The 82,954-nt window shown below is 70.9% G+C and carries 74 protein-coding genes and 1 pseudogene (1 of these 75 running past the window's edge); 39 read left to right on the top strand and 36 right to left on the bottom strand.

The window, feature by feature from the left end; genetic code table 11:
- Window positions 1-70: 70 nt before the first annotated feature.
- The 4 genes from ACFU9P_RS31165 to ACFU9P_RS31150 all read right to left on the bottom strand — a co-directional run bounded on the left by ACFU9P_RS31165 (window position 71) and on the right by ACFU9P_RS31150 (window position 4,236).
- Window positions 71-829 (bottom strand): PIG-L deacetylase family protein, encoded by a 759-nt coding sequence (locus tag ACFU9P_RS31165; RefSeq protein ID WP_384087301.1) that lies wholly within the window; start codon window positions 827-829, stop codon window positions 71-73.
- Between the two features lie 20 nt (window positions 830-849).
- On the bottom strand, window positions 850-1,524 hold the full coding sequence (locus ACFU9P_RS31160; RefSeq protein WP_384087298.1) for a papain-like cysteine peptidase: 675 nt from the start codon (window positions 1,522-1,524) through the stop codon (window positions 850-852).
- A 19-nt stretch (window positions 1,525-1,543) separates the two neighbouring features.
- Window positions 1,544-2,746, bottom strand: coding sequence for an SAM-dependent methyltransferase (locus ACFU9P_RS31155; protein ID WP_384087295.1), 1,203 nt, complete (start codon window positions 2,744-2,746; stop codon window positions 1,544-1,546).
- A 287-nt stretch (window positions 2,747-3,033) separates the two neighbouring features.
- Complete coding sequence (locus ACFU9P_RS31150) at window positions 3,034-4,236, bottom strand: L-dopachrome tautomerase-related protein (RefSeq protein WP_384087292.1); 1,203 nt, start codon at window positions 4,234-4,236, stop codon at window positions 3,034-3,036.
- Between the two features lie 371 nt (window positions 4,237-4,607).
- On the opposite strand from ACFU9P_RS31150, the gene ACFU9P_RS31145 reads away from it, so the two are divergent.
- Window positions 4,608-5,432, top strand: coding sequence for a lipase family protein (locus ACFU9P_RS31145; RefSeq protein ID WP_384087327.1), 825 nt, complete (start codon window positions 4,608-4,610; stop codon window positions 5,430-5,432).
- Between the two features lie 148 nt (window positions 5,433-5,580).
- Here the strand turns inward: ACFU9P_RS31145 and ACFU9P_RS31140 are convergent, their stop codons facing one another.
- Entirely contained in the window at window positions 5,581-5,937 is a 357-nt protein-coding gene (locus ACFU9P_RS31140; RefSeq protein WP_376372346.1) for a PRC-barrel domain-containing protein, read from the bottom strand.
- A gap of 180 nt (window positions 5,938-6,117) precedes the next feature.
- On the opposite strand from ACFU9P_RS31140, the gene ACFU9P_RS31135 reads away from it, so the two are divergent.
- Window positions 6,118-6,606: a GNAT family N-acetyltransferase gene (locus ACFU9P_RS31135; protein ID WP_384087288.1), complete on the top strand. Its 489-nt coding sequence runs from the start codon at window positions 6,118-6,120 to the stop codon at window positions 6,604-6,606.
- A 52-nt stretch (window positions 6,607-6,658) separates the two neighbouring features.
- On the opposite strand, the gene ACFU9P_RS31130 is transcribed toward ACFU9P_RS31135, so the two are convergent.
- The 3 genes from ACFU9P_RS31130 to ACFU9P_RS31120 are packed head-to-tail and all read right to left on the bottom strand — an operon-like array spanning window position 6,659 to window position 8,255.
- Complete coding sequence (locus ACFU9P_RS31130) at window positions 6,659-7,441, bottom strand: phosphatase PAP2 family protein (protein WP_384087285.1); 783 nt, start codon at window positions 7,439-7,441, stop codon at window positions 6,659-6,661.
- Between the two features lie 5 nt (window positions 7,442-7,446).
- Window positions 7,447-7,593, bottom strand: a complete 147-nt coding sequence (locus ACFU9P_RS31125; RefSeq protein ID WP_384087282.1) for a hypothetical protein — start codon at window positions 7,591-7,593, stop codon at window positions 7,447-7,449.
- A complete protein-coding gene (locus ACFU9P_RS31120) occupies window positions 7,593-8,255 on the bottom strand; it encodes a DedA family protein (RefSeq protein WP_376372335.1) in 663 nt (220 codons plus the stop codon). Before ACFU9P_RS31120 ends, ACFU9P_RS31125 begins: the two co-directional genes overlap by 1 nt.
- A gap of 115 nt (window positions 8,256-8,370) precedes the next feature.
- On the opposite strand from ACFU9P_RS31120, the gene ACFU9P_RS31115 reads away from it, so the two are divergent.
- Complete coding sequence (locus ACFU9P_RS31115) at window positions 8,371-8,805, top strand: BlaI/MecI/CopY family transcriptional regulator (RefSeq protein ID WP_376372332.1); 435 nt, start codon at window positions 8,371-8,373, stop codon at window positions 8,803-8,805.
- The gene (locus ACFU9P_RS31110) at window positions 8,802-9,761 is read left to right on the top strand and encodes a M48 family metalloprotease (protein ID WP_384087279.1); all 960 of its coding nucleotides are present in this window, start codon (window positions 8,802-8,804) and stop codon (window positions 9,759-9,761) included. The genes ACFU9P_RS31115 and ACFU9P_RS31110 overlap by 4 nt, the downstream gene beginning before the upstream one ends.
- Before the next feature lie 231 nt (window positions 9,762-9,992).
- Here the strand turns inward: ACFU9P_RS31110 and ACFU9P_RS31105 are convergent.
- Window positions 9,993-10,400 (bottom strand): annotated as a pseudogene (locus ACFU9P_RS31105) (hypothetical protein); the annotation flags it as partial.
- A 468-nt stretch (window positions 10,401-10,868) separates the two neighbouring features.
- Here ACFU9P_RS31105 and ACFU9P_RS31100 point away from each other — a divergent pair.
- Window positions 10,869-12,008 (top strand): acyltransferase family protein, encoded by a 1,140-nt coding sequence (locus ACFU9P_RS31100; protein WP_384087276.1) that lies wholly within the window; start codon window positions 10,869-10,871, stop codon window positions 12,006-12,008.
- A 74-nt stretch (window positions 12,009-12,082) separates the two neighbouring features.
- Here ACFU9P_RS31100 and ACFU9P_RS31095 read toward each other — a convergent pair whose 3' ends face one another.
- Together ACFU9P_RS31095 and ACFU9P_RS31090 are read right to left on the bottom strand one after the other, a co-directional pair.
- The gene (locus ACFU9P_RS31095; protein WP_376372323.1) at window positions 12,083-12,538 is read right to left on the bottom strand and encodes a tellurite resistance TerB family protein; all 456 of its coding nucleotides are present in this window, start codon (window positions 12,536-12,538) and stop codon (window positions 12,083-12,085) included.
- Between the two features lie 75 nt (window positions 12,539-12,613).
- Window positions 12,614-14,674: an ABC transporter ATP-binding protein gene (locus tag ACFU9P_RS31090; protein WP_384087273.1), complete on the bottom strand. Its 2,061-nt coding sequence runs from the start codon at window positions 14,672-14,674 to the stop codon at window positions 12,614-12,616.
- Window positions 14,675-15,087: 413 nt separating this feature from the next.
- On the opposite strand from ACFU9P_RS31090, the gene ACFU9P_RS31085 reads away from it, so the two are divergent.
- On the top strand, window positions 15,088-15,792 hold the full coding sequence (locus ACFU9P_RS31085) for a dienelactone hydrolase family protein (protein ID WP_376372318.1): 705 nt from the start codon (window positions 15,088-15,090) through the stop codon (window positions 15,790-15,792).
- Window positions 15,793-15,807: 15 nt separating this feature from the next.
- Here the strand turns inward: ACFU9P_RS31085 and ACFU9P_RS31080 are convergent, their stop codons facing one another.
- A complete protein-coding gene (locus ACFU9P_RS31080; protein WP_384087270.1) occupies window positions 15,808-16,707 on the bottom strand; it encodes a UbiA family prenyltransferase in 900 nt (299 codons plus the stop codon).
- 143 nt (window positions 16,708-16,850) lie between these two features.
- Between ACFU9P_RS31080 and ACFU9P_RS31075 the strand changes: the two genes are divergently transcribed.
- From ACFU9P_RS31075 to ACFU9P_RS31065, 3 genes are all read left to right on the top strand, one after another.
- Window positions 16,851-17,903 carry a type III polyketide synthase gene (locus ACFU9P_RS31075; RefSeq protein WP_384087267.1) on the top strand — a complete coding sequence of 351 codons (1,053 nt, stop codon included), beginning with the start codon at window positions 16,851-16,853 and terminating at the stop codon, window positions 17,901-17,903.
- 103 nt (window positions 17,904-18,006) lie between these two features.
- The gene (locus tag ACFU9P_RS31070; protein WP_384087264.1) at window positions 18,007-18,531 is read left to right on the top strand and encodes an isoprenylcysteine carboxyl methyltransferase family protein; all 525 of its coding nucleotides are present in this window, start codon (window positions 18,007-18,009) and stop codon (window positions 18,529-18,531) included.
- On the top strand, window positions 18,528-19,544 hold the full coding sequence (locus ACFU9P_RS31065) for an NAD(P)/FAD-dependent oxidoreductase (RefSeq protein ID WP_376372308.1): 1,017 nt from the start codon (window positions 18,528-18,530) through the stop codon (window positions 19,542-19,544). Before ACFU9P_RS31070 ends, ACFU9P_RS31065 begins: the two co-directional genes overlap by 4 nt.
- 46 nt (window positions 19,545-19,590) lie before the next feature.
- On the opposite strand, the gene ACFU9P_RS31060 is transcribed toward ACFU9P_RS31065, so the two are convergent.
- On the bottom strand, window positions 19,591-20,841 hold the full coding sequence (locus ACFU9P_RS31060) for a DUF4032 domain-containing protein (protein ID WP_376372305.1): 1,251 nt from the start codon (window positions 20,839-20,841) through the stop codon (window positions 19,591-19,593).
- 178 nt (window positions 20,842-21,019) lie between these two features.
- Here ACFU9P_RS31060 and ACFU9P_RS31055 point away from each other — a divergent pair, with 178 nt between their 5' ends.
- On the top strand, window positions 21,020-22,492 hold the full coding sequence (locus tag ACFU9P_RS31055) for an MFS transporter (protein WP_384087261.1): 1,473 nt from the start codon (window positions 21,020-21,022) through the stop codon (window positions 22,490-22,492).
- Window positions 22,489-23,130 carry a TetR family transcriptional regulator gene (locus ACFU9P_RS31050; RefSeq protein WP_384087258.1) on the top strand — a complete coding sequence of 214 codons (642 nt, stop codon included), beginning with the start codon at window positions 22,489-22,491 and terminating at the stop codon, window positions 23,128-23,130. Before ACFU9P_RS31055 ends, ACFU9P_RS31050 begins: the two co-directional genes overlap by 4 nt.
- Window positions 23,131-23,133: 3 nt before the next feature.
- On the opposite strand, the gene ACFU9P_RS31045 is transcribed toward ACFU9P_RS31050, so the two are convergent.
- Window positions 23,134-24,879 (bottom strand): TIGR03767 family metallophosphoesterase, encoded by a 1,746-nt coding sequence (locus ACFU9P_RS31045; RefSeq protein WP_376372296.1) that lies wholly within the window; start codon window positions 24,877-24,879, stop codon window positions 23,134-23,136.
- Window positions 24,880-25,375: 496 nt separating this feature from the next.
- On the opposite strand from ACFU9P_RS31045, the gene ACFU9P_RS31040 reads away from it, so the two are divergent.
- Window positions 25,376-25,894 (top strand): hypothetical protein, encoded by a 519-nt coding sequence (locus tag ACFU9P_RS31040; RefSeq protein WP_384087255.1) that lies wholly within the window; start codon window positions 25,376-25,378, stop codon window positions 25,892-25,894.
- 69 nt (window positions 25,895-25,963) lie between these two features.
- Here ACFU9P_RS31040 and ACFU9P_RS31035 read toward each other — a convergent pair whose 3' ends face one another.
- Genes ACFU9P_RS31035 through ACFU9P_RS31025 form a run of 3 tightly spaced genes read right to left on the bottom strand, consistent with a single transcriptional unit; the run spans window position 25,964 to window position 30,273 of the window.
- Window positions 25,964-27,268 carry an FAD/NAD(P)-binding oxidoreductase gene (locus ACFU9P_RS31035; protein ID WP_384087253.1) on the bottom strand — a complete coding sequence of 435 codons (1,305 nt, stop codon included), beginning with the start codon at window positions 27,266-27,268 and terminating at the stop codon, window positions 25,964-25,966.
- On the bottom strand, window positions 27,265-28,755 hold the full coding sequence (locus ACFU9P_RS31030; protein WP_384087250.1) for an FAD-dependent oxidoreductase: 1,491 nt from the start codon (window positions 28,753-28,755) through the stop codon (window positions 27,265-27,267). The genes ACFU9P_RS31035 and ACFU9P_RS31030 overlap by 4 nt, the downstream gene beginning before the upstream one ends.
- Before the next feature lie 18 nt (window positions 28,756-28,773).
- Window positions 28,774-30,273: an FGGY family carbohydrate kinase gene (locus tag ACFU9P_RS31025; RefSeq protein ID WP_384087247.1), complete on the bottom strand. Its 1,500-nt coding sequence runs from the start codon at window positions 30,271-30,273 to the stop codon at window positions 28,774-28,776.
- A gap of 526 nt (window positions 30,274-30,799) precedes the next feature.
- On the opposite strand from ACFU9P_RS31025, the gene ACFU9P_RS31020 reads away from it, so the two are divergent.
- A complete protein-coding gene (locus tag ACFU9P_RS31020) occupies window positions 30,800-31,801 on the top strand; it encodes a hypothetical protein (protein WP_376372280.1) in 1,002 nt (333 codons plus the stop codon).
- A gap of 241 nt (window positions 31,802-32,042) precedes the next feature.
- The gene (locus ACFU9P_RS31015; protein ID WP_376372278.1) at window positions 32,043-33,572 is read left to right on the top strand and encodes an amino acid permease; all 1,530 of its coding nucleotides are present in this window, start codon (window positions 32,043-32,045) and stop codon (window positions 33,570-33,572) included.
- Window positions 33,573-33,695: 123 nt separating this feature from the next.
- Here the strand turns inward: ACFU9P_RS31015 and ACFU9P_RS31010 are convergent, their stop codons facing one another.
- From ACFU9P_RS31010 to ACFU9P_RS31000, 3 genes are all read right to left on the bottom strand, one after another.
- Entirely contained in the window at window positions 33,696-34,547 is an 852-nt protein-coding gene (locus ACFU9P_RS31010) for a glycoside hydrolase family 75 protein (protein ID WP_384087243.1), read from the bottom strand.
- A gap of 96 nt (window positions 34,548-34,643) precedes the next feature.
- A complete protein-coding gene (locus ACFU9P_RS31005) occupies window positions 34,644-35,138 on the bottom strand; it encodes an NUDIX domain-containing protein (protein WP_376372273.1) in 495 nt (164 codons plus the stop codon).
- Between the two features lie 260 nt (window positions 35,139-35,398).
- Window positions 35,399-37,591, bottom strand: coding sequence for a discoidin domain-containing protein (locus ACFU9P_RS31000; RefSeq protein ID WP_384087239.1), 2,193 nt, complete (start codon window positions 37,589-37,591; stop codon window positions 35,399-35,401).
- Between the two features lie 360 nt (window positions 37,592-37,951).
- Here ACFU9P_RS31000 and ACFU9P_RS30995 point away from each other — a divergent pair, with 360 nt between their 5' ends.
- Complete coding sequence (locus ACFU9P_RS30995) at window positions 37,952-38,737, top strand: SDR family oxidoreductase (RefSeq protein ID WP_384087236.1); 786 nt, start codon at window positions 37,952-37,954, stop codon at window positions 38,735-38,737.
- Window positions 38,738-38,846: 109 nt separating this feature from the next.
- Here the strand turns inward: ACFU9P_RS30995 and ACFU9P_RS30990 are convergent, their stop codons facing one another.
- Window positions 38,847-39,677 (bottom strand): TetR family transcriptional regulator, encoded by an 831-nt coding sequence (locus ACFU9P_RS30990; protein WP_384087233.1) that lies wholly within the window; start codon window positions 39,675-39,677, stop codon window positions 38,847-38,849.
- A gap of 231 nt (window positions 39,678-39,908) precedes the next feature.
- Between ACFU9P_RS30990 and ACFU9P_RS30985 the strand changes: the two genes are divergently transcribed.
- Window positions 39,909-41,978: a SpoIIE family protein phosphatase gene (locus tag ACFU9P_RS30985; protein ID WP_376372261.1), complete on the top strand. Its 2,070-nt coding sequence runs from the start codon at window positions 39,909-39,911 to the stop codon at window positions 41,976-41,978.
- 136 nt (window positions 41,979-42,114) lie between these two features.
- On the opposite strand, the gene ACFU9P_RS30980 is transcribed toward ACFU9P_RS30985, so the two are convergent.
- Window positions 42,115-43,017 carry an ABC transporter substrate-binding protein gene (locus tag ACFU9P_RS30980; protein WP_384087229.1) on the bottom strand — a complete coding sequence of 301 codons (903 nt, stop codon included), beginning with the start codon at window positions 43,015-43,017 and terminating at the stop codon, window positions 42,115-42,117.
- Window positions 43,018-43,348: 331 nt separating this feature from the next.
- Between ACFU9P_RS30980 and ACFU9P_RS30975 the strand changes: the two genes are divergently transcribed.
- The 4 genes from ACFU9P_RS30975 (at window position 43,349) to ACFU9P_RS30960 (ending at window position 46,973) form a co-directional block, all read left to right on the top strand.
- Window positions 43,349-43,834 carry a cation:proton antiporter regulatory subunit gene (locus tag ACFU9P_RS30975; RefSeq protein WP_376372257.1) on the top strand — a complete coding sequence of 162 codons (486 nt, stop codon included), beginning with the start codon at window positions 43,349-43,351 and terminating at the stop codon, window positions 43,832-43,834.
- 6 nt (window positions 43,835-43,840) lie between these two features.
- On the top strand, window positions 43,841-45,163 hold the full coding sequence (locus tag ACFU9P_RS30970; RefSeq protein WP_384087225.1) for a cation:proton antiporter: 1,323 nt from the start codon (window positions 43,841-43,843) through the stop codon (window positions 45,161-45,163).
- 330 nt (window positions 45,164-45,493) lie between these two features.
- Entirely contained in the window at window positions 45,494-46,018 is a 525-nt protein-coding gene (locus ACFU9P_RS30965) for a BlaI/MecI/CopY family transcriptional regulator (RefSeq protein ID WP_384087324.1), read from the top strand.
- A gap of 4 nt (window positions 46,019-46,022) precedes the next feature.
- Window positions 46,023-46,973, top strand: a complete 951-nt coding sequence (locus ACFU9P_RS30960; RefSeq protein WP_376372251.1) for a M56 family metallopeptidase — start codon at window positions 46,023-46,025, stop codon at window positions 46,971-46,973.
- A gap of 109 nt (window positions 46,974-47,082) precedes the next feature.
- On the opposite strand, the gene ACFU9P_RS30955 is transcribed toward ACFU9P_RS30960, so the two are convergent.
- From ACFU9P_RS30955 to ACFU9P_RS30925, 7 genes are all read right to left on the bottom strand, one after another.
- Complete coding sequence (locus ACFU9P_RS30955) at window positions 47,083-48,750, bottom strand: FAD-dependent oxidoreductase (RefSeq protein WP_384087222.1); 1,668 nt, start codon at window positions 48,748-48,750, stop codon at window positions 47,083-47,085.
- 324 nt (window positions 48,751-49,074) lie between these two features.
- Window positions 49,075-49,485, bottom strand: coding sequence for a PTS-dependent dihydroxyacetone kinase phosphotransferase subunit DhaM (locus tag ACFU9P_RS30950; protein ID WP_376372818.1), 411 nt, complete (start codon window positions 49,483-49,485; stop codon window positions 49,075-49,077).
- Window positions 49,482-50,087, bottom strand: a complete 606-nt coding sequence (dhaL, locus tag ACFU9P_RS30945) for a dihydroxyacetone kinase subunit DhaL (protein ID WP_384087321.1) — start codon at window positions 50,085-50,087, stop codon at window positions 49,482-49,484. Before dhaL ends, ACFU9P_RS30950 begins: the two co-directional genes overlap by 4 nt.
- A 203-nt stretch (window positions 50,088-50,290) precedes the next feature.
- A complete protein-coding gene (dhaK, locus tag ACFU9P_RS30940) occupies window positions 50,291-51,283 on the bottom strand; it encodes a dihydroxyacetone kinase subunit DhaK (RefSeq protein WP_384087218.1) in 993 nt (330 codons plus the stop codon).
- A gap of 366 nt (window positions 51,284-51,649) precedes the next feature.
- Window positions 51,650-52,294 carry a dihydrofolate reductase family protein gene (locus ACFU9P_RS30935; protein WP_376372242.1) on the bottom strand — a complete coding sequence of 215 codons (645 nt, stop codon included), beginning with the start codon at window positions 52,292-52,294 and terminating at the stop codon, window positions 51,650-51,652.
- Between the two features lie 269 nt (window positions 52,295-52,563).
- Window positions 52,564-56,091 (bottom strand): NACHT domain-containing protein, encoded by a 3,528-nt coding sequence (locus ACFU9P_RS30930; protein WP_384087215.1) that lies wholly within the window; start codon window positions 56,089-56,091, stop codon window positions 52,564-52,566.
- A 12-nt stretch (window positions 56,092-56,103) separates the two neighbouring features.
- On the bottom strand, window positions 56,104-56,502 hold the full coding sequence (locus ACFU9P_RS30925; protein WP_384087212.1) for a hypothetical protein: 399 nt from the start codon (window positions 56,500-56,502) through the stop codon (window positions 56,104-56,106).
- 546 nt (window positions 56,503-57,048) lie between these two features.
- Between ACFU9P_RS30925 and ACFU9P_RS30920 the strand changes: the two genes are divergently transcribed.
- A complete protein-coding gene (locus ACFU9P_RS30920) occupies window positions 57,049-58,113 on the top strand; it encodes an acyltransferase family protein (RefSeq protein WP_384087209.1) in 1,065 nt (354 codons plus the stop codon).
- Between the two features lie 30 nt (window positions 58,114-58,143).
- Here ACFU9P_RS30920 and ACFU9P_RS30915 read toward each other — a convergent pair whose 3' ends face one another.
- Window positions 58,144-59,688: a GMC family oxidoreductase gene (locus tag ACFU9P_RS30915; protein WP_384087206.1), complete on the bottom strand. Its 1,545-nt coding sequence runs from the start codon at window positions 59,686-59,688 to the stop codon at window positions 58,144-58,146.
- Window positions 59,689-59,995: 307 nt separating this feature from the next.
- On the opposite strand from ACFU9P_RS30915, the gene ACFU9P_RS30910 reads away from it, so the two are divergent.
- A complete protein-coding gene (locus ACFU9P_RS30910) occupies window positions 59,996-61,213 on the top strand; it encodes a glycosyltransferase (protein ID WP_384087203.1) in 1,218 nt (405 codons plus the stop codon).
- Between the two features lie 158 nt (window positions 61,214-61,371).
- On the opposite strand, the gene ACFU9P_RS30905 is transcribed toward ACFU9P_RS30910, so the two are convergent.
- Window positions 61,372-62,967 (bottom strand): GMC family oxidoreductase, encoded by a 1,596-nt coding sequence (locus tag ACFU9P_RS30905; protein ID WP_384087200.1) that lies wholly within the window; start codon window positions 62,965-62,967, stop codon window positions 61,372-61,374.
- Between the two features lie 101 nt (window positions 62,968-63,068).
- Window positions 63,069-64,505: an aldehyde dehydrogenase gene (locus ACFU9P_RS30900; protein WP_384087197.1), complete on the bottom strand. Its 1,437-nt coding sequence runs from the start codon at window positions 64,503-64,505 to the stop codon at window positions 63,069-63,071.
- Between the two features lie 168 nt (window positions 64,506-64,673).
- Between ACFU9P_RS30900 and ACFU9P_RS30895 the strand changes: the two genes are divergently transcribed.
- Window positions 64,674-65,291 (top strand): TetR/AcrR family transcriptional regulator, encoded by a 618-nt coding sequence (locus ACFU9P_RS30895; protein WP_384087194.1) that lies wholly within the window; start codon window positions 64,674-64,676, stop codon window positions 65,289-65,291.
- A 61-nt stretch (window positions 65,292-65,352) separates the two neighbouring features.
- Here ACFU9P_RS30895 and ACFU9P_RS30890 read toward each other — a convergent pair whose 3' ends face one another.
- Entirely contained in the window at window positions 65,353-66,258 is a 906-nt protein-coding gene (locus tag ACFU9P_RS30890; protein WP_384087191.1) for an AraC family transcriptional regulator N-terminal domain-containing protein, read from the bottom strand.
- Between the two features lie 144 nt (window positions 66,259-66,402).
- Here ACFU9P_RS30890 and ACFU9P_RS30885 point away from each other — a divergent pair, with 144 nt between their 5' ends.
- The 3 genes from ACFU9P_RS30885 to ACFU9P_RS30875 all read left to right on the top strand — a co-directional run bounded on the left by ACFU9P_RS30885 (window position 66,403) and on the right by ACFU9P_RS30875 (window position 68,630).
- Entirely contained in the window at window positions 66,403-66,720 is a 318-nt protein-coding gene (locus tag ACFU9P_RS30885; RefSeq protein ID WP_384087188.1) for a putative quinol monooxygenase, read from the top strand.
- Between the two features lie 84 nt (window positions 66,721-66,804).
- Entirely contained in the window at window positions 66,805-67,773 is a 969-nt protein-coding gene (locus ACFU9P_RS30880) for an alpha/beta hydrolase (RefSeq protein ID WP_384087185.1), read from the top strand.
- A 95-nt stretch (window positions 67,774-67,868) separates the two neighbouring features.
- Complete coding sequence (locus ACFU9P_RS30875; RefSeq protein ID WP_384087182.1) at window positions 67,869-68,630, top strand: SDR family NAD(P)-dependent oxidoreductase; 762 nt, start codon at window positions 67,869-67,871, stop codon at window positions 68,628-68,630.
- 214 nt (window positions 68,631-68,844) lie between these two features.
- Here the strand turns inward: ACFU9P_RS30875 and ACFU9P_RS30870 are convergent, their stop codons facing one another.
- The 3 genes from ACFU9P_RS30870 to ACFU9P_RS30860 all read right to left on the bottom strand — a co-directional run bounded on the left by ACFU9P_RS30870 (window position 68,845) and on the right by ACFU9P_RS30860 (window position 71,409).
- The gene (locus ACFU9P_RS30870) at window positions 68,845-69,420 is read right to left on the bottom strand and encodes a TerD family protein (protein ID WP_376372208.1); all 576 of its coding nucleotides are present in this window, start codon (window positions 69,418-69,420) and stop codon (window positions 68,845-68,847) included.
- A 220-nt stretch (window positions 69,421-69,640) separates the two neighbouring features.
- Complete coding sequence (locus ACFU9P_RS30865; protein ID WP_384087178.1) at window positions 69,641-70,678, bottom strand: sporulation protein; 1,038 nt, start codon at window positions 70,676-70,678, stop codon at window positions 69,641-69,643.
- Between the two features lie 269 nt (window positions 70,679-70,947).
- Window positions 70,948-71,409 carry a MarR family winged helix-turn-helix transcriptional regulator gene (locus ACFU9P_RS30860; RefSeq protein WP_376372810.1) on the bottom strand — a complete coding sequence of 154 codons (462 nt, stop codon included), beginning with the start codon at window positions 71,407-71,409 and terminating at the stop codon, window positions 70,948-70,950.
- 211 nt (window positions 71,410-71,620) lie between these two features.
- Here ACFU9P_RS30860 and ACFU9P_RS30855 point away from each other — a divergent pair, with 211 nt between their 5' ends.
- The 13 genes from ACFU9P_RS30855 to ACFU9P_RS30795 all read left to right on the top strand — a co-directional run.
- Complete coding sequence (locus tag ACFU9P_RS30855; RefSeq protein WP_384087175.1) at window positions 71,621-73,123, top strand: MFS transporter; 1,503 nt, start codon at window positions 71,621-71,623, stop codon at window positions 73,121-73,123.
- A 155-nt stretch (window positions 73,124-73,278) separates the two neighbouring features.
- Complete coding sequence (locus ACFU9P_RS30850; RefSeq protein ID WP_384087172.1) at window positions 73,279-74,499, top strand: cytochrome P450; 1,221 nt, start codon at window positions 73,279-73,281, stop codon at window positions 74,497-74,499.
- Between the two features lie 2 nt (window positions 74,500-74,501).
- Window positions 74,502-75,149, top strand: a complete 648-nt coding sequence (locus ACFU9P_RS30845) for a TetR/AcrR family transcriptional regulator (protein WP_376372198.1) — start codon at window positions 74,502-74,504, stop codon at window positions 75,147-75,149.
- Between the two features lie 59 nt (window positions 75,150-75,208).
- Complete coding sequence (locus tag ACFU9P_RS30840) at window positions 75,209-75,409, top strand: ferredoxin (RefSeq protein WP_384087318.1); 201 nt, start codon at window positions 75,209-75,211, stop codon at window positions 75,407-75,409.
- Window positions 75,406-76,602 (top strand): NAD(P)/FAD-dependent oxidoreductase, encoded by a 1,197-nt coding sequence (locus ACFU9P_RS30835; RefSeq protein WP_384087169.1) that lies wholly within the window; start codon window positions 75,406-75,408, stop codon window positions 76,600-76,602. The genes ACFU9P_RS30840 and ACFU9P_RS30835 overlap by 4 nt, the downstream gene beginning before the upstream one ends.
- A gap of 161 nt (window positions 76,603-76,763) precedes the next feature.
- Entirely contained in the window at window positions 76,764-77,999 is a 1,236-nt protein-coding gene (locus ACFU9P_RS30830) for a cytochrome P450 (RefSeq protein ID WP_384087166.1), read from the top strand.
- 103 nt (window positions 78,000-78,102) lie between these two features.
- The gene (locus tag ACFU9P_RS30825; protein ID WP_376372189.1) at window positions 78,103-78,297 is read left to right on the top strand and encodes a ferredoxin; all 195 of its coding nucleotides are present in this window, start codon (window positions 78,103-78,105) and stop codon (window positions 78,295-78,297) included.
- Window positions 78,298-78,498: 201 nt separating this feature from the next.
- Window positions 78,499-79,293: an SDR family NAD(P)-dependent oxidoreductase gene (locus tag ACFU9P_RS30820; RefSeq protein ID WP_384087162.1), complete on the top strand. Its 795-nt coding sequence runs from the start codon at window positions 78,499-78,501 to the stop codon at window positions 79,291-79,293.
- Window positions 79,271-80,014, top strand: a complete 744-nt coding sequence (locus ACFU9P_RS30815) for a YoaK family protein (protein WP_384087159.1) — start codon at window positions 79,271-79,273, stop codon at window positions 80,012-80,014. The genes ACFU9P_RS30820 and ACFU9P_RS30815 overlap by 23 nt, the downstream gene beginning before the upstream one ends.
- An 827-nt stretch (window positions 80,015-80,841) precedes the next feature.
- Window positions 80,842-81,027: a DUF6059 family protein gene (locus tag ACFU9P_RS30810; RefSeq protein ID WP_384087156.1), complete on the top strand. Its 186-nt coding sequence runs from the start codon at window positions 80,842-80,844 to the stop codon at window positions 81,025-81,027.
- Between the two features lie 69 nt (window positions 81,028-81,096).
- Window positions 81,097-82,272 carry an NAD(P)/FAD-dependent oxidoreductase gene (locus tag ACFU9P_RS30805; RefSeq protein ID WP_376372176.1) on the top strand — a complete coding sequence of 392 codons (1,176 nt, stop codon included), beginning with the start codon at window positions 81,097-81,099 and terminating at the stop codon, window positions 82,270-82,272.
- On the top strand, window positions 82,269-82,616 hold the full coding sequence (locus tag ACFU9P_RS30800; RefSeq protein ID WP_384087153.1) for a (2Fe-2S)-binding protein: 348 nt from the start codon (window positions 82,269-82,271) through the stop codon (window positions 82,614-82,616). Before ACFU9P_RS30805 ends, ACFU9P_RS30800 begins: the two co-directional genes overlap by 4 nt.
- Window positions 82,597-82,954, top strand: partial view of an FAD-dependent oxidoreductase gene (locus tag ACFU9P_RS30795; protein WP_384087151.1) — the start only. The gene runs 1,358 nt beyond the window's last position; only the first 358 of its 1,716 coding nucleotides appear in the window; the start codon lies at window positions 82,597-82,599; its stop codon lies beyond the right edge, outside the window. The genes ACFU9P_RS30800 and ACFU9P_RS30795 overlap by 20 nt, the downstream gene beginning before the upstream one ends.

Genomic DNA, 82,954 nt, shown 5'->3' with positions numbered 1-82,954 from the left:
CCCATCCGGGGGCCGTGCCCGGGCCGCCCGGCCCTCCGGGGTCCCCGGCCCGCGGTCTGCGAAAGACCGGTCAGACGGGCTCCTCCAGCGCCCAGACCCGCTCGGCGCGCAGCGGACCGCCGCGGGCCAGCATGCTGCCGTGGTCGACGGCGAGCGGCGCGAGCTGCGAGGCGTAACACTGCACCGCCGCGCGCTTGGCCGCCCACTGCTCGTCGGACAGGGTCAGTTCGTGCGCCACGCGGAGCCGGAACCGGCTGTCGAGATCCCGGTAGGCCGGCCCGTAGTCCTCGTCCTTGGCGAGCCCGGCCTCCGTCCCGGGGGTGCCCCACTCCGGAAGGTGCCCGGTGTACGGCAGGTCCGCGTAGACCAGGGGCAGCGGCCGGCCCAGCACCCCGGTCACATGCAGGGCCCGGTCGCGGACCTTCGCGTGATCGGGCTGATTGGTGCCCAGCGGAACCAGCAGCCGGGTCCGCGGATCGAGCTCCGACAGATACGTGTCGATCTCGTCCAGGACACCGCCGTCCCCGTACGGCCCGTCCGGATGCCCGAGCGCCACCGGCTCGGCACCGAGCAGCGCGCAGGCCCGCGCGTCTTCCTCCAGCCGCGCGAGATGCGCCTCTCCGGCCGACGAGAAACCGCAGGTGCTGTCCCACCAGGAGACCTCATGGTCGGGGTAGGGCGCCCCGCCGTAGACGGTGACGACGGTGACCGGGGAGCCCAGCGCCGGGATCAGCCCCGAGAGTGAGAGCACGGCGTCGTCGAAGTGCGGCGAGAGGATCACCGTGGCGGGCGGATCCGGGGTGAGCGGGGGCGTGGACGGTGTGGTCATCGGGGAAGTGCTCCTGTCGGTCATGGTGCGGTGCTGGTTCCGGGCTGCCGGGCACCGGCGAACCGCACCTCGCGGAACGCCGCGTCCCACTGGGCGTCGTCGCCCTGCCACCGCCCGGGCGCGGCGGCCACGGTGCCCCACGCGATCCCGGGGCCGAGGGCGTCGCTGGCCGTGTTGTCGGGCGGGGTACGGCGCAGCCACAGCAGATCGAAACGGTGGCCCGGGTGCGCCGTCGCGATGACCAGCCGCAGTCGGCGCAGATCGGCCGGGGCGAGTTCGTCGAAGGCGTCGTGATGGACGTACAGCACCCGCGCGGACGACCCCGCGAGCGCCCGCCAGCGGTCCGCGAGCGCCGCGAACTTGGCGCGCACGGAGCCGAGTTGGCTCTCGATGTCCTGCCGGCTGAGGGCGCTGCCGGAGGCGGGGTGGAAGTCGTGGAAGAAGCGGATGTCGGAGCCGCGGTCCAGCGCGCAGAGGCCGTCGCTGAAGGGCTCGACCATCCCGGGCCGCAGGACATGCGCGAAGTCGTCCGCGATGGTCTCCACGACCGACTCGAAGTCCAGATCGAGCCAGTCGAAGAAGTGGGCGCGGTCGTCGCCGGTGATCCGGCGGATCTGATGAGTGGACTCGCAGTGGTAACCGAGCCCGACACAGCGGTCGTAGATGTCTGCCATGAGGGCGCTTCCGTCTGCCATGAGGCTCTCCCGGGCGCGGTCAGCCGGCCGTACGCCGCAGCAGCAGCCCCACGCTGCCGCGCTTGCTGAGATAGGCGCGGCCCGCGCAGACCGTCTCGACGCGCGGGGGTACGAGGACGATCTCCTCCTCCGCCCGCCAGACCGCCGACCGCGCCAGCCAGGGCCGTACACCCGAGGCGAGCGCCTCGGGTTCGAGCGCGAGAAAGACCTGGTCCGTGCCGAGTCCGTCGAGAAGTGCCAGGTCCTGGCCGTAGTAGAGCATCTCGATCAGCAGATGGGCCGTGGCGCGGGCGGGGCCGTCCTCCTTGGCCAGTCCGGCGAGATCGGCGCCGTCCACGGTGACCGTGCCGGAGCCGGCGAGCGCGGCGGTGAGGCGGGTCCTGAAGACCGGGTTGGGCTCGGTGGCCCGTACGGAGAAGCCCGCCGCGGCGAGGCGGTGGGTCAGCGCGCCCTCGCAGGCCCCCACCTCCACCAGGGTTCCTCCGGCGCCGCCGCAGCGCTCCCGTACCCAGGCCGCGGTGGCGTCCAGACGCTGCTCCTCGTACGGCGAGCTGCCGAACTCCCAGGGGTCCTCGACCGACGCGGCCTCGTCGTCCAGGCTGGCGAGCAGGGCGTAGAGCCGCTCGCGCTGGGCGGGGTCGGCGTCGAAGAAGCGCTCGGTGGCCGGAATGCGCGGTGTCTGGACGAGATACTCGGGGTCCGGCTCCGTCAGCAGTTCCGCGCACCGGCCGTTGACGAAATCCAGCTTCGCCGCGAGGTGCCCCTGCGTGAGCGGGCGGTCGAGGTCGCTGAGGAACTGGAGGTACGGCGAGAAGCCGACCGCGTGCCGCAGTCCGGCGGGCCCGTACCGGATCTTCTCGCAGGCGACGGCGGTGTCGCGGCCGAGCCGGCCACGGCTGCGCCGGTTGTCGGCGGGGGAGTGGGTCCAGATCTGTACGGTCTCCTCGCCCCGGTTCTCCCGCTGCCCCGGTCCGGCGCCGGCCTGGCGCAGAAGCTCCGCGAGGACCTCGGGCCCTGGTGAGGCGATGCCGTCCGTCACCGGCCCGACATGGGGGGCCAGGAGGGCGAGACGCCCGGCCGGGTCCGTTCCCGCGGCAAGGGTCAGAATCTCGGCGCGGTCGCCGAGGATCACCCGGGTCTCCCCGCCGTGGTCATCGGTGAGTACGGACAGGAAGTCGAGAACGGCATCCTCGGCCCGGAGTACGACAACGATATCAATCACGGTACTTCTGCCCTCGGTTACGGAGCCGACGAGGGAGCGGGACAGGGTGAGGCCGGTCGGGGGAGGCTCGTGAGGGGTGTCGGCTGGCAGGGACCCTAGCGGGCGCCCGGCTATGTGGTCCAGACCAATCGAATGGGTGATCGCCGAATTCCGGCCATGTCCTGCTCCTGGTCCGGATCCCGGCGGCCTGCGGGGATGTGGTTGCTTCCGCCCGTGCGGCCGACCTGTCCGGCGGCGGCACGGGCGGAGCGAGGGGAAGCGCAGGACGGCCGAAAACCATCTCGGTCTCAGCGCCTGGCCGGGCCGATGCCGATGGACACGCGGTACAGGAAGTACGGCTTGCGCCGGAGGTCCCGGCCGCTGTTGTAGGCCGCCTGGCGGTTGAGCTGGTTGGCGATCACGTACAGGTTCCGGTCGTAGCCGATGGACAGGGTGTCCGGCCAGATCAGCCTGTCGTCCTGGACGACCGTCCGGTACACACCGTCCTGGTCCCGGCGGACGATGGCGTTGTGTTCGATGTCGCCGCCGTAGACACGCCCCGCCCGGTCCATCTCCAGACCGTCGGACATGCCCTTGATTCCCAGGTCGCGCACCAGAGGCCCGCTCCGCTCCCGTCCGTCGCGGCATTCGACGAGTTCCCTGGTGCGGACCGCGTACAGCTTCCGGCTGGACAGCGGGCAGAAGTACAGCCAGGTGCCGTCCGGGCCGAGCGCGATCCCGTCCGCCCCGATGCCGACGGGAGTCCCGGGCGCGGCACCGGGCTTGTTGAGGAATGGTCTGCCCTCGATCACGGGTACGAAGCCGGGCTCCGGCAGGGTGGAGGGCGCGTCGTCGAGGCACCGCCACGACGCACCGTCGGCCAGCCGCACGACGATCAGGCCGTTGGGGCGGTCGGGGGTGGCGTCGGTCAGATAGGCGTAGCCGCGGCCGAGGTCGAACCGTACGTCGTTGACGAAGCTCCGGGGCCCCGCGACGTCCCTGGGCAGGACGATCGTGCGCACCACCTTGTCCGTCGCGAGGTCGATGGCGACGAGCTTCGGCCCGCCGTACGGGGCGTCGGCCCACACGACGCGGCCGGTGTCCACGACCCAGAGGCGCTCGGCGGCATCGACGACCACGCTCTGCACACCGAGGAAGTGGCGTGCGGGATCCGATGTGTCGGCCTCGTTGATCCGCCGGTTCGGGTACGCGACGGCCGTTCCCTTGACGATCTCCGCCACGGAGAAGGGCACTTCGTCGCCCCAGTGCGGGAAGTTCACGAAGATCCGGCCGGAACGCGAGACGGTGACTCCCGTGGGCATCGCGCCGTGGAAGGCGGCGACCGGCCGCAGCTCGGGACCACGCCGTACTGCGGCAGGTTCGCGCGGCACGGCCACGGTCCGTGGTGAGCCGATCGCCAGCGACAGGCCCATGGCGGCGGGCAGAGCGACGATCGCGCGCCGGCTCGGTATGGCGGGTGAACCGCCCGTCTGTGCGTCGGAGTTACGCATGATGGGGGGCTCCTTCAGAAGGAGGGGCGGATCGAGGAACGCCGGGCGGGTCGGTCACCCGACCGTGTGCGCCCGAGGCGGTCGCTCGCCGAGGGAATCCCGCGCGGGAGGCGAAGGACGCGGGGCGGAGGACGCGGGGGCGGGGGCGGAGGTGAGGGAACCGGGCCAGGGTTCCCGCGCCGGCTTCCGCGTGGCTGTAGTGCTCAGGGTACTGAGGTCCGCCGGTCCCGCCACTTGCTTCAGGGAGCGGCTTCGGGGTGAGGTCCGAGCGCTTCCGCACGCCGCCCGTACGGGTGAACGCGATCCTGGGACGAGTCCGGAAAGTCATAAATCATCGGTCTCGCCGATGAACGCCCGCACCTGACCGGAGGATTGCCGTGCCCCTCGCCCCGATCGACCACCGGACGACCGGTTATCAACTGTCGCACGCCTACTGGCTGGCCAAGGCCTCGGAGCTGGCCTACCGCGACAAGGACATCGCCCGAGCGGCCCTGGCCGAATGGGGGTTCGACCGGTTCCGGCACTTCGAGTCACCGCACGAGATGCCGTTCCCCCTGGACGACACCCAGGCGTACACCGCCGCCAGCGACCGCATGATCATCACCGCGTTCCGCGGAACCACGCCCCAGGAGATCCGCGACTGGCTGACCGACGGCAACACCCCGCCCGTCCCGGGCCCCGGGAACAAGGGCTTCGTCCACTACGGCTTCCACCGGGCGCTCGCCTCGGTCTACCCGGAAGTGCGCGACACCATCGCGCAGTTCCGTACGAGCGGCCAGACCGTCTGGTTCACCGGCCACAGCCTGGGCGGCGCGCTCGCCATGCTCGCCGGCACCCGGCTGTACTTCGAGGAGCCGCGGATCCTGGCCGACGGCATCTACACCTATGGGCAGCCCCGCACCTGCGACCGGCTGCTGGCCGCCGCGTACAACGCCGCCCTGAAGAGCCGTACATACCGTTTCGTCAACAACAACGACATCGTGCCGCAGGTCCCGCCGACACCGCTGTTCACGCATGTGGACAGCGTCAAGTACTTCGACGCGGACGGGAAGATCCATGACCGGCTGCCGTTCGTCGATGTCCTCAGGGACCGGGTGACGGGCCGTACGGCGGATCTGTTCGCGCCTGCCTCGGACGGCATCCGCGACCACTTCATGCCCGCGTATCTGGCGAACCTTGAGAAGAACCTGGCCTGAGGTCCGGGTCCGAGGTCTGAGCCCCGGACCTGAGGTGCAGGTCCGAGGTCCAGGTCCGGGGTCCAGGTCCGGGGTCCTTCCGGCCGGGCGGCCCCTGCCCAAGGGGCCGCCCGGCTCCTGGTCGGCCTGTGGCCCTGACCCGCCCGCTTCAGCGGCGCGCGAGACGGCGCTCGCCTGCTGCGCCGGTCGTGTAGGGCAGCCCGTAGTGCGAGAAGACCTGCGGCTCGTCCTCGGCGAGCAGCTCCCCGTCGGTGTCGATGGACGGGGCGTCCTTGGCCAGGTTCCTGTCCCAGGTGACCTTCAGATAGCCGGGACCGACCGTGGCGTCGCCCAGCGGGACGAAGACCAGACGCCGCCTGGTGGGCAGCCCGACGGTCACGGTGGCGAACGACGGGGCGTCCGTCGCGGTGTCGACATAGACCGATTCGAGCGAGCCGATCTTCTTCCTGTCGGCGTCGACCACATCGTGCCCCCGCCACTCCCGGATGTCCTCAGCTTCGAACATGGACGATTCACCTCTTTTCAGATCCCTCTCGGATCCTTCTCGGTATCGCCTCTTTCTTGGTCATTATCCTGCAAAGACGGCGCGCTGCCCGGGGGACGAGGACCGGGGCCGCCGGTGCGGTACGGCGTGGTACGGGGAAAGCGCTGGCGGCCCGGCGGAGCGTACGGGCATCCTGGCCGCATGCCGATCAGAGAAGCCACCGCCGAGGACTGGCCCGCCATCTGGCCGTTCTTCCACGAGATCGTCGCCTCGGGCGAGACCTTCTCGTATCCGCTCGACCTCGATGAGAGGCAGGGCCGGGAGTGGTGGATGCCGGCGGCTCCGAACCGTACCGTCGTGGCCGTCGACGAGGCCGGTACGGTCGTCGGCACCGCGAAGATGGGCCGCAACCAGTCCGGGAACGCCGGGCATGTCGCCACCGCCAGTTACATGGTCGATCCGGCCCGGTCGGGGTGCGGTGTGGGCCGGGCGCTGGTCGAGTACACCCTCGACTGGGCACGTACGGCGGGCTTCCGCTCGATCCAGTTCAACGCGGTCGTCGAGACCAATACGTACGCGGTGAAGCTGTACGAGTCGCTCGGCTTCACGATCCTGGGCACGGTGCCGGAGGGCTTCCGGCACCCCGCACAGGGCTATGTCGGGCTGCACGTCATGCACCGTCCGCTCTGAGCCACGACTCGCTCCGGGCTTCCGGGAGGCGTACGGCCGAGACGCTCCGGACTCACCGGTTCCCGGACATTCTTCTGGGCACGAAGGGCGGAAGCGGCACAAGCGGCGCAAGTGCCACCAGCGTCGCGCCGAGGCTCAGCCAGAAGGCCGCGTACAGCCATCCGCCGAGGACATCGGTCGCCCAGTGCACCCCGAGATAGATCCGGCTCAGCCCGACGGCGACCGCCCAGCAGGCGATGAGCGCGCACAGCGTGTACGTGAGGGCCCGGCGGCCGGCGGGTCCGCCGCGCCGGCGTGTGAGGGCCCAGATCAGCAGGCCCGCCATGAGCGACGAGGTGGTGGCATGGCCGGACGGGAACGCGTAGTTGGAGGCATGGGTCGCCCAGTCGCCCGCCGGGGGACGCGACCGGTGGATGGCGGAGAGCGGGACATAGCGGAGGAGCTGCCCGGCGATGAGAAACAGCAGCGTGCCGGCCGCGGCGGCCAGGCCGTACCGCAGGGATCCCGCCCACCCCTGTCCCGCTGATCCGGCCGCTCCCTCCGGCACCTGCCCCCGCCGCTGCCGTATCCCGGGGCCGGCGAGCAGTCCCGCCACGACCGCGCACAGATAGGGCAGGACCCCGGTGCCGGTCGACGTGACTCCCCGGGCCACCGCCGTGGCCTCCGGGGGCCGGTGGTCCAGCGACCAGTCGAGCGCGTCGCGGTCCAGCGGGAACGGTGCGCCGTTCCGGCCGGTCACCAGCACCGCCAGCAGGGCGAAGGCCGCGGCGAACAGCGCGCTCAGCGCCGCTGTACGAATAGCCGCCGTTCCAGTACGAAGAACCCCGGATGACATCGCCCTCACCGCGAGGCCACCAGCGGGCGCAGCCAGGTGGAGCGAAGCCGCTCGACAAGTGGACCGCCGCGCCGCGCGGCGGTCATCAGGCCCCGGCTGAGGCCGTCGTCGAACCATCCTTCGCGAAGAGCACTCGCCGCCGTGCAGGCCATCAACGGGCCTCCCCTTCGGACGCGCGGCGCGAGCGCAGCACCTCCAGGGCCAGCGGAATGAGCGAGACGACGACCACCACGGCGACGATCGGCAGCAGATAGCGCTCCACATCCGGTACGGACGAGCCCAGCGCGTACCCGGCGAGCACCAGACCGACCGTCCAGATCGCGCCGCCGAGGACCTGCCAGAGGGTGAAGAGCCGCGCGGGTACGTTCAGCGCGCCGGCCAGCGGGTTGAGCACGGTCCGTACGACCGGTACGAAGCGGGCCAGCACGATGGCCTTGGCATGGCCGTACCGGTCGAGCAGCTCCTCGGCGCGCGCCGCGCCCTCGTGTAGTTTCCTGGACCGGCTGCGCGCCAGCAGCGCCCGGCCGCCCCGGCGGCCGATCCAGTAGCCGGTCTGCGCCCCCAGCAGCGCTCCCGCGGCCGAGGCGACGAGCACCTGCGGCAGCGAGAGATGCGCGGGCCCGGTCACGCCGGGCACGCTCAGCAGCCCGGCGGTGAAGAGCAGCGAGTCGCCGGGGAGGAAGAATCCGATCAGCAGGCCGGTCTCGGCGAAGAGGACGACGGCGATACCGAGGGCGCCGAACGCGGAGAGCAGGGATCCCGCGTCGAGGAGGTTCACGGCTTGTGGCATCGCGGCGAGCGCGGATACGGCCATAAGGGGGCTGCTCCCATAATGGTGGGCAGGGGTGTCCTGCGTGACGATCCGATTGTCTACAGTGCTGTAGACGGTCTACTTCACTGTAGACGAAAGAAACGGGAGGAGCGTTCCCATGGGCGACGAGAGCGCGGAGCGCCGGCCGGCCGGAGAGCTGGAGGCCGGTGTGCTGGCGGCGCTGTGGGCCGCCGAGGGACCGCTCACCCCAGGTCAGGTCCAGGGGGCGCTCGGGACGCGGCTCGCCCGTACCACCATCACCACGATCCTGTCGCGGCTGTACGAGAAGGGCAGCGTCACCCGGGTCAGAGCGGGCCGTGGTTACGCGTACACGCCGACCGAGGACGCCCCCGGGCTGACCGCCCGCCGTATGCATTCGGAGCTGGCCAAGGACGAGGACCGCAGTGCGGTGCTCGCCCGCTTCGTCTCCCAGCTCAACGACGAGGACGAACGGCTGCTGCGCTCGCTGCTGGACGGCGGGGAGGCCCGGGCGGACGACCGGCCCGACGGTGTGGACAGCCTGGGCGGTCCGGACGGCGGGCGCGCCGGATGATCTACCTCGTCTGGGTGCCGCTGCTGATGCCCTTCCTCGCGGTGCCCGCCGCCCGCCGGGTCGCCGCGGCCCTGGCGCCCCGCCACGCCGCCTGGCTGCTCACCGTCGTTGCCCTCGTGCTGGCCGCCAGCAGTTCGGCCGCGCTGGCCCTGCTGGTCGTCCCCGGCGCCTCGTACCTGCCCGTCGTGGCCGTTCTCGGTGAACTCCTGGAGCCGCTGAGGGCGGGACCGCCGGTGGTGGCCGTCGCGCTGGCGCTGATCGCCGGGTCCCTGCTGGTCTGGCGTACGGCCGTACTCGCCGTGGCCGCGCACCGCTCCCGCGCGGAGCTGCGCCGGGCCCGGGCCGCCGCGGGCGGTACGGAAGGCGAGCTGGCGGTCCTGCGGGACAGCCGGCCCGACGCCTACGCCCTGCCCGGGCGGCCCGGCAGGATCGTGGTGACCACGGGAATGCTGCGCGCCCTCGAACCGGCCGAGCGCGAAGCGCTGTTCGCTCATGAGCGCGCTCATCTCCGGGGCCGCCACCATCTCTTCCTCACCACCGTCGAACTGGCCGCGCTCTGTCACCCCGCCCTGCGGGCCCTGTGCGAGCCGCTCCGTTACGCGCTGGAGCGCGCCGCGGACGAGGCCGCCGCGGTGGCGGTCGGTGACCGGCGCCTCGCCGCGCGCGCCATCGGCAGGGCCGCCCTGGCGGCCCGGGAGGACCGGGCGGAGGACCGGGACCACGCGAGGCCGCGTGCCGTCCTGGCGGCGACCGCGGGCCCTGTGCCCCGGCGGGTCGCCGCGCTGCTCGGCGGGAGCGGTGCAGCGAGCGGCCCGGGGCTGCCGTCCGGTACCGGCAGGCTGATCGCGGGCGCGCTGCTGTGCTGCGTGGCGCTGTCCGGCGCCACGGCGGTGGGCGCGGCGGATGACCTCCACGACCATATAGAAATCGCGCAGGGAGAAAGCGCGGCGGACTGATCGTCCGCCGCCGTGGGGCGGACCCGGATCACCGGGACCGCCGTTTCGAACCCCCTTTCGGGTCCGGCCGGGAATTCATCCGTACAACCGGCCCAACTGCATGGTTTCGGCGAGGGATTCCTCGCTCGTCACCCGCTGTCGGCCGGTGTGGCCCGGGTGTCTTCGGTAGTCGTGCGCCGGCGTCAGCGCGGAAGCGGCGAACGAGCGCTCCTGAAGGGGCGTTTCCGGCAGCGAGGCGGGCGCGAGCATAACCGGAAGTGCCCGGTCCATTCGTAACGCGTCCACCGATTCCGCGAGCAGTTCGTATTCCGTCGTGTCGTCGCGGGTGGCGACACGCAGCAGCCGCCCTGCGGCCAAATGCTCGGCTACCAGGTCCTGGTGGGCCACATCGTCCCGCCAGGCGCGCAGGGTCGCCGGGACATCGGGCACGGTGTCCGCCACCGGAGCCAGTGCCTCCGCCGGAAAATGCTTGCTTTCTGGGCTGGGATCGAGTCGTTCGGCGATCCATGTCGCGCGATCCCGCAACCACCACAGTGCAAGTGCCAGAGTGGGAGCGCGATATGTGCCGAGGGGTACGCCGATACGCTGTCCACCGCAGACTCCATATGCGGTGACATGGCAAAGGAATTCGTCATGCACGGCCGCTCTCCTTGCGCCGTTCTGTGAGGCCGGTGGTCTGGGCCGCAATTCTTGGCAGTGGCATCGCGCGGTGCGGCGGGCGATTCCGTGGGGCGATTTCCCGGGACGGCGGAGATCTGCCTTTGGAGGCCCGAACTTCCAACTATGAAGGCCTTGCTGACGACCTGTCACCAGCCCGATCCGGCCAGAGTGGCGCGCATATGCGGGTCGGTGGCCGAAAACCTAACGTGACCGGGCAGAGACGCACCGTACAGGGCCGGAACCGGGGAGTCCGCCGCGCCGGCGCCCGGAATCTTCACTTCCGGACCGGTGTGTTACATCCGGCCGGGCGCGGTCCGGTGGGTGACACCCGGGTTAACGGATGGTTGACACGGTCGTTAGGGTGCCTTGAATGTTCGCTCCGCTGATTCCCCCCGCAATCCTGCTAAGAGGCATCCCCGCCGCCCCAGGTTCCACCGGGGAGGCCCTATGACGCAGATCACCGATCAGCCGGTACGGTCCGTATCCGGCGCCCCCACGGCCGGTACGGCGAAGACCCCGGCGGAAGGCGCCGCGGAGCCGTCCGCGGGAGCCGCACCGGCCGAGGCGGCCAAGACCGCCAGGAGCCGGGACGCCTTCTTCGACAACGCCAAGTATCTGGCGATCGTCCTGGTCGCCGTCGCGCACGCGTGGGAGCCGCTCCGGAGCGGCAGCCGCGCGGTCTCGGCGCTCTATATCGTCGTCTACGCCTTCCACATGCCGGCGTTCATCATCATCTCCGGCTACTTCTCGCGGAGTTTCGACTTCCGGCCCGACCGGGTGCGCAGACTGATCACGGGCATCGCCGTCCCGTACATCGTGTTCGAGGTCGCCTACAGCCTCTTCCACCGCTGGACCGACAACGATCCGGACATGCCGGTCAGCCTGCTCGACCCGTGGTACCTGACCTGGTTCCTGCTGGCGCTCTTCGTCTGGCGGATGACGGCGCCCCTCTGGCGGGTGGTGCGATGGCCCGTCCCGATCGCCCTGCTGATCGCCGCGCTGGCCACCACCTCACCGCAGATCGGCGACGATCTGGATCTCCAGCGGCTCCTGCAGTTCCTGCCGTTCTTCGTGCTGGGCCTGCGGCTGAAGCCCGAGCACTTCCAGCTCGTACGCCGGCGCGCGGTGCGGATCGCCGCCGTACCGGTCTTCGCCGGCACCGTGGTCTTCGCGTACTGGGCCGTCACCCGGATGAACATGGCGTGGTTCTTCCACCGCGACAGCGCGCAGGAACTGGGCGTGCCCTGGTGGACCGGGGTGCTGATGACCTTCGCGCTCTTCGGCTGCGGCCTCGTCCTGAGCGCCTGCTTCTTCTCCTTGGTCCCCGGGCGGCGGCTGTGGTTCACGGCGCTGGGGGCCGGCACGCTCTGCGGCTATCTGCTGCACGGGTTCCTCGCCCAGAGCGCGGGCACCTGGGGCTGGTACGACCCCGGCTGGCTGTACGGGCCCGTCGGCGAGGTCTTCGTATCGCTGGTCGCGGCCGTGGCGGTGACCCTGCTCTGTACGAAGCCGGTCCAGCGGATCTTCCGCTTCGCCCTGGAGCCGGAGATGGCCTGGGCGTTCCGGAAGGAGCCCGCCAAGGGCTGACGCCGTCAGTTCCGTGGTGAGGCGGGGCGGGTGGCCCCCGGAAGCCACCGCCCCGCCCCTGCCCGCCGTACCGCTCAGAGGTCGAACTCGTGCGGGGGCAGGTCCAGCGCGTAGCAGGCCTCGCGGACCACGGCCTGCTCCTGCTTGTCGAAGTCCCCGTCCGCGCCGCCGATCACAATGCCGATCTGGATGACCGCCCGCGCCTCCGCCGGCTTCTTCTTGGCCTTGGCGACCTCCTGGAGCACCCCGACCTTGCCGAACGCGAAGTCGGCCGTCAGCTTGTCCAGAGCCGCGTCGAAACGGCGCTGGAGGTCCTCCGCCGGGAAGTTCCGCAGCACCTCATTGGTCGAGATCAGGGTGGCGACCCGCTGCCGCTCCGCGGGGTCCACGGAGCCGTCCGCCGCCGCGACCAGGGCGCACATCGCCATGCTCGCGTCGCGGAAGGCGCCGCTCTTCAGATCGTTCTTCTTCGCCAAGAGCTGCGACTGCATCGTCGTGGCGGATTCCTTGAACCGGTCCCACAGGGCCATTCCGTCATCTCCTCAGGTGGTGCGCAGAGCCAGTGGTCCAACGTCCCGGACGGCCGCGGCGTGCCCGCGCGGGCGTCACCCCGTACCGCCGGGCACGGCTTCGTCCGCCCGTTCCGCCGGCCTTTCCGCTCCGGTCCGGGCCGCGGGCGGAGTGCCCTGGGCGGGCACCTCGGGACTGCCAGTCCGGTACTGCTCCGACTGGAGCGTGAACAACTCCCTGAACAGGCCGGGTCCTTGGTGCCCCTCCGCCATCAGCGCAGCGAAGTCGCCCGCCTCCACCAGCCGGCCCTGGTCCAGGACATAGATCACATCGGCCGACCGGACACTGTGCAGCCGGTGCGTGACCAGGATCACCGTCTGCCCGTCGCCCGCGAGATCGCGGATCTGCTGGAACGCGGCGATCTCGGCCGCCGGGTCCATGCTGCTGGTCGGCTCGTCGCAGATCAGCAGGCCCGCCTTGCGGTAGTACGCGCGGGCCAGGGCCAGCCGCTGCCACTGCCCGCCCGACAGGTCCACCCCGCCCTCGTACCCCTTCTCGCACAGGGTGTCCCAGCCGCGCGGCAGCTCGCCGACCACCTTGTGCGCGCCGGCCAGCTCCGCCGCCCCCTCAAGCCGTTCCAGGTCGTGGATCTCGGACGGCCGGCTGATGGCGACATTGGCGCGGGCCGTGAACGGCCAGCGCTGGTAGTCCTGGAGCACCAGCGCGACCTGGTCGAAGAGCTGGTCGCGGTCCAGCTCGCGGACATCGGTCCCGTCCCAGCGGATCTGCCCCTCCGACGGCAGATACAGCCCGGCGAGCAGCTTGCTGAGCGTCGTCTTGCCACTGCCGTTGACCCCGACGAGGGCCACGATCTGGCCGCGGCGGATCGTCAGCGACACGGTGTCGAGCGCCGGGGTCTCCCGGCCGGGGTACGTGAACGACACCCGGTCGAATTCGATCAGCGCGGGCGGACCGGGCACCGGCGTACCGCCCCTGGGGATGGCGCGGAGCGCGGACTCGTCCCGCGCCTTGATCAGATCGGTCATGAACAGCGACTGCTCGTAGAGATGGTGGATGTGCGTGACCATCCGGCGCAGCCCCGAGGTGCCGCTGGTGAGCGCGAGCGCCGCCGTGGCGCCCGAGGCGAGCGGCATATGGCCATGGGTGAGCAGCCAGGCCAGCAGTCCGTACGTCACCGCGGCGGTCACCCCGGACAGCGCCGAGGTCAGCAGGTCCGTACCGGCCTCGCGGTGCGCCAGCTTCGTCTGCTCCTGCGCGGCCTCGACGCCCATCCGGTCGAACTGCTCCAACAGAAACGGACCCGCGCCATGGACCCGTAGCTCCGGGCCCGCCTTCTGGGAGATCAGCAGCCGGCGCAACGCGCCCTGCTGCCGTACGTGTTCGATCCACACCTGGATCGACTCGTAGGTACGGCGGGCCGCCCTGACCGTGCCCCAGGCCTTGGGCACCACGACGGCGATCAGCAGGGGCAGCAGCACGGGATGCAGCACCGCGAGCACCCCGCTGACCGCGATCAGCGCCATCAGCGCCTCGATGATGCCCAGGGTGTGCTGGATCAACTGGCGGGCGGCGGTCTGGCCGTGCTGGCCGGAGTCCAGGATCTTGTGGAACTCCGGCTGTTCGAGATGCTCCATCTCCACCCGGATCACCGGGGTCAGCATGGTCAGCGCGGCGAGCCGCTCCACCTTGGGCTCCAGCCGTCCGGTGCCGCCGAAGGTGACCGCACGCAGGGTGGCCGCCACCGCTCCCGCCCCGCCGACCAGCAGCAGCGAGGGCAGCGCCTCGGTGATGCGGTCGGCGGTGGGGCCCGCGGTGAAGAGGCTGACGAGCACGCGGTTGGTGGCCAGCAGCCCGAAGACGGTCGCCGCGGCCTGGCCGAGCTGGGCGATCGCGACGACGATCAGCGCGGCGCGGTCGGCGCGCCAGGCCAGCGACACCGTATGGCCGACCAGCCGGGGGATCTGCCGCAGGATCGACCAGAACGAGGTCCGCAGGTGCGCGCCCTCATGGGCGGTCCAGCCCCAGGAGCCCTTCAGCCGGCCGCCGAAGAGGAGCTGTTCGGGCGGCGAGTTCTGGACGTACGGTTTCGGGCGGAGGCGGAGCCGGAGCCGGCGGGGAAGGCGCAGCGGATTCACTCGGCGGCACCGCCCTCGGCGTCAACCCGGTGCACGGCCGGCCGGGGCGAGGCGGCACCGTACTCGAACGCGCGAGGTCCGCCGGGACAGCGGACTGGAGCGGGAACAGGTAACACAAGGCCTCCTGAACTGACGACAACGGTTACAGGTGCCCGGACAACGGACCTGATCAAGGGCGTGTAACGGGCCCTCAAGGACGAATCGTCGGACAGAGTTTCGAGCGGACGTGATAGCCCGTACGGGTTCGGGCCGGTCGGGTCATCGTGTCGCGTTCGAATCACCCGGGAGGGGTGCGTTCACCTGATCGGGGGATTGTGTTGCGGATGCGAAGCCACGGCCCACCCCCGGTCGTCCGCCTGCGGCCCGCTCTCTACGATCTCGGTGTCACCGGTCACTGTTGAGGAGCACCTCCCATGCCCACCGAGCCCGCCTTCCAGAACGTCTCGTTCCCGAGCGCCGGAGCCACCGCGTACGGCTATCTCGCCGTACCGCCCGCCGGACACGGCCCCGGCCTGATCGTCATCCAGGAGTGGTGGGGGCTGACCGCCCACATCAAGGACGTCACCGACCGCTTCGCACAGGCGGGCTTTGTCGCGCTCGCGCCCGACCTGTACGGCGGCCGGGTCGCCCATGACAGCGCCGAGGCGGGGCGGATGATGGCCGATCTGCCCACCGAGCGGGGCGTCGACCTGCTCTCCGGCGCGGTCGGTTATCTGCTCTCGCGGCCCGAGACCGACGGCGACTCGCTCGGGACGGTCGGCTTCTGCATGGGCGGCGGATTCGTGCTCGCCCTCGCCGCCAAGGACCAGCGGGTCGCCGCCGCCGTACCGTTCTACGGGGTCATCCGCGACGGTGCACCCGACTTCTCGCGGCTCAGGGCGGAGATCCTCGGCCAGTACGGCGAGGAGGACCACACCGTGCCGCCCAAGAGCCTCGACGACCTCAAGGCCACCATCGAGGCCCAGTCGGGCATCGTCCCCGACTTCCGGCTCTACCCGGGGGCGGGCCACGCCTTCTTCAACGACGCCCGGCCCCAGGCCTACAACGCCGACGCCGCCAAGTCGGCCTGGGAGAGCACGCTCGCCTTCCTCCGTACCCACCTCGCGCCGTCGGCCTGATCCGTACGGGCGGGCTCAGGCCAGGGCCGTCCCCTGCCACAGCAGCAGTGCCACATCGACGCCCGCGACGAGAATCGCCGCGAGAAAGGGGACTTTCGGCCGGTGACGACCCATCAGCGATCCGCCGGCCGCCATGATCAGGGCCGCGCCCACGGCGACCGCGCCCAGTGGCCCCGGCCTGCCGAGCGCCAGCAGGACCGTGGCCGCCACCAGCGGGACCGGCAGCAGCAGCCGCACCACGGACGGCCCCAGCCGCTGCGGCCAGCCCCGCACCCCCAGGGCCAGATCCGAGCCGATGTCGGGCAGCACATTGCCGAGATGCGCCCCGACCCCCACCAGCGCGGCGGCGGTGACGATCCACCAGGCGGGCCGGGGCTGCCCGGGCAGCCCGAGCGTCACAAAGGCGGGCAGCGAGGCGAACCCCACCGCGTACGGCAGCCAGGACAGGACGGTGGACTTGAGCCGGAGGTTGTACGACCAGGCGGCCGCGACCCCGGCGAGATGCACCGTACCGGCGAGCCGCCCGTACGCCAGGGACAGCGGTACGCACAGCGCCAGCGCGACCAGCGCCGCCGTCCGTACGGCCCGCGCGCTCACGGCGCCGCCCACCACCGGCTTGGCGCTCCGGCCCGCCGCGGTGTCGCGGGCCGCGTCGACCGCGTCATTGCTCCAGCCCACCGACAACTGCCCCGTCAGCACGGCGGCGGCCACCAGCGCGCATCCGGCGGCGTCCTGCCCGGCGGCCACCGCGAGCCCGGTGATCAGCAGGGTCACGGCGGTTGTGGGACCGGGGTGGCAGGACCCGAGCAGGGCGGCCGTCCGGCGCGGCCACCGCACCGGCGGCCCGTCGGTGCGCGACGGCAGACCGGGAAGGTCCACCCCCTCGGCCATGTTCACCCCGTCGGTCCCGTCCACGCGCCCATCGTAGGCAGCACTCCGTGCGCCGCCACCGCACCTTCGTGATCGCGCGGCCGTACAGGCGACTTCGTGTGTGACACGCCGTCGCCGGGGCAGGGATTGCACGTCAGTCACCACCCCCGACCCGGACGGGACCGCAGATGACACGCATCGCAGCCGTCCACGGAGCCCTGGCTCCGCATCAGCACGCCCAGCAGGACATCACGGACATGGTGGCCGAGGTGTGTCTGCCCGAGGAGGCCGACCGCAGGGTGCTGGACCGGCTGCACCGCGCCGCGCGCGTGTCCACCCGCCACACCGCCCTGCCGCTCGACCGGTACGCCGGGCTCAAGGACTTCGGCGAGGTCAACGATGCCTTTATCGCCGCGGCCGTACCGCTGGGCGCCGAGGCCGTCGAAGGGGCGCTGGACGCGGCGGGTCTCTCGCCGGGCGATGTCGATCTGCTGATGTTCACCTCGGTGACGGGCATCGCCGCGCCCTCGGTGGACGCGCTCCTCGTGGGACGGCTCGGTCTGCGGCCCGATGTCAGACGCGTGCCGGTCTTCGGACTGGGCTGTGTCGCGGGAGCGGCCGGCATCGCGCGGCTGCACGACTATCTGCTCGGACGGCCCGACGACGTGGCGGTCCTGCTCTCGGTGGAGCTGTGCTCGCTCACCTTCCAGCGAAACGATCCTTCGCCGGCCAATCTCGTGGCCTCGGGGCTCTTCGGGGACGGCGCGGCGGCCGTCGTCGCCTGCGGAGCCCGGCGCCGGGCCACCGGGCCCGCCGTCGTCGACACCCGCAGCCGGATCTATCCGGACACCGAGGGGGTGATGGGGTGGGACATCTCCGCCTCCGGTTTCCGGATCGTCCTGGACGCGAGCGTTCCCGACCTCGTACGCAAGAACCTGCCGGAGGAGGTCGACGGATTCCTCGCCTTACACGGCCTGAAGCGCGAGGACATCACCGCGTGGGTGTGCCATCCCGGCGGGCCCAAGGTGCTGGAGGCGGTCGAGGAGGCGCTCGAACTGCCGGACGGGGCGCTGGACATGACCTGGCGTTCGCTGGCGGCGGTGGGCAATCTGTCCTCGTCGTCCGTACTGCATGTGCTGCGCGACACCCTCGCGGAACGGCCGCCGCCGCGCGGGACCGCCGGACTGATGCTCGCCATGGGACCCGGATTCTGCTCCGAACTCGTCCTGCTCCGGTGGTAGATCCAGTGGTGGATCCAGTGATGGAACCGACCGCACCGGGGGCGGACCCAGTCGGTGGAACCGGTCGAACCGGTGGAACTGTTGGCAAGCGACGGGAAGAGACATGATCTGGTACGGCGTGCTGGTGCTGGCCGTCGGCGCGGAGCGGGTCGCCGAACTCGTCGTCGCCCGCCGCCACACCCGCTGGAGCCTGGAGCGCGGCGCGGTCGAGTGGGGGCGGGGGCACTACCCGCCGATGGTCGCCCTGCACACGGCGCTGCTGTTCGGCTGCCTGGCCGAAGTATGGCTGGGCGACCGCCCGTTCACCCCCGCGCTCGGCTGGACCATGGTCGCCGTGGTGGTGGCCGCGCAGGCGCTGCGCTGGTGGTGCATCCGTACGCTGGGGCCGCGCTGGAACACCCGGGTGCTGGTCGTACCCGGGCTGCCGCTGGTCACGGGCGGCCCGTACCGGCTGCTGCGGCACCCCAACTATGTGGCGGTGGTGGCCGAGGGCCTCGCGCTGCCCCTGGTGCACGGCGCCTGGCTCACGGCGCTGCTGTTCACCGTGCTCAACGCCGTCCTGCTGACCGTCCGGATACGGTGCGAGAACCGCGCCCTGGACGCGGCGGCCGCCGGTGCGCTGCCGTGATCGACCTGCTGGTGGTGGGCGCCGGGCCCGCCGGACTCGCCACTGCGGTCCACGCCGCGCTGGCCGGTCTGGAGGCGGTGGTGATCGAACCGCGCGCCACCCCCGTCGACAAGGCCTGCGGCGAAGGCGTGATGCCCAGCGGGGTACGCGCGCTGACCGCCCTCGGTCTCGACCTCCCGCGCGGGCATCCGCTGCGCGGCATCCGGTACGTACGCGGAAACCACCGCGCCGAGGCGCCGTTCGACCACGGACCCGGGCTGGGGATACGGCGTACCGAACTGCACGCGGCACTGGCACGGCGGGCGAAGGAAACCGGCGTACGGATTCTGACCGGCCGCGTCGGCGATGTCGTCCAGAGCCCGGACTCGGTGACCGCCGGAGGGCTGAGGGCGCGCTGGCTGGTGGCCGCGGACGGGCTGCACTCGCCCGTACGGCGCGGTCTCGGCCTGGGCCTGCCCGACCGCGGGCCCCGGCGCTACGGCCAGCGGCGGCACTACCGCATGAAACCCTGGACGGACTTCGTCGAGGTGCACTGGTCGGGGGCGGGGGAGGCGTATGTGACCCCGGTGGCCGGTGACCTGGTCGGGGTGGCCGTGCTCAGCTCGGTGAGACGCGGCTACGACGCCCATCTCGAAGGCTTCCCCGAGCTGCTGTCCCTGCTGGACGGCGAGCCCGCGAACGCCGTACGCGGAGCGGGCCCACTGCGCCAGCGGGTACGCGGCAGGACCGCGGGCCGGGTGCTGCTCGTGGGCGACGCGGCGGGCTATGTCGACGCGCTCACCGGCGAGGGCATCGCACTCGCCCTGGCATCGGCCGAGGCCGCCGTACGGTGTCTGCGGGCGGGACGGCCGCAGGAGTACGAGGACGCCTGGCGCAGGCTCTCCAGGCGCCACCGGCTGCTGACCGCGGGGCTGCTCCGGGTCAGCGGCCACGCGGCCGGGGCCAGGCTGATCGTACCGGCGGCGGCCCGGATGCCGTCGCTGTTCGCGGCGGCGGTACGCGCCCTCCAGTGAGGGCGACCCACGGCGCGTTACGGGGCCTGGTCCGGCGACGGCGGGGTCAGGGGGACAGACCGTTCGCGGGGTCCGGCGGGGTCATCGCCCGTACCGAAAGCGGCAGTACATGCGCGATGTAGTCCTCGACGGTCGCCTCCAGACCCACATCGCGCCCCGCGCGCTCCGACAGATACCAGCGGTGCTCCAGCACCTCGTGGAAGATCTGCGCCGCGTCCATCTCGCCGCGCAGCTCCAGCGGTACGGCCCGTACCGTCGGCCGGAAGACATCGCGGACCCAGCGGTGCGCCAGCACCTCGGGGCGCGCGCCCAGCGGATCGCCCGGCGCGTAGTCCTCCTCACCGGCCATCCAGCTCTCCAGATCGTTGAGCAGCCGCCGCGCCTGGTTCTCCTCGGCGTCCAGACCGGTCAGCCGCAGCAACTGCCGCTGATGATGGCCCGCGTCCACCACCTTCGGCAGAAACGTCACCGTGTCGCCCATCGGGGAGCGCTCGATCTGCATCTCCGCCACATCGAAGCCCAGATCGTTGAGGCGCCGGATCCTGCGGTCGATGTAGTGCCGCTTGTCCACCGGATACACCGACTCGCGCGTCACCTCGTGCCACAGGTCCTCGTACCGCCGGACGATCGCCGCGCCGAACGGCACCGGGTCCACCGACGGATGGAGCGCGCCCGAGGCCTCCAGGTCCATCAGCTCCCCGGCGATGTTCACCCGGGCCAGCTCGATGTCGTACTCCCGCTGGCCCCGGCTCAGGTTCGGCTGGATCTGCCCGGTCTCGGCGTCCACCAGATACGCGGCGTACGCGCCCGCGTCCCGGCGGAAGAGGGCGTTGGACAGTGAGCAGTCCCCCCACGCGAACCCGGCGAGATGCAGCCGTACGAGCAGGACCGCCAGCGCGTCCATGAGCCGTTTGACGGTCGAGGGGCGCATCGTCGACTCGAACATCGAACGGTAGGGGAGCGACCCCTTGAGATGGCGGGTGATCAGCGCGGGCTCCAGCGGCTCGCCGTCCGCGTCCACCCGTCCCGTCACCACCGCCAGCGCGTCCACGGCGGGAATGCCGAGCCGGTGCAGATCGCGCAGCAGTCCGAACTCCCGGACCGCGCCCCGCTCGGATATCTCCTTGACCGCCACCACCTCGGGCCCGGCGGACGCGAAGCGCACCACATGGCGGGAGATACCGCGGGGGAGCGCCACGAGGCAGGCGTCGGGCCACTGGTCGAGCGGGGTGTTCCACGGCAGATCGAGGAGCACGGCCGGCTGCTCGGGATTGGTCGCGCTGATCTGGAGCGCCATCGTGCCTCCCACGGCTGTCGTCGGGCGGGCACCGGTCCCGGAGCCGCCCACCACAGTGTGCCGGGCGGTGGATCCGACGCTCCGGGGGCCCGGTGGGCGGCCGGGGTGCACGCGTGTTTACCCTGAGGGGGGTGAACAGTTGTGCACCCCTGCTGTGTCCTCACCCGTACGGAGAGAGATGACCGAAGCGCGAGAAGCGATATCCGGGCCCGACGCCCCGCACCACCCCCGGTTCCTCGTCGCCGTCCTGGCCTTCTGCGGGGTAGTGGTGGCGGTCATGCAGACCCTGGTCGTACCGCTCCTGCCGCACATCCCCGCACTCACCGGGGCCACCCCCACCGCCGCGAGCTGGCTGGTCACCGTCACCCTGCTCACCGGCGCCATCTGCACCCCCGTACTCGGGCGTGTCGGCGACATGTACGGCAAACGCCGGGTGCTTCTCGCCTCCCTCGGCGTACTGGTCGCCGGGTCCGTGCTGTGTGCGGTCAGCTCCCAGATCGGTGTGCTGATCGCCGGGCGCGCGCTCCAGGGCGCCGCGCTGGCCGTCGTACCGCTCGGCATCAGCATCATGCGCGACGAACTGGCGCCCGCGCGGGTGCTGCCCTCGGTCGCGCTGATGAGTTCGACCCTGGGCATCGGCGCGGCCGTCGGACTGCCGGTCGCCGCCCTCGTCGTGGAGCACTCCGACTGGCACACCATGTTCTGGGCCTCGGCCGGGCTCGGAGTGCTCGACATCGCGCTGGTGCTGCTGTGCGTACCGGAGTCGCCCCTGCGCACCCGGGGCCGCTTCGACACCCTGGGCGTCCTTGGGCTCTCCGCGGCGCTTGTCTGTCTGCTGCTCGCGGTCACCCAGGGCGGCGGATGGGGCTGGACGTCCGCCCGTACCCTCGGACTGCTCGCGCTGTCCCTGGTGACCGGACTGCTCTGGGGCCGGTACGAGCTGCGCTTCACCACCCCCATGGTCGACCTGCGGGTCTCGGCGCGGCCCGCGGTGCTGCTGACCAATGTCGCCGCGCTGCTGATCGGCTTCGCCTTCTACGCCAACTCCCTGGCCACCGCGCAGATGGTGCAGGAACCGACGAGCACCGGTTACGGGCTGGGCGCGTCCATCGTGGTGAGCGGGCTCTGTCTGCTGCCGGGCGGGCTGACGATGGTCGCGCTGTCCCCGGTGTCGGCCCGGATCTCCGCCGCGTACGGCCCCAGGACCACGCTGGCGCTCGCCTCGGCCGTCATGGTGGCCGGCTATGTGGTCCGTTTCTTCACAAGTCACCAGCTCTGGACGATCGTTCTCGGCGCGACGGTCGTCGCGGCGGGCACCGCCATCGCGTACTCGGCGCTGCCGGCGCTGGTGATGCGCGCGGTGCCGGTGAGCGAGACCGGTGCGGCCAATGGCCTCAACACCCTGATGCGGTCGGTGGGTCAGGCGTTCTGCAGCGCCGCCGTCGCCGCCGTGCTCACCCGTGTCACCTTCGAGGCCGGCGGGCGTACGGCGCCCACCCTCCACGCGTATCTGCTGGTCTTCCTGATCGCGGGCGGCGCGGCGCTGCTCGCGCTGGCCGTCACGCTGTGTCTGCCGGGGCGGCGGATCACCGTGCCGGGTACCGTCGGGCGGGACGACCGGACGGCGTCGCTCGCCCAGGAGGGCACATGAACGGGCAGGCAGCGGGCGGGACCGCCGACGGCGGATCTTCCATGGAGGCGGGACCGGGGGCGGACGGCGGCCAGGAGACGGGCACCGTGCCCGAGGCAGGCACCGGGCGCGCCGCGATTCTGCGGGCCGCGCGGCGCGCGTTCGCCTTCCGTCCGTACGCCGAGGTGACCTTGCGCGGGATCGCCGCCGACGCCGGGGTGAGCGCCTCGCTCATCGTCAAGCATTTCAGCACCAAGGAACGGCTGTTCAACACCGTCGCCGACTTCGGCCCCGCGGCCGACCTGCTGTTTGCGGCGCCGCCGGACTCGCTCGGCCACCACCTCGTACTGACCGTGGTCCGCAGCCGCCGCGAGCAGCAGGCGGACCCGCTGCTCCGTGTCGTCTTCGCCCTCGGCAACGACGACGAGCGCGTGCTGCTGCGCGAACGCTTCGGCGAGCAGATCACGCAGCGGCTGGCGGCTCTGCTGCCAGGCCACGAACGGGCTCTGCGGGCCGAACTGATCGTCGGTCAGCTTCTCGGTCTCGGCGCGACGCTCAGCCTGCACCGCGAGGGTGCCCAGGCACGGGCCACGCCGGAGCAACTGGCCACGCTGTACGGCCCGTCGCTCCAGCGATTGATCAGTTGTTCCGCTGATTGACCATCAGCGGGTGAGCAGCAGCTCCGTGTTGCGGTCCATCAGTTTGCCCGCCGGCGCGGTGGTCGAGCCGGGCGCGTTGTGTGCCAGCTCCCGGTAGAGCGCGGCCAGTCCGGTCTGCGAGAGATCCCCGAAGTCCGTGCCGTGCGGCGCCGCCGACTCGATCAGCGTGGTGAACAGGGACAGCGTGCCGTCCCTGTTGTCGGTGATCTCGATGATCCTGGCGAGCTGCGGGAAGTCGATGTGCGAGGCGGTGGTGATCTCCCAGAAGGAGCCGCGCGGATTGATCGAGTTCCGGTGGCTGTGACCGTTGACCCACGCCAGCACCGACCGGTGCTTGTTCAGCAGCTCCAGCACCTCTTCGCCGTTGTGCCGGGTCTCGCCGGGACGGGCGGGGTCCGGGTGGGTGTTGGTCATCGTCCAACTGTTGTGATGGCTGAAGACGACGACGTATCCGTCCCGGTGTTCCTTGAGCCGCCGCTTCAGCCAGGCGAACTGGGCCGAGTCGAGCGAGCCCGTGAAATGCCCGGCCCGGTCGGTGGTGTCGAGGCTGATACCGGTGATGTTCTCGCCCATGGGGAAGGTGTAGTAGAGCGTGTCGCTGTCGAGATTCGCCTTCGTGTAACCATGGCCGACCGGGCCCGCCCCCACCCGTGACGGGTCGAGATGCGCGGACACGTACTCGCGCGGGCCGAACGGCGCCCGGCCCGGGTCCGGGGTGATGGAACGCATCGAGCGCTTCGACTCGCGCAGCAGATCGATCAGTTCACCGCCGCCCGGCCGGCTGCCCTTTGCCAGGATCTTCGACAGCGTCTTGGCGTCACCGTTCGAGATGTCGTACAACTTCCGTGCCCCGACGGCGAATTCGGCCAGATAACCGGTGCGGTCGGCGATGGCGCCGCTGGCCAGGCTGTCATGGTTGCCGACGGTCGAGTACCAGGGGAGCCGCAGCCCGGGGCTGTTCACCGAGCGGATCGCGGCGTCCAGGAAGCCGTCGATACGCGGGAATCCGTACTCCTTGTCGGTGTCGCGGCGCGAGTCCTCCGGATGCCAGAACAGCCGCTCGCCGGAGTTCTGCACCCCCTCGTAGCGGCGCCGGTCGCCCGTATTGGGAGAGATACGCCCACCGCTCATGACCGTGAGGTACCAGTCCAGCTCCGCCAGCGAGTTGTTGTCGGTGTTGTCGCCGGTGGTCACGGCGAAGGTCAGCGGCGCACCGGTCGCGGGCCCGGACCTGATGGCGTTGATCTGCTCGATCAGGGCCACCGCTCCCGGTACCGTGAGCGCCTCCTGGGGCCGCCACCCCGACACTCCCTGCGAGCGCAGGTACTCGGTGCGCACCGGGTGCTGAACGTCCGTCAGATGCATATCGGTGAGCTGCACGAAGGAGCTGAGCACCGTACGCCGGGCTCCCCGGCCGGCCCGGGGAGCCGCCAGGGACTCCCGTACGATCCGGCGCCAGCCGGGCCCGTCGCCGAGCCGCCGGAAGGCCGCCGAGGAGTCGCGGGGCGCGGCGACCGTCTCCAGCGTCGTACGGGCCGGAACGGTACGGGTGGGCGAGGCCGCGGGGGAGGGAGTACGGGGCACCGGGACCGAGGACCCGGCCGCCGCCCCGGGAGCCGCGGCGGCCTCGCCGGGACCGCCGCCCGCGCCCAGCGCCAGCCCAATGCCCGCGGAGATGCCGACCGCTCCGGTCGCGGTGAGGAAGGAACGGCGGTCGACTGCGGCGACTGCGGAGCGTATGCGTGTCATGGGTGCGGTCTCCCGAGTGCGAGCGCATCAGCAAGAGCGCCGGGGGACTGCCCCCTGGCTACTCCTCGATGGTCGGCACACGGCGTGGCCTGCGCGTGAACGACATTCCAACTGCGAACACCCATCACTGCACAGGGATCACCGCGTCGGTGAACCGTCGTCGGGCCCATGTGCGCAGGACGGAAGCCGGTCACTCGGTGTTCACCGTGAGGGGAAGCGGCGCGTCCGCGGTGTCACACTCCACTGGCCGGGTACGTCCGCCGGCTCCGGCGTCTCCGCCCCGTGGTCGATCTTAGCTTCTGCTACCGCCGTCGCCGGTGCGCGGCCGCCGCGTGGACGACTCCGTGACCGGTCCGTTGTCGTACCCCCGTGGCAGAGTCTTCGACGGACCCGGCGCGACATCGCGCCGAGCCGTGGACGTGTGCCCGTACGTCCGGACGTCCGTATGCCCATGGGCCGCCGTGCCCCGAGCCGATCCCGAGAAGGAGATGGCGTCATGCCCGACCGTACGACCCCTGTCGCCGAGGCGCTCGCCGAACTGGCGGAGCTTCTCGCGCCCGGCCGCCCCGCCGTCACCGAGGAGGTCCTGCTGGCGTACGAGGATCCGGAGACGTATGTACGGACGTATGCCGGGCGGCTGGACGAACGGGGGATCGACGAGCCCGAGGACAACCTCGCCTGGATAGCGCTCGTCGACGCGCTGGCCGCGCGGGGGCTGCTCGCGGAGGTCGACTGGAAGGAGGACGGCGAGGAGATCAGACGTCAGGTCCGCGCTCTCGAATCCCGCCCGGACACGGATCCGTGGTCCCTCTCCACCGAGGCGGACGAGGCGGAAGCGCTCGACACGTTCGCCTTTCTGACCCGCTACGGCGCGCTGCATCGCGACGTGGGCACGGCGCTCGCGGTGCTCGACATCGAATCGGACTGCTATCCACTGGTCCTTCTCCCGGCGGCCCGCGCGGCCGAGCTGACCCCGCTGGCCCGGCGCGCCGGATTCGCCGCGGCCGTCCTCTGACCGGACAGGACCTACCGGACGACGCCATGTGTCAGACGCGGCCTGGGGTCTTCATCCGAACGAGAGGCCCTAGCCCGCCGAGATCACGACCGGGCCGCCGTCCGGGTCCGCGCGGTCTATCCAGTCGGCGGAGGCGTACAGCGGACGGTTCGGCACGCTGCCCCGGCGGAGCCGCTCGCGGTGCAGGAAGCGGCCGTCCTGGGTGATGACCAGCGCAGACAGCCGCCCGGCGGTGCGTGTCGTACGGAGGGTGAACCGGCCCAGCGGCGGGCGCGGGCCCCGGGGGTCGATACGGTTCGGCGCGACCCAGCGCAGCGGCGCGTCCACCTCCACCGGCACCTGCCCGCCCGGCCAGACACCGCCGGCGAGATGGCGGAGGACGGGCCCGGCGACCAGCCTGCCCTCCCGGGCCGCGGTGCCCGCCGGTTCCACGGCGTGCAGCAGATTGCCGACGGCGAAGACCCCGGGGGCGGCCGTACGGAACGCGGTGTCGACCGCCGGGCCCCGGGTGCCCCGGTCCAGCGCGATCCCGCCGAGCCGGGCGAGTTCGTGGTCGGGGATCCAGTCGCCCGTGAAGACGACCGTGTCGCAGGCGACGGTGGTCGTCCTGCCGTCCCTGTGCCGCAGCGCGACCCCCGCGAGCCGGCCCCGGCCGAGCAGCCCGGTCACCGTCGTCCCGGTGAGCAGCGGAATACGGTGATGCAGCCGGGCTCCGAACCTCGACGCCCAGGAGGACTGGTGGCGCGGCTGGTCCGTGACCATGGCCGCGACCTCGACCCCCGCGCCCCGCAGGGTACGGACGGCGGAATAGCCGACCGGTTCGGCGCCCACGACCAGCGCCCGTGTCCCGATCCGCTGGTGGCGCAGATGGACGGCCTGCTGCAACTCGCCGGTGGTGAACACGCCGGCCGGCCGGGTCCCCGGCACCAGCCGCGCGCTGCGCGGGCGTTCGCGCGCGCCGGTGGCGAGGACGACCGCCCTTGCGGTGAGGCGTTCGAGCCCTGCCGGGCTGGTGGTGTCCAGGGCGAGCGTCCCTCGGCCCGGCTGCTCCGCCCAGCCGGTGACCGAGACTCCCGTACGTACGGTGGCGCCCGCCCCCGCTGCCAGCTCGCACCAGTGGCGGGCGTACGCCGGGCCGCTCATCGGGCGCCGCAGCTCGCGCAGCCCGAATCCCGAGTGGTAGCAGTGGCGCGGAACGCCTCCGGCCTGCTCCTCGCGGTCGACGACCTCGACCGTACCGGCGCCCGCCGCGGCCAGCCGGGCCGCCGCCGCCAGCCCCGCCGGACCGGCGCCGACCACCAGCACATCGACGGTACGTGTCCGCCGGCCGGGCCCGGGGACGGCGAGACCGTCCCGGTTCGTCGTCGCGCTCATGGTCCGACCTCCGGCAGCAGGGACGATGGGCGGCCCCCGGAAGGACCGGGAGCGGCGGGAGCACCGGTACTGCCCGGACCCTCCGGACCGCCGGCCGCTTCGGGGGTGAACAGCGCGCGCACGGCGGCGCCGCAGTAGAACCCCTGGCACCGGCCGCCCCGGGCGCGGGTGCGCCGCCGCAGCCCCTCGGGCGTGCCCGGCGGGATCGTACTGGCGAGCGCGTCGCGGATCTCGCCCCGGGATACCCGCTCGCAGTGGCAGACGATCCGTCCGTACTCGGGGTCGGCCGCGATCAGATCGGCGCGCTGGTACGGGCGCGGAAACGCTTCGCCGATGTTCGGCATCCGTACCGCCGGGCGCTCGCGCGGCTCTCCCAGCTTCTCGCCCGCTTCGGTGAGCAGCTCCACGACATGCGCGGCGATCGCCATCGACGCCGTCAGCCCGGTGGAGCGGATACCGCCCACGGTGAGATAGCGCTGCTCCGCGTGGCAGCGGATCCGGTAGTCGGAGTCCTCGGTGGCGGCACGCAGCCCCGCGTACACGGCGGTGACCTCCTCGTCGAGCAGCTCCGGCAGGATGCGCTCGCCCTTCTCGCGCAGAAAGGCCAGCCCCTCCGCGGTGGAACCGGTCGCCGTCCTGCCGTCCAGATCCTCGGCGGTCGGGCCGAGCAGGACGTTCCCGTACACCGTCGGCGCCACCAGCACCCCCTTGCCGAGCGCGGTCGGCACCGGCAGCAGGATATGGCGGACCAGGCCGCGGGCCTGTTTGTCGAAGACCATGAGCTGACCGCGGCGCGGTGTCACGGTGAAGTCGGCGTGGCCGAGCCACCGGTCGATCTCGTCGGCGTACAGCCCGGCGGCATTGATGAGGATGTGCGTACGCAACGGCCCCCGGCCGGTGGTGAGTTCGTGCGCCGGTCTGCTGCTGACCCTGGTCACCGGGCAGTTGAGAAACAGATCGGCGCCGTCGCGGACGGCCTCGGTGGCGTACGCGAGCGTGGTCGTCCAGGGGCAGATGATGCTCTCGCCGGGGACGGCCAGCGCGCCCAACGCGCCCGGGCCGAGATGCGGTTCGCGGGCGTACAGCTCGTCCGGGCCCATGAGCCGCGATTCGTGGTACTCATTGCGCTCGGCCTTCTCCATCAGCCGTGGCAGAGCGGCCAGTTGCTCCTCGTCCCAGGCGACGAGCAGCGCGCCCACCGGCTCGACCGGGATACCGGCCTCGGCGGCATAGGCGGCCAGCCGGCGCTGTCCCTCCCGTACGAGCCGGGACTCCAGCGAACCGGGCACCGCGTCGAAACCGGTGTGCAGAATCGCCGTGTTGGCCTTGGACGTCCCGTCCCCGACATCGCCGGACGCCTCCACCAGCGCGATACGCAGCGGATACCGGGCCAGTTCCCGGGCGATGGCGGCGCCGACGACTCCGGCGCCGATGACGACGATGTCGTACACCTCGTCCGGCAGCGTTCCGGAGGTCGTGACAGCCATGGTGCTCCAGCTTCCGGCTCAGGGTCTTGTGGCGGTGGGCGGGGGAGTGCGGGTGAGCAGCGCGTCCACCGCCGAGCGGAAGACACCGAGCCGGTCCGCGGCCTCGGCCCGGCCGATACGCGGCTCATAGATCGCGGAGGGCTTCCACTCCGGTACGACCTGACGGGGCGTCAGCTCCGGATCGAGGCCGAGCCGCGCGAGCGCGCCCACCCCCAGCGCAGTGAGGTCCGGCCGCTCCGAGACCTCCACGGGCCTTTGCAGCAGGTCCGCCTGCGTCTGCATCAGCAACGACGAGCGCGTCAGACCGCCGTCGACGCGCAGGCTGCCGAGCGGCTTACCGAGATCACCGGCCACCGCGTCCGCCAGCACCACGACCTGGGCGGCGAGCCCCTCGCACAGCGCGCGCACCAGATGCCCCGCGCCGGTGTCCAGGCCGAGACCGCTGACCGAGCCGCGGAGATCCCCGCGCCACCAGGGCGCCGCGAGTCCGGCGAGCGCCGGTACGAAGGTGACCCCGCCGCTGTCCGGTACGCCCGAGCCGACCGTGTCCAGATCGGCCGCCCCGGAGATCACCCCGAGCCCGGCCAGCCAGTCCACCGCGGACGCGGCCGTGAGGACCTGTCCGTCGAGGCAGTAGCTGGTCTGCCCGCCGAGCCGCCAGGCGACACAGCTCACCAGCCCCGATGTCCCCCGGAGCGGCCGGCCGCCGGTCTGGGCGAGCAGGAACGCCCCTGTGCCGTACGTGCACTTGGCGGATCCCGGTTCGGTCACGTTCTGCGCGAGGAGCGCGGCCTGCTGGTCGACGATCACCCCCGTCAGCGGGATCTCACCGCCGAAGGCCGTGGTGATGCCGACCGGCCCCGCCGTATCGGTGATACGGGGCAGCGCCTCGCCCGACAGCCCGAAGATCTCCAGGGCCTCCGCCGACCAGTCGACCCGGTCCAGGTCGAGCAGTCCGGTACGGCCCGCGGTCGCCGCGTCGGTGACGAACTCGCCGGTGAGCCGGTGGATCAGCCACGAGTCGCTGGTGGTGACGACCCCCTCGCGGGTGAGGTGCCGCCGGATCCAGGCCATCTTCGGCGCCGCGATGTACGGATCGAGGGGCAGCCCGGTCAGATGCCTCAACCGCTCGCCGTGCGGTGCGAGTTCGGCGCACAGCGACTGGCTGCGCCGGTCGTGCCACACGATCGCGTCCGTCAGCGGCGTCCCGGTGACCGGGTCCCAGGCGAGCACCGTCTCGCCCTGGTTGGCCAGACCGACGGCCGCGACCGGCTCCGCCGCCTCGGCGAGGGCCTCACGCCCCGCGTCCAGCACGGAGCCGAGCAGCACGGCCGGATCGATGTCCGCCACCCCGCCGGAGCCGTGCCGGGGAGGCGCCGGGGCCGAACCCGTACCGATCACGCCCCGTTCAGGGCAGACGACCAGGGCCTTGGTGGACGAGGTGCCCTGATCGAGGGCGAGCACCGGCCGGCCGGCCGCGTGGGCGCGCGGGTGGCTGGATCGCTGGACTGGCGGCATGTCCTGTTCTTCGGTTCGAAGGGCTGCGGAGCGTCTGGTTCGAGGGGCTTTCGAGTGTTCTTCGAGGTCTTCCGGGGCCCGGCCGGACGGGTTTTCCGGTCTTACGGAAGCCCCGTACGCGGGCGGGTTGATCGCTGAGCGAAAGCGTGGTGCAGGTCAGAGCGGGCGTCAAGGGTTCAAGGACGCCGCCGCGGGACCGGTTCCGGAACGGCGTAACCTGCGTTGATCAACGGAGAGTTGCGAAAGATCAGCAAAGTGTTCGAGTGGACTCACCGCGAGCCCTACACTGATCGCCGCGGCGGCAGGCTTCCTTGACCGGTTTCGCCCTTGCCGTGGCCACGCCAGGTCGGTGCCTGCGTGCCGCCCGTCCGGACCGCTCCACCCCCCACCGTCCCAGAGGATCTATGACGACCATCTTCTCAGCCGGGCGCCCCGTCGGCCGTGCCCGGCCCTGTCGTTACGGGCGGTCCTCGGCCGCCTGGGCCTCGTACCCCGGATCTCCGGCCGCGCGGACGGATCCGAACTGATGGCGAGCGACAACTTCCGCCCCGTCTACCACCCGGCGGGCCACGACAACGAACTGCGCGCGGCGGTACAGGATCTGCGCACAGGACGCTGGCTCGCGATGCGCAACCTCCTCGCCGGGACGTCCGACTGGGGCCGGTGGACCCAGCGGACCCAGGTCCTCGCCGCCGTCGCCGCCGGTTCCGACGCCGTACAGGCCTGGCGCGCCGAGGAGCCGGAGAGCCTCGCCGCCACCGTGATGCACACCCGGGTCATGGTGGAACGGGCGATACGGGCGCATCGCGACGGGCATGCGCGCACCCAGGAGCTGTGGCAGCAGGCCTGGGAGGCGTGCCGGGGCACCATCCGGCACGCTCCGGACGACCCGGTGCCCTGGGTGTGTCTGCTGGCGCTGGCCCAGCTCGACAACCGGCAGCAGATGGACGAGCACCGGCTCGCACCGCCCGGACCGATGCTGTTCCCGGGCCCCTGGGGCCTGCTGGCCGAGGCCGACAAGCGTGATCCGTTCAACCGCGAGGCGTACCACCGTATGCTCCAGTTCGTCTACGCGCGAAGGAGCGACGGATCGCTGTCGGAAGCGGTCAACTTCGTTCAGTGGGCGGCCTCCGCCGCGCCCAAGGGCTCGCCGCTGCACGCGCTGCCGCTGTTCGTCCGCGTCGAGCGCTACCGCCGCGAGAACGGCCACGAGAAGGCGCTCGACCTCCACTGGGTCACCGAGGACGCGACCCGGGACGCCCTGCGGGCCGTGCATCTCTGGTTCGACCACGCGGACCTGGCCGAGGCGTCACTGCCCGATCTGAACCATCTCGCGCACGCTCTCTGGGGCTCGCTCCAATTCATCGAGGGGGCCAGGGTGTTCGAAGCGCTGGGCCCGTTCTACGCGACGGTGCCATGGGCGTACCGTACGCGGAGTCCCGGTGACGCCGCTCAGGCCGAGGACGTGTTCGTCCGCGCCCGCAGCCGCTGTCTCGCCGCCCGGGAGGGGCACGGGCCGTCCGGCTGACCCGCCCCTCCGGGACCGTACGACGCGCCTCCGGCACGTACCCGTCGCACGGCACCACCCCTGTACAGCCCCACTGGCACGGCACCCGCACAGCACCCGTACGGCACCACAGGCACCACCCGTACCGCACCACCCGCACGGCACCACCCGTACCGCCGCACCACCCTGTTCGGTTCTGTTTTCCTCCCGTCAGTTCTTCTCCGTTTCCCTACCAGAGGCGTTTCCCCCGGAGGTACTTCCCGTGTCCGTTTCCCCACCGGCCTGGTCGAAGGCCGACCTCGTCCCGCAGAAGGACGAAGAACAGCGGCTGCGCGAACTGGGCTATCAGCCGGTCCTCGCCCGTCGCATGGGCGGCTTCGGCAACTTCGCGATCAGCTTCTCGGTCATCTCCATCCTCTCCGGATGCATGACCCTGTACGGCTTCGGCATGGGCACCGGCGGCCCTTCGGTGATGCTCTGGGGCTGGGCGGGCGTCGGCCTCTTCGTCCTCTGCGTGGGCATGGCGCTGGCCGAGGTGACGAGCGCGTACCCCACCTCGGGCGCGCTCTACTACATGGCCGACCGGCTCGGCGGCCGCAAGTGGGGCTGGTACACGGGCTGGCTCAATCTGCTCGGACTGCTGGGCGCGATCGCCGGTATCGACTACGGCGCCGCGCTCTTCACCGGGGCCTTCCTGAACCTCCAGTTCGGCTTCGACCCCACGCCCGGCTGGACCATGGTCATATTCATGTGCATCCTGCTGCTGCACGCGACCCTGAACCTCTTCGGCGTCCGGCTGGTCAGTGTTCTCAACTCGATCAGCGTGTGGTGGCATCTCGCCGGGGTGGCGGTCATCGTCGGCGCCCTCGCCATCATTCCGGACAGCCACCAGTCGCCGTCGTTCGTGTTCACCGAGTTCGTCAACGAGACCGGCTGGGAGAACCCGATCTATGTGGCGGCCATCGGTCTGCTGCTGGCGCAGTACACCTTCTCGGGGTACGACGCCTCCGCGCATCTCTCCGAGGAGACCTCCAACGCCTCGGTGTCGGCGGCGCGCGGTATCGTTCGCGCCATCTGGGTCTCCTGGATCGCCGGTTTCGTGCTGCTCGCCGGACTCACCTTCGCGATCCAGGACTACGCGGGCACCCGGGAGAGCGCCACGGGAGTGCCGCCGGCCCAGATCCTGATCGACGCCCTCGGCACCAGCGGTGCCACGGCGCTGCTGCTGCTCGTGATCGTGGCGCAGCTCTTCTGCGGCAACGCCGAGGTGGCCGCCGCCAGCCGTATGGTGTTCGCCTTCAGCCGTGACAACGCCCTGCCGGGCTCGGCCCTGTGGCGGCGGGTCAGCAGCCGTACCCAGACCCCGGTCCCCGCCGTCTGGCTCTCCGTCATCGTCGCGTGCCTGCTCGCCGTACCGTCGCTGTACTCCACGACCGCGTACGGCGCGGTGACGGCCATCAACGTCATCGGCATCACTCCGGCGTACGCCATCCCGATCTATCTGAAGCTGCGCGCCGGCAACCGCTTCGAGCACGGCCCCTGGACCCTGGGCCGCTGGAGCAAGCCGATCGGCTGGATCGCGGTGGTCTGGGTCGCGGTGGTCACGGTGCTGTTCTGTCTGCCGCAGTCGAACCCGGTGACCGTCGACTCGATGAACTACGCGGTGATCGCCCTGGCCATCGTGCTGATCCTGGCGACGGTGTGGTGGTACGTGGCCCGCAGCGCGTACAGCACTCCGCAGGCGTACGGCAACGCGCGCGAGCAGTCGGAGATCTCCGAAGGCATCGTCTGACGGCGGACGAGGGTGGTGTGTGGTGGATGTGCCGTCCAGGATCCCCGGACCGCACATCCACCGCACACCATTCCCGGTCCGCGCCGGCTCACCGGAGAATCGTTCATCCTTGGAGGAGAATCGTTAATTCTCCTGGAGGAACTGCTTGGCCAGCTCCTCGCCCTGACGGGCGGTGGTGTCCTGGTCCTCCAGGGACGGGACCTGCGAGTCCTTAAAGAGGATATACGTCACGCCTTCCCCCACACCGCCCCTGCTCGGGTCGGTCGCGATCCCGAGACCTCGGGCCGCGGCGAACGACCCCTCACCGATGATCCCGGGCGGACCCGTGTCCCCGACGACCGCGTACTGCACCCGGTCGCCATGGATGACCGCCGCGACGGACCCGCCGCTGATGCCTGAATTGCGGAAATTCCAGATCCGGCTCGGGGTCGGCACGACGACGTACGGCAGCTCCTTGGCGTTCAGCGCCCTGCCGCTGGACTCCGTATACGACGTCGCGCTCTGGAAGTAGGGGTCGGTCCGCTTGTTGCAACGGTCCGTCACCTGGCCGTCGCAGTCGATGTCCATGTCCGCCTTCCAGAACACGGCCCCGTTGGCGTCACAGACGGGCACCGCGGCGGCCGGGGCGTTCGCACGGGTGCGGTAGAGGCCGTTGGAGATCTGCCGGCAGTGGCTGACCTTGGAGAGCAGCGCCTCCGCGCTGACCGGTCCGCCGCCGACCGGCACGTCGCCGGGCGGGGCGTCCTCGACGAACCCGGGATCGACGGGCCCCGCGTCGGCGGGCAGTCTCGGGGCGGGCGGCCCGCCCTGCGGTTTCGCACCCGGCGGCCCCGGTACGCCGAGGCGCTCGGCCCGCGGCCCGGGAGGCGGCTCGTCGGTGGGCTGGGCCAGGGCGGGAAATACGGTGATGGGAACGGCTGCGGCGGTCAGCAGTGCCGTACCGACGGCGATGAGCACATAAGTGCGAGGGTGCACGGGGTGATGCCTTTCCTGGTTCCTGGACTGGATGCGGGCTCCCGACGACTCCTGGACGGCGCTCAGGGACAGCGAGGGGCCCCGGACCGTGGCGGTCTAACGGCAGGGCGGAGGCTGACGCCGGTCGGCACCTATGCACTCGCCCAGTCGTTCGAGGAACACTCGCTGTCCCGTTACCAGCGGTTCCACGGCGTCCGCCAGATCGAACCAGCCGACACGGTCCAGTTCCGGAAACTCACGCACCACACCCGACCCCCTGGGCCACTCCATGGTGAAGGTGCCGAACACGGCCAGGGCGGGATCCAGATCCCCCTCCACGGCCCATGCGGTGACGGTCTTTCCGCCGCGCTGGCGGGCCTCGCCGAGAGGCGTCCAGGGCCCTTCGGGGACGGGCAGTCCCAGCTCCTCCCGGAACTCCCTGCGGGCGGCTTCCTCGGGCTCTTCCTCCGGTCCGAACTCACCCTTGGGGATCGACCAGGCGGCGGTATCGCGGCCCGCCCAGTACGGTCCGCCCATGTGGCCGAGCAGCACTTCGGGACCGGTGTCCCCGACCCGGTACAGGAGGAGTCCCGCGCTTCGTCTGCCCGACATGCTGTCAAGTCTCCGTGGGGGCGCGAGGCGTCGCCATCCGCGCGCCGGGGGAGTGCGCCGCCCTCCGCGAGCGCCGGACCGGCTGCCGGACGGGAACGCCCCGGGCTCCGGCGGGGTATGACACGCCGGAGCATTACGGTGACGCGTCGGGCCCATCGTATGAACGGTTGCGCCGAACGGCGCAGGGCCCGGCCTCCGTGGGGGAGACCGGGCCCCTGTGTGCCGGGGGATCGGCGTGGGTTACGGAACCGGCCGGGGGTTTACGGGAACGACGTGATGGTCGAGGGGACCGTCGAGGTTCCCGAGGTCGGCGACCCCGTGCTGTTGATGACGTGGTTGTACTGGCCCATGCCACCGAGGGAGACGACCAGCAGATCGTGGAACTTCACACCGGGTTTCACCGGTGCCTGGAATCCATGGTCCTGCTGGATGTTCGGGTCCGAGGTGTAGTTGCAGTAGCTGCCCAGACCCCAGCCCTCATGGTTGTTGACGGAATCGGCGACCTTGTAGGCCGCGAATCCCTTGATGCTGCCGTTCTGGATCGACGCCTGGTTGGGCGCGTCGTACGCCTTCTCGTTCTGGAAGAAGATCGTCTTGCCGTTCTCCCCGTACCACTCCACGTCGTACTTGTTGAAGTGCTCGACGAACAGACCGGTGGCCAGGACATCGTCACCGTTGACGCGGACGCCGTAGTCCGCGCGGTTGGTCTCCCAGCCGACGCCCGCGCCGTGGTCGGCGCGCCAGACCCAGGTGTGGTCGATGATCGTGTCATCGCTGTTGATCACCATGCTGGTGGTGGCCTTGCCGGGGCCCGCGCCACCGATCCGGATGAAGACGTCCTGGACCGTGGTCGGGTTCGCTGAGTGGTCGGTGGCGGCGCCCGCCGGGCCGACCTCCAGCAGCGTCGGGGAGTTCACCGGACCGGCGTCGATCAGGAAGCCGGCCAGCTTCACCCCGTCCACGTCGGCGACCTTCATCGCGGTCACCCCGTTGTCCGGGATGATCGTGGCGAGTCCCAGACCCAGGACCACCGTGTTGGCGCGGGTCACATTGATGGTCTGGTCGACGTGGTAGACGCCGGGCGTGAAGAGCAGGTTGAGCCCCTGCGCCAGCGCCTGGTTGATCGTCGCCGCGGTCGCGCCCGGCTTGACCACATAGAACTGGTCGAGCGGCAGGGACTGGCCCTGCGGCGCGCCATTGCCCCAGGTGGTGCCCCGAGCGTTGGTGCGCTTGGCGGGGACGAACACCTTGTACGCGTTGCCGTCCAGGTAGAGGAACGGCTTCTCCCGCGAGGTGGGCGTGTTGTTCAGGGTGGTGTACGGCGGGTTCGGGAAGCTCTGCGCGGGCGCGCCCTCGACCCCGGAGAACACCATGTTCCAGACGCCGTTGGTCCAGCCGCCGACGGAGCTGTCACGGGTGTACCACTGCTGCTGGGAGTACGGGCCGACCGTGCCGTCGATCTTGCTGTCGGCGATGTAGCCGCCACTGGCCCAGCCGTAGCCGTTGGGCGCCAGGTTGAGCCCGCCCTTGACGTGCATACGACGGAACGGCGCGGCCTGCGCGACCGCCCAGCGGTTGGTGCCGCTGACCGGGTTGAGCGCGAGGTTCTCGGCGGAGCGCCAGAAGTTCTGGGTGGCGTTCCCGTTGAACCAGCCGGCGTCCACGGTCACATCACCGTTGAAGGTGGTGTCGTCGGGCGACAGACCGAGACCCGAGATCGAGGTGTAGAAGCCGAGCTGGGCGTTGATGTTGTTGTACGTGCCCGGCTTGAACAGGAACTGGTAGCGGCCCGAGCCGAACTGGTCGGCCTCCTGGCGCTTGAAGACCTCGTCCAGCCTGCCCTGGATGTTCGGCGTCGACGGGTCGAAGACGATGACGTTGGGGCCGAGGTCACCGCCGCCCGGGATCGGGTCGCCGGTGCCGCCCGAGGTGCCGCCGAAGATCTGGAACTCCCAGAGCGAGTAGCCCCACGGGGTGGCCCGCTGGGTGCCCGTCAGCTTCACGTACCGGGCGCTGCCCGAGACATTGAGCGTCTCCGTGCCACCGGGTCCCGTGGTGGTGGAGTACGCCTGGGTCCAGCCGTTGCCGTCGGTTGAGAACTCGATCTTGTACGCCTTGGCGTACGCGGTCTCCCAGTTCAGGACGATCTGGCTGACCGCGACGGTGGAGCCGAGGTCTATCTGGATCCACTGCGGGTCGGCCGCGGCGCTCGACCAGCGGGTCCCGGTGTTGCCGTCGTTGGCGCCGGTGGCGGGGGTGCCCGCGTTCTCCACGCTGGAGACGGTCACCGCCTTGCCCTGTGAGAGCAGGGTGGGCGCGGCCTGGGCGGAGGTGCTGGGAATGAGGAGCAGCAGCGAGGCGATCAGCGTGGCCGCGACCGAGGCGGCCAGTCCTCGCCGGCGTCCCGGAGCGGTTCTCCGGAACACCGGTGCAGTGAGCGGAGGAGCGTGCATGGGCAGGTCTCCTGAGTCATTCGGACAACGGGGCAGACGGAGCGGGAGGGAAAGAAAGCCGGAGAGCGCTCTCTCGGTAGGGGAGATGCTTCTCTCGTGTTTCGGACACGTCAAGAGTTGTGCACGAGGCCGTCAAGTTCGGTTGTGCTGCCGACAACAAATAACGGGCGGGACGCGGCGATTGTCGGGCTTTGCGGTGTGGCCGAGGTGTGTCGGGTAGGTGTCGTTTCAGAATCTGACGGCGGGGGTGGGGTGTGTGAAACATTGCTACGAGATCGGGGTAGCGTCGATAACTTAAGAGTGTTAGCGTTGCTTCTGGGGGTGCGGAACGGCGTACCCCGACCGGAAGGGAGCACTGTCATGCCTGAGACCCCTGCGAACGCCGCGAACCGTGAGGACGTTGCGAGCGGCGCGCTTCCCGGCCCCCGGGTGGCCATCGTCACCGGCGGCTCGCGCGGCATCGGCCGGCAGAGCGCCGAGCGTCTGGCGGCGGACGGGTATGCGGTCGTCGTCAACTACGCGGGGAATGAGAAGGAGGCCGACGCGGCGGTCGAGGCCATCACCGCCGACGGCGGCCGGGCCATCGCGGTCCAGGCCGATGTCGCTGACGAGACGGCGGTCGCCGCCCTCTTCGACACCACGACCGAGGCCTATGGCGGAGTCGATGTGGTCGTCCATGCCGCAGGTCGGATGGTGCTGTCGCCGCTGGCCGATCTGGAGCTGGATGCCCTCGACGCCATGCACCGCACCAATATCCGCGGCACCTTCGTCGTGGGCCGGGAGGCGGCACGTCGCGTACGGAAGGGCGGAGCGATCATCAACTTCTCCAGCTCCGTGCTGGGTCTGGCCCTGCCCGGATACGCCGGCTACGCCGCGAGCAAGGGGGCCGTCGAGGCGATCACCCTGATCCTCGCCCGCGAGCTGCGCGGCCGGGACATCACGGTGAACGCGGTGGCGCCGGGGCCGACCGCGACCGCGCTGTTCCTGGACGGCAAGGACGAGGAGACCATCGCGCGGATGGCGGCCCAGCCGCCCTTGGAGCGCCTGGGCACTCCGGAGGACATAGCCGAGGTCGTCGCCTTCCTGGCGGGTCCTGGGCACTGGGTCAACGGGCAGATTCTGCGGGCGAACGGCGGCATCATCTGATCTGTTGTCCGCTGATCTGTTGTCCGCGCGGTCCGGGGCATGCCGGGGCATTGCAGGGACGTTCCGGAGCGGGCGCGACCGCAGGGGGGAGGTGGTGCGTGGGTAACGGTTACGAGGAGCGCGGCGTGGCCGCTGGCGACGGCACCGCGGCGTCCGGCGCGTCGGGGGTGTGCGGGGCGCCGGGGGCGTCGTGACTGCCTGGGGTGCTCGGGGTGCTCGGGGTGTTCGCCACGCGCTCCAGCCATTCGGACAGCAGCGCGGCCTCGACCGCGGTCAGCGCCGAGGGCGGTGACTGGCGCAGCAGCGCCCCCAGTCGGGCCGCGGCCACCGGGGTCTCGGTACCGGGAGCGGCCTGAGTGGCGGACGCTCCGCCGCTGGGCGTGGGGGAGTGCATCGCCTCGGGGGTGAACGCGGCCGCGTGCACGGCGTCCCGTACCCGCCGGGACATATCGGGATCGGTGAAGGTGGCGGGCCGGGAGACCAGCATCAGCGCCACGCCCACATTGGCCGACATGATCATCTGGGCCGCCAGCTCGGGCGAGATTCGCAGCAGCCCGAGGGCCGCCGCCCGCTCCAGATCGCGGGTGAGGATCCGATGGGACTCCAGGGCCGAGGCGGGCGGCTTCCGCATCGCCGGGGAGTTCATCAGCCGGTACAGATTCGGATTCGCCACCGCGAACGCCACATGGGAGTCCCAGCCGTCGCGCAGGTCCTTGACCGGGTCCGCGCCCGGCTCGTGCAGGCGCTTGGTCGCCAGATAGGCGTCGAAGCCATGGTCGACGACGGCGGAGAGAAGCCCCTCCTTGTCGCCGAACTGCCGGTAGAGCACCGGCGCGCCGACCTGGGCCGCGTCACAGACCGCCCGTGTGGAGATATCGCCGTTCGGCGACTTCGCCAGCAGCTCGGCGGCCACCTCCAGAATGCGTGTTCGCGTGCTCATGAAGGGGATGCTACCAACTTGGCGATAGCGTTGCTATCGCGTAGGCGTATCTGTCGCTACGACTCGGAGGTTGGCTATGAGTCCGTGTTTCTCGCGAGCCTGTGACTCCGGGAGAAGGTTCCGTATGTATTGATTTGTAAAGAAAGGTTAGGCTTCTTGTTCGAACACATGAGCCTCGACAACCGGGCGGAAGGGCGACGGGGCTCCTGGTCCACCTCCGGAGCGGGGCGCATGGCAGGACGCAATCGGGATCGCAGCCGAGTGGCGATAGGCGCCGGCGAGAGACTCGCCCTGAACCGCATGGGGAGCTTCGACTGGGACCTGGAGAGCGGGATCCTGGAGCTGGACGCGGCGGCACTTGACGTGTTCGACCTGCGCCCGGACGAGTACGACGGCACGGCGGAGGCCCTGTTCTCCCGGTCGCCGTGCGAGGAGTGGGTACGGCTCCGGGGCGTCGTGGACGCGGCCGTCCGCGACGGCCGCTCGTCGTACGGCTCGTACTTCCAGTTGACCCGCCGCAACGGCGCGTACCAGTGGACCCATACCCGGGGCCGGATTCTCCGGGACGACAGGGGCCGCGCCTACCGCATCGTCGGAATCGTCCGTAACGCCACGGCCGAACTCACCGAATGCGCCACCCTGGCCGGTCCTCCGGAGATCGGCCGGCAGGGGCTGAACAGCCTGGTGCAGAGCACCACGGATGCCCTGTCCCGGGCGGTCACCGTGGACGATGTCGCGGCCGTACTGACCGGTGCGGGCGGGCTGGATCGGTTCGGTGCGGACGGGCTGGCACTCGGCCTGGTCGAGGGCGGCACGCTCAGACTCATCGCGCTGGCCGGGGAGTCCATGGAGGTGCTGGACGATTTGCGGCTGCACCGCCTTGACGGATCCCTGCCGCTCGCCGAGGCCGTCCTGAACCAGCGGCCGCGCTTTGTCACCTCGCTGCGCGAGCTGGTCATCGACCGCTTCCCGAGGCTGCGGCCCTATGTCGGCAGGCTCGGATTCAACGCGGCGGCGTTCCTCCCGCTGGTCGCCCAGGCCCGCTCCATCGGCTGTCTCGCGCTCTTCTACCGACGGCGCACCCACTTCTCGGCCGAGACCCGCACGCTGTGCATGGGGCTGGCCGGGATCGTGGCCCAGTCGCTCCAGCGCGCTGTCCTCTTCGACCAGGAACGCGAGTTCGCGACCGGCCTCCAGGCGTCCATGCTGCCCCGCGACATCCCCGAGTTCCCGGGCGCCGAGATCGCGGTGCGCTATCACGCGGCGTGGAGCGGCCGAGAGGTCGGCGGCGACTGGTACGACGTCATCGCGCTGCCCAGGAACCGGGTCGGGGTGGTCGTCGGCGATGTCCAGGGACATGACACCCATGCCGCCGCCGTCATGGGGCAGCTGAGGATCGCGCTGCGCGCCTTCGCGGGCGAGGGCCACGCACCCTCGACCGTGCTGGCCCGGGCCTCCCGCTTTCTCGCCGAGCTGGATACGGAACGCTTTGCGACCTGCACCTATGCCCAGGTGGACCTGTCCAGCGGGACCGTACGAGCCGTACGGGCCGGACACCTCGGCCCGCTCATCCGGCACACCGACGGACGGACGGGCTGGCCCAATCTGCGCGGCGGGCTCCCACTGGGCTTCGCCACCACCTTCGGGCACGAGGACTTCCCCGAGACCCGGCTCGATCTCGTCCCCGGGGAGACGCTGGTGCTGTGCACCGACGGGCTGGTCGAGGAGCCCGGCCATGACATCACGGCCGGCATGGACACGCTCGCCGACATCGTCAGATCGGGTCCCGACCTGGCGGGCCCGCTGGCCGACCATCTCTCGGACCGGCTCTGGAAGCGGTGGGGGACCGGCGACGACGTGGCGCTCCTCGTCCTGCGCCGCAGGCCCGACCTCGGCACCGACCAGGCGCCCCGGATCCACCAGTACGTCCACCAGGCCGACCCGGAAGGCCTGGTGGAGACCCGTGCCGTGCTCCGCCGGGCCCTGGCGGACTGGGATCTCGCGGCGCTGATGGACGATGTGGAGCTGGCCGCCGGCGAACTCCTGGTGAATGTGCTGCTGCACACCGAGAGCGGCGCCGTGCTCACCCTGGAGGTGCTGCCCGACCCGGTCCGCCGCGTACGGCTCTGGGTCAAGGACCGCTCCAGCGCCTGGCCCCGCCGCCGTACCGCCGGTGAGGCGGCGACCTCCGGCAGGGGCCTGCTGATGGTGGACGCGGTCGCCACCCGCTGGGGTGTCGAACCGAGAGGGGAGGGCAAGGCGGTCTGGTGCGAGTTCGAGCCGAACGGGAAGTGCGCCTGAGAGGCGCGCCTGGCACCTGAGTGAGGCACGACCCAGGGGTGCGGCTGGGGAGCTTAGTGAGGCGCGCGGCCGCGAGGTGCGGTGCCGCCGCCGTACGGTACGTACGCGCCGCCCCCCGGCACCCCGCCCGTGCGCCCTACTCCGTGCCCGTACCGCTCCCGCCGTCCGTACCGCTCCCGCCCACCGCGTCCGCGACGGTGTCGAGGAACCGCGCATGCGCGAGATGGCTGCACGGCGCCTCCGGGTTCCATGCCACGATCCGCGCCCGCTCCTCGATGGCGCGCCAGTGCGCGTTGTCCCGGAGCCGCGCACGTGGCGCGGCGTTCGCGCGGACATCGGCCAGTACGACGTCCGGCTCAAGCGCGGCGGCCTCGGCCCAGGTGACCGTACGCCAGTTGGCGCCGCCGCCCTCCTCGGGGTCGATGAGATCCACGCCCAGCTCCCCGACCGCCCGTAGATCCGGCCAGGTCAGCGGCCTGGCCAGATACGCGGTCTCCGAGTCGGCCGCCGACAGAGCCAGCACCCGGGGCGCGCCCGGCCGACCCGGCGCGGACCGCAGCCGCGACTCCGCCCGCTCCAGCTCGGCCCCCGCGGCCGGGCGTGGCGCGTCCAGCGCGCGGGCCAGAGCCGTGAACCGGTCCCGGATGCCGTCGAGCGTACGATCCTTCCCCACATCCAGGACGACCACCGGCAGCCGCTCCTCCAGATGCTTGGCCGCCTCCGGATCGATGCCGTACACCTGCCCGCCGCCATAGCTGACCGCGACCACCAGATCCGGTTCCGCCGCGTGCAGCGCGTCCAGATCGAGGGCGCTTCCCGCACCGAAGGAGCGCAGCCCGTCGAGGGGCAGCTCACCGGCCTTCGCCGGGTCGGGGGCCGCTCCGTCATGGTGGGAACCGAAGATCCCCAGCGGCCGCAGGCCGTGGTCCCACAGGGTCGCGCCCGCCTGTATATAGGCCACGACCCGGGCCGGCCGGCCCGGCGCGACGGTCAGATGGCCACGGTCGTCAGTGAACTCCCAGCTCTTGCCCGGGTTCATGTCTCGCCTCGTTCCGCTTGTGATTCCGCTCGGGTTTCCGTGCGTGGTGGCGCGGCGTCCTGTGGGGGTGTGCGTACGCGTTGTTCGCGCGGGCGCCACCCACTGTCTGCCCATCCCGGACCGCCCGAACTCCCGCCGTACGCCCGTCCTCCCGGCCGTTCCGTGCCCGCCCCGGAGGTCCGCTCCGCGGGCCGACGTGGCCGGATGATGCAGAATCCGTGTTCGGGCGGCAGGTACGAGCCACTTGCCGCCCCGGACCAGGGGCTCGGGCGTGTCGTGAAACACACCCCGCGCCCACCGACCTCTCAGCACGCCCGTATGGAGCGTTTTCATGGAGCACGCCGCTCATGTCAGCAAAACCGCCCTGCCAGGAGTCGGTACCCGTTACGACCTGAACACGGAGGCGGGCAAGCACCTTTCGGTCGTCGTGCACCAGGACGGCCGGCGGATCCTCGCCTTCCACGATCCCGAGGACGACGACAACTGCAAGGAGGCCGCGCCCCTCGCCCCGTACGAGGCGACCGCGCTCTCCAAGCTCCTGATGCCCGACCCCGTCGCCCATCTCCACCAGCACCTGGAGATCGACCTGGTCACCGAGCACATTCCGGTCACCAAGAGGTCGCCGTACGCGGGCCGGACCCTCGGCTCCGCTCAGGTGCGTACCCGGACCGGCGCCTCCATCGTGGCCGTTCTGCGCCGTACCGCCGCCTTTCCCTCGCCCACACCGGACTTCCGCTTCGCGTCGGGGGACACCCTCGTCGTCGTCGGGACCCGGGAAGGCATCGACGCCGTCGCCGAACTGATCACCGGAGGATAAGCGCCCGTGCACGACACCACCGCACTGCTCATCGAACTCGGTTCCGTCATCCTGGTGCTGGGCATACTCGGCCGGCTCGCGGGCCGCGTGGGCTTCTCCGCGATCCCGCTCTATCTGCTCGCCGGACTCGCCTTCGGCCATGGCGGACTGCTTCCGCTCAACGCCAGCGAGGAGTTCATCGCCACCGGCGCGGAGATCGGCGTCATACTGCTGCTGCTTCTGCTGGGCCTCGAATACAGCGCCTCCGAACTTGTCAGCAATCTCAAGACCCAGTACCCCTCCGGCATCGTCGACTTCGTCCTGAACGCCGTGCCGGGCGCCGTCGCCGCGCTGATCCTGGGCTGGGGCCCGGTCGCCGCCGTCGCCCTGGCCGGTGTCACCTGGATCTCCTCCTCCGGAGTCATCGCCAAGGTCCTCGGTGACCTCGGCCGGCTCGGCAACCGCGAAACCCCGGTGATCCTCGGCGTCCTGGTGATCGAAGACCTCGCCATGGCCGTCTATCTGCCGCTGCTCACCGCCCTGCTCGCCGGACTCAGCCTGGCCGGGGGCAGTCTCACCCTGCTGATCTCGCTCGGTACGGTCGGCGCGGTCCTCTATCTGGCCCTGCGCCACGGCCGGCTGATCAGCCGCGCGGTCTCCAGCGACAACCCCGAGATGCTGCTGCTGGTCGTCCTCGGGCTGACCCTGCTGGTCGCCGGGGTCGCCCAGGAACTCCAGGTCTCCGCCGCCGTCGGGGCGTTCCTCGTCGGTATCGCGCTGTCCGGCGAGGTAGCCGAGGGCGCGCACAATCTGCTCGTCCCGCTGCGCGATCTGTTCGCGGCGGTCTTCTTCGTCTTCTTCGGTCTGAACACCGACCCGGCCGCCATCCCGCCGGTGCTGGTGCCGGCCCTGATCCTGGCGACGGTCACCGCGCTGACGAAGATCGGCACCGGCTGGTACGCGGCGAAGCGCGCCGGGGTGAGGACCGCGGGCCGCTGGCGGACCGGCGGCACACTTGTGGCGCGCGGCGAGTTCTCGATCGTGATCGCCGGTCTCGCGGTCGGGGTCGAACCCCGGATCGGGCCGCTGGCCACCGCGTATGTCCTGCTCCTGGTGATCCTCGGGCCGCTGGCCGCGCGCTGGACCGAGCCGCTGGCGCGCCGCCTCACGGGCGGGCTTCACGGGGTGCGCGGACAGGGCGGAGTGCGCGGGCCGCGTGGGCTGCCCGGGCGCAAGGCGGCGCCGGTGAAATCCGCTGAGCCCGTTCCGTCGGCGGAGTCCGCTTCCGAGCCGCCCGCGTCGGAGCCGAGCGCACCCGAAGCGACGGACCCGGCACCGAGCCACGGCTGAGCGGAGTGCGCCGGGGACCGACGGGGAGCGGCCGGAGTACGCCGATCGACCGGCTGACCGGCTGACCGTGACACCGGACAGCGCCGGGCATGTCCCGCAACGACAAACGGGGCACAGAACGCGCGCCCCGCGTCCTGTGCCCGCGCCGTGGCCATGCCCGGCCGGCCCCCGCGCCTGGGCGGGGGCCGGCCGGTGGACCGAGATAGAATCTACAGCAGTGTAGAAGTGTGTGGGAGTGGTGACCGCGACAGCGAGGCGTACGCCGGTGCTCAGTAACATGAACGGCTGCCATCCAACGCGGCGGCGCGGCTGGAGGGAGACATCGTGAGGGTGCACGGCGGTCCGAAAGGTCCGGACGGCCCGGGCAGCTCCGACGGTCCGGACGAGCGCCCCCGCCGGCGCGGCCAGGGCGAGCTGGAGGCCCAGGTGCTCGCCGCCCTGCGGCAGGCGCCGGGACCCGTCACCGCCGCCTGGGTGCAGGAACGGCTCGGCGGAGACCTCGCGTACACCACCGTCATGACCATCCTGACCCGCCTCCAGGCCAAGAAGGCGGTCACCCGTGAACGAGCGGGGCGCTCCTTCGAATGGCGCGCCGCCTCGGACGAGGCCGGGCTCGCCGCCCTGCGGATGCGGAAGGTCCTGGACGCTGAGGCGGACCGGGAGGCCGTACTGGCCCGGTTCGTCACCGCGCTCTCGGCGGACGACGAGCGGCTGCTGCGCGATCTGCTCGGTCTGCCCGAGGATCCTGTCGGGGCGGAGGATTCCGGGGCTGGTGCTGGTGCTGGGGCCGGGACCGAGGGTCGTCAGGCCGGGGCGGAACCTGAACCCGGGGCCGAGTCCGGGGCGGAGGGCTGACGGGGTGGGGGTGTTTGTTTTTCTGCCGCTCGTACTCCCGCTGACCGCGCTGCCCATCGCGCGGCTGGCCGAACCGTACCTCCATCCCCGTATCGCCACCCGGTTACTGACCGTGCTGGCCGGCGTGCTGGCGCTGTGCAGCACGCTGTGTCTGGGACTGCTGGTGGTGGTCGGTACGGCGCAGCTCCCCGGCAATCCACTGCCGGACGCCTGGTCCGATCCCGAAGTCCGCGCGGCCGTTCCGTACGACGAGATCGCGGGGAAGGCTGCCATCGTCGCCCTGGTCGTGGTCGCCGGCAGTTGTGCGGCGGCGGCCGGGCGGCACTGTACGGTGCGCCGCCGCGCCCACCGGGCCCTGGCCGGCCTGCCCGCGGGCGAGCTGGCCGTACTGACCGACGAGGCGCCTTACGCGTACGCACTGCCCGGGGCTGGTGCCGGTACGGGGACCCGGGCCGGGCGGGTCGTCGTATCCACGGCCATGCTCGACTGTCTGGACGCCCGGGAGCGTGCGGCGCTGGTCGCCCATGAGCACGCTCATCTCGGCGGGCACCACCACCGGTATCTGCTCGCCGTCCGGCTGGCCGCGCGGGCCAACCCGCTGCTGCGCCCGCTGCGTTCGGCGGTGGCATACACCACCGAGCGGTGGGCGGACGAGGAGGCGGCCCGGGTGACCGGCGAGCGTACGGTCGTGGCGCGGGCCATCGGCAAGGCCGCGCTGGTCTCCCGGGGCACCCCCGCCCCGACGCTGGCCGGTTTCGCCGCGCCGGGCCCGGTCCCGCGCCGGGTGGCGGCCCTGCTGGAACCGGCCCCTTCGGCCGTGAGCTGGCCGTCGATGTCCACCGCGGTCGGCCTGGCGGTCTGGACGGCCGCCGCGGGAACACTCGGCTCGGCACTCTCCTCGGCGAACGCGACGATCACGCTCTTCCTGGTGCTCAAGGCCGCGACACCGCTGTGAGCGGGGCGGCTTCCGGGGCCGGACGCTGAGGGCGGGGGTTGAGGACCGGCGGTCGGTACGGGCACGGTACGGGCGGCCGCAAAGTGAAGGTGAGCCGCCCCCGCGCGGGTCAGCCGGCCGCGGTCTCCTTCCGTAGCGGCGGTTCCGTGGGCGCGGGCAGGACCGGGCCGAACAGCACCGCTCGTACGATGCGCGGCGCGAACAGCACCGAGACCGGTGAAACGAGCGAAGTCGCCGAACGGAACGCCGCGCCGACCACCGGATCACCCGGCGCGCGCTGCACCACCCGGGCGAGATACCAGGCCGCGGGACGGTGCACCGTGCGCGTCCGCGTCGCGTCGCCCCGCGCGCCCGGCAGCTCCTTGTCGGCTCCGGCGGCGATGTCCCAGGCCTGTCGCGAGGCCTTGAGCAACGCCCGCTGCACTCGGCGTGTCGTGGGGGTACGGCGGGGGTCGGCCAGCGTGTCGCGCAGCGCGACCGCGCCGAGCGCGGCGACCGCCAGGCCCTGCCCGTACACCGGATTGAACGCGCACAGCGCGTCGCCGACGGCGAGGAAGCCGGCCGGACGGCGGCCCGGACGGTCGTACCGGCGCCGGACATTGGCCGTCGCGCGGAAGGCGTGCACGGGCGACTCGGGCCGCGCCTTCAACAGCCACTCGTGCAGCACCGGATGGGGGAGCCGGGCGGCGAAGTCGATGAACGCGGCCTCGTCGGAGGGCGGTTCGCTCCCGCGCAGCCCGGAGAGCGTGACGAGATGGCGTCCGCCCTCGACGGGCAGGGCGACCCCGCCACGTGACTGGCCGCGGCCGGGGACGAAGTAGTAACCGACACTGTCCGTCGCGCCGGTGTCCACGCGACGGGGCACCGGGCTGTCGGCATCGCTGTCCAGGGCGTCGGCGCTCGTACCGGCGGCGTCGGGACCCGCATCCGTGGCGTGGGCCGGGCCGGTGCCAGCGGGGTCGGTATCGATCGGGCCGACGTTGGCCGGGCCGACGCCGGCCGAGTTGGTGTCAGCTGGGTCGGCGTTGGCCGGGCCGGTGTCGGCCGGGCCGGCGTCCACGGAATCGTCCACGTCTCCGTGCCGGTAGAGCCGCGTCGCGTACGCCAGGCCGGTGTCGAGCGTCTCCTCGTGCGGCGGTTCCGCGCCGATCGCGGCCAGCCAGTCGGGCGCCCGGGAGCCCCGGCCCGACGCGTCCACGACCAGATCGGCGGCGAGCTGTCGTACATCCTGATGGGTCTCCGACCCGCGACGGCGCACCCGTACGCCCCGGACCCGGGCGGAGTCGCCGAGCAGCCCCACCACCTCCGTACCCTCCAGCACCGTGATCCGCGGCTCCGCCAGCACCCGGCGCCGTACCAGCCACTCCAGCAACGGCCTGGTCCCGGTGAGGAGATGGGCGGTGGCGCCGGTACGCCGGTAGTAGCGCCGGGCCTGCCACTGCACGATGTCGCTGGGGAGTCCGACCCGCGGTGCGCCGTGCTCGCGCAGTTCGGCGACGATGCCGGGAAGTAACTCGTCGAGCGCCCGCTGCCCGCCCTCCAGCAGAACATGGGTGTGACGGCTCTGCGGGACACCCGCCCGTGGCTCCGGTCCTTCGGGAAGACGGTCGCGCTCGACGACCGTCACACGGTCGGCATGGGCGCTGAGCACATGGGCCGTCAGCAGAGCCGCGACGCTCCCGCCGATGACCACGGCATGGCGGGTTCGGCGGTCCTGGGAGCGGTACGGACCCTCCCGGCGCGCCCGGTCGGTCTCCGCGCCTGCCGTGTTCACCATGCTCATTCCTCCACGGTCCTGTGCCTGCGTACCTGCGTACTGATCCGTACGGAGTCAGTATTCCCACGAGGGACGGTCCCAGAGGTGCGATGCGCGGATCGCGGCGACTATGCGCCGTTTCTCAGGTGCCCGCGCCGTCTGTACGCCACAGGCTCGTGTGTCCCGCGCCTATGTGCCCCCGAGCTATGTGTTCCACTCCCATATGCGCGCCAGGCTCATGTGTGCCGAGGCCGTGTGTGCTGGACCCATGTGCGTCGCGCCCATGCGCTCGAAGCCGGCAGCGTGCACGGGCGGGGACGCGGTCACCCCGATCGGCGCGCTCGTTCACACCTTGTGGTACTGGTACGCCTCGGTCGCCGCCGCCTCCACCGCGTCCAGATTCCCGCCCGCCGAGGCGGTGACCAGCGCGGCCACCGCGCCCTCCACGAACGGGGCATCCACCAGCCGCGTCCCCGCCGGGAGTTCGTCGCCCTCGGCGAGCAGGCTCTTCACCGTCAGTACGGCGCTGCCTAGATCCACCAGTATCGCCACGCCCGCACCCCGGTCGACCTGCGCGGCGGCGGCCGAGATCAGCTCGGAGCTGGTGCCGAGTCCCCCGTCCGGCGTACCCCCGGCAGCCGCCACCGGCGCGGTCGCGCCACCACCCGCCAGCCCCCGGGCCATGACGGCGACGGCCTCGGCCACCGGTCCGCTGTGCGAGACGAGCACGATGCCGACCGGCTCCCCCTTGCTCATGGCGTCGCCTCCGCGGCTTCCGCGAGAGCGGCCATCAGCAGGGCGGAGGAGGTGGCCCCCGGATCCTGGTGCCCGATGCTCCGCTCGCCGAGATAACTCGCCCTGCCCTTGCGCGCCTGGAGGGGTACGGTGGCCAGGGCGCCCTTCTCAGCGGCCTCCGCGGCGGCGGAGAACGAGGTGGCGAGCGCCTCGGCCGCCGGCTCCAGCGCGTCCAGCATCGTCTTGTCCCCGGCCTTCGCCCCGCCGAGCTGGGCCACCGCCGCGACCCCGGCGCGCAGCGCCTCGGTGAACTCCCCGGGGGTGACCTCGGTGGCATCCCCGAGCGCCTTGCCCGTACGCCGCAGCAGTGTCCCGTACAGCGGCCCCGACGCACCGCCCACCGTGGAGATGAGCCGGCGTCCCGCCAGTACCAGTACGGCCCCGGGGCCGGCCGGTGACTCCTTCTCCAGCTCGGTCATCACCGACCGGAAACCGCGCTGAAGATTGCTGCCGTGGTCGGCGTCGCCGATCGCCGAGTCCAGTTCGGTGAGCCGGCCGGCCTCGCGCTCCACCATGGCGGCGGCGACCGTCAGCCAGCGGCGGAAGAAGTCGGAGTTGAGCATCCGGTCGGGTTTCTGATCGGTCACGTGATCTCCCTCGCCCGTCAATCCTGCCCTGCCGTCCCTGATTTCTGTCCTTGCCCGTCCTTGCCCTGCTGCACTGCGCAGTTCTGCCCCGCACTGCTTTGCCAGTCTCCGCTCCCGCTCCGCCGTCCCCGTCCGCCTTGCTGTCTCTTTGCCGTTTTCAGCGGAACCACCGGGAGCTTTCAGCGGCCCCACCGGAGCGCGGGGGTCTTCACCGGCGCGTCCCAGAGGCGCAGCAGCTCCTCGTCCACCTGGCAGAGCGACACCGAGCAGCCGGCCATGTCGAGCGACGTCACATAGTTGCCGACGAGGGTACGAGCCACCGGTACGCCCCGCTCCTTCAGCACCCGCTGCACCTCGGCGTTGAACCCGTACAGCTCCAGCAGCGGTGTCCCGCCCAGGCCGTTCACCAGGACGATCACTGGGCCGGAGGGGCGCAGATCCTCCACCACCGCGTCCACCGCGAAGTCGGCGATCTCGCGTGATGTCATCATCGCGCGCCGCTCGCGGCCGGGCTCGCCATGGATACCGATGCCCAGCTCCAGCTCTCCCGGGGGCAGATCGAAGGTCGGACTGCCCTTGGCGGGGGTCGTGACGGCGCTCAGGGCGACACCGAAACTCCGCGAGCGCTCGTTGACCAGCCGGCCGATCGCCTCGACCCGCTCCAGCGGCGCCCCCTCCTCGGCCGCCGCACCCGCCAGCTTCTCGACGAACAGCGTCGCGCCCGTACCGCGGCGGCCCGCCGTATAGAGGCTGTCCGTCACCGCCACATCATCGTTGACCAGCACCTTCGCGATCTGAATGCCCTCGTCCTCGGCCAGCTCGGCGGCCATGTCGAAGTTCAGGACGTCGCCGGTGTAGTTCTTGACGACGAACAGCACCCCGGCCCCACTGTCGACCGCGGCGGCGGCCCGTACCATCTGGTCGGGCACGGGCGAGGTGAACACCTCACCGGGACAGGCGGCCGACAGCATCCCGGGCCCCACGAACCCCCCGTGCAACGGCTCATGCCCGGACCCGCCCCCGGAGACCAGCCCCACCTTCCCGGCGACGGGCGCGTCCCCCCGTACCACCACACGGTTGTCCACATCGACAAAAAGCTCCGGATGCGCCGCGGCCATCCCCCTAAGGGCATCCGCGACCACGGTCTCCGGCACATTGATGAGCATCTTCATGGGTAACTCCCGGATAGGTTGGCAGCTCTGCCTCTGACCATGGTTTTCGCAGGTCACATGCGCTGTGGCCGTTCTGCGATCTTGACGGCCCCAGGCGCTCCGAAGCGGCTTTCGGCAGTACTGACGCCGACCGGATGCCGACTTTTCTGACGCATGGTCAGCTCCTTGGGACGCGGTTGAAGACGCTCCGCGGCGCGTTCCGCCGCTCGGATCCAGTATCGATCCAACTTCGCTCCCCGGCACGGCCTGCGGGACAGGGGCTTGTTCCCGAAGGCCGCGCAGATCCGTTCGGGTGAGGCGGGGCGCGACGCGCCGGGGCGTAGCCCCGGGAGGCGGACTGCCGGCCGGGGCTGCCCTGAGGTCCGGTCACTTCCGCCAGAACAGGTGGTGTGTCACACCGCTCGGGCTCGGCACGACCTCCAGGTGGAACCGGTCGCGCAGTTCATCGGGTGACTCCCAGAGCCGTACCCCGGATCCGAGCTTCACCGGCGAGACCGCCACATGCATGGTGTCGACGAGGTCGGCGTCGAGGAACTGCCGGATGGTGGTCGCGCCGCCGCCGAGCCGGACGTCCTTGCCCTGCGCCGCCTCCCGCGCCTGCCCGAGAACCGTGGCCGGGTCGCCGTCGACGAAGTGGAACGTGGTGTCGGAGAGTGTGAACGACGGACGCTTGTGGTGGGTCATGACGAACACCGGGGTACGGAACGGGGGCTCGTCCCCCCACCAGCCGCGCCACTCGTGGTCCTGCCAGGGCCCACGCTGGGGCCCGAACTTGTTGCGGCCCATGATCTCGGCGCCGATGTTGCGCGCGTAGTCCCGCGTGAGGTAGTCGTCGAGGCCCCGGCTCCCGCCGGGATCCGTGCGCATGGGCCAGCTCGCCGTGGCGCCGGCCCAGGCGAACAGCCTCTCGGGCTGGACATGGCCGAACGGACGCTCGAAGCTCTGGTCCTCGCCGGCACCGATGCCGTCACTCGAGACGTTGAAGTTCTGGACTCTCAAGAGCTGAGTCACGTGTTCCTCCAGTGTTGTCGGACAACCGTGGTGAGACTCCCCGGGCCGGAAAAACTCATCGCTGCGTCCGTGACCGACCAGAAACCGGGCCACCCAGTACCCAGTGTCCTGACCTGTGAGGTTTGCGGGGTTCCGGCTCGACTTCCGCGAAGCTACCACGCTCGGTCACGATAATAGAACATGCTTGCGAAGGGGCTGGAGGCCTGCCGCGGTGGGGATCGCGTGCCAGCCGTCCAGCCGTTTTGGCCGCACCGGCGCGACGGTACGTCTCAGTCGTCGATCCGCCGGTTGCCGCCGGTCTGGGTGAAGACGTCGTTGACGATCTTCTGCGCCAGCTCCTTCTCCTTGGCCGAGGTTTCGACACGCGCCCACAGCAGGAACAAGTGGGCCTTCCCGTCGTCGCTCCGCCACCCGAAAGAGCGCCAGAGCAGCATCTCGTAACGTCCCCCGGCCTTCCCTCCGGTTCGTTCCGCGTACGACGACGAGTGATCGGCCGTCGTCCAGTCGAGCCCTGCCGAACGAGACTTGCGGTCGCCGCGCAGCACCAGCTCCGACTCCTTGTCACTGCACGAGCTGCCGCAGTAGAGCGAGGCGATGTCGATGCGCACGTCCGGCATGCTGATCCCCATGTCCTGTGCCTCCTCCCGGGGCTTGCATTCGTGCACGGTCAGCTCGTCGACTTTGTCGTCCTCTTCGCTGCCGCCGTAACCGCAGGCGAGCTGTTTCGGTGCACGGAAGACGAAGGGGATTCCCGGGAGCTGCCGCAGATGGGAGCGTTCCCGTCCCTTCCAGGTCGCACCACGCACCTTCTCGTGCCAGTCGCGTCGGTAGTAGGCGAAGCGGTTGTCCTTGTCCGGGACGCGGGTCTTCGGTATGTCGTCCAGGGACGCGGTAGCGCCGGCGGCCGTGCCCGTGGTCCAGCCGGGCCCGGCGTGTTCTGCCGCCTGACGGGCCAGGATGCGAGCCACTTCGGCGGTTCGTCCTTTGGTGGCGAACTCTTCAACGTACGAGAGGGAGAGCAAGGCGTTCTCCTGACGTACAACGACCGTGGCGCGCCATGGGTCGGGGTAGGGCTCCATGAACGTCCCGGCCTGCGGGTCGCGTGCCACGGTGAGATAGGCCTCGTCGCCGAGCCCGTCGAGCGCCTGGAATCCCGCCTCTTTACGTTCTTCGGCACCTTTGGGCGCGGCCTCGCCGAATTCCTTCGTTGCCCAGCTTTTCCCGCCGCGTGTCGTGTCCGTCGTGTAGAGGTACGTGCCGAGGTGGATCTGCACATCCGGGGCGAACGGGGACTGTTCTGCGGCCGAGCAGTGCCGGACGACTGCGGGCACCTGACCGGGTTCACCGGAGTGGGCGTGCTGCATCCCGTCGGAAGTGAGCTGTGCCAGCTCACGCTCGCCGAGCAGGGAGCACGGCGCGGGCACGGACCGCACCGGCCACGGGCCCGGTTCCGCGCCGGCAGCCCCTGTGGCCAGCGCCACCGCACCCGCGGTGACGACCAGCCAGAGGCCCCCGGCGACCACCATGTTGACCACGCTGCCCGGCCGCCCGGCAGGGCTGCCGTGCCCGTCCGGGACGTGCGTGTCGGCCGCGAGCCGGTTGCGCAGTTCGATGTGGCGGAACTGATAGATCCCGCCGGACTGACGCAGCACCCCGCGCCGGTGGGCGTCCTCCAGGAAGTCCAGGAGCCGCAGCGGCAGCTGCCCACACAGCGCGAACCAGAGCCGTGCCACCGTGAACCGGCCCCACGCGGACACGGCGACGGCGTGCAACTGCCAGCAGAGCAGGGTGCCCCCGCCGACGACGACCCAGTCGGCCGTGGAGACCTGCTCCTGGCCGAGCTGCAGATACCAGCCCGCCAGCATGACCGACGGCAACACCAGATACCCCAGCGGATCCCCCTCCCGCCACGGCCGCAGGGGCCCCAACCAGCCGAGGGCGAGGGCGGAGCGCCGGTCCCGGGCGAGCATCCCGGCCGGGGACTCGGCCAAGGCCGTGTCGGTGGGCCGCCATGTGTGGGAGACCAGCCACCTGACGCAGACCCACAGCACGACGGCCGTAGCCACCACCATGGCCCAGTGCCCGAAGGCTGCCCCTCCGGCCAGAGCCGCCACCCATCCCGCCACGAGCCCGAACGCCATGGGGCCGGCCTTCCACCGGACCCTCCGCAGTGCGGCCCGCAGCCCGTCGCCGCTCAACATCCCGACGCTGTGGGGCGCGTGCTGCCACTCGGCCTGCCGCCGCGCCTGAGACACCCCGCCGGCGCACAGCGCGAGCACCGCGAGGACCGTGAAGCCGCCCCGGACTGACAGCGGCACGACATCGCCCCACCACGGCTTCCCGAAGTCGAACCGGCTCACGAGCAGCCAGGCCAGGACAAAGGCAGGAAGCAGCCCCACCATCCTGACCGGGGCGGGGACTTCACGGTCCAGGGTCCACCAGGAGAACTCCGTACGGTCCGCCGCCTTCATCCGCGCGGCAAGGAATCCGGCCCACTTGCGGGCCTTCTCGGGCGAGCTTCCACCGTGCAGTGCGCGCTCGGAGCGCGAAGAGCTGTAGACAGCGTCCAAGTACACTGTGTACAGGTACTGCTGGATTTCCGCCGCGCTGTGGAAGCGGCCCGGCTCGACGAGTTCGTCCGGGTGCGTGTCCTCCTGCCCGTACGCGACCCGCGCCAGGCCGACCATCAGGGGCACGTCCAAGGCCCGCCGCAGCAGGACGACTTCGCGGGTCCGGTTGTCGGTGTCGACGAGCTTTGCCACCAGGTTCCGCCACCGTGCTCGGCGGCCACCCGCGGTCAGGTACTCGCCGATCGCGGCCGGGGTCAGTTGTAGCAGGGTGATCTCGGTGCGCAGGAAGTCGCTGTCGGCGGGCACCTGTTGGCCGTACTGCTCGGGGCGGCTGGTCAGCACGAACGGCCGGGTGTTGTGCATGGCCTTCAACTCGTCGAAGGCGGCGGCGCGATTCGCCTCGGGCAGCTCGTCGAAGCCGTCGAGGACGAGCAGCACACGCCCGGAGTTGACGAGGTGCCGGGCCACCGCCTCGGCGGAGGCGCCGGGCACCGGCCTGCACGCCTCGGGGTGGTCGGCGGCGAGCTGTCCGGCAGACCACGTGTCGAGGCCCTGCCCTGAGTCCCAGGAGGCCAACTGCAGCACGACGGGCACGGGCTCGGGCTGTGCGTCCCTGGGGGTACCCCGCCGCTTCTCAAGGAGATCCCGGGCGAGCCGTACCGCAAGGACCGACTTCCCGGCACCGGCCGCACCGAGCACCACGAGCCGACGACCGGGCGTACGCCCGAAGTACGCGGCAAGGGACACCGGTTGGCCCGCGGCACCGGCCTCGGCAGTCGGACCCCCGTCGGAGGCTCCCACCTCCGTCCACAACACATCGATCGACTGCGGATTGTCCGCCTGCCGCAGCCGCTCGTCGTCCCGGTACCGGTGGAGCAGCGCCTCCGCGAGCTTGTCCGCCGATCGGTTGAGGGCCTCCGGCGCGCTCCAGGCGGCCTCCCGGCGCCGCTGTCGTGCGGCGAACGCGCGTCCCGTCAGTTCCCAGAACAGCACAACGACGAGGAGCGCCCAACCCGCGTGCGCCGGGGCGACGGCGAACCGCGCCGGGAGCGGCAACGCGGGCTGTGAGAGCAGCAGTACGAGGCCGAGGACCACGAGCAGCCCACGGGACCCCACACCGATGTACACGGTGAGCCGCTCTAGATACCCGACCTGGACGAGGGTCTCCTGCCGGCCCCCCGTCACCACATTGTGCAACCCACCCGGCAGGGACCCCCGTCCGCGCACCCGCCTGCCCTCCTACCCGGCAGCCGCCGGGCCGTTGGAACCGGAGATGTGAAGTGTGCCCACGTACTGTGCCTGCACGACGTTGTTCTGTTGTCCGCCGGAGACCTCCATGTGCGTGCGGCCCGGCCCGAACAGACAGCCGGAGAGGCGACGCGCGAACTCGGGGTCCTGCCCGGCTCGGAGTACCAGCGCGTCGGCAAGCCCCTGGGCCCGTACGGGGTTCTCGGGGTCCGCCTCGAACTCCTCCAGCTCGCGCTGACCCGTGGTGCCCTGGCCGGGGTCACCCTCAACGGGCCGCCGCCGGACCAGCGCGACGAGCGACTGCCAGGCGCTCTGGCCCGCCCCTTGCCCGGCCGCCCCCGCGGCCCCGCCTGCCATCATCATGAGAAGTTCGGCTGTGATCCCGTCCACGGACCCCTCCCCAACCATCTGCCCCCGTATACAACGAGCGTAGAGCAAGTGTGACGTGGATGGGCTGTTGCGAGTTGACACGAGTTGGTGTCACTTACGGGCGTGTGCCACGCGCACGCGGGCAAGGCACTTCGGGCTTCGCCCGCGTGGGGCCGGCGCGGTCGGCCGTACGGTCGGCGCCGGGGGCTGCGGCCCTCCGACGGGTCCTTCGGGCGGTGCCTTGCCCGCACAGAGGTACTTGTGGCGCCGGGATTGTTGTGCTCTTCACAGAATCATCCGAAATGATCCTGAAGTGGTTGTTGATTCTGAGAATTGAATGAACGATTGCATCCTGGAGTGTTTCCTGGGCACGGGTTCGAGGTGAACAACACTCCAACTGCACCAGGACCCGGTTCGGACAGATCGGACGGAAACGCCGCCGGGCCGCCCGCGCACGCCGGTTCCGGCGTCCGGGCCGGTGGCACCTTGACTCTGACCCCGCCGCGGCTGGACGACCGGCGTGTCCGGGGCGGGCACGGATTCCCGTCCGCGCCGCGGAGGGGCCGGGTGCGGGGTGTCGACGGACTGCGGACCGTGGCCGTCGTGCTGGTCCTGGCCTACCACTTCACACCGGGCCCACTGCCGGGCGGCGCCCTGGGCGTGGACATCTTCTTCACCATCAGCGGATTCGTCATCACCCGGCTGCTGCTCGCCGAGTTCGCCCGCACCGGCGACGTCGGCATGCGCTCGTTCTACTGGCGGCGCTGGAAGCGGCTCGTCCCCGCCCTCCTCGTGGTCTGCGCACTGTGCGCCGTCCTCGCGGGCACCACGCGGCTCCGGGGCTTCGAAGACGCGTGGACGCCCATAGCTCTGTCCGCCACGTTCCTGGTCAACATTGTCCGGGCCGCCCAGCCCGGCCCCTACGCGGACGAAACCGCTCTCCTCGGGCACACCTGGTCGCTGGGCGTGGAAGAACAGTTCTATCTGCTCTGGCCACCGTTGCTGCTGCTCCTCCTGCGCCGCTTCAGGCCCCGTACCGTTCTGCTGTGGGCCGTGGTGCTCTGCCTGCTGCCCATGCTCCGGCGCTGCGTCCTGTGGAGCCCGACCGCGGCACACCGTATCTACAACGGGACCGACACCCGTGCCGACCAGTTGCTGGCCGGCGCACTGCTCGCGCTGGTGGTGGCCCGACTCGACCCGGAGGACCCGCGGCTGGCCGTGCTGCGCCGATGGGCGGGCCGGCTGGCCTGGCCGGCGATGGGAATGCTGGCCCTGATCGTCTGGCAGGTGCCCATGACCGGCACCAGCGCCTGGACGGTGCCGTGGTACACCGTGGGATTCCTGGTGACGGCCGTTCTCTCCGCCACGGTGGTCGCGGCGCTGGAACTCCAGCCGCTCAGCCTGCTCTCCCGTGTCCTGTCCCTGGCCCCGCTCGCCTGGACCGGGCGCAACCTCAGCTACGGCCTCTATCTGTGGCACTACCCTCTAGGCCGTCTGATGGCCGACCTGGGACTGGACACCTGGCACGTACCGGCCGCCGTCGCCGCCACGTTCGCGGCGGCGACCGCTTCCCACTATCTCATCGAGAAACCGCTCACCCGCCGCAAGAGTCCGCAGGCGGCGACCGCCTGACGGCACGAACCCGGAACGTCCGGACACGCCCTAGCCCTCACCGAGGGCGGGCGTCCGGCCCGTGATGAGAGCGGCCGCGCGTTCGGCGATCGCGTAGACAGCCGCGTTCGTGTTGGAATTCACGATGGACGGCATGACGGACGCGTCCGCCACGCGGAGCCCTGCGATACCCCGTACCCGGAGCCGGGGGTCGACGACGGTGGTGGGTTCTTCCGGGCCGATGCGGCAGGTGCCGACGTAGTGGTAGTAGACGAGCAGGCTCCGGCCGAGGTAGTCGTGGAAGGTGTCGCCGTCGGTTGTGCCGGGGCCCGGCAGCGCCTCTTCGTCCCGCCAGGCGCTCAGCGCGTCCGCCTCACCGATCCGGCGGGCGACGCGCAGACCGGTTGTCATCGTCTCGATGTCGCGGCTGTCGCCGAGGTAGTGGGGGTCCACCAGGGGTGCCGTTCCGGGCTCCGCGCTCGCGAGACGTACCGATCCGCGGCTGCGGGGGTTCACCGCCGAGAAGGCGATCGTGTAGCCGTTCTCGGGTCCCGGCAGGGACGGGGCGCGGTAGGGCAGGCTCGCAAAGAGGATCTGCAGATCCGGTACGGCGACGTCGGGACCGGTCCGCACCGTCCCCATCGCTTCCCCCGGGGGATTGCTCATGTTCCGTGGGACGGGTTGCCGGGCGGTGTACGTGAGGGTCGACATGGGGTGGTCGTGCAGATTGGCCCCCACGCCCGGCAGGTCGAGGATCACGTCGACTCCCACCGCGCGCAGGTGGTCCGCCGGGCCGATCCCGGACAGCAGCAGGAGTTGTGCGGAACCGATCGTGCCGGCCGTCACCACGACCTCCCCGTCGCACTCCGCGGAGCGGGTCTCGCCCTCCTTCGCGTACTCGACCCCACGGCACCGGCCGCCCGACACCACCAGGCGCAGTACGAGGGCATCGGTCACCACATCGAGGTTCGCCCGGCCCATGGCCGGCCTGAGATAGGCGTCGGCCGCGCTCTGGCGTACGCCGCCCACGATGTTGTTGTCGCACCAGCCGAACCCTGTCTCCAGGCCGCCACTGATGTCGTCCGCGCGCGCGTGCCCGGTCTCCACCGCCGCGTCGACACACGCGGCCACCAGGGGATTGGGCTCGGCCGGCGGCCCTACCGTCAGCGGGCCGTCCTGGCCGCGCAGCGCGGGATCGTGTCCCTCGGCCGTTTCGCTCCGCCGCATATACGGCAGGAGATCGTCGAATCCCCATCCCGTGGCGCCCTGCCCGGGCCACACGTCGTAGCTGGAGCGATGGCCGCGGATGAAGTTCAGTCCGTTGATGCTGGAGGAGCCGCCCAGCCCCCGTCCCCGGGGTGTCGGAATCGCCGCTCCCGTCGATGCCTGTAGGACGGTCATACCGCCCCAGTCGGCCGTACTCCCCATCAGCGCCGGCCAGGCACCCGGCACGGCCATCAGCTCCAGCGGATCCCGGGCACCGGCCTCCAGTACAAGCACCCGGACGTTCTCGTCCTCCGACAGCCGGGCCGCGAGCACGCATCCGGCCGTCCCCGCGCCCACGACGACATAGTCATAACCCCTGGTCGAATCCATCGGTCCACTCCTTCCCTCACACCATCCATCAGGCCATCCGGAGCAGTCGTCCGCATGCCGGGACAGGGCGTCGGCCCGGCCGGACTGCTGGGAGATCTTCCTGGGGCGACGGTGCCGCCGTACGCGGCGCGCCGCCGCTTCGCGAGGAGGTTGTCCGTCCACAACGGACGAAAAAGGAAAGGGCAAGGAGGTTACCCACTCCTTGCCATGCTCAACGTATAGCGCACTGGGGGGCTTGCGGCAAGGCCCCCGTTGTGCCGCAGAATCACCGGCCGAGGCCAGAACCTGCGGAAACGGGAGTCACGAAGTGCGTGTGTTGTTGTCGACGTATGGGTCGCGCGGGGATGTCGAACCGTTGGTCGGACTCGCGGTGCGGTTGCGGGAACTCGGCGCGGAGGTACGGGTGTGCGCACCGCCGGACGAGGACTTCACGCAGCGGCTGGCCGGTGTCGGTGTGCCGCTGATGCCCTTCGGCCGGTCGGCGCGCGCCCTGACGACTGCGGCGCCGTCGTCGTCAGCGGCGGCGGATCTGCCACGGCGCGCGGCCGAGTTGATCGCCGACCAGTTCGAGGCGGTCACCGCGGCGGCCGAGGGATGTGACGCGCTGGTGGCGACCGGTGTGATGCCGGCCGCGGCCGGCGCACGGTCGGTGGCCGAGAAACTGGGCATCCGCTCCGTGTTCGTGGCCTTCCAGAAGCTCACCCTGCCGTCGCCGCACCACGCGCCGCTGGCGTATCCGGGCCGGCCGTTCCCGCCGGGGGTGACCGACAACCGGGTGCTGTGGGACCTGGACGCCCGGAGCATCAACGGGCTGTTCGGCGAGGCGCTCAACACAAGCAGGGCATCGGCCGGCCTGCCCCCGGTGGACAACGTCCGCGACTACGTCATCGGCGACCGGCCGTGGCTGGCGACGGACCCGGTCCTGGACCCCTGGCAGGAGTCGGCGGACCTCGATGTCGTACAGACCGGCGCGTGGTTCCTGCCCGACGAACGCCCGCTCCCGGCCGAGCTGGTGGCGTTCCTGGAGGCCGGCGAACCGCCGGTGTACGTGAGCTTCGGCAGCATGCCCATGCACGGCTCGGCGGACGCGGCCCAGGTGGCCATCGAGGCGGTACGCGCGCAGGGCCGCCGCGTACTCGTCGGACGTGGCTGGGCGGACCTGGCCCTGATCGACGACCGTGACGACTGTTTTGTCGTCGGCGAGGTCAATCACCAGGCGCTGTTCGGCCGGGTGGCCGCTGTTGTGCACCACGGCGGCGCCGGTACGACCACGACGGCCACCCGGGCCGGCGCGCCCCAGGTGGTGGTGCCCCAGGCGGTGGACCAGCCGTACTGGGCCGGCCGCGTGGCCGACCTGGGCATCGGCACGGCACACGACGGCCCGGCTCCGGCCTTCGAGTCCCTGTCGGCCGCGCTCAAGACGGCCCTGACCCCCGAGACCCGCGCCCGGGCGGCCGCCGTGGCCGCCACGATCCGCACCGACGGGGCGATGACGGCCGCGAAACTGCTGCTCGACGCGGTTTAGGGCCTCTCGTTTGGGTTTTGCTGGGCTCGCGGGCCCTGGCACCGCGCCTCGCCGCGTTGTCGTCAGTCGCCTACGCTCCGCGTGGGCTTCTTCCTCCGCCTTGCGATCCACGGCACCAGACCCCGCTCCCTGATCCAGCCAGACTCAAACGAAAGACCCTAAGCGCGCTCTCGGATGTGCGTGGCGGCCTTCTCCGCGATCATGATGGTGGGAGCGTTGGTGTTTCCGCTGGTCACCGTTGGCATGACGGAGGCATCCACGACACGCAGGCCGTCCACGCCGTGCACCTTGAGCCCGGGGTTCACCACGGACTCCTCGCCGTCACCCATGGCGCATGTTCCCACCGGGTGGTAGCACGTGGCGCTCCACCTGCGGATGTGGTCGTGCCACGCCGCGTCATCGAGGGAGTCGAGGTCGGCGGTGTCCGGGAGGTACGGGCGGGCGAGGTGGTCGGCGAAGGGCGGGCAGTGCGCGATGCCGGTCATTGCCCGAAGCCCCTCGGTCAGGAGGTTCAGATCCGCGGGATCGTCGAAGTACCGGGGATCGATGAGCGGGTGTGCGTGTGGATCGGCCGACGCGAGGCGGACGGTCCCGCGCGCCGCCGGATTCAGGACGGTCGAGTTCATCGTGAACACCGGCCGCTGAGGTACTTCCTCGCCGCTGAGGATCAAGGCCGTGGCTCCGCCGGTCAGTTGGATGCCGGGCCTGTCCCCGCCTCCGGTGGCGCTGAGGAATGCGCCGACCTCTCCGTAATTGGAGGCGAACGGCCCGCCACCGGTGGTACGCCACAGATCCAGATGCTCCGGTGTGAGCAGGTCCCGGACGATGTCGGTGGAGTTCCTGGTCTCCCACACGATGGGGGCCAGCAGTTGATCCTGGAGGTTCCGTCCGACTCCCGGCAGCGGTACCCGTACGTCGATGCCCAGATCACCGAGGTCGTCCGGCGGCCCCATCCCGGACAGGAGCAGCAACTGCGGTGAGTTGACGGCTCCCGCGCACACGACGACCTCCGCATCGGCGTATACGGTCTCCTCCGCCCCGTCCGCGAGACAGGACACGCCGGTCGCTCTGGAGCCCGCGAGAACGATCCGCGTCACCAGCGTGTCGGACCGTACGGTGAGATTGGGGCGGGTGAGGACCGGGCGCAGATAGGCGTCTGCGGTGGACCAGCGGCGCCCGTTGTGGCATGTCACCTGGTACGGGCCGGCGCCGAGGGGTGACGGCCCGGCGAAGTCGTCGTTGTAGTCGAGACCCCATTCCAGGGCCGAATCCACCCAGGCACGGGAGAGTTCATGGGTGTAGCGGCGGTCCTCGACGTGCAGTGGACCGTTCGCCCCGTGGTACGGGGAGCGGAGACGGCGGTGGGATTCGGATGCCACGAAGTACGGGAGCACCTCGTCGTAGCCCCAGCCGTCCGCTCCGAAGTCGTCGCGCCAGCCGTCGTAGTCGTATCTGTTGCCGCGGATGTAGATCATGATGTTGGTGGACGACGATCCGCCCAGGGTCTTTCCCCGGGGCCAGTAGAACGAACGGCCCGGTGGTGACTGCTCCACCGTCCGGTAGTTCCAGTCCACGTCCGACTTGAACAGCGTTCCGAGGGCGGCCGGTATGTGCAGGGTCTCGTCGGTGTCGGGGCTTCCGGCTTCGAGCAGGAGTACGCGGGCGGAGTCGTCGTCGCTGAGACGGTTGGCGAGTACGCACCCGGCGCTCCCGGCGCCGACGATGATGTAGTCGTAGCTTTCCGTGCTGGTCATTGGCGTTCCTCGGGTCACGTCCCGGTCACCGCGGCGGACCTTCGGTCATGAACGGCGGACCGACCAGTGGACCGACCGGTCATGGGCGGTGGCCCGACCGGTCATGGGTGGAAGATCGACTGGAGCTCCTGGTACGCCTGGAGCCCTTCGGGGCCCAGCTCCCTGCCGAGTCCGCTGGCCTTCCTGCCGCCGTACGGGGAGGTGAGGTCGGGGACATAGCCGTTGAGTCCCACCGTGCCGGTACGGATGCGCCGTGCGACACGGGCGCCTCGGTCGAGATCGGAGGTCCACACCGTTCCTGCCAGGCCGTACGCCGAGTCGTTGGCGAGACGTACGGCCTCGTCCTCACCGTCGTACGGCGTGATGGTCAGGACGGGGCCGAAGATCTCCTCCTGCGCGATGGTGGACGAGTTCTCGACGTCGGCGAATATGGTCGGTTCGACGAACCAGCCCCGGTCGAGTCCGGCCGGACGGCCCCCGCCCGTGGTCAGCCGGGCCCCCTCGCTGCGGCCCTTGCGGATGTAGCCCTCCACGCGGTCCCGTTGCTCGGCGCTGACGAGCGGGCCGATCTGTGTGGCGTGGTCGAGCGCGTCGCCCACAACAGCGCCTCGTGCCATCGCCGTGTAGAGCTCCACGATCTCGGGATAGCGGCTGCGGGGGGCCAGAATCCTGGTGCTGGCGTAGCAGGTCTGGCCGTTGTTGATCAGGCCGGCCATGAAGAGCTGTTCGGTGTGGGCGTCCAGGTCCGCGTCGTCGAGGATGACCGCGGCCGACTTGCCTCCCAGCTCCAGGGTCACCGGCCGTAGCAGCGCCGCGCACGCGGCGGCGATCCGGCGGCCCGCCGCGGTCGATCCTGTGAACGACACCTTGTCGACGCCGGGGTGCGAGACCAGGTACGCGCCTACCTCGGGCCCGCCGGGCACGATGTTGATCACGCCCTCGGGGAAGCCCGCCGTCTCGATCGCGTCCGCCAGCAGCGCCGGGTCCAGCACGGTCTGCGGCGCGGGCTTGAGTACGAGCGTGCAGCCCGCGGCCAGGGCAGGAGCGATCTTGAAGAAAGCCATGGTCTGGGGGAAGTTCCAGGTCATGATGGCCGCCACCACGCCTATGGGTTCCCGGCGGACCACCGTGGTGCCCTGGGGGAGGCCGACGCGGCGTTCCTCACGGGACGCGTCAGCGGCCAAGCCGGCGTAGTAACGCAACAGCATGGCCGGGACCTGGCCCTCGTAGAGCTCAGCGGTGGAGATCGGCATACCGTTCTGCGCGCTGACGGTGCGCGCCATCGTCTCGCTTCCGGCGTCCAGCGCTTCCGCGAGCCTCATCATGGCCGCCGCGCGGCGCTCCGGCTCCCAGTTGGGCCACCCGCCCGGTGCGTCGAACGCGGAGCGGGCCGCCTGGACGGCGTGGTCGACGTCCATCTCCACCCCGGCCGGAGCGGAGCCCAGGTACTCACCGGTACTGGCGGATGTGACGGCGATGGTGTCGCCGCCGGCGGGTGCCGTCCATTTCCCCCCGATGAACAGGTGATTCACATTCATGGCACGCACTTCTCTCGACTGCGTCGTGCGGTTTGTCTAATTTGCTCCTGATATTGTCGAGGGTACACCCATCTGGTGGCGCGTGCCATCAGATGGAGCGGCGGTGTACCGCGGCAGCCCTGGATCCGGCGAGCCGCCGATAGCATGGAGTCTGAGGAGTCCGGTCGCATGAGAACTTATGACGGTATGACCGCTGAGGAACGGGTCTCGGCGCGGCGCCGCCGGATCATGGAAGCCGGGCTCGATCTGTTCCACACCCAGGGATATCCCCGGACTTCGATCCGTGCGGTACTGCGTCACAGCAGGCTGCAGGACAGATATTTCGCGGAGAATTTCGCATCTCTCGACGAGTTGATGGCGGAAATCCTCAAAGAGATGAACCAGGAAGAATTCGCGAAGTGCCAGGACGTCCTTGATACGGCTGGAACCCGTCGTGACAGGGCGCGGGGCATACTCGACGTCCTGGCCCGCGGAGTCACTGACGATCCACGCAAGGGGCACGTCAAACTCATCGAATCCCTCGCGGCGGGCCCACTGGCGGCAGAGGAACGGCGCCGCGGGATGCGGCAGATGGCCGACCTGGTGGAATCACTGCTCCGCGAGGACTGGCCGGACCCGGGAATCGATATCACCGCGATGTCCATGGCCGTGGTCGGCGGCGTGAACCAGATTCTCCTGAACTGGGCGGACGGCAGCTTCGAATTCTCGCGCGAGGGCGTCGTCGAACAGGCACTCCATCTGTTTGAGGCGGTGGCGGAATTCGGCGGTGCTACGAGCCGGGCATAAGGGGCCCCGCGGTTCGGCACAGCCCTGGCCTGTTCGGCGCGGGCCGCGTGGTCCGGCCTGCTCAGGGAAGGACCCCGGCGGGGGAGCGCACGCCGCGGCGCAGGCGGGTGGCGTCCTGGCTGGGAGGTGCGCCGAACTGGCGGCGGTATTCACGGCTGAACTGTGACGGGTTGTCATAGCCGACGCGCTGGCCGACTCCCGTGACGTCTCCCGGGTGCGTGGCGAGCAGCAGCCGCGCCTCCTGCAGCCGGATCTGCTTCTGGAACTGGATGGGACTCATCGCCGTCACCGCTTGGAAGTTGCGGTAGAAGGCGGAGACGCTCATGCCGGACAGCCGCGCGACGTCCTCGACCCGGAACGGCTGCGCGTAGTGCTCACGGATCCAGCGCACGGCCCGGGAGACATGGCTGAGACTGCTGTCGGCCAGTCCCAGCTGGCGAACCGTCGCGCCCTGCTCGCTGGTGATCAGACGCCACAGGATCTCGTGCTTGATCAGCGGGGCCAGTACGGCCCGGTCGCCGGGCTCGTCGAGCAGGCGCAGCAGCCGGACCACCGCGTCGAGCAGCGCGGCCGACGCGTCGCTGACGGCGATGCCCGACGGCGCGCCTCCGCCGGCGCGGGGAGTGTCTCCGGGACCGGCCCGCAGCAGCAACTCGGCGACGGCGGACGGTTCCAGTACGAGACCGAACCCCAGCGCCGGCTGCTCGGGCTCGGCCTGGGTGAACTGTCCGGTGACGGGCAGGTCGACCGACGCGACCAGGTACTGCCCGGCGCGGTACTCGTACACCCGGTCGCCCAGGGCGAGTCGTTTGGCGCCCTGGGCGATGACCGCCAGCACCGTGCCGGACATCGAGGGCGCCGGCGGATCCGACCGGTCGACCTTCGAGATGAGGACGCCGTCGATGGCGGTGGTCCAGTCGGCGCGGGCGTGCCGGGCCAGCAGGGTGCGGAGCTCTTCGAGGTGCATGCGTCCATTGCAGCACCACCGCGTGCTGTGGATCCTGTGATCGCGAGGATCGTGCAAGTACGAGCGAGCATCGTTCTAACGTTTCCGCAGGTCGCGTGGGTTGAATGGAATCACCGCACTCCATCACCACGGAAGAAGGCATCCATGATCGCCGGCTACGGCTTCAACGCCACCCTGACCGCCAAGCCCGGAATGGGCGACCGGCTCGTCGACCTGCTGCTGACCGGCCTGAACGAAGGCAGCCCCGGCGCGAGCGAACACTGTGTCGTCTACCTCGTCTCCCGCTCCGCGTCCGACCCCGACGTCGTACACGTCACCGAGGGCTGGACCAGCGAGGAGGACCACCACCGGATCTTCGCCGGCGAGGCCGCCCAGGCCATCGTGGCGCAGATCGGCGGGTTGCTGGCCAAGGAGTCCGAGTACACCGACTACGTGCCGGTCCGCGGCAAGGCCGCCTTCTGACCCGCCGGTCGCCCCACGCCCCGGCCCCTGCCGGGGCGGCCCTCTCGTTCGACATCCGGCATCACCCCACGAAAGGCAGCGACCATGACCACGGCCCGACCCGGCCTCGACCCCGAACTGCGTGAACTGCTCGCCGACATGCCCCTCATGTCTCAGCTCAGCCCGGAAGTACTCGCGCAACTGCGCCGGCTCCCCTCGACCCCCGTCGAGTCCCTCCTCGCCCACCGGCAGGTCGACCGGCGTGAGGTCACCGTGCCCGCCGAGGACGGTGCTCCGATCCCCCTGTCGGTCTTCAGCCCCGCGAACACCGATCGCACCGCTGCCGCGCCCTGCGTCTACTGGATGCACGGCGGCGGGATGGTCATGGGCGACCGCTTCTCGCAGATCGACATTCCGCTGGACTGGCTCGACGAGTTCGGTGCGGTCGTGGTCTCCGTGGACTACCGGCTCGCGCCCGAGGCCACCGGCACCGCCCTGGTCGACGACTGCTACCGGGGACTGCTCTGGGTCGCCGAGCACTCCGCCGAACTGGGCATCGATCCCGCCCGGATCGTCGTCGCGGGCGCCAGCGCGGGCGGCGGTCTCGCCGCCGGTGTCACCCTGCTGGCCCGCGATCTCGCCACCCCGGCGATCGCCGCGCAGATCCTGATCTGCCCGATGCTCGACCACCGCAACACCAGTACGTCCAGCCGTCAGTACGCGGACGGGCCCGGCGTCTGGACCCGTGAGATGAACGAGTTCGGATGGCGCTGTCTCCTCGGCGACCTCACCGACGACGAGATACCCGCGTATGTCTCGCCCGCGCTGGCCGACGACCTTTCGGGCCTGCCGACCACGTACGTCGACACCGGCTCCGCCGAAGTCTTCCGCGACGAGGACGCCGACTACGCCACCCGCATCTGGGCGGCCGGCGGTCAGGCCGAACTCCACGTCTGGGCAGGCGGCTTCCACGGGTTCGACGCGCTGTACCCGCAGGCGCGCGTCTCGGCCACGGCCCGTCGCACCCGTACCGACTGGCTCGCCAGAGTCCTGCCCGCGGACTCCGCCGCATAGCGCTGCCCGCTCACTCACTCACGCACGTACAACGCACACACGCACGTACACGCCCGCACGTACACGCAAGCACGACTGCACACAGGAGGAACACCATGAAGGTCGCCATCGTCACGGGCGCCAGCTCCGGCATCGGACGGAGCGCCGCGATCGAGATCGCCAAGCGCGGAACCGGAGTCGTCCTGACCTATGCCAACAACCCGCAAGGAGGCCTGGAGACGGCCGCCGCAATCGAGAAGGCGGGCGGCACCGCCGTCGCGCTGCCGCTGGACGTCGGCGAGTCCGGCACCTTCGCGGCTTTCCGCGACACGGTGGCCGGCGTGCTGCGCGACACCTGGCAGCGCGACACCTTCGACTGCCTGGTGAACAACGCCGGTTTCGCGCAGACCTCGTTGATCGAGGACATGACGGAGGAGACGTTCGACAGGCTCATGCGGGTCCTGCTCAAGGGACCGTACTTCCTGACGCAGAGGCTGCTGCCCCTGATGGCGGACGGCGGGGCCATCGTCAACACGAGCAGCAACTCGGCGACGACGGCCGCCGGCCTGGAGCCCGGCTACTCGGCCTACGCGTCGATGAAGGGCGGCCTGGACGTGCTGACCCGGTACATGGCCAAGGAGTTCAGTACGCGGGGCATCCGCGTCAACGCCGTCTCGCCGGGATCGACCCGCACCCGGATCGCCGACGACGCCTTCACCCGGTTCCCCGAGGTCGTCCCGGCCCTCGCCGCGAGGACCGCGCTCGGCCGGGTCGGCGAACCCGACGACATCGGAGCGGTGATCGCGACACTGCTCTCCGAAGAGAGCCGCTGGGTCACCGCTCAGAACATCGAGGTATCGGGCGGCTACAACCTCTAGGACGGGTCTCGCCGGCCATGTGACCGACGGGCCTGGCTCGTTCTGTCCGCCGGACCAATGGCTGTCCGCCGGATCAACGGCCGGGCCGCCCGCCGACGCGAAGGCCCACGCACCGGACGGGAGCGCCGGTGATGGCCGCGCCCCAGGTGGCGAGGGCCGTGCGCTCAGAGGTGAGCGGTGACGGCGGGCAGCGGGCCCTCGAACGTACGGTTCCTCAGACGGCCACGCCGAAGTCGGCGGCGATACCCGCCAGGCCGGAGGCGTAGCCCTGGCCGACCGCGCGGAACTTCCACTCCGTACCGTGCCGGTAGAGTTCGCCGAAGACCATCGCGGTCTCGGTCGCCGCGTCCTCGCTCAGGTCGTAGCGGGCGATCTCGGCGCCGCCCGCCTGGTTCACCACGCGGATGAAGGCACCCCGGACCTGGCCGAAGCTCTGGCCGCGGTTGTCGGCGTCGTGGATCGACACCGGGAAAACGATCCTCGTGATGTCGGCGGGTACGGCGGCCAGGTCGACCTTGATGGATTCGTCGTCGCCTTCGCCCTCGCCCGTGAGGTTGTCCCCGGTGTGCTCCACCGAACCGTCCGGGCTGGTCAGGTTGTTGTAGAAGACGAAGTGCCGGTCGGAGGCGACTTTGCCGGAGTCGTTGAGCAGCAGGGCGCTGGCGTCGAGGTCGTAGTCGGCGCCCGTGGTCGTACGTACGTCCCAGCCCAGCCCGACCAGTACCGCGGTCAGTCCCGGGGCTTCCTTGCTCAGCGAGACATTGCCGCCCTTGCCGAGGCTCACACCCATGTCGTATCCCTTTCCCGTGTCCGGGGGCGCTTGCTCGGCTCCCCGGTGGCAGAAACCAAAATCTACAGCACTGTAGAAGATGTTTGCTGCCCGCGGCCCGGTGGTGAACGGCGTCCCACGGGGCCACGCGTCCGGCAGAGCCACGTGAACTCCGTACGGGGCAAGGGGGTCCGGGCCGTATGGAAGGGGCGGCCCGGACCGCCGCGACGGCGAGGGTGTCTCAGCCCTCGTCGCCTTCCTCCTCGTCGCCTTCGAAGAAGTCGCCGACCTCGTCCACCACTTCGGCCGCGACCATCCCGCCGACCACGCCGACGGCCAGCCCCGCGGCCCCCGCGGCGATCACGGTGCCCATACCGGGCCCGGAGCGGTGACCGTGCCCCTCGTCGTGGTGATGTCCGTCGTGACCGTGGTGACCGCCGCCGTGATGCGCGTCGCCGTGCCCGTACGAAGCGTGCGAGCCGTGGGCGCCGTGGGAGCCGTACGCCGCTCGGTGTTCGATCAACTGGCGCATCCAGCCGTCGACTTCGGCGTACCAGTTGACCTGTCCGACGTCGTAGTGGCTGACGGCGAAACGGGTCACCGCGTCATGGCCGCCGGAGAAGAGGCCGCCGCGCTTGTCGGCCTCCAGGACCACCTCCATCCCGCCGGGATTCGCGAGGAAGGTCACCTCGATCTCGTTCACCTGGTGCGCGTACTGCGCGGAGGGGGTGAGTTCGATCTCCTGGTAGAACGGCAGTTGCTGACCGGTACCGCGGATGTGCCCGTACTCCAGGTCCGCGGACTTGAATCCGAAGCCGAGCTGCCCGAGGGCTTCGAGGATCGCCTCCTGGACCGGCAGCGGCCGCACGGAGAGCGGGTCGAGGTCGCCCTTGTCCCTGGCGCCGGCCACCGACACCTCGGTGCGGACGCCGAGGGCGATCCCGAGCGGCTGGCCGTACAGTTCGGTGACCGGGGTCTCCCAGGGCAGCGCCACACTGAACGGGATGCTGAGCCGCTCGTCCTCGGCGAGACGGAAGTTGCCGCCGACGCCGAACCGCTCGAAGACGACCGTCCCGTCCGACTCCCCGCCGTCGTGCTCGACCTCGACCCGGGCCACAAGCTCCAGGGTGATGTGCTCGACCGTGAAGTCGGCGCTGCCGCCCTTGATATGGACCTGCCCGGTCAGCGCGCCGCCGGGCACCGCCGCGTCCGCGTCGAGGACCGTGTCCACCGCCGGGCCACCCACGCCGAGTGAGCCGAGCAGCCGCTTGAACACCATCGTGGCGTTCACTCCTTCTCTGTTACGTGTTCCCTGTTACGTGACGCCGCTGGGTCGCGGACCGGTGCGCTCCGGAATCCCGCGTACCGCGCCGGACCGCGACCCCTCGTTCTATCTACACCGCTGTAGAAGCATAGGCTTGAGGTGTCGCCCTCCGGCGGTATTCCGGCGGTCCGGGGGAAATAAGGCCGAAAACCGTCCAGCCGGGAACGAAGCACCCGCCGCGGGCGGTACGTCCGCACAGGCGGACGGGCCCTCGACGGCTCCGGCTACTCCGTCCTCGCGGACGCCGCGGCCTCCGGCGACGCGTCCTCGCAAGGGCGTGGCCAGGGGCGGCCCACATAACGTTCCACGTCGGAGTTGAACCGCTCCAGCGCGCCCGTGAAGGCGTCGATCTCTTCGGGGGTCCAGTGTTCCAGTACGCGCCCGAGTCCGTTGACCACGACATCGCGTTCCTTGTGCAGCCGGTCCCGGCCGACCGGCGTGATACGGAACTTGCGCGCGATACCGCCGTCGGGATCCGGTACCCGGTCGACCAGGCCGGCCCGCAGCATCGCCGACGTCTGCCGGTTGAGCGTCGACACGCCGAGCCCGAAGGCCTCCGACAGCTCCGCGACCGACATCGGGCCGTCCAACTCGATCCTGCTGAGCAGCAGATACGCGCTGCGGTCCATCAGACCGCCGCCGCGCTTGCCCCGGGGTGACGTGACGGAGTGACGTGCCAGGAGCATCAGCTCGCGCTCCAGCCGTCGTCGGTTTTCCGTCGTCACGGTGGCCCTCCCTCATCCGTCTCATCCGTCACGGTGACCCTCCTTCATCGTTTCTTTGCCGGGCCTTTCCCCTTGTATACCACCGGATGTGCATGATGCATATCGCGTGTACGATGCTCATCGTTTGCATGATGCACACGCCAGTCCGAGGTTCCGCCATGGAGGAGACAACGTGAACGCCCAACAGTCCGGCCCCAGCCCCAGTGCACAGGCCGGGCCCAGCGCTCAGGCCGGCCCCGGTCCGCATTCCGGGGGGACCGTCGTCGTGCTGGCGTGCGCCGGAATCGTCGCCGCCCTGATGCAGACCTTGGTGGTGCCCCTCGTCGGCGAGCTGCCCCAGATCCTGCACACCACCGCCTCGAACGCGTCCTGGGCGGTGATCGCCACCCTGCTGGCGGGGGCGATCTGCACCCCGGTCATGGGCCGGCTCGGCGACATGTTCGGCAAGCGGCGCATGCTGCTCATCTCGATCCTGCCCCTGGTGGCGGGCTCGGTGATCTGCGCCCTGGCCGACTCGCTCGCCCCCATGGTGATCGGACGGGCCCTCCAGGGCATGGGTATGGGCATCGTGCCGCTGGGCATCAGCGCCGTACGTGATGTCGTGCCGGCCGAGCGGGTGGGCTCCTCCATCGCCCTCATCAGCGCCTCCCTGGGGATCGGCGGGGCGCTCGGTCTGCCGATCGCCGCCGCCGTGGCCGAGAACATGAGCTGGCGCGTCCTGTTCTGGGGCTCGGCCGGCCTCGGTGCCGTGATCGGCGCGCTGATCTGGCGGGTCGTACCGCGTATCGAGCCCACCGGGCGGGGCGGCTTCGACTACGTGGGCGCGGCCGGCTTGGGATCCGGGCTGCTGTGCCTGCTCCTGACGGTCTCCAAGGGCGCCGACTGGGGCTGGACGAGCGGCACCACGCTCGGCCTGTCCGCCGCGGGCGTCGTCCTGCTGCTGCTCTGGGGCCGCTGGGAGCTGCGCGTCACCGACCCCCTCGTCGACCTGAGGGTCACGGCCAGGCGCCAGGTCCTGCTGACGAACCTCGCCTCGGTCGTCGTCGGCTTCTCGATGTACGCCCAGTCGCTCATCGTGCCGCAGCTGCTCCAGCTCCCCGAGGCCACCGGCTACGGTCTCGGGCAGTCGATGCTCGCCGCCGGCCTGTGGATGATGCCCGGAGGCCTGTTCATGATGGCCCTCTCCCCGGTGGGCGCGAAGCTCTCCGCGGCCCGTGGCCCCAAGGTCACCCTGTTCGTCGGCTCCCTGGTCATCGCCGCCGGCTACATCTCGTCCCTGTTCCTGATGGGCGAGGCCTGGGGCCTGATGATCGTCGTCTGCATCGGCAGTACGGGGGTCGCCCTGGCGTACGGCGCCATGCCTGCGCTCATCATGTCCGCCGTACCCCAGTCCGAGACGGCGGCCGCCAATGGCTTCAACGCGCTCATGCGCTCTGTGGGCACCTCGGTCTCGGCCGCCGTCGTCGGTGTCGTCCTGGCGCAGATGACCGTACGGATGGGCGGGTACGAGATCGCCTCCGAGGACGGGTTCCGTACGGGCATGCTCATCGGCGGAGGGGTCGCGCTGGTCGCGGCCGCCATCACCCTCGCCATCCCCGGCCGCAAGGCGCCCCTGGGGGAGCGTACGGCCGTATCCCCTGCCCAGCAGGAGGCTTCGGACCTCGCCCGGAGCTGAGCTTCTCCGGCGGGACAAGGGCCGCCTCCGTCCGGGCAGCGGATACCCAGGGGGCGAAATTAAGTCAGTCGCTTGCTTTACCTCTATGGCCGCAGTTAACTGATCACAAGCGCAAATCCAGCTTCGACGCAAAACCAGCTTCGAGGAGACACGCGATGAGCCACAGCGAGAGCGATCAGGTGCTGAGCTATCCGATCTCCAGCGCGGACGCGCTGGAGCCCCCGGCGGAGTGGGAGCGGTTGCGGGGCCGGTGCCCGGTCGCCCGGGTGAAGCTGCCCAGTGGCGACGAGGCCTCGCTGCTGACCCGCTACGACGATGTGAAGCAAGTGCTGTCCGACCCGCGGTTCACCCGGCAGCTCAGCGCCGCCGGCGCCGCGAGAGTTTCCGCCAATGAGTCGGGCGGGGTGTTCAACGGCTCCATGGCGAACACGCTTCCCCAGGGCGGCGAGGGGCATCAGCGGTGGCGCCGGATGGTCGGCCGGTGGTTCACGGCCAAGCGGATGGCGGCGCTGCGGCCGGGCATCGAGGAGATGGCCGACCGGCTCATCGACGAGATGGTGGAGCGCGGCCATCCGGCGGATCTGAAGGCGAGCCTCGGCTTCCCGCTGCCGGTGTGGGTGATCTGCGATCTGCTCGGTGTCCCGGACTCGGACCGCGACAAGTTCGCCCACTGGTCCGACACGTTGCTCAATCTGACCCGGTACACCCAGGCTGAGATCGACGCGGCGCAGCGGGAATTCGTCGCGTACATGGCCGGTCAGGTCGCGGCCAGGCGGGCCGAGCCGGGCGAAGACCTGCTCAGCGAGCTGATTGCCGGTACGGACGCCGACGGCGGCGGTCTGACCGACGCGGAGCTGGTGGGCACCGGCCAGGGGCTGCTGGTTGCCGGGCACGAGACGACGGCGAACATGATCGGGAAGATGACCGGCATGCTGCTGGCGGACCGGCGGCGCTGGGAGCGACTGGTCGAGGACCGCTCGCTCGTGCGCTCCGCGGTCGAGGAGGCACTGCGGTACGACGCGAACCCCGGGTTCGGCATGCCGCGCTATCTCGACCAGGAGGTCGAGGTCGGCGGAGCCGTGCTGCCGCTGGGCACAACCGTGGTGTGCAGCATGGCCGCGGCCAACCGCGACGAGGACGCGTTCGACGGCGCCGGGGAGATGGACCTCGGCCGGAGCCCGAATCCGCATCTCGCCTTCGGTGTCGGGGCGCACTCCTGCCTCGGGCAGGCGCTGGCCCGTACCGAACTCCAGGCGGTTCTCTCGGTACTGCTGCGCCGGCTTCCCTCGCTGGAGCTGGCCGTACCGGCGCGGGACCTGCGCCGCGTGGAGGGCCTCGTCGTCGGCGGACTCCGCGAACTGCCGGTGCGGTGGTGACCATGACGGGCAGGTCCGTCCGTACGGCCCGGGCCGACGCGACGCGTGAGCTGATCCTCACCGCGGCGGAGCGGCTGTTCGCGGAAGACGGGGTATTCGCTGTTTCCAATCGCCAAGTGAGCGAAGCCGCGGGACAGGGCAACAATGCCGCGGTCGGCTACCACTTCGGTACCAAGGCGGATCTCGTACGGGCGATCGCGCACAAACACAACGAGGGGATAGAGCGGCTGCGCCTGCGGATGGTCACGGAGGCCGGCGATTCCTCCGACACCCGGGACTGGGTGGCCTGTCTGGTGCGCCCGGTCACCGAATATCTCGACGCGCTGGGCACTCCCACGTGGTACGCCCGGTTCGGCGCGCAGGTGATGACCGACCCGGCCCTGCGCGACATCATGATCCAGGAATCGCTCACCTCGCCCTCGCTGCACCGGATCGCCGACGGACTCGACCGGTGCCTGGCCGGCCTGCCCGCCGATGTGCGGGCCGAGCGCAATGACATGGCCCGCCAGCTCATGGTGCACATGTGCGCCGAGCGGGAGCGCGCGCTCGCCCAGGGCACCCCCACCCCACGATCCAGTTGGCGCGACGCGGGTTCCGGCCTGGTCGACGCGATCGTCGCGTTGCTGCTGGCCCCCGTCTCACGCGCCTGACGAAGGAACACCCCCCCCATGCAATTACGTGAACCGCAGGAGTGCCGACGATGAAGGTGATGAAGGTAGCGGTGGACGAGGCCATGTGCTGCGGCGCGGGCCAGTGTGTACTGCTCGCCCCGGACGTGTTCGACCAGCGCGACGAGGACGGCGTTGTGGTGCTGCTCGACGCGACCCCGCCGGAGCCGCTGCACACCGTCGTCCGTGAGGCCGCCGGTGTGTGTCCGGCCGCCGCGATCTCGCTGAGCGAGGGGGCGTGAGCGCCCCCGCCGGTGTCCTTGTGGTCGGCGCGTCCGCCGCGGGACTCGCCACGGTGGAAGCGCTGCGGCGGGGCGGCTACCCGGGCGCGGTGACCGTACTGGGAGCGGAGCCCCATCTCCCTTACGACCGGCCGCCGTTGTCCAAGCAGGTCCTCTCCGGCGCCTGGGACCCGGACCGGGCGCTGCTGCGGCCGCGAGACGTACTGGAGGCACTGGACGCCGAGTTCGTCCTCGGTGACCCGGCCGTCGGTATGGACACACCGGCACGCGCCGTACACACCGCGTCCGGACGCACACTGCGCGCCGGCACCGTTGTCATAGCCACCGGGACGAGCCCCAGAACCCTTCCCGGGCAGGCCGGTCTGGCCGGGGTCCATGTGCTGCGCACCCTCGACGACGCGCTCGCGCTGCGCGCCGGCCTGCTGCGGTCCGCACGGCTCGTGGTCGTCGGGGACGGAGTGCTCGGCGCCGAAGTCGCCGCCACCGCCCGGACCATGGGCCTGGACGTCACTCTCGCGGGCCCTCAGCAGGCGCCCATGGCGAGCCAGCTCGGCCGGCCGGCCGCGGGCCTGCTCGCCCGACTCCACACCGAGCACGGGGTACGGCTCCGGCTGGGAACGGGCGTACGAGAACTGACCGGCGCCCGGGGCACGGTCACCGGGGTGGGCCTGGACACCGGCGAGGTGCTGCCGGCCGACCTGGTCGTGGTCGCGATCGGAGGCGACCCGGTCACCGGATGGCTCCGCGACAGCGGTCTGCCGGTGGACAACGGCCTGGTGTGCGACTCCCGTTGCCGGGCCGCCGACGGGATCTACGCCGTCGGGGACGTCGCACGGTGGCACCACGACCGGCTCGACGCGCTGCTGCGGCTGGAGAACCGTACCAACGCCACCGAACAGGCCGTCGCCGTCGCGGCCAACATCCTCGGCGACGACCGGCCGTACACCCCCGTGCCGTACTTCTGGACCGACCAGTTCGGCACCAGGATCCAGGTGTACGGCGTGCTCCCCGCCGACGCCGAAGTGACCGTCGTCGACGGCGACCCGGAGGCCGGGCGATTCGTCGCGCGCTACAGACGCGACGGCAAGGTCACCGGCGTGCTCGGCTGGAACATGCCCAAGCAGGCGCGCGTACGCCGCCAAGAGGTCGCCGACGCGCTCGCCGTGTCCGGCTCCGCGCACGCGCCGCGCTGACACTCCCAGCCGTCCGCGCCGCGCTGACACTCCCCGCGGCGCGGCTGCCCGCTCCGGCCCACCGAACCGGGCCCGGCCGGGCGTACCCCCGCACCACCATCCGACCGCGAGAACACCACAAGAGAACACCGCAACACAACACACCCCCCTTGGAGTACACGATGACCAGCACGGTCCCCACGGCCGGCGAACTCCCGGCCGACATTCCGGATTTCCCCATGTCCAGGGCGGCGGGCTGCCCCTTCGACCCGCCTCCGACCGCGATCGCCAAGCAGAAGGAGGCCCCGCTCGCCAAGGTCCGTCTGTGGGACGGCAGTACGCCATGGATGGTGACGCGGTACGCCGAGCAGCGGGCCCTGCTCGCCGACCCGCGGGTCAGCGCGGACATCACCCGGCCCGGCTACCCGCTCCAGACAGCGGTCGCCCCCGGCAGTCAGTCCGGGTCCGGCAGCTTCATCCTGATGGACGACCCCAAACACGCCACGATGCGGCGCATGGTGACCGCGCCCTTCGCCATCAAACGCGTGGCGGCGCTGCGACCGGCCATCCAGAAGATCGTCGACGACCTGATCGACGGCATGCTGGCCGGTCCGAAACCGGTCGACCTGGTCGACGCGTTCGCCCTGCCGGTGCCCTCGCTGGTGATCTGTGAACTGCTCGGAGTGCCCTACAGCGACCACGACTTCTTCCAGGACAACAGCAAGGTCGTCATCAAGCGCGACGCCGCCCCAGAGGAGCGGGCCGGCGCCATGCGCGCGCTGGGCGACTATCTGGACGGCCTCATGGGCGAGAAGCTCGCCGCGCCCGCCGACGACCTGCTGTCCGGGCTGACCGAGCGGGTGAAGGCCGGGGAGCTGACCCGGCAGGAAGCGGCCCAGATGGGCGTGCTGCTGCTGATCGCCGGACATGAGACCACCGCGAACATGATCGCGCTCGGTACGCTCGCCCTGCTCGAACACCCCGACCAGCTCGCGCTCCTGCGTGACACGGACGATCCCAAGCTGGTCGCCTCGGCCGTGGAAGAGCTGCTGCGCTACCTCAACATCGTCCACAACGGCCGGCGCCGGGTCGCCCTCGAAGACATCGACATCGCCGGACAGCGCATCCGCGCCGGCGAGGGGCTGGTCCTGGCCACCGACATCGCCAACCGCGACCCCGAGGCCTTCCCGGACCCCGACCGCCTCGACCTCCGGCGCGACGCCCGCCACCACGTGGCCTTCGGATTCGGCGTGCACCAGTGCCTGGGCCAGCCGCTGGCCCGGCTGGAGCTCCAGGTCGTCTACAGCACCCTGTACAAGCGCATCCCCGGCCTGCGACTGGCGGCCGGCCTCGAACAGATCCCGTTCAAGCACGACGGTGTCGTGTACGGGGTGTACGAGCTGCCCGTCACCTGGTGACCCCGGCGACCGGCCGGGCCCGGCCCCGGCACCGACCCCCGCTCCGTAACCCCCAGCCCCTCGACCTCTCAGCCCGACGAACAGCGCTGTCAAAGGAGATATCGTGAAGGTCACCCTCGATCAGGACAAGTGCGTAGCATCCGGACAGTGCGTGGTCGCCGCCGCGGACGTGTTCGACCAGCGTGACGAGGACGGCATCGCGGTCCTCCTCACCTCCGAGCCGAACCCGGACCAGGCCGCCGACACCCGCCACGCGGCGGCGGTCTGCCCGGCCCTGGCCATCCAGATCCAGGAGTAATCCCGCTCCGGCGTCACACCCGTACCGGTCGGAGTCCCGCGGCGGATCACTGCCCGCCGCGGGACTCCGTCGCGCCGGTTGTCGCGCACGGCTTGCGGTATCTGCCGGGTCCGGTCGGCCCCTCACCCGCTGCGGGGGCGGCGCGGCTCCTTGATGATCGGACTGGAGGGGGAGACAGCCGGCCGGACTGGGAGTGCGCTGATGGAGCTGAACCTTGAGGGCCGTACCGCCCTTGTCACCGGATCGACACAGGGCATCGGCGCCGCGATCGCTGCGGGGCTCGCCCGGGCGGGCGCGCGGGTCGGCGTCAACGGACGGGACTCTTCGCATGTGGAGGAGGCTGTGGCGCGTCTGGAGAAGGAGGCTCCGCACGCGCGTCTCGTGCCGGTGGTGGCGGACCTCGGTACGGAGGAGGGCGCGGCCCGCGCGCTGGAGCTGCTGGCGGACGCCGACATTCTCATCAACAATCTCGGGATCTTCGAAGCCCGTCCGGCACTGGAGATCACTGACGACGAGTGGCGGCGCTACTTCGAGGTGAACGTCCTGTCCTCCATCCGGCTCACCCGCGCCTATCTGCCCGGGATGATGGACCGGGGCTGGGGCCGCGTCCAGTACATCGCCAGTGACGCGGCCGTGGCGATCCCCGCGGAGATGATCCACTACGGCATGACCAAGACAGCGCTGCTGGCGGTCGGCAGGGGATTCGCCAAGGCATGCGCGGGCACCGGCGTCACCGTGAACTCGGTCATCGTCGGCGCCACGCACACGGGCGGTGTCGAGGACTTCGTCTACCAGTTGGTGAACCGGTCCCTGCCCTGGGACGAGGCGCAGCGCACCTTTATGCGCGAACACCGGCCCCAGTCCCTGCTGGGGCGGCTGATCGAGCCCGAAGAAATCGCGAACACGGTCGTCTATCTCAGCTCCGAGCAGGCATCCGCCACAACAGGAGCCGCCGTACGAGCCGACGGCGGCTATGTCGACTCCATCCTCCCCTGATCAGCCGTCCGGCCAGGACGGCACCTCGCGCCCGGCGGCAACGGACCGGCTCGGTTCGTCCTGGGTCGTGTTCGCGCTGACCCTGACGACCGGGTCGGTGGACGCGATCAGCTTTCTCGCGCTCGGCGGAGTGTTCACCAGCGTCATGACCGCCAACATGGCACTGCTCGGACTGGCCGTGGGCTCGCAGGACCTCTCCCTCGCGGCACACGCCCTGATGGCCTTCGGCGGATATGTCTGCGGCGCCCTCGCCGGTACCCGGATCGCCGTGGCGAAGCGGGGCCCGCTGGGATACGGGGCCCATCAAACCGCCCTGGCCGTCGAGCTGTTGGTGCTGTGCGGAGTCCTCGCCTGCTGGATGGCGGTCTCCGGGCGGCCCGGCCCGGGGACACGGATCGGGCTGCTGGTGGCGGCGGCCTTCGCCATGGGCTGTCAGAGCGCGGTGGTACGGGTCGCGGGAGCCCCCAACGTATCGACCACGTATCTGACCGGCACGCTCACCGGAGTCCTGGCGGAACTCGCCACCAAGCGGAGGCTGCGGTGGAAAACCGCGCTTCTGATCCTGACGTTGCCCATCGGCGCCGCGTGGAGCGGCTATCTGGTCACCGACGCACGGCTTTTCGCGCCGGTCCTGCCCGTCGCCTTCCTGACCGTGGCTCTCGTCACTTCTGTCGCACGGGAACGGGGGTTCCGGCAGCCCGCCGAACGGCCTCCCCGCTGAGCCGGGCTCACGGAGCGGCTGTCTAGGCCCTCCAGGATCGCGACGGTCACCGCCGCGTAGGCCAGATGGGGCACGACGTCGGACACCCAGTCCAGCGCAGACCAGGTGCGGGGGTCGGTGACTCCCAGCACCGTCATGGGGCCGTTCGTGCCGATCAGGGCCGCCAGCGTGGTCCCGGCGCCATCGGTCAGCGGCCCCGCCCGCCAGCCCGCCGAGCGGGCTGTCCCGAGCAGTGCACCCACCGCGAGGCCCGCGACGATGCCGGTGAGGGGCGCGAGACCGGCGATACGGTTGGCCCGCGCCGACGCCGAGCCGGGAATGGGCAACCGCAGTATCTGCGAGAGGCGTACCACGGTGCCTTCGGGGGTGGTGCTGGCCGGCCGCGCCCGTACGACCATGTCGAGATACCCGACGACGTTCAGAGCCGTGGTGCCCGCGGCCCCGGCCGCGGCCCCTTTGAACGCTCCTTCGACCAGTCGATTCATTCCGGCCTCCTTGATTCCGGCCGCCTCGGCTCGGGCCTCTTCGATACGACAGCTTCGATACGCACAGCTCTCTCTGCACAGAACCGCGCCGTGACCGAATTCGCTACTCGACGACCGAAAGCTTCCGCGCCGGACCGGGTCGCGCCGCGGCCGATGCGTAAACCTGTTCGATCGCCACACTCGACCTTTCCGTACAGCAGGCAGACCGTATGCGTACGCTGATTGGCCGAAAAATTACAGCGATCGTTCGGGTCCGACTCCAGCGGGCTGCGCCATCCTTCGGGCATGTGCCTCCGTCTTGCCCGGCTCCTGCGCTCCCTTGTGTCCTCCACGGGGAAGTGGATGATCGCCTACGGTCGGATCTGGGTCTACATTCCCCCCTCGGCCCAGCCGCCCCGGCCGGACTCCCGGCCGCTGACCGGGCCGGTTCGTGGTCACCCCGAGCGGCTCTGCCCCGAAGTCCCGCTGAACGAAATCGAGTTGGCGTTACGGAGGGAGCTGCTGGGGAGCAGTGGCGCCGAGCCGTGAGCGGGCGGGACGCTCCGGCGGAAGGATCTGGGTATGGTGCGCGACATTGCAGCGTGACATTGTACTGCCATGAACACCTCGGATCGATCTCCCGATGTCCTTGTCATCGGGGCGGGCATGGTCGGTGCCGCCTGTGCTTACTACTGTTCGCTGGCGGGCCTGCGCGTCACCGTCGTCGAGCGGGGCGCGATCGCGAGCGGTACGACCGCCGCCTGCGAGGGCAACATCCTGCTCTCCGACAAGGAGCCGGGGCCCGAACTCGATCTCGCCCTGCTCTCCTCGCGGCTGTGGCGGGAGGCCGCCGAGGCGGTGGGGGCGGAGCGGCTTGAGTACCAGGCGAAGGGCGGCGTCGTGGTGGCCGCCGCGGAGCCGACCGCCGACGGACTCCGGAAACTCACCGCCGTTCAGCGCGCGGCCGGGATCGACGCCGTCGACATCTCCGCCGCCGAAGTCATCGAACGGGAGCCCAACATCACCCGGGATGTGGTCTCGGGCGCGTACTACCCGCAGGACAGCCAGGTCCAGCCCATGCTCGCGGCGGCGCGGCTGCTACGGGAGGCCCGCGCCCGGGGAGCGACTGTACTGCCGGGCACCGAGGTCACCGGATTCGTACGGGACGGCCGCGGCGCCGTCTGTGGTGTCCGTACGAATTCGTCCTCGGCGCCCGTCATCCATGCCGGCTCCGTCGTCAATGCCACGGGGACCTGGAGCGGGCAGACGGCCGGGCTGGCGGGGGCGCCGGTTCCGGTGCTGCCCCGCCGGGGCTTCATCCTGGTCACCGAGCCACTGCCCCGGGTGATCCGGCACAAGGTGTACACCGCCGAGTACGTCGCCAATGTGGCGAGCGGAAACGCGGGCCTGGAGACCTCGGTGGTGGTCGAGGGCACCCGGGCGGGCACCGTGCTGATCGGGGCCAGCCGTGAACGGGTGGGTTTCGACCGCTCGATGTCGCTGCCGGTGCTGCGCAAGCTGGCCGCGCAGGCCATCGCCGTCTTTCCGTTTCTCGCCGAAGTGACGCTGCTCCGCAGCTACTTGGGATTCCGGCCGTACTGCCCGGACCATCTTCCGGTGATCGGTGCCGACCCGCGCGCCCCCGGTCTTCTGCACGCGGGCGGGCACGAGGGCGCGGGGATCGGGCTGTCCACCGGTACGGGGCGGCTCATCGCGCAGGTCATCACGGGGGCGGAACCGGATCTGGACCTCACGCCCTTCCGCCCGGACCGGTTCGAGGAGGCCGCCGCATGAGCCCGGACACAAATCCCGGTCCGCACAAGGGTGTTGGCTCGGCCTCCGGCCCGGGTGCCGAAGAGCCTGAAGCGGCCTGCCAGTTCCGCTTCGACGGCGAGACGGTCTCCGCCGAAGCCGGCCAGACCATCGGTGCCGCCCTCATCGCCGCCGGGCGCCGCTCGTGGCGCCGCACCCGGGTCGGGGCCGCGCCGCGCGGGGTGTTCTGCGGGATCGGGATCTGCTTCGACTGTCTGGTCGTCGTCAACGGCCGCCCCAACAACCGGGCCTGTCTGGTCGAAGCCGCCCCCGGAGATGTCGTACAGACACAGGAAGGAGCGGGCCATGACGATCTCGCGTGCTGACACTCCATACGATCTCGCTGTCCTGGGCGCGGGACCGGCCGGTCTCGCGGCGGCCGTCACGGCCGCGGCAGCGGGCGCGCGGGTGGCGCTGGTGGACGCCGGGCCACGGCCGGGCGGCCAGTACTGGCGGCACCGCGCGGGCGACGAGGGCGCGCCGGGGCACGGCGGGACGGCCTTCCAGCGGCTGCGGTACGGGCTGACCGCTCATGCGGACAGGATCGACTACCTGGCGGGGCACTCGGTCTGGCATGCCGAGCGGACGGCCGATGGCTTCCGCACCCATATGGTCCCGGCCCATACCGGCTCTGCGCATATGGTCCGTACGCACACGGCCCCCG

This window comes from Streptomyces sp. NPDC057617 (assembly GCF_042800555.1).
In the GTDB taxonomy this organism is placed as follows: domain Bacteria; phylum Actinomycetota; class Actinomycetes; order Streptomycetales; family Streptomycetaceae; genus Streptomyces.
This window is presented reverse-complemented; position numbering and strand designations above follow the sequence as displayed.

Coding starts and splice junctions, on each gene's coding strand:
- ACFU9P_RS31165 (WP_384087301.1), bottom strand. CDS start 829: ATGACCACACCGTCCACGCCCCCGCTCACCCCGGATCCGCCCGCCACG.
- ACFU9P_RS31160 (WP_384087298.1), bottom strand. CDS start 1,524: ATGGCAGACGGAAGCGCCCTCATGGCAGACATCTACGACCGCTGTGTC.
- ACFU9P_RS31150 (WP_384087292.1), bottom strand. CDS start 4,236: ATGCGTAACTCCGACGCACAGACGGGCGGTTCACCCGCCATACCGAGC.
- ACFU9P_RS31140 (WP_376372346.1), bottom strand. CDS start 5,937: ATGTTCGAAGCTGAGGACATCCGGGAGTGGCGGGGGCACGATGTGGTC.
- ACFU9P_RS31135 (WP_384087288.1), top strand. CDS start 6,118: ATGCCGATCAGAGAAGCCACCGCCGAGGACTGGCCCGCCATCTGGCCG.
- ACFU9P_RS31130 (WP_384087285.1), bottom strand. CDS start 7,441: ATGTCATCCGGGGTTCTTCGTACTGGAACGGCGGCTATTCGTACAGCG.
- ACFU9P_RS31125 (WP_384087282.1), bottom strand. CDS start 7,593: ATGGCCTGCACGGCGGCGAGTGCTCTTCGCGAAGGATGGTTCGACGAC.
- ACFU9P_RS31120 (WP_376372335.1), bottom strand. CDS start 8,255: ATGGCCGTATCCGCGCTCGCCGCGATGCCACAAGCCGTGAACCTCCTC.
- ACFU9P_RS31115 (WP_376372332.1), top strand. CDS start 8,371: ATGGGCGACGAGAGCGCGGAGCGCCGGCCGGCCGGAGAGCTGGAGGCC.
- ACFU9P_RS31110 (WP_384087279.1), top strand. CDS start 8,802: ATGATCTACCTCGTCTGGGTGCCGCTGCTGATGCCCTTCCTCGCGGTG.
- ACFU9P_RS31100 (WP_384087276.1), top strand. CDS start 10,869: ATGACGCAGATCACCGATCAGCCGGTACGGTCCGTATCCGGCGCCCCC.
- ACFU9P_RS31095 (WP_376372323.1), bottom strand. CDS start 12,538: ATGGCCCTGTGGGACCGGTTCAAGGAATCCGCCACGACGATGCAGTCG.
- ACFU9P_RS31085 (WP_376372318.1), top strand. CDS start 15,088: ATGCCCACCGAGCCCGCCTTCCAGAACGTCTCGTTCCCGAGCGCCGGA.
- ACFU9P_RS31075 (WP_384087267.1), top strand. CDS start 16,851: ATGACACGCATCGCAGCCGTCCACGGAGCCCTGGCTCCGCATCAGCAC.
- ACFU9P_RS31070 (WP_384087264.1), top strand. CDS start 18,007: ATGATCTGGTACGGCGTGCTGGTGCTGGCCGTCGGCGCGGAGCGGGTC.
- ACFU9P_RS31060 (WP_376372305.1), bottom strand. CDS start 20,841: ATGGCGCTCCAGATCAGCGCGACCAATCCCGAGCAGCCGGCCGTGCTC.
- ACFU9P_RS31055 (WP_384087261.1), top strand. CDS start 21,020: ATGACCGAAGCGCGAGAAGCGATATCCGGGCCCGACGCCCCGCACCAC.
- ACFU9P_RS31050 (WP_384087258.1), top strand. CDS start 22,489: ATGAACGGGCAGGCAGCGGGCGGGACCGCCGACGGCGGATCTTCCATG.
- ACFU9P_RS31045 (WP_376372296.1), bottom strand. CDS start 24,879: ATGACACGCATACGCTCCGCAGTCGCCGCAGTCGACCGCCGTTCCTTC.
- ACFU9P_RS31040 (WP_384087255.1), top strand. CDS start 25,376: ATGCCCGACCGTACGACCCCTGTCGCCGAGGCGCTCGCCGAACTGGCG.
- ACFU9P_RS31035 (WP_384087253.1), bottom strand. CDS start 27,268: ATGAGCGCGACGACGAACCGGGACGGTCTCGCCGTCCCCGGGCCCGGC.
- ACFU9P_RS31030 (WP_384087250.1), bottom strand. CDS start 28,755: ATGGCTGTCACGACCTCCGGAACGCTGCCGGACGAGGTGTACGACATC.
- ACFU9P_RS31025 (WP_384087247.1), bottom strand. CDS start 30,273: ATGCCGCCAGTCCAGCGATCCAGCCACCCGCGCGCCCACGCGGCCGGC.
- ACFU9P_RS31020 (WP_376372280.1), top strand. CDS start 30,800: ATGGCGAGCGACAACTTCCGCCCCGTCTACCACCCGGCGGGCCACGAC.
- ACFU9P_RS31005 (WP_376372273.1), bottom strand. CDS start 35,138: ATGTCGGGCAGACGAAGCGCGGGACTCCTCCTGTACCGGGTCGGGGAC.
- ACFU9P_RS31000 (WP_384087239.1), bottom strand. CDS start 37,591: ATGCACGCTCCTCCGCTCACTGCACCGGTGTTCCGGAGAACCGCTCCG.
- ACFU9P_RS30995 (WP_384087236.1), top strand. CDS start 37,952: ATGCCTGAGACCCCTGCGAACGCCGCGAACCGTGAGGACGTTGCGAGC.
- ACFU9P_RS30990 (WP_384087233.1), bottom strand. CDS start 39,677: ATGAGCACGCGAACACGCATTCTGGAGGTGGCCGCCGAGCTGCTGGCG.
- ACFU9P_RS30985 (WP_376372261.1), top strand. CDS start 39,909: ATGGCAGGACGCAATCGGGATCGCAGCCGAGTGGCGATAGGCGCCGGC.
- ACFU9P_RS30980 (WP_384087229.1), bottom strand. CDS start 43,017: ATGAACCCGGGCAAGAGCTGGGAGTTCACTGACGACCGTGGCCATCTG.
- ACFU9P_RS30975 (WP_376372257.1), top strand. CDS start 43,349: ATGGAGCACGCCGCTCATGTCAGCAAAACCGCCCTGCCAGGAGTCGGT.
- ACFU9P_RS30955 (WP_384087222.1), bottom strand. CDS start 48,750: ATGGTGAACACGGCAGGCGCGGAGACCGACCGGGCGCGCCGGGAGGGT.
- ACFU9P_RS30950 (WP_376372818.1), bottom strand. CDS start 49,485: ATGAGCAAGGGGGAGCCGGTCGGCATCGTGCTCGTCTCGCACAGCGGA.
- dhaL (WP_384087321.1), bottom strand. CDS start 50,087: ATGCTCAACTCCGACTTCTTCCGCCGCTGGCTGACGGTCGCCGCCGCC.
- dhaK (WP_384087218.1), bottom strand. CDS start 51,283: ATGAAGATGCTCATCAATGTGCCGGAGACCGTGGTCGCGGATGCCCTT.
- ACFU9P_RS30915 (WP_384087206.1), bottom strand. CDS start 59,688: ATGGATTCGACCAGGGGTTATGACTATGTCGTCGTGGGCGCGGGGACG.
- ACFU9P_RS30905 (WP_384087200.1), bottom strand. CDS start 62,967: ATGACCAGCACGGAAAGCTACGACTACATCATCGTCGGCGCCGGGAGC.
- ACFU9P_RS30900 (WP_384087197.1), bottom strand. CDS start 64,505: ATGAATGTGAATCACCTGTTCATCGGGGGGAAATGGACGGCACCCGCC.
- ACFU9P_RS30895 (WP_384087194.1), top strand. CDS start 64,674: ATGAGAACTTATGACGGTATGACCGCTGAGGAACGGGTCTCGGCGCGG.
- ACFU9P_RS30890 (WP_384087191.1), bottom strand. CDS start 66,258: ATGCACCTCGAAGAGCTCCGCACCCTGCTGGCCCGGCACGCCCGCGCC.
- ACFU9P_RS30885 (WP_384087188.1), top strand. CDS start 66,403: ATGATCGCCGGCTACGGCTTCAACGCCACCCTGACCGCCAAGCCCGGA.
- ACFU9P_RS30880 (WP_384087185.1), top strand. CDS start 66,805: ATGACCACGGCCCGACCCGGCCTCGACCCCGAACTGCGTGAACTGCTC.
- ACFU9P_RS30875 (WP_384087182.1), top strand. CDS start 67,869: ATGAAGGTCGCCATCGTCACGGGCGCCAGCTCCGGCATCGGACGGAGC.
- ACFU9P_RS30870 (WP_376372208.1), bottom strand. CDS start 69,420: ATGGGTGTGAGCCTCGGCAAGGGCGGCAATGTCTCGCTGAGCAAGGAA.
- ACFU9P_RS30865 (WP_384087178.1), bottom strand. CDS start 70,678: ATGGTGTTCAAGCGGCTGCTCGGCTCACTCGGCGTGGGTGGCCCGGCG.
- ACFU9P_RS30860 (WP_376372810.1), bottom strand. CDS start 71,409: ATGCTCCTGGCACGTCACTCCGTCACGTCACCCCGGGGCAAGCGCGGC.
- ACFU9P_RS30850 (WP_384087172.1), top strand. CDS start 73,279: ATGAGCCACAGCGAGAGCGATCAGGTGCTGAGCTATCCGATCTCCAGC.
- ACFU9P_RS30845 (WP_376372198.1), top strand. CDS start 74,502: ATGACGGGCAGGTCCGTCCGTACGGCCCGGGCCGACGCGACGCGTGAG.
- ACFU9P_RS30840 (WP_384087318.1), top strand. CDS start 75,209: ATGAAGGTAGCGGTGGACGAGGCCATGTGCTGCGGCGCGGGCCAGTGT.
- ACFU9P_RS30830 (WP_384087166.1), top strand. CDS start 76,764: ATGACCAGCACGGTCCCCACGGCCGGCGAACTCCCGGCCGACATTCCG.
- ACFU9P_RS30820 (WP_384087162.1), top strand. CDS start 78,499: ATGGAGCTGAACCTTGAGGGCCGTACCGCCCTTGTCACCGGATCGACA.
- ACFU9P_RS30815 (WP_384087159.1), top strand. CDS start 79,271: ATGTCGACTCCATCCTCCCCTGATCAGCCGTCCGGCCAGGACGGCACC.
- ACFU9P_RS30810 (WP_384087156.1), top strand. CDS start 80,842: ATGATCGCCTACGGTCGGATCTGGGTCTACATTCCCCCCTCGGCCCAG.
- ACFU9P_RS30805 (WP_376372176.1), top strand. CDS start 81,097: ATGAACACCTCGGATCGATCTCCCGATGTCCTTGTCATCGGGGCGGGC.
- ACFU9P_RS30800 (WP_384087153.1), top strand. CDS start 82,269: ATGAGCCCGGACACAAATCCCGGTCCGCACAAGGGTGTTGGCTCGGCC.